98 protein-coding genes and 14 pseudogenes (2 of these 112 only partly in view) are annotated in these 115,343 nt (G+C 69.7%); 46 read left to right on the forward strand and 66 right to left on the reverse strand.

The window, feature by feature from the left end:
• Positions 1-850, reverse strand: the 5' portion of a protein-coding gene (locus tag OG948_RS01485) for a flavin monoamine oxidase family protein (protein WP_406293110.1). It extends 752 nt beyond the left edge of the window; only the first 850 of its 1,602 coding nucleotides appear in the window; its start codon is at positions 848-850; the stop codon falls past the left edge of the window.
• A gap of 140 nt (positions 851-990) precedes the next feature.
• Here OG948_RS01485 and OG948_RS01490 point away from each other — a divergent pair, with 140 nt between their 5' ends.
• On the forward strand, positions 991-1,593 hold the full coding sequence (locus OG948_RS01490; protein ID WP_406293113.1) for a TetR/AcrR family transcriptional regulator: 603 nt from the start codon (positions 991-993) through the stop codon (positions 1,591-1,593).
• Between the two features lie 126 nt (positions 1,594-1,719).
• On the opposite strand, the gene OG948_RS01495 is transcribed toward OG948_RS01490, so the two are convergent.
• Positions 1,720-2,313 carry a TetR/AcrR family transcriptional regulator gene (locus tag OG948_RS01495; protein ID WP_406293115.1) on the reverse strand — a complete coding sequence of 198 codons (594 nt, stop codon included), beginning with the start codon at positions 2,311-2,313 and terminating at the stop codon, positions 1,720-1,722.
• A gap of 462 nt (positions 2,314-2,775) precedes the next feature.
• Between OG948_RS01495 and OG948_RS01500 the strand changes: the two genes are divergently transcribed.
• The 10 genes from OG948_RS01500 (at position 2,776) to OG948_RS01545 (ending at position 14,814) form a co-directional block, all read left to right on the forward strand.
• Entirely contained in the window at positions 2,776-3,453 is a 678-nt protein-coding gene (locus OG948_RS01500) for a hypothetical protein (RefSeq protein ID WP_406293116.1), read from the forward strand.
• Positions 3,446-4,825 carry a glutamine synthetase family protein gene (locus OG948_RS01505; RefSeq protein ID WP_406293118.1) on the forward strand — a complete coding sequence of 460 codons (1,380 nt, stop codon included), beginning with the start codon at positions 3,446-3,448 and terminating at the stop codon, positions 4,823-4,825. The genes OG948_RS01500 and OG948_RS01505 overlap by 8 nt, the downstream gene beginning before the upstream one ends.
• A gap of 23 nt (positions 4,826-4,848) precedes the next feature.
• Positions 4,849-5,934 (forward strand): Zn-dependent alcohol dehydrogenase, encoded by a 1,086-nt coding sequence (locus OG948_RS01510; protein ID WP_406293120.1) that lies wholly within the window; start codon positions 4,849-4,851, stop codon positions 5,932-5,934.
• Entirely contained in the window at positions 5,912-6,823 is a 912-nt protein-coding gene (locus OG948_RS01515; protein ID WP_406293123.1) for a gamma-glutamyl-gamma-aminobutyrate hydrolase family protein, read from the forward strand. The genes OG948_RS01510 and OG948_RS01515 overlap by 23 nt, the downstream gene beginning before the upstream one ends.
• The gene (locus OG948_RS01520) at positions 6,810-8,297 is read left to right on the forward strand and encodes an amidase (protein ID WP_406293125.1); all 1,488 of its coding nucleotides are present in this window, start codon (positions 6,810-6,812) and stop codon (positions 8,295-8,297) included. Before OG948_RS01515 ends, OG948_RS01520 begins: the two co-directional genes overlap by 14 nt.
• On the forward strand, positions 8,294-9,778 hold the full coding sequence (locus tag OG948_RS01525; protein ID WP_406293126.1) for an aldehyde dehydrogenase family protein: 1,485 nt from the start codon (positions 8,294-8,296) through the stop codon (positions 9,776-9,778). The genes OG948_RS01520 and OG948_RS01525 overlap by 4 nt, the downstream gene beginning before the upstream one ends.
• A 69-nt stretch (positions 9,779-9,847) precedes the next feature.
• The gene (locus OG948_RS01530; RefSeq protein WP_406293129.1) at positions 9,848-11,338 is read left to right on the forward strand and encodes a flavin-containing monooxygenase; all 1,491 of its coding nucleotides are present in this window, start codon (positions 9,848-9,850) and stop codon (positions 11,336-11,338) included.
• Positions 11,335-12,213, forward strand: coding sequence for an NAD(P)-dependent oxidoreductase (locus tag OG948_RS01535; protein ID WP_406293130.1), 879 nt, complete (start codon positions 11,335-11,337; stop codon positions 12,211-12,213). The genes OG948_RS01530 and OG948_RS01535 overlap by 4 nt, the downstream gene beginning before the upstream one ends.
• 11 nt (positions 12,214-12,224) lie before the next feature.
• The gene (locus tag OG948_RS01540; RefSeq protein WP_406293133.1) at positions 12,225-13,115 is read left to right on the forward strand and encodes a phytanoyl-CoA dioxygenase family protein; all 891 of its coding nucleotides are present in this window, start codon (positions 12,225-12,227) and stop codon (positions 13,113-13,115) included.
• A gap of 58 nt (positions 13,116-13,173) precedes the next feature.
• Complete coding sequence (locus OG948_RS01545) at positions 13,174-14,814, forward strand: 4-coumarate--CoA ligase family protein (RefSeq protein ID WP_406293135.1); 1,641 nt, start codon at positions 13,174-13,176, stop codon at positions 14,812-14,814.
• Positions 14,815-14,899: 85 nt separating this feature from the next.
• Here the strand turns inward: OG948_RS01545 and OG948_RS01550 are convergent.
• Positions 14,900-15,285 (reverse strand): annotated as a pseudogene (locus OG948_RS01550) (thioredoxin family protein).
• Between the two features lie 395 nt (positions 15,286-15,680).
• Here OG948_RS01550 and OG948_RS01555 point away from each other — a divergent pair.
• Positions 15,681-15,812 carry a hypothetical protein gene (locus OG948_RS01555; RefSeq protein WP_406293137.1) on the forward strand — a complete coding sequence of 44 codons (132 nt, stop codon included), beginning with the start codon at positions 15,681-15,683 and terminating at the stop codon, positions 15,810-15,812.
• A gap of 470 nt (positions 15,813-16,282) precedes the next feature.
• Here the strand turns inward: OG948_RS01555 and OG948_RS01560 are convergent, their stop codons facing one another.
• From OG948_RS01560 to OG948_RS01575, 4 genes are all read right to left on the reverse strand, one after another.
• Positions 16,283-16,549 carry a hypothetical protein gene (locus OG948_RS01560; protein ID WP_406293140.1) on the reverse strand — a complete coding sequence of 89 codons (267 nt, stop codon included), beginning with the start codon at positions 16,547-16,549 and terminating at the stop codon, positions 16,283-16,285.
• A gap of 623 nt (positions 16,550-17,172) precedes the next feature.
• Positions 17,173-17,319 carry a hypothetical protein gene (locus OG948_RS01565; protein WP_406293142.1) on the reverse strand — a complete coding sequence of 49 codons (147 nt, stop codon included), beginning with the start codon at positions 17,317-17,319 and terminating at the stop codon, positions 17,173-17,175.
• Entirely contained in the window at positions 17,310-17,807 is a 498-nt protein-coding gene (locus tag OG948_RS01570) for a GNAT family N-acetyltransferase (protein WP_406293144.1), read from the reverse strand. Before OG948_RS01570 ends, OG948_RS01565 begins: the two co-directional genes overlap by 10 nt.
• 413 nt (positions 17,808-18,220) lie before the next feature.
• Positions 18,221-19,066, reverse strand: coding sequence for an inositol monophosphatase family protein (locus OG948_RS01575; RefSeq protein WP_406293145.1), 846 nt, complete (start codon positions 19,064-19,066; stop codon positions 18,221-18,223).
• Between the two features lie 127 nt (positions 19,067-19,193).
• Between OG948_RS01575 and OG948_RS01580 the strand changes: the two genes are divergently transcribed.
• Complete coding sequence (locus tag OG948_RS01580; RefSeq protein WP_406293147.1) at positions 19,194-19,730, forward strand: hypothetical protein; 537 nt, start codon at positions 19,194-19,196, stop codon at positions 19,728-19,730.
• Positions 19,731-19,825: 95 nt separating this feature from the next.
• On the opposite strand, the gene OG948_RS01585 is transcribed toward OG948_RS01580, so the two are convergent.
• The 3 genes and pseudogenes from OG948_RS01585 to OG948_RS01595 all read right to left on the reverse strand — a co-directional run.
• A complete protein-coding gene (locus OG948_RS01585; protein ID WP_406293149.1) occupies positions 19,826-20,425 on the reverse strand; it encodes a DinB family protein in 600 nt (199 codons plus the stop codon).
• 468 nt (positions 20,426-20,893) lie between these two features.
• A complete protein-coding gene (locus tag OG948_RS01590; protein ID WP_406293150.1) occupies positions 20,894-21,256 on the reverse strand; it encodes a hypothetical protein in 363 nt (120 codons plus the stop codon).
• Positions 21,257-21,369: 113 nt separating this feature from the next.
• Positions 21,370-21,868, reverse strand: a pseudogene (locus OG948_RS01595) (PAS domain-containing protein); the annotation flags it as partial.
• Between OG948_RS01595 and OG948_RS01600 the strand changes: the two are divergent.
• Together OG948_RS01600 and OG948_RS01605 are read left to right on the forward strand one after the other, a co-directional pair.
• Positions 21,859-22,248 (forward strand): annotated as a pseudogene (locus OG948_RS01600) (HAD family hydrolase); the annotation flags it as partial. The pseudogenes OG948_RS01595 and OG948_RS01600 sit on opposite strands and share 10 nt — an antisense overlap.
• 61 nt (positions 22,249-22,309) lie before the next feature.
• Positions 22,310-22,987, forward strand: a complete 678-nt coding sequence (locus OG948_RS01605) for a hypothetical protein (RefSeq protein WP_406293153.1) — start codon at positions 22,310-22,312, stop codon at positions 22,985-22,987.
• Here OG948_RS01605 and OG948_RS01610 read toward each other — a convergent pair.
• The 3 genes and pseudogenes from OG948_RS01610 to OG948_RS01620 form a co-directional block, all read right to left on the reverse strand.
• A complete protein-coding gene (locus OG948_RS01610) occupies positions 22,942-23,142 on the reverse strand; it encodes a hypothetical protein (RefSeq protein ID WP_406293155.1) in 201 nt (66 codons plus the stop codon). The genes OG948_RS01605 and OG948_RS01610 overlap by 46 nt on opposite strands.
• 213 nt (positions 23,143-23,355) lie before the next feature.
• Positions 23,356-24,684 (reverse strand): sensor histidine kinase, encoded by a 1,329-nt coding sequence (locus OG948_RS01615; protein ID WP_406293157.1) that lies wholly within the window; start codon positions 24,682-24,684, stop codon positions 23,356-23,358.
• A 56-nt stretch (positions 24,685-24,740) separates the two neighbouring features.
• Positions 24,741-25,411, reverse strand: a pseudogene (locus tag OG948_RS01620) (response regulator transcription factor).
• 245 nt (positions 25,412-25,656) lie between these two features.
• On the opposite strand from OG948_RS01620, the gene OG948_RS01625 reads away from it, so the two are divergent.
• From OG948_RS01625 to OG948_RS01645, 5 genes are all read left to right on the forward strand, one after another.
• Positions 25,657-26,238 carry a hypothetical protein gene (locus tag OG948_RS01625; RefSeq protein WP_406293160.1) on the forward strand — a complete coding sequence of 194 codons (582 nt, stop codon included), beginning with the start codon at positions 25,657-25,659 and terminating at the stop codon, positions 26,236-26,238.
• A gap of 10 nt (positions 26,239-26,248) precedes the next feature.
• A complete protein-coding gene (locus tag OG948_RS01630) occupies positions 26,249-27,595 on the forward strand; it encodes a peptidoglycan-binding protein (protein ID WP_406293161.1) in 1,347 nt (448 codons plus the stop codon).
• Between the two features lie 62 nt (positions 27,596-27,657).
• Complete coding sequence (locus OG948_RS01635; protein ID WP_406293163.1) at positions 27,658-28,359, forward strand: ABC transporter ATP-binding protein; 702 nt, start codon at positions 27,658-27,660, stop codon at positions 28,357-28,359.
• Positions 28,356-29,597, forward strand: coding sequence for an ABC transporter permease (locus tag OG948_RS01640; RefSeq protein WP_406293165.1), 1,242 nt, complete (start codon positions 28,356-28,358; stop codon positions 29,595-29,597). The genes OG948_RS01635 and OG948_RS01640 overlap by 4 nt, the downstream gene beginning before the upstream one ends.
• A gap of 280 nt (positions 29,598-29,877) precedes the next feature.
• Positions 29,878-30,360: a hypothetical protein gene (locus tag OG948_RS01645; RefSeq protein ID WP_406293166.1), complete on the forward strand. Its 483-nt coding sequence runs from the start codon at positions 29,878-29,880 to the stop codon at positions 30,358-30,360.
• Positions 30,361-30,825: 465 nt separating this feature from the next.
• Here OG948_RS01645 and OG948_RS01650 read toward each other — a convergent pair whose 3' ends face one another.
• The 6 genes from OG948_RS01650 to OG948_RS01675 form a co-directional block, all read right to left on the reverse strand.
• Positions 30,826-31,812 carry an oligopeptide/dipeptide ABC transporter ATP-binding protein gene (locus OG948_RS01650; RefSeq protein WP_406293167.1) on the reverse strand — a complete coding sequence of 329 codons (987 nt, stop codon included), beginning with the start codon at positions 31,810-31,812 and terminating at the stop codon, positions 30,826-30,828.
• The gene (locus OG948_RS01655; protein WP_406293169.1) at positions 31,809-32,798 is read right to left on the reverse strand and encodes an ABC transporter ATP-binding protein; all 990 of its coding nucleotides are present in this window, start codon (positions 32,796-32,798) and stop codon (positions 31,809-31,811) included. The genes OG948_RS01650 and OG948_RS01655 overlap by 4 nt, the downstream gene beginning before the upstream one ends.
• A complete protein-coding gene (locus tag OG948_RS01660; protein ID WP_406293171.1) occupies positions 32,795-33,673 on the reverse strand; it encodes an ABC transporter permease in 879 nt (292 codons plus the stop codon). Before OG948_RS01660 ends, OG948_RS01655 begins: the two co-directional genes overlap by 4 nt.
• Positions 33,670-34,608 (reverse strand): ABC transporter permease, encoded by a 939-nt coding sequence (locus OG948_RS01665; RefSeq protein WP_406293172.1) that lies wholly within the window; start codon positions 34,606-34,608, stop codon positions 33,670-33,672. Before OG948_RS01665 ends, OG948_RS01660 begins: the two co-directional genes overlap by 4 nt.
• 41 nt (positions 34,609-34,649) lie before the next feature.
• The gene (locus OG948_RS01670; RefSeq protein ID WP_406293174.1) at positions 34,650-36,053 is read right to left on the reverse strand and encodes an ABC transporter substrate-binding protein; all 1,404 of its coding nucleotides are present in this window, start codon (positions 36,051-36,053) and stop codon (positions 34,650-34,652) included.
• An 832-nt stretch (positions 36,054-36,885) separates the two neighbouring features.
• Positions 36,886-38,961: a prolyl oligopeptidase family serine peptidase gene (locus tag OG948_RS01675; protein ID WP_406293175.1), complete on the reverse strand. Its 2,076-nt coding sequence runs from the start codon at positions 38,959-38,961 to the stop codon at positions 36,886-36,888.
• Between the two features lie 223 nt (positions 38,962-39,184).
• On the opposite strand from OG948_RS01675, the gene OG948_RS01680 reads away from it, so the two are divergent.
• Together OG948_RS01680 and OG948_RS01685 are read left to right on the forward strand one after the other, a co-directional pair.
• The gene (locus OG948_RS01680) at positions 39,185-39,685 is read left to right on the forward strand and encodes a hypothetical protein (RefSeq protein WP_406293177.1); all 501 of its coding nucleotides are present in this window, start codon (positions 39,185-39,187) and stop codon (positions 39,683-39,685) included.
• A 416-nt stretch (positions 39,686-40,101) separates the two neighbouring features.
• Entirely contained in the window at positions 40,102-41,361 is a 1,260-nt protein-coding gene (locus tag OG948_RS01685; protein ID WP_406293178.1) for an amidohydrolase family protein, read from the forward strand.
• Between the two features lie 37 nt (positions 41,362-41,398).
• Here the strand turns inward: OG948_RS01685 and OG948_RS01690 are convergent, their stop codons facing one another.
• The 4 genes and pseudogenes from OG948_RS01690 to OG948_RS01705 all read right to left on the reverse strand — a co-directional run bounded on the left by OG948_RS01690 (position 41,399) and on the right by OG948_RS01705 (position 44,695).
• On the reverse strand, positions 41,399-41,818 hold the full coding sequence (locus OG948_RS01690; RefSeq protein ID WP_406293179.1) for a hypothetical protein: 420 nt from the start codon (positions 41,816-41,818) through the stop codon (positions 41,399-41,401).
• Between the two features lie 197 nt (positions 41,819-42,015).
• Complete coding sequence (locus tag OG948_RS01695; RefSeq protein WP_406293181.1) at positions 42,016-42,810, reverse strand: diaminopimelate decarboxylase family protein; 795 nt, start codon at positions 42,808-42,810, stop codon at positions 42,016-42,018.
• A 77-nt stretch (positions 42,811-42,887) separates the two neighbouring features.
• Positions 42,888-43,127 (reverse strand): annotated as a pseudogene (locus OG948_RS01700) (diaminopimelate decarboxylase); the annotation flags it as partial.
• Between the two features lie 146 nt (positions 43,128-43,273).
• Complete coding sequence (locus tag OG948_RS01705; RefSeq protein ID WP_406293183.1) at positions 43,274-44,695, reverse strand: aminobutyraldehyde dehydrogenase; 1,422 nt, start codon at positions 44,693-44,695, stop codon at positions 43,274-43,276.
• Between the two features lie 461 nt (positions 44,696-45,156).
• On the opposite strand from OG948_RS01705, the gene OG948_RS01710 reads away from it, so the two are divergent.
• On the forward strand, positions 45,157-45,960 hold the full coding sequence (locus OG948_RS01710; RefSeq protein WP_406293185.1) for a hypothetical protein: 804 nt from the start codon (positions 45,157-45,159) through the stop codon (positions 45,958-45,960).
• 134 nt (positions 45,961-46,094) lie between these two features.
• Here OG948_RS01710 and OG948_RS01715 read toward each other — a convergent pair whose 3' ends face one another.
• The 3 genes from OG948_RS01715 to OG948_RS01725 are packed head-to-tail and all read right to left on the reverse strand — an operon-like array spanning position 46,095 to position 48,092.
• On the reverse strand, positions 46,095-46,322 hold the full coding sequence (locus OG948_RS01715) for an aldehyde dehydrogenase family protein (RefSeq protein ID WP_406293186.1): 228 nt from the start codon (positions 46,320-46,322) through the stop codon (positions 46,095-46,097).
• Positions 46,319-47,785 (reverse strand): GMC family oxidoreductase, encoded by a 1,467-nt coding sequence (locus OG948_RS01720; protein WP_406293188.1) that lies wholly within the window; start codon positions 47,783-47,785, stop codon positions 46,319-46,321. The genes OG948_RS01715 and OG948_RS01720 overlap by 4 nt, the downstream gene beginning before the upstream one ends.
• Before the next feature lie 10 nt (positions 47,786-47,795).
• Positions 47,796-48,092: a hypothetical protein gene (locus tag OG948_RS01725; protein WP_406293190.1), complete on the reverse strand. Its 297-nt coding sequence runs from the start codon at positions 48,090-48,092 to the stop codon at positions 47,796-47,798.
• A 95-nt stretch (positions 48,093-48,187) separates the two neighbouring features.
• Here OG948_RS01725 and OG948_RS01730 point away from each other — a divergent pair, with 95 nt between their 5' ends.
• A complete protein-coding gene (locus OG948_RS01730; RefSeq protein ID WP_406293192.1) occupies positions 48,188-48,976 on the forward strand; it encodes an IclR family transcriptional regulator in 789 nt (262 codons plus the stop codon).
• On the opposite strand, the gene OG948_RS01735 is transcribed toward OG948_RS01730, so the two are convergent.
• The 10 genes and pseudogenes from OG948_RS01735 to OG948_RS01780 all read right to left on the reverse strand — a co-directional run bounded on the left by OG948_RS01735 (position 48,924) and on the right by OG948_RS01780 (position 60,112).
• Complete coding sequence (locus OG948_RS01735; RefSeq protein ID WP_331769711.1) at positions 48,924-49,673, reverse strand: IclR family transcriptional regulator; 750 nt, start codon at positions 49,671-49,673, stop codon at positions 48,924-48,926. The genes OG948_RS01730 and OG948_RS01735 overlap by 53 nt on opposite strands.
• Positions 49,674-50,038: 365 nt before the next feature.
• Positions 50,039-50,754: pseudogene (locus tag OG948_RS01740) on the reverse strand (dienelactone hydrolase family protein).
• Between the two features lie 62 nt (positions 50,755-50,816).
• Positions 50,817-50,984, reverse strand: a complete 168-nt coding sequence (locus OG948_RS01745; protein WP_406293195.1) for a hypothetical protein — start codon at positions 50,982-50,984, stop codon at positions 50,817-50,819.
• A 580-nt stretch (positions 50,985-51,564) separates the two neighbouring features.
• The gene (locus OG948_RS01750; RefSeq protein ID WP_406293198.1) at positions 51,565-52,395 is read right to left on the reverse strand and encodes an alpha/beta fold hydrolase; all 831 of its coding nucleotides are present in this window, start codon (positions 52,393-52,395) and stop codon (positions 51,565-51,567) included.
• A 162-nt stretch (positions 52,396-52,557) separates the two neighbouring features.
• Positions 52,558-54,099: an acetolactate synthase large subunit gene (locus tag OG948_RS01755; protein ID WP_406293201.1), complete on the reverse strand. Its 1,542-nt coding sequence runs from the start codon at positions 54,097-54,099 to the stop codon at positions 52,558-52,560.
• Positions 54,096-55,193 carry a Glu/Leu/Phe/Val dehydrogenase dimerization domain-containing protein gene (locus OG948_RS01760; protein WP_406293202.1) on the reverse strand — a complete coding sequence of 366 codons (1,098 nt, stop codon included), beginning with the start codon at positions 55,191-55,193 and terminating at the stop codon, positions 54,096-54,098. Before OG948_RS01760 ends, OG948_RS01755 begins: the two co-directional genes overlap by 4 nt.
• Positions 55,181-56,206, reverse strand: coding sequence for a dipeptidase (locus OG948_RS01765; protein ID WP_406293203.1), 1,026 nt, complete (start codon positions 56,204-56,206; stop codon positions 55,181-55,183). The genes OG948_RS01760 and OG948_RS01765 overlap by 13 nt, the downstream gene beginning before the upstream one ends.
• Complete coding sequence (locus OG948_RS01770; protein ID WP_406293206.1) at positions 56,203-57,459, reverse strand: serine hydrolase; 1,257 nt, start codon at positions 57,457-57,459, stop codon at positions 56,203-56,205. Before OG948_RS01770 ends, OG948_RS01765 begins: the two co-directional genes overlap by 4 nt.
• Before the next feature lie 8 nt (positions 57,460-57,467).
• Entirely contained in the window at positions 57,468-58,877 is a 1,410-nt protein-coding gene (locus OG948_RS01775) for an MFS transporter (RefSeq protein ID WP_406293208.1), read from the reverse strand.
• Between the two features lie 20 nt (positions 58,878-58,897).
• Positions 58,898-60,112, reverse strand: a complete 1,215-nt coding sequence (locus OG948_RS01780) for an NAD(P)/FAD-dependent oxidoreductase (protein WP_406293210.1) — start codon at positions 60,110-60,112, stop codon at positions 58,898-58,900.
• Positions 60,113-60,213: 101 nt separating this feature from the next.
• Here OG948_RS01780 and OG948_RS01785 point away from each other — a divergent pair, with 101 nt between their 5' ends.
• From OG948_RS01785 to OG948_RS01795, 3 genes are all read left to right on the forward strand, one after another.
• Positions 60,214-61,125 carry an ornithine cyclodeaminase family protein gene (locus tag OG948_RS01785; protein WP_406300163.1) on the forward strand — a complete coding sequence of 304 codons (912 nt, stop codon included), beginning with the start codon at positions 60,214-60,216 and terminating at the stop codon, positions 61,123-61,125.
• Between the two features lie 88 nt (positions 61,126-61,213).
• The gene (locus OG948_RS01790; RefSeq protein ID WP_406293212.1) at positions 61,214-61,906 is read left to right on the forward strand and encodes a GntR family transcriptional regulator; all 693 of its coding nucleotides are present in this window, start codon (positions 61,214-61,216) and stop codon (positions 61,904-61,906) included.
• A gap of 152 nt (positions 61,907-62,058) precedes the next feature.
• Positions 62,059-62,364, forward strand: coding sequence for a hypothetical protein (locus OG948_RS01795; RefSeq protein WP_406293215.1), 306 nt, complete (start codon positions 62,059-62,061; stop codon positions 62,362-62,364).
• Positions 62,365-62,459: 95 nt separating this feature from the next.
• Here OG948_RS01795 and OG948_RS01800 read toward each other — a convergent pair whose 3' ends face one another.
• The 12 genes and pseudogenes from OG948_RS01800 to OG948_RS01855 form a co-directional block, all read right to left on the reverse strand.
• Positions 62,460-62,753: an SH3 domain-containing protein gene (locus tag OG948_RS01800; RefSeq protein WP_406293218.1), complete on the reverse strand. Its 294-nt coding sequence runs from the start codon at positions 62,751-62,753 to the stop codon at positions 62,460-62,462.
• A gap of 807 nt (positions 62,754-63,560) precedes the next feature.
• Complete coding sequence (locus OG948_RS01805) at positions 63,561-63,719, reverse strand: hypothetical protein (RefSeq protein ID WP_406293219.1); 159 nt, start codon at positions 63,717-63,719, stop codon at positions 63,561-63,563.
• Between the two features lie 386 nt (positions 63,720-64,105).
• Positions 64,106-64,505, reverse strand: a pseudogene (locus OG948_RS01810) (transposase); the annotation flags it as partial.
• A 168-nt stretch (positions 64,506-64,673) separates the two neighbouring features.
• On the reverse strand, positions 64,674-66,305 hold the full coding sequence (locus OG948_RS01815) for a FadD3 family acyl-CoA ligase (protein WP_406293221.1): 1,632 nt from the start codon (positions 66,303-66,305) through the stop codon (positions 64,674-64,676).
• A 241-nt stretch (positions 66,306-66,546) separates the two neighbouring features.
• Positions 66,547-66,969 carry a hypothetical protein gene (locus OG948_RS01820; protein ID WP_406293223.1) on the reverse strand — a complete coding sequence of 141 codons (423 nt, stop codon included), beginning with the start codon at positions 66,967-66,969 and terminating at the stop codon, positions 66,547-66,549.
• Positions 66,970-67,283: 314 nt separating this feature from the next.
• On the reverse strand, positions 67,284-68,831 hold the full coding sequence (locus OG948_RS01825; protein ID WP_406293225.1) for an amidase: 1,548 nt from the start codon (positions 68,829-68,831) through the stop codon (positions 67,284-67,286).
• A gap of 24 nt (positions 68,832-68,855) precedes the next feature.
• Positions 68,856-69,560, reverse strand: a complete 705-nt coding sequence (locus tag OG948_RS01830) for an ABC transporter ATP-binding protein (RefSeq protein ID WP_406293227.1) — start codon at positions 69,558-69,560, stop codon at positions 68,856-68,858.
• Complete coding sequence (locus OG948_RS01835; protein ID WP_406293229.1) at positions 69,547-71,409, reverse strand: ABC transporter permease subunit; 1,863 nt, start codon at positions 71,407-71,409, stop codon at positions 69,547-69,549. The genes OG948_RS01830 and OG948_RS01835 overlap by 14 nt, the downstream gene beginning before the upstream one ends.
• Positions 71,409-72,275 (reverse strand): ABC transporter permease subunit, encoded by an 867-nt coding sequence (locus tag OG948_RS01840; protein WP_406293232.1) that lies wholly within the window; start codon positions 72,273-72,275, stop codon positions 71,409-71,411. Before OG948_RS01840 ends, OG948_RS01835 begins: the two co-directional genes overlap by 1 nt.
• Positions 72,276-72,302: 27 nt before the next feature.
• Entirely contained in the window at positions 72,303-73,547 is a 1,245-nt protein-coding gene (locus tag OG948_RS01845) for an ABC transporter substrate-binding protein (protein ID WP_406293235.1), read from the reverse strand.
• A 64-nt stretch (positions 73,548-73,611) separates the two neighbouring features.
• Positions 73,612-74,733 carry a phenylacetaldoxime dehydratase family protein gene (locus tag OG948_RS01850; protein ID WP_406293236.1) on the reverse strand — a complete coding sequence of 374 codons (1,122 nt, stop codon included), beginning with the start codon at positions 74,731-74,733 and terminating at the stop codon, positions 73,612-73,614.
• Positions 74,733-75,827: a carbon-nitrogen hydrolase family protein gene (locus tag OG948_RS01855; RefSeq protein WP_406293238.1), complete on the reverse strand. Its 1,095-nt coding sequence runs from the start codon at positions 75,825-75,827 to the stop codon at positions 74,733-74,735. Before OG948_RS01855 ends, OG948_RS01850 begins: the two co-directional genes overlap by 1 nt.
• Before the next feature lie 173 nt (positions 75,828-76,000).
• Between OG948_RS01855 and OG948_RS01860 the strand changes: the two genes are divergently transcribed.
• A complete protein-coding gene (locus tag OG948_RS01860; RefSeq protein WP_406293239.1) occupies positions 76,001-76,750 on the forward strand; it encodes a TrmB family transcriptional regulator in 750 nt (249 codons plus the stop codon).
• 632 nt (positions 76,751-77,382) lie between these two features.
• Here OG948_RS01860 and OG948_RS01865 read toward each other — a convergent pair.
• Both OG948_RS01865 and OG948_RS01870 read right to left on the reverse strand, forming a co-directional pair.
• On the reverse strand, positions 77,383-77,559 hold the full coding sequence (locus tag OG948_RS01865) for a hypothetical protein (protein ID WP_406293241.1): 177 nt from the start codon (positions 77,557-77,559) through the stop codon (positions 77,383-77,385).
• Between the two features lie 179 nt (positions 77,560-77,738).
• Complete coding sequence (locus OG948_RS01870; RefSeq protein WP_406293243.1) at positions 77,739-78,932, reverse strand: tryptophan dimethylallyltransferase family protein; 1,194 nt, start codon at positions 78,930-78,932, stop codon at positions 77,739-77,741.
• Positions 78,933-79,455: 523 nt separating this feature from the next.
• On the opposite strand from OG948_RS01870, the gene OG948_RS01875 reads away from it, so the two are divergent.
• From OG948_RS01875 to OG948_RS01885, 3 genes are all read left to right on the forward strand, one after another.
• Positions 79,456-87,015, forward strand: coding sequence for an amino acid adenylation domain-containing protein (locus tag OG948_RS01875; protein WP_406293246.1), 7,560 nt, complete (start codon positions 79,456-79,458; stop codon positions 87,013-87,015).
• A gap of 72 nt (positions 87,016-87,087) precedes the next feature.
• Positions 87,088-87,318, forward strand: coding sequence for an MbtH family protein (locus OG948_RS01880; protein ID WP_406293247.1), 231 nt, complete (start codon positions 87,088-87,090; stop codon positions 87,316-87,318).
• A complete protein-coding gene (locus OG948_RS01885) occupies positions 87,315-88,511 on the forward strand; it encodes a cytochrome P450 (protein WP_406293250.1) in 1,197 nt (398 codons plus the stop codon). Before OG948_RS01880 ends, OG948_RS01885 begins: the two co-directional genes overlap by 4 nt.
• Positions 88,512-88,598: 87 nt before the next feature.
• Here OG948_RS01885 and OG948_RS01890 read toward each other — a convergent pair whose 3' ends face one another.
• Together OG948_RS01890 and OG948_RS01895 are read right to left on the reverse strand one after the other, a co-directional pair.
• A complete protein-coding gene (locus OG948_RS01890; protein ID WP_406293253.1) occupies positions 88,599-89,615 on the reverse strand; it encodes an aldo/keto reductase family protein in 1,017 nt (338 codons plus the stop codon).
• A 720-nt stretch (positions 89,616-90,335) separates the two neighbouring features.
• Positions 90,336-91,700: a pentapeptide repeat-containing protein gene (locus OG948_RS01895; RefSeq protein WP_406293254.1), complete on the reverse strand. Its 1,365-nt coding sequence runs from the start codon at positions 91,698-91,700 to the stop codon at positions 90,336-90,338.
• Positions 91,701-92,227: 527 nt separating this feature from the next.
• Between OG948_RS01895 and OG948_RS01900 the strand changes: the two are divergent.
• From OG948_RS01900 to OG948_RS01930, 7 genes and pseudogenes are all read left to right on the forward strand, one after another.
• A pseudogene (locus OG948_RS01900) lies at positions 92,228-92,467 on the forward strand (hypothetical protein); the annotation flags it as partial.
• Between the two features lie 411 nt (positions 92,468-92,878).
• The gene (locus tag OG948_RS01905; RefSeq protein ID WP_406300397.1) at positions 92,879-93,088 is read left to right on the forward strand and encodes a hypothetical protein; all 210 of its coding nucleotides are present in this window, start codon (positions 92,879-92,881) and stop codon (positions 93,086-93,088) included.
• 8 nt (positions 93,089-93,096) lie between these two features.
• Complete coding sequence (locus OG948_RS01910) at positions 93,097-93,705, forward strand: hypothetical protein (RefSeq protein WP_406293256.1); 609 nt, start codon at positions 93,097-93,099, stop codon at positions 93,703-93,705.
• Positions 93,706-93,767: 62 nt separating this feature from the next.
• A complete protein-coding gene (locus OG948_RS01915) occupies positions 93,768-94,310 on the forward strand; it encodes a hypothetical protein (RefSeq protein WP_406293258.1) in 543 nt (180 codons plus the stop codon).
• Positions 94,311-94,401: 91 nt separating this feature from the next.
• On the forward strand, positions 94,402-94,779 hold the full coding sequence (locus OG948_RS01920) for a hypothetical protein (protein ID WP_406293260.1): 378 nt from the start codon (positions 94,402-94,404) through the stop codon (positions 94,777-94,779).
• Positions 94,776-95,399 carry a hypothetical protein gene (locus OG948_RS01925; RefSeq protein WP_406293263.1) on the forward strand — a complete coding sequence of 208 codons (624 nt, stop codon included), beginning with the start codon at positions 94,776-94,778 and terminating at the stop codon, positions 95,397-95,399. The genes OG948_RS01920 and OG948_RS01925 overlap by 4 nt, the downstream gene beginning before the upstream one ends.
• Positions 95,400-95,746: 347 nt before the next feature.
• The gene (locus OG948_RS01930; RefSeq protein ID WP_406293266.1) at positions 95,747-96,373 is read left to right on the forward strand and encodes an SMI1/KNR4 family protein; all 627 of its coding nucleotides are present in this window, start codon (positions 95,747-95,749) and stop codon (positions 96,371-96,373) included.
• Positions 96,374-96,861: 488 nt separating this feature from the next.
• Here the strand turns inward: OG948_RS01930 and OG948_RS01935 are convergent.
• The 4 genes and pseudogenes from OG948_RS01935 to OG948_RS01950 all read right to left on the reverse strand — a co-directional run.
• Positions 96,862-97,222, reverse strand: a pseudogene (locus OG948_RS01935) (hypothetical protein); the annotation flags it as partial.
• A 136-nt stretch (positions 97,223-97,358) separates the two neighbouring features.
• Positions 97,359-98,744, reverse strand: a complete 1,386-nt coding sequence (locus OG948_RS01940) for an FAD-binding protein (protein ID WP_406293269.1) — start codon at positions 98,742-98,744, stop codon at positions 97,359-97,361.
• A 388-nt stretch (positions 98,745-99,132) separates the two neighbouring features.
• Entirely contained in the window at positions 99,133-99,396 is a 264-nt protein-coding gene (locus OG948_RS01945) for a hypothetical protein (protein WP_406293271.1), read from the reverse strand.
• 116 nt (positions 99,397-99,512) lie between these two features.
• Positions 99,513-99,821 (reverse strand): annotated as a pseudogene (locus OG948_RS01950) (thioesterase domain-containing protein); the annotation flags it as partial.
• Between the two features lie 215 nt (positions 99,822-100,036).
• Between OG948_RS01950 and OG948_RS01955 the strand changes: the two are divergent.
• A pseudogene (locus OG948_RS01955) lies at positions 100,037-100,156 on the forward strand (DUF6879 family protein); the annotation flags it as partial.
• A gap of 60 nt (positions 100,157-100,216) precedes the next feature.
• Here OG948_RS01955 and OG948_RS01960 read toward each other — a convergent pair.
• Positions 100,217-100,387 carry a hypothetical protein gene (locus tag OG948_RS01960; RefSeq protein ID WP_406300398.1) on the reverse strand — a complete coding sequence of 57 codons (171 nt, stop codon included), beginning with the start codon at positions 100,385-100,387 and terminating at the stop codon, positions 100,217-100,219.
• Positions 100,387-101,154 carry a TetR/AcrR family transcriptional regulator gene (locus tag OG948_RS01965; protein WP_406293273.1) on the reverse strand — a complete coding sequence of 256 codons (768 nt, stop codon included), beginning with the start codon at positions 101,152-101,154 and terminating at the stop codon, positions 100,387-100,389. The genes OG948_RS01960 and OG948_RS01965 overlap by 1 nt, the downstream gene beginning before the upstream one ends.
• Positions 101,155-101,282: 128 nt before the next feature.
• On the opposite strand from OG948_RS01965, the gene OG948_RS01970 reads away from it, so the two are divergent.
• On the forward strand, positions 101,283-102,320 hold the full coding sequence (locus OG948_RS01970) for an amidohydrolase family protein (protein ID WP_406293274.1): 1,038 nt from the start codon (positions 101,283-101,285) through the stop codon (positions 102,318-102,320).
• Between the two features lie 147 nt (positions 102,321-102,467).
• On the opposite strand, the pseudogene OG948_RS01975 reads toward OG948_RS01970, so the two are convergent.
• Positions 102,468-102,683, reverse strand: a pseudogene (locus tag OG948_RS01975) (CGNR zinc finger domain-containing protein); the annotation flags it as partial.
• 2 nt (positions 102,684-102,685) lie between these two features.
• Between OG948_RS01975 and OG948_RS01980 the strand changes: the two are divergent.
• Both OG948_RS01980 and OG948_RS01985 read left to right on the forward strand, forming a co-directional pair.
• A pseudogene (locus tag OG948_RS01980) lies at positions 102,686-103,043 on the forward strand (alpha/beta fold hydrolase); the annotation flags it as partial.
• A 701-nt stretch (positions 103,044-103,744) separates the two neighbouring features.
• A complete protein-coding gene (locus tag OG948_RS01985) occupies positions 103,745-104,014 on the forward strand; it encodes a thiamine pyrophosphate-dependent enzyme (RefSeq protein WP_406293276.1) in 270 nt (89 codons plus the stop codon).
• Between the two features lie 1,167 nt (positions 104,015-105,181).
• Here OG948_RS01985 and OG948_RS01990 read toward each other — a convergent pair.
• Complete coding sequence (locus tag OG948_RS01990; protein WP_406293278.1) at positions 105,182-105,544, reverse strand: hypothetical protein; 363 nt, start codon at positions 105,542-105,544, stop codon at positions 105,182-105,184.
• 298 nt (positions 105,545-105,842) lie between these two features.
• Between OG948_RS01990 and OG948_RS01995 the strand changes: the two genes are divergently transcribed.
• Both OG948_RS01995 and OG948_RS02000 read left to right on the forward strand, forming a co-directional pair.
• Positions 105,843-106,778, forward strand: coding sequence for a hypothetical protein (locus OG948_RS01995; protein WP_406293279.1), 936 nt, complete (start codon positions 105,843-105,845; stop codon positions 106,776-106,778).
• 262 nt (positions 106,779-107,040) lie between these two features.
• Positions 107,041-107,316, forward strand: coding sequence for a peptidoglycan-binding protein (locus OG948_RS02000; protein WP_406293281.1), 276 nt, complete (start codon positions 107,041-107,043; stop codon positions 107,314-107,316).
• 73 nt (positions 107,317-107,389) lie between these two features.
• Here OG948_RS02000 and OG948_RS02005 read toward each other — a convergent pair whose 3' ends face one another.
• The 3 genes from OG948_RS02005 to OG948_RS02015 all read right to left on the reverse strand — a co-directional run bounded on the left by OG948_RS02005 (position 107,390) and on the right by OG948_RS02015 (position 110,500).
• Positions 107,390-107,740 (reverse strand): LysM peptidoglycan-binding domain-containing protein, encoded by a 351-nt coding sequence (locus OG948_RS02005; RefSeq protein ID WP_406293283.1) that lies wholly within the window; start codon positions 107,738-107,740, stop codon positions 107,390-107,392.
• Positions 107,741-108,421: 681 nt separating this feature from the next.
• Positions 108,422-108,703 carry a hypothetical protein gene (locus OG948_RS02010; RefSeq protein ID WP_406293286.1) on the reverse strand — a complete coding sequence of 94 codons (282 nt, stop codon included), beginning with the start codon at positions 108,701-108,703 and terminating at the stop codon, positions 108,422-108,424.
• A 72-nt stretch (positions 108,704-108,775) separates the two neighbouring features.
• Complete coding sequence (locus OG948_RS02015; protein WP_406293288.1) at positions 108,776-110,500, reverse strand: S8 family serine peptidase; 1,725 nt, start codon at positions 110,498-110,500, stop codon at positions 108,776-108,778.
• Between the two features lie 436 nt (positions 110,501-110,936).
• Between OG948_RS02015 and OG948_RS02020 the strand changes: the two genes are divergently transcribed.
• Positions 110,937-111,794 (forward strand): SNF2-related protein, encoded by an 858-nt coding sequence (locus tag OG948_RS02020; protein WP_406293290.1) that lies wholly within the window; start codon positions 110,937-110,939, stop codon positions 111,792-111,794.
• 40 nt (positions 111,795-111,834) lie between these two features.
• Here the strand turns inward: OG948_RS02020 and OG948_RS02025 are convergent.
• A pseudogene (locus OG948_RS02025) lies at positions 111,835-111,975 on the reverse strand (transposase); the annotation flags it as partial.
• Positions 111,976-112,510: 535 nt separating this feature from the next.
• Here OG948_RS02025 and OG948_RS02030 point away from each other — a divergent pair.
• Positions 112,511-113,842 (forward strand): hypothetical protein, encoded by a 1,332-nt coding sequence (locus OG948_RS02030; protein ID WP_406293292.1) that lies wholly within the window; start codon positions 112,511-112,513, stop codon positions 113,840-113,842.
• Positions 113,843-113,962: 120 nt separating this feature from the next.
• On the opposite strand, the gene OG948_RS02035 is transcribed toward OG948_RS02030, so the two are convergent.
• Positions 113,963-114,769, reverse strand: coding sequence for a hypothetical protein (locus tag OG948_RS02035; RefSeq protein WP_406293295.1), 807 nt, complete (start codon positions 114,767-114,769; stop codon positions 113,963-113,965).
• Positions 114,766-115,343: the 3' portion of an RNA polymerase sigma factor gene (locus tag OG948_RS02040; RefSeq protein WP_406293297.1), read on the reverse strand. It continues 22 nt past the right edge of the window; 578 of the gene's 600 nt are visible here — the last part of the coding sequence; its start codon lies off the right edge, out of view; the stop codon is at positions 114,766-114,768. The genes OG948_RS02035 and OG948_RS02040 overlap by 4 nt, the downstream gene beginning before the upstream one ends.

Genomic DNA, 115,343 nt, shown 5'->3' on the forward strand with positions numbered 1-115,343 from the left:
ACAGCGTCGACGCCATGTCGAACCCGGCGTCGAGGTACCAGTGCCGCGTCAACTGCTCGGTGAACACCCGGTCCAGCGAACCCCGCGGTGGCAGCGGCACACCGGGCGATCCGGCGGCGCCGGGGTTCACCGCGAATCCGCGCCGGCGCGGGTCGTTCCGGCGGGCCAGATCGTCGCCGAGGTCGCCCATCGTCTTCAGGAAGCCCAGCAGACGTTCCTTGTCGGCCGCGCTCAGCTCGCGATCGAGCGCACCCTGGTCGGTCACCTTGGCCAACAACTCGGCGACCACGCCGTACGCATCCGCCTGCGCGGTCTGGAACCGCGGCTGGTCGGACGCCTTCGGGTTGAACACGAAGGTGTTCGTGTTCGATATCGCGAACACCTCCAGGGGCACCCCCAACTCGCGGCAGTAGTCGGTGCTGACCGACCACTGCGGCAACATCGCCGGCCCGGCGTTGAAGTACTGACCGGGCGCGAAACCCGCCCGCTGCGTCGCGCCCTTGATGTCGGTCAGCGTGTCACCGCCACGCACCGTGAGGCTGCGCCCGCCGATCCGCGGGCGGGCGTCCAGCACGGTCACGTCGTGGCCGGCCTTGCACAGTTCGTACGCGGCGGTCAGCCCGGCCACCCCGGCGCCGACCACCGCCACGCGCGCCGGACGACGGCCGGTGAGCGTGAAGTCGGACGCGCGCGGCGCGCGGAAGGGCGGCGTCGCGGCGCTCGCCGACGACGGCGCGAGACCGAGCGCGCCCATCGCGGACAGCGCCGCCCCGGCGCCGCCCACCGCGCCCACGGTCTGCAGGAATCCGCGGCGGCTGGTCGGCCGGCCGAACCCTCGGGAATCGCTCATGTACGTCTCTCCTCTGGAACGAAGGCGTCGATGATCGGACGAGCCCACCGATTCATAGATCGACTCGTCGGTCTATTATTAGTGCAGCACGCCCACGACACGTCAACTTCCACGAGCCGCCACGGGAGAGCAAGAACACCATGCGCACGGTCGATCCCGTCAAACACGCCGCGCAGCGCCGCCGGATCCTGGACGCCGCCGCGGCCTGCTTCGCCGAAAAGGGCTTCCACGGCACCCGCACGGCCGACATTTGCGCACGCGCGGGCATGAGCCCCGGAAACCTCTTCCACTACTTCCCGAGCAAACACGCCATCATCATCGCGATCCTCGAACAGGAAGACCTCGACACCGCGGCCTACCTCACCGAACTGATGCACGTCGAGGACGCGTTGGCCGCACTGTTCGCCCTGATCGACGTGGTGGTGAGCCTCGCGGCCGACCCCGCCTACACCGATCTGGTCCTCGACACCGCCGCCGAGGCCAAGCGGGACCAGGGCATCGCCGCGCTGCTCGCCCGCAACGACCGCCAACTGCGCGCCGGCATCGCCGACCTGCTGCGCCGCGCCGCCGCGGCAGGGCAGATCGACGACACCCTTGACCCGGCCGGGGCCGCGACGTGGGTGGCCGCCCAGTTCGACGGCCTGTTCGCCCGGGGCGCGACCGATCCGGATTTCGCACCGTTGGACCAGACCCCGATGTTGCACCTCCTGCTGACCCGCTTCCTGGGGGCGGGGCACGCGTGAGCCGAACAGGCGTGAGCCGGGCACCCGTGAGCCGGACCCACTCCGGCCGGGCGGGCTCGAGCTGCGCCCGCCCGAGCCGACGGCCGCGCACAGCGGGGCCGGGCCGGGCGACGCCGGCCGGTCGCGCTACCGGCGCGGGGTGACCGCGTCGACGATGGCGACGACCGCGTCCGAGATCGCGTCGAGTTCGGGCTCACTCACGCCGTCGGTCCCGGCGGCCAGGTTCTGCATGTACAAGCCGTCGATCGCGCCCACCGTGTAGCGCGCCAGCATCGCGACGTCCCGCTCCCCCACGTCCACCGCCCGCTCGAGCCGCTCGGCGAACGCGTCGATGAACGCCTGATAGCTCTTGGCCGCGAGGTCCGCCTTGTCCGCGCTGCGCAGCGCCCACATCAGCAACTCGTACTGGGCGATCGCCAGTTGTCGATCGGCGCGCAGCAGGTGTTGGAAACGCTCGATCAGTGAACGCACGATCTCCCGGCACGTGTGCGTCTGCGCCGGTTCGGGGCTCGACCCGATGACGAAGGTACGCAGGGCGTCGTCGACCGCCACGTAGATCTCGTCCTTGCCCCGGAAGCCGTAGTGCAGCGAGGCCAGGTTCACGCCCGCCTCGTCGGCGATCCGCCGGGTGGTCGCGGCGGCGAGCCCGTCCCGGGCGATGACACGGGTGGCCGCCTCGACGATGCGCGAGTGCCGTTCCGCCGCCGTCAGGTATCCCATGTCGCCACCATTCGCCCACTGTTCGTCCTGGTCATCGCGCCGAACGAGCGCGACGGCAAGGCTATCCGGGCGACGACGGACCTCGCGCCCGCCCATGCCGACCGCGCCGCACGCACTCGTGCCGCCGCGGCCGCGCGCACCGTCGACTGCACATCCGCACCCACCTGCGCCGGCCCGTGCGCACCCGCGCTCCCCCGCGTCCGCCACCCGCCCGGCGGGCGCTGTCGCGTCGCTTCGGCGCCGATCGTACGCACCTATTGACGGAACCCGGACCCCGACCTAATGTCAGTCACCTGACTTGAGTCAGTCGACCGACTGACATGAGTGCGACTGCCTCCTCCCACGGCAGCCCGTCGTACGAGGCACCCCCGCCACCCACCGGTCCGCGCGGATGCCGGCGACTCCCCCTCGTCCGCACAGAGTCCCCCTGCACCTTGGCCGGGGCAGCAGAGAGAAGGCCCCATGACCGACACCCGAGCGGTGACGGACCCGCGTCCGTCCGCCCCGGACGGCACCGACGAACCACGTCGCCCCGATCCCGTGGTGACCACCGAAGCCGACCCGACGCCGATCGTGCGCGCCGTGGCGACCCGCGTGCGGGTGGCCCTGCGCAGCCCCGGCGGCCGCGACGCGCTCCGCCGGCTCCCGGGACCGGACCCGATCGCGCTGCGTTCGAGCGTCGACGCCCAGCGTGTGACGCTGACCCGCACCGCCGAGGGCCTGCATCTCGACTCGCATGACCCCGTCGTGCCGACCACGACGCTCGACGTCGACCCGTTCGCACTCACCGTGTCGTCCGCGAACGGCGACGCGCTCGCCGTCGAGACCGTCTCGGCCCTGGTGAACCCCGAACCGCCGGCCCTCGCCGCCGCCACCCGCGACTTCTGGGCGCTGTCCTCCGCGCTGTCCGGCATGCCCGGCCTGGTCCTGCACGCCGTCGACACCGGCGAGGTGGTGCACGCCGGCCCCCGCGAGCAGCCGTACGAAATCCACGGCAACGATCTCGATCTGCGCCGGTTGATGGCCGGATTCGACTGGCTCGTGCACAGCGTGCGGGCCGGCAGGTTCGCCATCAATGGAACGCACCGTCAACTGTCCGTGGTCACCGGAGCCTCGATGAAGGCGGTCTACGATGTCTGACTCCCCCACCGTCGCCGAGCGGATCGACGCCGACCGCGTGCGGGTGGTCCGCGCGCAGACGGTGACCCTGGACGGCGTGCTCGTCGGCAAGCACCTGTCGCCGCGGAAGTTCACCTCCGGAGCCGAGTCCGGGTGGGGCTTCGCCGACGTCGCCCTCGCCGTCGACCTGGCCAACAGCGCCCAACTCGGCTTCGATTTCGGCGACTGGCGCGGCGAGATGCGCGACGTGATCCTCAAGCCCGATCTCGACACCCTCACCCCGGATCCGGCCCTACCCGGACTCGCGTCGGTGATGTGCGATCTCGTCGACCGCACCGGCGCTCCGCTCCCCGTGTGCTCACGCTCCACGCTCAAGCGGGTGATCGGCGAACTCGCCGCGCTGGGCTACACCGGCAGGGCCGCCGTCGAGATCGAGGCGACCGTGTTCGAGGAATCCGTCGATCGAGCCAGGGCGCAGGGCTTCAAGGACCTGCATCCCCTCGGCGGCACCCACGGAGGCATCTACCTGCTCAGCCGCTCCGCGGACTTCACCACGCTGCTGGACGCGATGGCCGCGCGGATGGACGAGGCCGGTATCCCGTGGGAGGGCTGGGCCGACGAATCCGCGCACGGCCAGATCGAGATCAATCTGCCGCCCACCGACCTGCTCACCGCGGCCGACCTGTACGTGCGGACCAAGCAGGTGATGCGCGAGGTCGCCTACGAACACGGGCGCACCGTCACGTTCATGGCCCGCTGGTCGCCGGACCAGTTCGGTCAGGGCGCGCACATCAACCTCTCCCTGCAACGGGACGGCGACGATGTCTTCGTCGACCCCGCCTCGCCCGGGCAACCGTCCGAGACGATGCGGCACTTCATCGGCGGTGTGCTGCGCACACTGCCCGCCGCGAGTTCCTTCCAATACCCGACGGTCAACTCCTACCGGCGGATCGTCGAGTTCGACGGACCGCCGACGACCGCGACGTGGGGCGTGGACAACAAGAGCACCGCGGTACGCGCGATCTGCGGCTCCGCGAAGCTGACCCGCGTCGAGTACCGGGTGCCGTCCGCCGACGTCAACATCCACCTGGCGATGGCCGCGTTCCTCGCCGGCGGCATCCTCGGGCTGCGCGAGCGCGTCGACCCCGGCCCGGCCTGCACCGTCATGGCCTGGGGCCTGCCCCCGGGCGCCCCGCGGCTGCCGGCCACGCTGTCGCAGGCCGTCGCGGCCCTGGCCGCGGACACCGAGCTCACCGCGATCCTGGGCGCCGAGTTGGTGAACTACTGGATCGGCACCCGCCGTTGGGAGTGGTTCCAGTTCCACACCACCGGAGGAGACCCCGAGGCCGGCGTCTCGGACTGGGAACTCGAGCGCTACTTCGAACACGTATGACGCCACGCAAGGGAGGAACCCCGATGAGGGCCGCAGTACTCAACGCCGCCCCCGGCCGGCTCGAGTTCGAAGACCTCGACCTCGACGCGCCCGGTCCCCGGGAGGTCCTGGTCCGCACGGCGGCGGTCGGCCTGTGCCACAGCGACCTGCAGTACCTCGACGCGCACTGGCCGACGACCCTGCCCGAGGTCCTGGGACACGAGGCATCCGGCGTCGTCGAGGCGGTGGGCGCACAGGTCACCGCCACCGTCCCGGGAGACCACGTGGTCGCCTGCCTGACGGCCTTCTGCGGGCGGTGCCGATACTGCCTCGACGGCCGGCTCACGCTCTGCGTGGACCACTCCCGCCTGCGCACCCGGCCGCGCCCGGCACTGCTGAACCGCCACGGCGCCGAGGTCGGCAGGATGGGCGGCATCGGCGCCTTCGCCGAACGCATGCTCGTGCACGAGAACAGCGTGGTGCCCATCGACCGCGCCGTCCCGCTCGACCGAGCCTGCCTGTTGGGCTGCGCCGTGATCACCGGCGTCGGAGCCGTGTGGCACAGCGCTCGCGTGCGCCCCGGGTCGACCGTGGCCGTGCTCGGGTGCGGAGGCGTGGGGCTGGCCGCCGTGCAGGGCGCCCGGCTGGCCGGCGCGACCGCGATCATCGCGGTCGACATCGACGAACACAGCCTGGCCCAGGCCCGGTTGCTCGGCGCCACCGCGTCCGTGGACGCGACGGCCGAGGACGCCGTGGAGGCGGTCCGGCGGCTGTCGTCGGGCGGCGTCGACCACGCCTTCGAGGCCATCGGGCGGCGCGCCACCGTCGAGCAGGCGTTCGCGATGCTCGCCCGCGGCGGTGTCGCAACGGTGCTGGGCATGGTGCCCGACGATCAACCACTGCGCATCACCGCGTCGGAGCTGTTCCTGCACGAGAAGCGGTTGCAGGGCTCGCTCCTGGGCTCCAATCGTTTCCCCGCCGACATCCCGCGGCTCGCCGAGCTGTACCGGCAGGGGCGCCTCGAACTCGACGCGATGATCTCGCAGCGGATCGGCTTCGACGACCTCGAATCGGGCCTGGCGTCGCTGCGCGCGGGAGGGGTGAACCGTGTCATCGTGGAATTCGGCTGACCGGCCGCGCCGGCCGCTGATCGCGATCACCGGTCGGCGGGCGAACGCCGGCCGGCTCTACGTCGAACCCCGCTACCGCACGCGCGAGTTCGACATGCACTACGCGGACTTCGCGACGCGCCTGGACGAACAGGGCGCCATCCCGGTGCAGTTGCCCTACGAGGCGATCGGCCCGGACCTGGTCGAGCGGCTGGACGCCCTCGTGCTCTCCGGCGGCCAGGACGTACACCCCACCACGTTGAACCTCGACACCCCGGCGACCGATCCGGACGGCGACCCGCGCCGGGACCGGCACGAGATCGCGTTGATCACGTGCGCGATGGAACTGGGCACACCGCTGCTCGGCATCTGCCGCGGACTGCAGATCCTCAACGTCGCCCTCGGCGGCACGCTGATCGCCGATCTCGACACCACCACGATCGACCACCGCTCACCCGGGGCGCAGGTGGCCGACGAGACCCACGACGTGCGCTTTGCCGCCGGATCGACCGTGTTCGACATCTTCGGCGAGGGCACCCGGGTGAATTCGCTGCACCACCAGGCCGTGCACCGGCTCGGCACGGGACTGGCCGCCACCGGCTGGGCGCCCGACGGCGTCGTGGAGGCCGTCGAACTGCCCGGCGCACCGGTGCTGGGCGTGCAGTGGCATCCGGAATGGCGCGCGCACGATCCGATCTTCGCCTGGCTCGTGCGCGCGGCCTCCGCACACGCGGCTTCCCGCCACGCCGCTTCCGCGCACGCGGTCTCGCACCACGCGGCCTCCGCGCACGCGGTCTCGCACCACGCCGCTTCCGCGCACGCAGCCTCGCACGACGCGGACTCTCGCCGCCCGGACCCCGCTCACACGACCCCCGCACGAGAGGAGGTGAAGCTCGATGGAGTTGCGTGAGTACGCCCACCTGGACGCCACCGCGCTCAGGAACCTGGTCACGCGGCGCGAGGTCACCCCCGACGAGCTGTTCGCCCTGGCGCGCGCCGCGATCGTGCACGTGGATGCGATTCTCGGCGCCGTCGTCGGGGACGTGTTCGACGAGCCGCCGGCGCACTGCGCGTCGGGGGCGTTCGCCGGGGTTCCGTTCGCCCTCAAGGACCTCATGTGCACGGCGGCGGGAGTACCCAACGAGAACGGCAGCGCGCTGACGGCCGGACACGTCGCGTCCGGCGACTCGGACCTGATGGCACGCTGGCGCGCGGCAGGCCTGGCCGTGGTCTGCCGCACCAGCACGCCCGAGTTCGGCTTCAGCGCGACGACCGAACCGGTGATCGGCCGGGCGACCCGCAACCCGTGGAATCCGGACCGGGTGGCAGGCGGATCCAGTGGCGGCTCGGCGGCCCTGGTCGCCGCGGGCGCACTGCCCTGGGCGCACGCGAACGACGCGGGCGGCTCCATCCGGACTCCGGCCGCCCTGTGCGGGGTGGTCGGCCTCAAACCCTCGCGCGGCCTGATCCCGCCCGGCCCCGGCGCGGACGAGCCGCTGTTCGGCCTCACCGCCGAGTTCGCCGTCACCCGCACCGTCCGCGACACCGCCGCCCTGCTGGACCTGGTGCACGGCAGCGCCCCGGGAGACCGCTACCACCTCCCGCGCCGGGCTCCGGGCGAGTTCGTCGCCGCGCTCGACCGGCGGCCGCGCGGCCTGCGCGTGGCCGTGTCCACGGGCCCGCCGGGCAACCCCGCCGACCCGGCCGTCGCCTCCGAAGTGGTCCGGGTCGCCGGGCTGTTGGCGGAACTGGGCCACCACGTGGAGCAGGCCGCCCCGGAGGTCGACGAGGAGCGCTTCCGCGACCTGAACCTGACGTTCTGGTCCGCCTCGATCGCCGACACCGTCCGGACACTGACCGACGGACGCGACGTGGAAGGAGCGCTCGCCGCACTGGAGAGCGCGACCGCGGCGATGGTGCGCCACGGTTGGCCACTGCGCTGGGAGGACGTGTCCCGAGCCCGCGCCTACCAGCACCGACTCACCCGCTCCACCGCCGACTTCCTCGGCCGGTTCGACCTGATCCTGACGCCGGTGACGCGATCCACCGCGTGGCCGATCGGCGAACTCGACGCGAACCGGCCCGGCATCGGCGCCCGGGAGTGGGTGGACACGCTGTCCCGCTACTCGCCGTTCACCGCCGTGCACAACGTGACCGGCAACCCGGCGATCTCGGTGCCCACGGGCATGTGCGACGGCCTGCCCGTCGGCGTTCAACTGGCGGCGGCATCCGGACGCGAGGACCTGCTGCTGGCCGTGGCCGCACACCTCGAAAAGGCGAGCCCCTGGCAGGGACGCATCCCGCCGGTCCACGCGAGTGGCCTCCCGGCCGAAGTGCGACCCGACCGCGGCAGCGCCGAAATCCCGCAGACGGAGGGCAGATGAACACTCGAGACGAGTGGACACGATTCGCGTCCACGCTCACCGTGCCGTCCGCGATGTGGCTGGACGGGCAGTGGTTCGACGACCCCGACGGCCCCCGACAGGACCTCGTGTCGCCGCGCACGGGACGAACCGCCGCACAGGTTCCACAGGCCACCCCCGCGGTGGTCGACCGGGCCGTCGCCGGAGCGCGTACGGCGTTCCGGGACGGGCGCTGGTCGCGCATCGGCGCCCGGGAGCGGGGCGCGGTGCTGCTCCGCTGGGCGGACCTGATCGGGGAACACCGCGACGAACTCGCCGCACTGGTCACCCTCGAGATGGGCAAGCCGGTGGTGCAGGCGCGAGACGTGGAACTGCGGGCCACGGAGGCGACGTTCCGCTGGTACGGCGAGCTCGCCGACAAGGTGCTCGACGAGGCCCCGCGCGGCCTGACCGACGCCCTCGCCCTGATCTCCCGCGAGCCGATCGGCGTGGTCGCCGCGATCACGCCGGACAACTTCCCGCTGACCCTGAGCAGTTGGAAGATCGCACCGGCCCTGCTCGCCGGGAACAGCATCGTGGTCAAGCCGGCGACCCAGTCGCCGCTGTCGCTGCTGCGCCTGGCCGAACTGGGCACCGCGGCCGGCCTCCCCGACGGTGTGCTCCAGGTCGTGACCGGGGCCGGCGGCGTTGCCGGATCCGCGCTGGCCCGGCACCTGGACGTCGACTGCCTCACGTTCACCGGCTCCCCCGAGGTCGGCAAACGGCTGCTCGTTTGCTCCGGGGAGTCCAACGCGAAGCCGGTGCACCTCGAACTCGGCGGCAAGAGCCCACAGTTGATCTTCACCGACGCACCCGACCCGGCCGCGGCGGCACGGACCGTGGCGTGGGCGATCACGTTCAACGCCGGCCAGATGTGCACCGCGGGCTCCCGGCTCCTGGTCCAGGAGGAGATCGCCGAGCAATTCGTCGCGGACGTGCTCGCCGAGATCGAACGCACCCCGGTCGGCGACCCGTTCGACCCCATGACCCGGATCGGGCCGATCGCGAGCGAACGCCGTCGTGCCGACATCCTGGCGCACGCCCGGACCGCCGTGGCGCAGGGGGCGACACCGGTTTCGGGCTCGTTGGAGGCAGGTGCCGGCGACGGTTGGTACCTGGATCCGATCGTGTGCACGAACGTGCGACCGGAGCACGACCTGTTCCGGCACGAGGTTTTCGGACCGGTCCTCGCGGTCACCCGCTTCACCGACGCCGACGAGGCAATCCGGCTCGCGAACGATTCCCCGTTCGGCCTCGGCGCGGGTCTGTGGACCTCGAATCTCTCCCGGGCGCACCGTCTCTCCCGAGCGATCGACGCGGGCCTGGTCTGGGTGAACTGCTACGAGGAAGGGGATCTTTCGGTGCCCTTCGGCGGTCGCAAGTTGTCCGGCCACAGCGTGGACAAGAGCATCCACGCCCTCGACAAGTTCACGTCGACGAAGACGACCTGGATCCGTCTCTGACGCCCACGGCGCACCCACGAACACCCACGGAACACCCATGGCACATCGAAGGAACACCGAAGGCACACCATGGCAACCAGCGACAAGAGTGGTCACATCGCGATCATCGGGACGGGATTCTCCGGTCTGTGCATGGCGATCGCGTTGAAGAGGAGGGGAATCCACGACTTCACCCTGTTCGAGCGCGCGGACGACATCGGCGGCACCTGGCGCGAGAACACCTATCCCGGCGCGGCCTGCGACGTGCCCGGCGTCCTGTACTCGTTCTCGTTCGCGCAGAACCCGAACTGGACCCGGGTCTTCCCGCCGTGGGACGAACTGCACACCTATCTGCGCTCGGTCGCCGAGCGGTTCGACCTCCTGCGGCACATCCGGTTCCGCACCGAGGTGTGCGAGATGCGCTTCGACGAGCGGACCCTCACGTGGGATCTGCACCTCGCCTCCGGCGAAACCGTCGACGCCTGCGTGGTGGTCAACGGCTCGGGCGGGCTCAGCCGACCGTTCATCCCCCGGTTGACCGGCCTGGAGTCCTTCGCGGGCACAACCTTCCACTCGGCCCGGTGGCGCCACGATCACAACCTCGTCGGCAAGCGGGTCGCCGTGATCGGCTCCGGGGCCAGCTCCATCCAGTTCGTGCCCGAGATCGCCTCCCGCACGGACGCGCTGTACGTCTTCCAGCGCACACCGCACTGGATCATGCCCCGCGGCGACGCCCCGCTGTCCGCAGCGACCCGAGCCACCTTCGCCCGCAGTCCCGCCCGGCAGCGACTGCAACGGTGGCGCACCTACTGGGAGTTCGAATCCCTCGCCCGGGCCTTCCTGGGAAACCGCAAGCTGATCGAGCGATTTCGCGCGTCCGCACTCGAATTCCTGCACGCGCAGGTGCCGGATCCACGGCTGCGGGCGCAGGTCACGCCCGACTACGACCCCGGCTGCAAGCGGCGGCTCGTGTCCGACGAGTGGTATCCCACACTGCGCCGCGACAACGTGCACCTGGTCACGGACACCATCGCGGAGGTCCGCCCGCGTTCGGTGGTGACCTCCGACGGCACCGAACACGAGGTCGACACCATCGTCTTCGCGACCGGGTTCACCCCGACCGACTTCCTGGCCCCGATGAAGGTGTTCGGCCGCGACGGCGTCGAGCTGCTCGACGCCTGGCGGGAGGGCGCCGCGACCAAACTGGGCATCGCCACCTCGGGCTTCCCGAACCTCTACTTCCTCAACGGGCCCAACACCGGGCTCGGACACAACTCGGTCGTCTTCATGATCGAGGCACAGGCCCGGTACATCGCCTCGGCGATCCACCGCATGCGACAGGCCGGCATCGATGCCGTCGACCTCGACCGCCGGGCCCGGGACCGCAGCTACACGTCCACCCAAAAGCGCATGCGGCGCACGGTGTGGGCGTCCGGCGGCTGCACCAGCTGGTACCAGTCCGCCGACGGCCGCATCGACACCCTCTGGCCGGCGACGACCGTCGAGTACTGGTTGCGCACCAGGTTCTTTCGCATGTCCGACTACCGCCGACTGACCACACAGGAAGGCCGATCCACATGAACGTATCGCTTCTGGGCACCGGGCTGATGGGATCCGCGCTCGCCCACGCACTGCTCCGCAACGGCGCCCGGGTGACCGTGTGGAACCGTACCGCCACCAAGTGCGCACCCGTTGCGGCCGCCGGCGCCGCCGTGGCCGAGTCCGCGCGTTCGGCCGTGCAGGCGAACCCGGTCACCATCGTCTGTCTGCTGGACTACGACGTCGTGCGTGCGGTGCTCGCCGAATGCGGTCCGCTCACGGGCCGGACCATCGTCAACACGGCCACCGGGTCCCCCGCCGAGGCGACCGCGTTCGCCGAGTGGATCGAGGCCCGCGGCGCGCTGTACCTCGACGGCGCCATCGCGGCCTACCCGGAGGACATCGGCACCGAGACGTCCGGCATCAACTACTCCGGATCCACGCAGGCGTGGGAGGCGTTGCGCGACCTCCTGCTCCCCGTCGCCGCCCAGTCCCGATTCGTCGGCACCCGTCCCGGCGCCGCGAACGTGCTCGACGCCGCGATGGCGGGCGCGTTCTTCAACGTCGCGCTCGGCGCCTTCCACGAGGCGGCCTCCTACGCCCGCGCCGAAGGCGTCGCGGTCGCCGAGATGCGCCACAGCCTGCACCTGTGGACCGGAAAACTGCTGGAACTCCTCCAGGAGGCCGTCGACACGTTCGAGACCCGGGACTACTCGACCGACCAGGCCACGCTCCACATCTACGCCGCCGCCGTGAAGTCCTGGCACGAGTCCATGCTGCACGCGGGACAGAGCGCGTCGTTGATGGCGGCGAACCTGGCGAACCTCGAACGTGCCTGCGCGGCCGGATACGGCGACATGGGCCTGTTCGCCCAGATCGAAACCCTCTCCCCCCGATCCGCGACCACCACCCGCTGAAGGGCCACCTCATGACCACCACCGCGAGCCTGACCACGCTCTCCGGCGCCGACGCCGGCGTGGACGACGTCGTCGACGTCATCCACCGCGACGGCGGCGTCGTCATCGACGGCTTCCTGGAGCCCGCCGTCCACACCGAGTTGCAGCGGCAGTTGGAGCCGATCCTCGACCGGACCCGGTGCGGCGACGACGCCTACTTCGCCGGCACGAACACCCGACGCGCAGGCGGACTGTTCGCCCGGTTGGACCTGATGCCGCAGATCGCCCTGCATCCGCTGTACCACGGCGCCGCCAAGAAGATCCTGCAGAAGCCCGTACCCATCTGGGCCGGGCAGGACCGCATCGAGATCGTCCCGGACATCCAGATCGGCGTCACCCAGGCCATCCGGATCCACCCCGGCCAGGGCGACCAGCCGCTGCACCGCGACGACTCCAGCTTCCTGTGGCGCCACCCGGACTACGGCCGCGAGGGGCGCGTGCAGATCATGGTCGCCGTCAGTGACTTCACCGCGGACAACGGCGGAACCCTGGTCATCCCGGGCAGCCACCGCTGGGACGACGAACGCCCGCCCCGGCGCGAGGAGGCCGTCTCCACGTGCATGCGCGCGGGATCGGCACTGATCTGGATCGGATCGACCTACCACGGCGGCGGCAACAACTCCACGAACGCGCCGAGGACCGGTCTGACCATGGCGTTCGACCTCGCGTGCCTGCGCCAGGAGGAGAACCAGTACCTGTCGATCCCGCGCGAGCGGCTGCTGGGCCTGTCCGAGGAGATCCAGCGACTGCTGGGGTGGGGCTCCGGAGTGAACCTGATGGGCTACGTCGAACGCGACGGCCAGATGGTCGACGTCCACACCCTGCTTTCGGACGACTCCGTCGAACTGCCCACCGTGCGCTGACCCGGGTGCACACCGGGAGCGCCCCGGGTTCCCCCGATCCCTGCCAAGGAGTCCCCCGTTGAGCTTCGCCAGTCCGTATCCGGACGTCGACATACCCGAAGTACCCGTGCACCGCTTCCTGTTCGGTGCCTTCGAGGACGGCGGGCTCGACCGGCCCGCCCTCGTCGACGCCTCGACCTCCGAGAGCGTCACCTACCGTCAACTCCTCGAGCGGGTCGAGGCGATCGCCGGTGCCCTGGCAAGCCGAGGGCTCCGCACCGGCGACGTGGTCGCGATCCACGCGCCGAACAGCCCTTCGTTCGCGGCGGTGCTGCACGGCGTCCTGCGCGCCGGCGGCACCGCCACCACGATCAACGTCCTGTACACCCCCGACGACATCGCCCACCAATTGCGCGACTCGGCGGCCGGGTTCCTGGTCACCGCCGAAACCCTGCTGCCCGCGGCGCGCGCGGCGGCCAACCGGGTCGGCATCCCCGCCGAACGCGTGATCGTGCTGGATCGGGTACCCGGCCACCCCGCGCTCCAGGACCTGCTCGACCAGCAACTGGCCGCACCGGAGCCGCCGATCGACCCGCGTACGCACACGGCGGTGCTCCCGTACTCCTCCGGCACCACGGGCCGGCCCAAGGGTGTGATGCTCACGCACCACAACCTGGTGGCCAACGTCTGCCAGATCGCCGAGCCGGCCGGATTCACCGACGACGACCGCATCCTGGCCGTACTGCCGTTCTTCCACATCTACGGCCTCACCGCGCTGCTCAACGCCGCGCTGCACCGACGGGCCACGCTGGTCACGATGCCGAGGTTCGACCTGGCCGACTTCCTGCGCGCCGTCGAACGACACCGCTGCACCTATCTGCTGATCGCGCCACCGATCGCGCTGGCGCTGGCCAAACACCCGGCGGTCGATGCGCACGACCTGTCGAGCGTGCGCGCGATCTGCTCGGGCGCGGCGCCGTTGGACGGAGCCCTCGCCCGGACGGTGGCCGCGCGCCTGGGCTGCCGGGTCTACCAGGGGTACGGGATGAGCGAACTCGGCCCGGTCAGCCACACGGTCGGCATCGACGAGGACGCCCCGGCGGACTCCGTCGGCCGGCCGATCGCGAACACCGTCAACAAGATCGTCGATCCCGAGACCGGCATCGAGGTGGCCCTGCCCGCCGACGGCCGCAGCGCGCCGGGCGAGCTGTGGGTCAAGGGACCGAACGTGATGGCGGGATACCTGGGCAACGCGGCGGCCACCCGCGCGACGATCGACGCCGACGGTTACCTGCACACCGGGGACATCGCAGTGGTCGACGCCGATTCGAGGGTCTACATCGTCGACCGTCTCAAGGAACTGATCAAGTACAAGGGGTATCAGGTGCCGCCGGCCGAACTGGAGGCGGTGCTGCTGAGCCACCCGCTGATCGCCGATGCCGCCGTGATCGGCGTGCCGGACGAGTCGGGAGAGGAGGTACCCAAGGCGTTCGTCGTGCGCGGACCCACAGGTTCGCAACTGTCCGAGCACGCCGTGATGTGCTTCGTCGCGGACCGGGTCGCCCCGCACAAGAAGGTGCGCCGGGTGGAGTTCATCGACGCCATCCCCAAATCGGCGGCGGGCAAGATCCTGCGCAAGGACCTGCGCGCCGCGCACCACGACCGGGTCCCGGCCCGCCCGGCGCCGGAAGGCCCCGAGCGGTTCGCTGCCCACGATTAGCATCGATCGGATGGCGGACACCCCGCACCCGGCCCGGCGCCGGGTGCGCGGGTGCGCGGGTGCGCGGCGCCCGCCGGGTCGGGGCTCAGCGGAGGAAGGCTCCGAGGTGTCGTTCCAGGGCGGGCTTCGGGGCGGCGCCCGTCCACGACTTCGCGGGGGCGCCGTCGGCGCAGACCACGAACGCCGGGATCGAGGAGATTCCGTGCCGTTCCGCCAATGCGGGCTCCTCGTCGACGTTGATCTTGACGACGTCCAGGACGCCCGCGTGCTCGGGGCCAACTCCTCGACGATGGGCGTGACCCTGATGCACGGCCCGCACCACTCGGCCCAGAACCGGACCAGGACGGGTCCCTTCGCCTGCAATACGCGGTCGGGGAACGTGCGTTCGGTGACGCTGTCCGGGACGGGTGGACTTTGCTGCCATGGTGGTACTCCTTCTTCGTGCGTACGTGCGTACGCACGCACGTGCATAAGTGCACACGCGCGAACACACGCGCGCGTCGGCGCGGCTGCGTGTTCGGGAATGCGCGCGGCTCCCGAGCGGCCCGGTCGAACCTGCGTCGGGAGGCCGTCGGCGCAGCGGCTCGTGGGATCGGTTCGAGGAAACGGCCTGCGGTACCGACCTCGGGGCGTACCGGGACGCCTGCGCGGACGGGTCGTGGTCGGCCATCGCCCGCTCGACGTCCTCCGCCACGAGCTCGTGGTTGAGGGCGAACGCCGCCGCGCCCGGGCGCCTGCGTCGAACTGGGCCTGGCCCACGCCTGGAACAAACCCCTGCTTCGGACTGCAGACCGACAGCCGTCGCTTCAACGTCGCCGCAGTCGCCGCGTCCGACCTGTTCGTGCGGCACCGGCACCAACAACCCGATGATCGACCACGCACTCGACCGCGGCATCAGCCGTACCCTCGACGAACTCGTCACGGCCGTCACGGCGTTCATCACGTCGAACACCCTCGCGCAAGGACACCGCCTGCCCGGTCCGAAAGCAACCCGCTGACACGGGGCCGGTCGACGGTCGACGGTCGACGGTCGACGGTCGACGAGCAATCATCCACGCACACGCCCGCCCGGTCTCCGCAAGGAGAATCCGGGCGGGCTCCCGTCGTGGACGACCGTCGCCGAAGGTGTGCCGTCGCCGTGCCAGTCGTCGATCGAAAACGCCCATGTGGAACGGTGCACGCGTGGCCCCACTCGGACGCGGTGGCCGTCGACCTCCCACAGGGCGAGGGAGAACACTCGCCACCACCGCGTCCGATCAGGACCCCGCGCCATCCGCGGCCCGCCGTCGCTCGACCGACGCCCGCGATGGGCGAATGCAGCCGCCTGGGTGCCCGACGTGGGACCTCAGCAGAGCCGGCCCCCGATCGAAGGCGACCGGGTCCTCGGACAGGTTGACGCGCAGCAGCCGCCCGTCGGGGTACAGCCCCTCCCATGCGGCAGAGGCACCGCCGTGGACGACGGTGGGGTTCAGCCGCAGTCCCGCTCCGCCACACCGTGCGACCCATCGCAGGAAGTCCCCCGAGGCGCGGCGAGTTCCACGAACGCCGAGAAGCCCGTCGCCGCCCCCACGCCGGTGATCAGGCGCAGCGGCGACTGCGGGTCCTCGATCGCGCGGGCGTTGCGGCGAAAGCGCCCGCCTATGGCGGTGAGGTGGGCGCGGACGTGCCGGTACGTCCGCTCGTCGGGGAGGTCGGGCAGGTGGGCGCGTCGGGCACGGTCCCGCGCGGTCCCCACGAGTTCGGGGGTGCGTCCGGCGGGGGCCGCCTACGACGCGGCGGGTCGCGTGACCACCCTGACCCCGCCCGGACAACTGCCGTGGACCTTCACCCACGGTCAGGCGGGCGGATCCCCGGCGGCCGGCGACGGCATGCTGCTCAAGGTCGAACGACCGACTCTGACCCCGGGCAGCGCCACTCAGATCAACGGGACCGCCACCACGACCGTCGTCTACGGCGTGACCGTCACCGGCCCCGGCGCCCCGTACGACCTCGGGCCCGCGACCACCGGCACCTGGGGCCAAAAGGACTCGCCGGGCGACGCCACCGCGATCTTCCCCGCCGACCAGATCCCCACGTCGAGCAACGGACCCGACCTCGCGGCCGGCGGCTACGGCCGCGCGACCGTGCACTACCTCGACGCATCCGGACGCAAGGTCGACACGGCACAACCCGGCGGGAACATCGCCGTCACCGGCTACGACAAATTCGGCAACCAGACCACCCAACTCACCGCCGCCAACCGCGCGCCTGCCCTCGGCACCAACGACGCGGACCGGGCGGCCTGGACACACGCGGCGCCCGCCGGTGGGGGCGAGGACCGCGGCAAGTCGGTGACCGAAGCCACCGGCGGGTCCGGGGTCAACGCGGCGTGCCCTGTGCTGCGGCGTCGGCGAACATGTGCCCGACCGCGTCGATCACCGTCGGACACTCCCGCCCGAACGCGAGCTCGCCGAAGAGCGCGGTATGCGCGGCGCCGTAAGGGTCCGGCCGCACCCTTACGCGCACACGTCGAACGAGACCCATACGTCGGGTGGCAGGTCGGGCCGCCCGGGGACCGGCCTGCGATCCTCCGTCCACGCGTCGCCGGCGATCCCGGCCGCGACACGGCGCCAGAAGCGCACGGCGGCCATGTTGGCGTCCTGGAAGGCGACTTCCCACGGGCCCGAGTGCCTGGCGACCACCTCCCGAACGGCACGCATCCCGATCCCGGATCCCCGCGCCCCACGCACCACGAAGAAGCTGTTGAGTACGCGCGTGGGGCCGACCAGGCCGCGGACGAGGGCGAGACCGACGGCGTGTTCGCCACTCGTCAGTAGGTACGGCGCCCAGTCGATGTCCTCGAAGGACGCCCGGAGCCGTTCGCTGCGAAACGTCCCGTCCGAGTCGGGAAGCCCGCCGTCGAACTCGGACAAGTCATGGCGGAACATCAGCCAGAGACGTTCCATCACGAAACGGTCGGCATCGTCCGCACGGTGCACGGCTACCTCGGGCATGAAACTCCTTTGCGGGACGAAGAACAAGGCTGTCGGCACCGCATGCCAAAACTGCCGGCACGCGGCGGCACGAAACATGGCACCCACACGGGCGGGAGCACCGGCCCGAAGGACAAGGCGGGTCAGGGCACAAAAAAGCCTCTCGGTCGGATACGCATCCGAGCCCGAAAGGCTGACGACAGGATTTTAGCAGGCGCCCTTGTACCCTCGCGTCACCGCCGAGGGAGACCCGGAGACCTGATTCCCCCGCGCGGGCTTCCGGGCCGGGCGACATCCGCTCGTCGACAGCGGCGCTCGACAGGTTCACGCGCCCGCGTGCTCCCGCTCACCGCCGAGCCGACACAACGAGCCGCTCCGCGACGTCGACGAGATCCTCGACATGGGCCTGGTTGGTCCCAACTCGCGCGGCCCGATCATTCCCCGATGTCGAGGTCCCGTACGTCACGCCTGTGTGCCAGACCGGCGACCAACTCCAGGAAGTCGTCGTGCAGCAGGCCGTTCGTGGCCAGGATCGTCATGTCGCCGGTCAACACCGATTCCCCGTCGAGGTCCGTCACGCGCCCACCCGCCTCGGAAACGATGACCGGCAGTGTGGCGACGTCCTCGTAGCCCAGCGCGGGACCGGCCACCACCATCGCGTCGATCCGGCCGGTCACCAGATCGACGACGCCGTTCGCGGAGGGAGCCAGGAACACCCGGCGATGCAGCGCCGTCAGCAGTTCCTCCGGCCAACCCGCGGGATTGTGCATCTGCGTCCGGGCACCGCCCAACCCCGACCGTTCACCGACGCGAACGCGCCGTCCCCGCGCCGGGTCGGGTTCCTCGCCGAGCAGCAGCCAACAGCCGCGGCCCCGACCGGCCACGATCAACTGCCGGCTCATCGGCCAGTTGATCACGGCGACGGCCGGACCGTATTCGTCCTCGTACGCCAGATCGTTCGTGAACAGCGGAACCCGCCGGGTGAACAACGAGGTCCCGTTGATCGGATCGATCACCCACCGGCGCCCGGACGAGCCGGCACTCGCCCCACCCTCCTCGCCGTAGACGCCGTCGTCGGGCACCCGAGCGGCCAACTCGCCCCGGATCAGGTCCTCCACGGCGACATCCACATCGGTGACATCGGTCCCGTCCGCCTTGCGCCGGCCACGCCACTCGCCGAAGAACCCCCGAACCGACATCCTCCCGGCCCGGTCCATCACCCGCACGACGAAGTCGAGCAGTTCGCGATCCACCGGCGGACCCTCCAGAAAGTCACCCATCACACGATCGTGCCACCCACCGCGTATCGACGCTGCCATCGCGCACCTCGCAACCGGTCGGCACACGGCGCGGGTGGGTGCTCGGGGCGTGGGGATTTTGGGTCGACGGTTGGCTATGGTCGCGTTCATGACACGGACGCCCGGAACGGAGTGGATTGCGTGCGTGGAGGCGAATCCGATCCGGGCGCTGGAGGAATTCGTCACGAGTTGGCATCCTGTCGAGCACGCGTCGACGGGCGCGGGCCCGGGCGGGCCGGACGAACCCGGGGAGATATACGGCGAGTTGCCCGCGGCGTTGGCCACCGTGTACCGGCCGGCCCGCGCGCGTCCGGCACTCCACCGGTTCCGTGACCCGTTGTTGCGGCGGCCCGAGCGCGCCGGTGGGCCGCTCGGCGAAAGGCTGGTCTTCGCCCGCGCGCACCAGGGCGTGGGGGACTGGTCCATCCCGTGGCCACCGCACCCGGCAGACGGGGGTGATCCGCCGGTGTGGTTCACCCTCAACCCCACGCTTGCGAGCGCGGAGATCACCGTCGAGGAGGAACGACTGAGCCGTTTCCTCCTCCAGTACACCTTATGCGTGTCCCGTCGTGTCCCGTCTCACGCGACGTTCCCGCTGTCTCACCTGATCTCGTTCGTCTCGCACGCGCGCGACAACGTCAAGTGAGACGGCACAGGTCCGGGACTCGCTGATCAACGCACGTCGGGGGCGCATTCGTGGCCGACCCCGGGGGCGGCGGGGTCGGCGACGGTCGGGCGAGATCAGTCGTTGCCGACTTCCCGCGCCACGCGCTCCAGTCGACGGTGGTGGTCCTCCCACCATGCCTGATCCCCCGGTGCCATGTTGTCCTTGCCTTGCGCGTACCCGACCGATCCGTCGATGAGCTCTCGCACGATGTCGGCGTGGCCGGCGTGCCGTTGGGTGTCGGAGGCCACGCGCACCAGGATGTGGTGCAGTGTCACCTCTCGTCGTTCCTGCGGCCACCACGGCACGTGACCGATCGCGTCGAGTGTCAGCGTCGCGATCGTGTGGTCGGAGTGTTCCCACGCCCGGTGGTACAGCCCGACGATGTCTTCACGCGACTCGTCCGCGGTGGCCCACATGTCCGCGTTGGGTTCCGCGTCCTCCGTGTACCACCGGGGCGGTGGCTCCTCGCCGAAGAACGGCCGCCCGAACGTGTCACCGAGGTACCCCAGTTCCACGCCGGCGACATGTTTGACCAACCCCAGCAGATTCGTGCCCGTGGGGGTCGACGGACGGCGGATGTCGTATTCCGAGAGCCCGTCGAGCTTCCACAACAGGGCATCCCGACCTTCTTGTAGGTAACGAAGAAGGTCCGCTTTCGGATTCGGTTCGATCATGCCGTGACAGTCTTCCTCGCAGCACTGACAACCGGGCTCCATCGGACAACGCGGGACGCTGCCGCCAAGCGGCATTCCGCCGACGCACGGCGATCGAAGACGACCGACAACATCAAGTGAGACGAACCTGGGCAAGTGCTGCTCAGCGCGAATCCTGGCTCGATGAACGCGGGGTGGGCCGTGCGGGGGCCAGTGTGGTTGGATCCGGCGCCGGCGGTCGTGCGTCTGATCGCCACCGGTGGGCAGTCGCCGGCTGCGGCGCAGGCGTGGGCGACGCGGCTGCCCGCGTGGCGTGGTGTGCCCGATCGGGTGCTCACCGACTTCGCCGGGGCCGGTACTGGGAGGACATCACGAGACGCAGACCGGCGCCCTGGTCCCGTGCGTTGGCCGATGCCTCCCGCGCGTGGGCCGCGTACCGGGCGCGCTGACGGGTGATCGGCCGTAGCGATCCGGCTTTCCGTTTTCGGTTCACGGCGTCGTCCGCTGGGCGGAGGGGAACTCGGCGGGTGTCTGCAGCCAGTGGCGCAGGAGGCCGATGGCGGTGCGGAGTTGGTCGTCGGTGGCGCCGGCGCGTCCGCGGGGAAGTCCGATGGCTTTGTTGAGTTCGCTCTGGAAAAGGGGGATCGGGTATCCGACGTGGGAGGCGACCGGGGGGACGAGGGTGTTGACCACGGTGCGCAGTGCCCGGCCGTCGAGGGTGTGGAGGTCTTCGGGTGAGGGGTCGGGCAGGGCGAACCGGTCGGCCCGGTGGTCGGTCGGCCATTGTTCGGTGGTGTCCAGGGCGAGGGCGAGTTGTTCGAGGGAGGCGGCGAAGCGGGTGGGGACGTTCATGACGCGTGAGCCGGCCGTGGACGGCGCGGACGGGCACTGTGTGGCGGTGTGCGAATTCCGCCGCCTGGGCGTCGATGGTCTCCCGGGCGCGTTTGCGGGTGAGCAGGGTCAGGGACCGCAGCCACTACGTCACGTGCGGTAGTCGCCTCAGCAAGCGCCGCTGTCACCTCTGCGATCCGAGCGGCTCGCTCGGCGTCGGCCCGTTCGGCGTCCTGGCGTTCGGCCTCGCGCTTGCGCTTCTCGGTCACGTCTGTGAAATAACAGGTTGTGCCGTCGGGCGCAGGAACGACCCGCAGGTGGTAACAGCGACCGGCGTCCCGCGTCCAGACCTCGAAGCCGGTCGGCGCGGACACCGCCGCAGCCTTCCGATAGCGGTCTTCCAGGCCGGGCATCTGCCGTACGGCGGGCAGCTCCCACAAGACCTGGCCGATCAGTTTCTCCTCGGGAGAACCGAGAACGCGCTCCGCTTCCAGATTGACGAAGACGATCCGCCAATGGTCGTCTACCGAGAGAAGCCATCGCTCATGTGGCGCAGGGCGCGCGGCTGAGCGCGTCACGAGGTGAGCGGGACTCATTGCTGTCCCACCACACGCCGATCATCCGGACCGGCTGAGTTGCTGCCCAGTCTGCCCGCCGGTTGCTGGGCGCTGATGAGGTCGAACTACGAGCACCGGGTGCGCGGGCGGTTTACCCGAACCGGGCTGCCGGTTCCGGGCGTGCTCGTGGATGCCGCCGCAGTCGCGGAAGGCAAGCCGTCACCGGTTCCCTACCTGCTTGCCGCCGAACGTCTCGGCGCCAGACCTGAGGACTGCCTGGTCATCGAGGACGCCCGATCCGGAGTCGAGTCCGGGCTGCGGGCCGGCATGACGGTGTGGGGAGTCAACGCCTCGGTCCCGGTGGACGGCGTGCACCGCCACTTCGCGAGCCTGTACGAGGCAGTGCCCGACATCCTCGCCTTCGCATCGGACTCGCACCGGGACTCCACGGTCTGAGCGCGCCGTTGGCGGCGGTGCGGCGGTCAAGCGGCCCAAGGCGGGTATTCGGCCCGCGACCGTGTCGGTCAAGCCGACCGCGACGCTCGACGAGGTCACAGTCCTGGACGGCGGCGTCCTCGACTCGCTGGTGTTGCGCGGCGACTATGACATGCACAAGCAGTTCCGCCACGAGAGTGTCGACGACCTCAAGCGCCTGCGGGTGGACCCGGTGTCAACACGCGCGATTCACCATGATCGCGTGCCGGCGTTGGTGGACGCGGGCGCGGACCTGTTGTACATCGACCCCTCTGACGGCTACTCCGTCTATCAGGCGCGGGTCCTGGAGGAGGTGCGCTCGACAGCGGATGAACGGTCCCGGAACGCGTGTGCTCCAGGTTCTGGATACCGAGAACGCGTTGGCCGGCAGGAGGAATGGCGGAGGCTGGAATCGCCGTGTGGCGGTGTGGACTCGCTGCGGATCACGACGGCCCCGGCCGATGTTCGCGGGCTGGGTAGCGACGACATCGTCGATCTCGGCGACGGCATCTCGTCCTCCGCAGGTGAACGGTCGACTCTTGTGAAGTCATGTCTCCCGGCCCGGCGGATGCTCGCGCACGTCCCCCGGCCAGGCCGGCAAATCCCCGTTGAGGACTCCGCGTCAGTCGGCGTTGGGTCAGAGCCCGCCGAGAACGCTCACGTACATCCTCACCATCAGTCGTCTGCCTTGAGCCCGGACGGCTCCTGGGTGGAGGTGTAGTCCGCAACCAGGTTCGCGTCCGCTGCGTGGACGAGCAGGGTGCCGTCGGCGACCACGTTCGCGCACAAGTCGGGATCGTAGTGGTGGTCCGGCAGCGGGCGTGGGCAGCCGGCGGGGGCCGCAAGACGGCGGGTCAGGAGCAGGGGCATGGCCATGGGCAACCTCCGGGTGCGTCGGATGGTGGTGCGAACTGCCGCGCGTTGCTTGGAGACCGAGTCGGCTCAGCCGTCCGGGGAATGCGTGCGGTTCACGCAATCGGCGTGCGGGTTTCGCACAGACTGTCGACGCTTGGCGTTCGCTACCGGGCGGCTGGACACCTGTGCGCTCCTCGGGCCGCCGAACTCCACCCCCGTGGGACACGCCGCGCGTCAGAGTCCTCGCCGCGCGAGGTGGCGTCGAGGTCGGCGGGGGTGTGAGCGTGGCGGTGTTGCGGCTGTCGGGGGTGAGACGGGCAAATCCGAGGCCCTTGTCGGGTGGGGTGTCTTGGGGAGGGTTATGGCTATGGTGAGGCCGCCGTGGTGGTTGGCGGTGGTGGTGATTTGGGCCGCGTGGGCGTGGACTATCGCTTGGACTATGGACAGGCCCAGGCCGGAGCCCTTGGAGGAGCCTGTGCGGTTGGGGCGGAAGCGGCGGAAGGGTTCGAAGAGTTCGGGGATGTGGTCGGCGGGGATGACCGGGCCGGTGTTGCGGACGCGGAGGGAGCCGGCCGAGACGCCGACCGTGACGAAGCCGCCCGCGTGGTTGTGACGTACCGCGTTCTCGACCAGATTGGTGACCAACTGGCGCAGCAGCAGCGGGTCACCGAACACCACGCTGCCGGCCAGGTTCGCGTCGACCTGTACTCCGGCGCGTTCGGCCGCGGGCCGGGTCTGTCGGAGCACGTCGGCGGTCAGCTCGTCCAGGGCGACCGGCGACGCCTGGACGTTGCCGCGCTCGCTCATCGCCAGGCTCAGCAGACCGTCGATCAGGTGCTCGGTGCGCCGATTCAGCGTCAGCAACTGTTCGCGCGTCTCGACGATGTCCTGTGGCGAGTGCGGGTCGGCCAGGCCGATCTCGATCGCCGTGCGTTGGATGGTGAGCGGAGTGCGCAACTCGTGTGAGGCGTTGGCGACGAACAGTTGCCGGCTGTCGAAGGATTTCTCCAGGCGATCGAGCATTCCGTCGAACGTGTCGGCGAGTTGCTTGAGTTCGTCGTCCGGGCCCGGCATGGCGATTCGCTCGTGCAGGTTGTGTTCGGACAAGCGGCGTGCCGTCGCGGTGATTCCGTGGACCGGGCGCAGCACCCGGCCGGCCATCCACCAGCCGGCCAGGATCGAGGTCGCGGCCAGGAGCAGCAGTGCCGCGATGAGCACGGTCAGCAGTTGACTCATCGTCACGTCCTGGCCTGTGTCGATGGCCCGACGGATGGAGTCGGCGGGGATCGCGGTGAGTTGGCTCGCAGCGCCCGGCAGCGGGACGACGGGTTGGGACCGGCCGGCGTTCTGGGTCTGGTCGTCCGCGTCCGAGGTATCCGTCGCGAAGGTTTTTGCCATCGCCATCGGCAGTTGCTGGGACAGCCTCTGGTCGACGAACCAGTACACGATGCCCAGCAGCACCGTGCCGACGACGAGCGACATGCCGCCGTACATCAGCGCGAGTCGGGCTCGCGCAGACGGCCGGCGAAACAGCGCCCTGGAGAGCAGCCGTACGCCTGTCACCGGGCCGCTCGTCCGGGCCACTGTCGGGTCGCTTCCAACGCGTGCGCGCAGTCTGCTCATATCACGTATCCCGATCCGGGTACGGTTCGGATGACCTGCGGGTCGCCGAGCTTGGCGCGCAGTTTGGACATGGTCACCCGCACGATGTTGGAGAAGGGGTCGATGTTCTCGTCCCACACCCGCTCCCGCAACTCCTCGGCACTGACCACCGCGCCATCTGCCGCCATCAGCGTTGCGAACACCGCGAACCCCTTGTGCGCGAGGTGGACATGTTCGCCGTCGCGGCCAACTTGGTGCCGGGCGTTGTCCAGCACGATGCCATGCTTCTCCAGCACCGGCGGAACGGCCGGGGTGGCGCGCCGGCCCAGGGCCTGGACCGGCCCAGGGCCTGGACGCGCGCCGGCAACTCGGCGAACTCGAACGGCTTGGGCAGGTAGTCGTCCGCGCCCAGGCGCAGCCCCGCGACCCGCTCGGGGGCCGTACCGGCGGCGGTCGGCATCAGGATGCGGGTGCGCAGCCGACCGGCCACGACCGCCTGGCAGACGTCGTCGCCGTGCGTGCCGGGCAGGTCGCGGTCCAGGACCAGGATGTCGTAGTCGTTGACCATCAGCCGCTCCAGCGCGCTGTCGCCGTCGTACGCGACGTCCACCGCGATCGCCGCCCGGCGCAGTCCTCGGGCGATCAGGTCGGCCAGTAGTTCCTCGTCCTCGGTCACCAAAACTCGCAAGGTCTCGTCGCTCCGCTTCGGTCCGGGGGAAGGGCGGGGAAAGCGTGGGGCGGAAGGCGAATGGCCCGAATTGGCAGACTTCCAATCTCCACCGGTTATACGCGGCCCCGCGTTAACTCCGGATAACCAGATCGCGTGACGTCCTGGTAACCCACCCGCGCGTAGACCTGTTGTCGCACCCTTCGCCGTCACGGCGGGGGGTGACCACACGACCGACAGTAGGACTACAGGTGGGAGCGGCAGTGATGACGAGGTTCGGGCGCGCGGGATCGGGGCGGCCGTTGGCGCTGCGGTTGGCAGTCGGGGTGGTTCTGGCGAGTGGCCTCGCCTTGAGCACGGCCGGGTGCGGTGACGACGGCGGCTCGGGCAAGGCCAAGGTGGCCTCGGGCGGCGGCAGCGGCACGAAGGCCGAGACCAGCGGCGGCGGTTCCGGCTCGGGCAAGGGTGACGATGCCCAACGCCACGACCAGATGGTCAAGTTCGCGAGCTGCATGCGCGAGCACGGCGTCGACATGCCGGACCCGGAGCCCGGTGAGGGCGGCGCGATGCGGATCGGGGCGATGCCCGCGGACGAGGGGTCGTCCAAGACCGAGGACGCGATGAAGGCGTGCGAGAAGTTCCAGCCGAAGAGCGACTTCGACCCCAACGACCCCAAGTTCAAGGAGTGGCAGGCCAAGCACACCAGTTGCCTGCGCGAGAACGGCGTGAACGTGGGCGACCCCGGCGCGGGCGGCGCGATGGTCACCCTCGACGGCAGCGACGAGAAGGTGATGAAGGCGATGGAAGTGTGCAACAAGAAGGTTCCGCCGCTGACGACGAAGAAGTAGGGGCAGCCACGTGGTTCCGATCTACGATTACGAGGAGGAGTCCGCAACGGCCCCGGCCGAGCCGGACCCCACGGCGCAGCCGCGCAAGCGCCGGCGGCGTCGTCGCGGACGGGCCATCGCCGCCGCCCTGGTGCTGGCCTCGGCGGGCGGCGCGGCGGCCGTACTGCTCTCCGACGGCGGCGACGGCTCCGACGCCTCCGCGAACCGCACGAAACTGGACGCCGTGCCGGTGACCCGGGCGGACCTGGTCGAGCGGCAGAACGTGGACGGCAAGCTCGGATACGCGGGCACGTACTCCGTGAACGCGGCCGCGCCCGGTCCGGACAAGGAGACGCCGCCCCCGAACGGCGGGAACAGACCGCAGGGTGGCGGCACTCCGCCTCCGTCGCAGGGCCCGGGTGGCGGCAATCCGCCCCAGGGCTCGGGTTCGGGTGGAGGGGCCGGTACGGGTGGGGGGTCCGGTCAGGGGGGTACGCCGCCGGATGCCGGGAACAACGCGGGTCCCGGCACCATCACCTGGCTCCCGGGCGTGGGCGACACGTTGTCGCGTGGTGATCGGGTGTACGGGCGGGACGGGACGAAGGTGCCGTTGTTCTACGGCGAGACGCCGTTCTGGCGGGCGCTGTACGTCGGGGTGGACAAGGGTGCGGACGTCCGCGAGTTGGAGCAGAACCTCCAGGCCCTGGGGTACGGCGGGTTCACCGTGGACGAGAAGTTCACCGACACCACCGCCGCCGCGGTGAAGAAGTGGCAGAAGGACATGGGGCACAGGCAGACCGGCCGGTTCGATCCCGGCGACGCGGTCGTGCTGCCCGACTCGGTCCGGGTCGGCGAGGTGACCGCGGTCCTGGGCGCGGGTTCGCAGGGGCCGCTGTTCAAGGCGAGCGGTACCGGCCGCCGGGTCACCGTCAACCTGCCGGTCAACAAGCAGACGCTGGCGAACAAGGACGCCAAGGTCCAGGTCACCCTCCCCGGCGGGAGGACCGCGACCGGGACCGTCACCCGGGTCGGCACCGTGGCCAAGGAGGGCGAGCAGTCCCAGGGCGGCGCACCGCAGGGTCAGGACAAGGCAACCATCCCGGTCGACATCGCCCTCGACCAGCCCAAGGACGCGGGCACCCTGGACGGTGCGCCGGTCACCGTCGGGTTCACCGGCAAGGAGCGCAAGGGCGTGCTCACCGTCCCGGTCAACGCGCTCCTCGCGCTCGCCGAGGGCGGCTACGGCATCGAGGCCCTCGAACCCGACGGCGGCACCCGACTGCTGAAGGTCGAACTCGGGATGTTCGCCAACGGGCGGGTCGAGGTGACCGGCGACGGCGTGACCGAGGGCCTGAAGGTCGGGGTGCCCAAGGCATGAGGAGACATCGCAGAACGCCGCACAAGACGGCCGAACCGGGACCACCCGGCATTCACGGCCCGGTGCCCGTGATCGAACTCGACGGGGTCGGCCGGTCCTACCCCGGCGGCGTGCACGCGCTGATCGACGCGAACCTGACCGTCGAGGCGGGCGAACTCCTCGCCGTGGTCGGGCCGTCCGGGTCCGGGAAGTCGACCATGCTCCAGTTGATGGGCACCCTCGATCGGCCGACCCAGGGGGTGGTGCGCCTCCTCGGGCACGACGTCGCGCGGCTGAGGGACCGTCAACTCTCCGGCGTGCGGGCCAACTGGATCGGCTTCGTGTTCCAGCAGTTCTTCCTCACCGAGCACTTCACCGCGGTCGACAACGTGGCCAACGGCCTCTACTACCACGGCATCCCGGTCCGCGAACGCCGCGAACGCGCCGCCGACGCGCTGGCCCGGGTCGGCCTGGGCAGCCGACTCGACCACGTCCCCCGCGAATTGTCCGGCGGCGAACGCCAACGCGTCGCCATCGCCCGCGCGCTGGTCGCCCGACCCGCACTGGTCCTGGCCGACGAACCCACCGGCGCACTCGACTCCCGCTCCGGAGCGACGGTGATGCGACTGCTGCACGAACTGCACACGGACGGCACCACCATCGTCGTGATCACCCACGACCCCGGGATCGCCCGATCGCTGCCCCGCCGGGTGGAGATCCTCGACGGCCGCATCCACGCCGACAGCGGTGTCGGTGCCGAACCGCCGGTGGGGGTGCCCGGATGACGACGCGCGATCACGACACCGCCCCCCGACCGGCACCGGCACCGGTGCCGCTGCCGGGGACGGCCCGGCTCGGGCCCGTCGACGTGGTGCGGGTCGGCCTGCTCGGAGTGCGCGGCCGACCGATGCGCGCGGTCCTGTCCGGCCTGGGCATCGCGATCGGGATCGCCGCGATGGTCGCGGTCCTGGGCATCGGCACCGCCAGCCAGGCCCGACTCATGGACCAGATCCGGAGCCTGGGCACCAACATGCTCTCGGTCGGACCCGGCGACTCCATGTTCGGCGGCAAGGTACCCCTGCCCGAGGACGCCGTCGACATGGTCCGCCGCATCGGCCCCGTCACCTCCGCCAGCGCCACCGCACAACTCGACGGCCGCAGCGTCCGACGCACCGACCGCATCGACCCCCGCGAGACCAAGGGCATCACCGTCGCCGCCACCCGCGAGGACCTGCTCGACACCATCGGCGGCCGGGTGGCGAAGGGGCAGTGGTTCAACGCCGCCACCTCCCGCTACCCCACCGTCGTGCTCGGCGCGCGGGCGGCGGAGTTGCTCGGCGTCGACGGGCCGAACCGACAGGTGTGGATCGGCGAACGGTGGTTCACCGTCATCGGCGTCCTGGCTCCGGTGCCGCTGGCCCCCGAGGTGGACCTCTCCGCACTGGTCGGCTGGTCGGCGGCGCGGGAGGTGCTCGGCTTCGACGGACACCCCACCCGGATCTACGAACGCTCCGCCGAGGACGCGGTCGACGACGTACGCAACGTCCTCGCCGCGACCGCCAACCCGGCCGACCCCGCCGGCGTCAAGGTCAGCCGCCCCTCCGACGCCCTGGAGGCACAACTCGCCGCCAAGAACACCTTCACCGGACTGTTCGTCGGCCTCGGCGCGGTCGCCCTCCTCGTCGGCGGCGTCGGAGTCGCCAACACCATGGTCATCTCCGTACTCGAACGCCGCCAGGAAATCGGCCTGCGCCGAGCCCTGGGCGCCGGACGCGGCCAGATCCGCCTCCAATTCCTCACCGAGGCCGTCACACTCTCCGGCATGGGCGGCATCGCCGGCGTCCTCCTCGGACTGATCGTCACCAGCGCATACGCCCACGCCCAGGGATGGCCACTCGTACTCCCCTGGCCCGCCATCCTCGGCGGCGTCGCCGCATCCGTGGCCATCGGCGCACTCGCCGGCCTCTACCCGGCCGGCCGCGCCGCACGACTACCACCAACCGAGGCACTCAGCTCCGGCTGAGGACGAGCGCAAGGTGGACCCGCTTCGGTGCCGGTCGGCCCTCGGGACGGTCGCGCGCAGGCGCGCGACCGTCCTCGACCCGAAGCGCTCACCCCTGAAGAAGCCGTCCGCTCGTGGATGTCACCACCCACGAGCGGACGGCTTCCGCCCACCGCCGGGCCGATCGCTGAGCTCGTCCAGGCCCGTCGTTGAATCGGCGCAGCCACCGCCGGACCCTGGCGGCAACGAAGACCGGGCGACGTATTTCGCCCGCGAGCTCGAGGCCCACATCGGCCCCAGGGTGAAGCCGCTGGTGCTCGGGGAGTTCGAACCGGAGGAGCAACAAGCCGACCTCGTTCTGACGACGTTCTACCGTCTGGCCGAGGTCCGCAGCCTGTTCCGTCGGCCGGAAACCGAGGTGGTCGCCATCGTCGTCGCGCCGCACCTGCAGACACTGGTGCAGATCGCATCCGTCGCCAAGCGCCGCACCGTCGGCATCTGGTACTCCACCCACGAGCAGGCCTCCAGCATCAAGTGCTCGCTGACCCAGTCCGGGATCAAGAACATCGAAGTGCTCTGCGGCACCGAGGACGAGGACATCGAGGGCATGGGCCTCGCCGTGATCCCGAGTGAGATGCCTCAGCTGAGGTCCAGTCTCGGGGGACGTGTCAAGGTCATCGAGTTCGGCAATGTTTTGGACGCCGCGTCGATCCGCATGGTGACCGAGGTCGTCGGCGACATGCAGACCGCGCAGCGAAACGGGACGCAACATTCAGGCCAGTGACGGATCACGCGCGGAGTCTTCGCACGCATGACGCCCGACGGCCGGGCCGGGGAGAATGCTCGGTGACCGTGCCCGACCCGTCGGCCTCGACGGAGCGGACGGCTGCGGCGCACCGTTGTCGTTCCCCCGATCCGCATCCGGCGCGGTGGGCGACCCTTGCGCGACCGGCCGGCGCCGACCCGGCCCGCCGGGTCCGGGTGGCCCGAGTGGCGACAGACAGGCCGGCCGGGCTGCCCACGCGTCGTCGTCGGCGAGGTGCGTGTGCGTCCCGGTGTCGAGGTTGTGGGAGGAAGATGTCAGCCGTGACGTCGACGACGAGGTCGAACCCGTCCACCCAACCAATCCCCGGGGTCCCGACATCTCCTGCCGGATCGGGCCGAACGATGCGGCTGCCGGTTCGTCCCTGCTGAGTACTGTCGGCCGCGGGCGCCTCCCGCTCCAGCCCGGGTATCAGGCTTCGCCGTGTCACACCACGAGATCGGAGCCGAAACGAGGGTGGTCGGCGGCGTGGATACAGGCGGTGCGGTGCGATCCACTCCCGACGTAGGGCGGTGGGGCCAACGAGCAGGCGGCCTCGGCCTCCGGACATCTGGGTTGGAAAGGGCAGCCGGTGAGCACGTCGAGGGAGCCGGCGGGTTCGCCCTCCAGAGCCGGCGCACATTGCATGGTGCCTGGTCGGTGCAGGTCCGGCGCGGCCCGTAGTAGCGCCCGGGTGTACGGGTGCCGGGCCGCGGTGAATATGGTTTCCGCCGCCCCTTCTTCCACCACACGGCCCGCATACATCACCGCGACGCTGTCGCACAGGGTTCTGACGATGCCCAAGTCGTGCGAGATGAACACGATCGTCAGCCCGAGATCGGCGCGCAAGTCGGCCAGGAGGTTGACCACGGTGGCCTGGGCGGAGACGTCCAGGGCCGATACCGCCTCGTCGGCGACCAGCACCTCGGGTTGGACCGCGAGGGCGCGTGCGATGGCGACTCGTTGCCGTTGTCCCCCCGACAGTTCGCGTGGTCGTGCGTCCAGGACGCGCGGGGGCAGATTGACCATCTCCATGAGCGAGGCGAGGGCGGAGTTCATGCCCGCATCCGGGACGAGGTCGTGGCAGTCGATGAGTTCGGCCAGCACGGAACGGACCCGTCGACGGGGGTTGAGCGACGCGACCGGGTCCTGGAAGACCATCTGGATGCGTCGGCGCAGGTCCTTGGAACGTCGGGCGCCGACGTCCTGACCGTCGTAGCGGACATGTCCGGCCGTCGGTGTCCGCAGGCCGACGAGTACGCCGGCCAGTGTCGACTTGCCGCAGCCGGACTCGCCGACCACGCCCAGGCACCGGGACCGCTCGACGGCGAGGCTGACTCCGTCGACGGCCCGCAGCGTCACGGGTGCCGCGGATCGCCGGGTTCGGACCTTGAAGTGGACCTGGACGTCGTCCAACTCGATGAGGGCGCTCATGCCTGCTCTCCGGCGTTCGTGGGGCCCTGCAGCAGGCACGCTGTGGCTCGGTGCGGGCCGATGCTCAGCAGGGGTGGGTCCGCTTCCCGGCAGGCGTCCGCGACGCGCGGGCAGCGTGGGGAGAAACGGCAGCCCGAGGGCAGCAGACCGGCGGCCGGCGGGGATCCTTTGATGGGCTTCAGCCGCACGGGCGGGCCGTGCAGTTGCGACGTCGACTCGATGAGCCCGCGGGTGTACGGGTGGCGGGGATCGTCGATCAGAGCACGTGTCGGTCCCTGTTCGATGATGCGGCCCGCGTACATCACGGCGGTGCGGCCGGCGATGCGTGAGATGACCGAGAGGTCGTGGCTGACGAAGATCAGGGCCAGGCCCCGCTCGGCCCGCAGGCGTTCGATCAGGGTCAGGATCTGGTCCTGGACGGTGGCGTCCAGCGCGGTCGTCGGTTCGTCACACAGGAGGAGCGTGGGCTCCACCGACAGGGCCATCGCAATCATCACCCGTTGCCGCAGGCCCCCCGAGAGTTGGTGCGGCCATGCCCGGAGCCGTTGTTCCGGCTGTGGCACACCGACTTCGCGCAGCAGGCGCAGGGCCTGGTCGGCCGCGTCGCGGCGGGACACGCCCCGGGCCCGGGGACCGGCGGCGACCAGGTCACCGATGCGCATCGTCGGGTTCAACGAGCTCATGGGTTCTTGGAAGATCATCGAGACGCCGTGCCCGCGCAGCTCGCGCGGGCCGACGGACCGCAGCTCCTTGTCGTCGTGGCCGCGGAACCGCATGGTTCCCCGTGTCTGGACCAGCGCGGGCGGCAGCAGGCCCAGGACAGAGCGCAGCGTGAGGCTCTTCCCCGATCCGGACTCGCCCACGATCCCGAGGCATTCGCCGGCGTCGACGTGCAGGGACACGTCGTCCACCAGAGTGGCGCCGCCGGGTCCGGCGGTGGCGATCGCCAGGTTCGCGATCTCGATCACGGGTTCGGTGCCGGTCATGATTTGATCCGATCGTCCAGGCCGTCCCCGATCAGGGCCAGACCCATTCCGGCCAGCGCGATCGCGGCTCCGGGCGCGGCGATCAACCACCAGTTGGTTTGGATGACGGCGCGGCCGGACTGGATCATCGCGCCCCATTCCGGGGTTCCGACGGGTATGCCGACGCCCAGGAAGGACAGTGTGGAGATCGCCACGACGGCCAGCCCGATGTCGACGAAGAAGTAGACGATGCTCTGGCCGATCGCGTTCGGCACGATGTGCCAGCCGATCACCCGCCATCGGGGCAGGCCTCCCGACCGGGCGGCGCGGACGTAGTCCATGGAGCGGACCCGGCGTACCTCGGCGCGCATCAGCCGCGCGTACACGACCCAGGAGATGAGGATGAAGCCGATCACGAGCGGCAACTCGCCGGGGCCGAGGAAGAGGAATCCGGTGCCGGGGCCGAGCAGCCCGACCAGGGCGATGAAGAAGATGAACAGAGGGAGCGAGACGACGACGTCGGAGGTGCGCATGATCGCGGTGTCCAGCCACTTCGCGCCGAGGCCCGCGGCGATGCCGATGAGACTGCCCAGGACTGCCGGAATGAGGGAGCCGAGCAGCGCCACACGCAGGTCGACCCGGATCGCGTAGACCAGCCGGGTCCATGCGTCACGGCCGAGTTGGTCGGTGCCGAGCGGATGCGCCCACGAGGGAGAGCCGAGCCGGTTCAGCAGATCCTGTTCGGCCGGGTCTCCGTTGGTGATCAGTGGCGCGAGGGCCGCGGCCAGGACGAACAGCCCGACGATGACCGACCCGGCGGCGATCTTGCCGTTGCCGCGCCGGCGCGACGATCCGGTGTGCACCTTCTCGTCCTTGATCACGGACACGTCGATCATGCGCTCACCGTTCTCGGATCGAGCAGCGAGACGACGGTCTCGCCCAGGACATTGGCCAGTACGACTCCCGTGGCGAAGACCAGCGTGATGCCCTGGACCACGTAGACGTCACGCTTGGCGGACGCGTCGACCAAAGCGCTGCCCAGGCCCGGAATGTCGAAGGTGGCTTCGAGGATGACGACGCCGAAGAAGAGGTAGCCGACGTTCAGCGCGAGCAGCGTGAGAACCGGGCCGAGCGCGTTGCGCAGCACGTGCCGGACGATCAGGGCGCTGCCCTCCACCCCGAGTGACCGGGCGACCGCGATGTACTCGGAGTCGAGGACGTCGATCAGGCTCGACCTCAGACTGCGCACCAGGACCGGGGCGAGGATGATCGCTCCCGTGACGGAGGGCAGGACCAACGATCTGACCAGTTCCGCGGGATCCGACCCCAGCCCCGAGACCGGGAACCATCCGGTGGGGATGGCTATCAGCCTGATGAGCAGGAACCCCACCCAGAACGCCGGCAGGAACAGCGCGAGCAGAATGCCCAGCCGAATCGCGTGGTCGATGAATCGGTCCCTGAACCAGGCGGCGGTCCACGCCAGGACGAGTGCCGCCGACATCGCGAGCACCAAGGTGCCGAGCAGCAGCCACAATGTGTCGCCGATGCCCTCGCCGATGATGTCGCCGACGCGACGGCCGTCGATCGATGTGCCGAAGTCGCCGTGCAGCACCCGATTCAGGTAGTCCAGGTACTGGTGCGGCAGGCTGCGATCGAGTCCCAGTTGATGGCGCAGTTCGCTCACGGCCTCGTCCGAGGCCCGTGGACCCAGGCGCAGCCGGGCCGCGTCGCCCGGCGCGATCTGGGTCAGTACGAACACCACCAGCGTGACTGCGAGCAGAACGAGGATCAACTGGAGCAGCCGGGCCAGCAGGATTCTTATCGCGGCCACGCCGCTGCCTCCTTTCCGTTGACGGCGCCGGACCCCGCCCGTCAACTCTTCACACTCAATTCGTCGGCGCAGTAGGCCAGGTAGGGCGTCGGGACGAATCCCTCCACTCGGCCGGAAATCGCGTAGAGCGCGTTGGGCACCGCCAGCGGGATGACGGCGTTGCTGGTGTTGGCGGTCTTCTCGAAGGCGTGTACCGCGGTGCCCACGTCGAAGGGAGTGCTCGCCGCGTGGACCGCGGTCAAAGCCGCGTTCGCCGGCCCGGGGTCGGACTGGGAGAACACGACGCCGGTCGATTCGAGGAAGCCGAGGGGGTCGATCGGGCTGGGTGCGAGCGCACTGTAGGTGATCATCCCGAGCTGGAAGTCGCCCTTGCCCAGCCTGTCGATCAGCGAGCTGGTCGGGAGCGGGACAACGGTGACCTTGATGCCGGCCTGGGCCAGCATCGGTGCCAGGGCCTGTGCCGCGAGTTCCTCCGGGTCGCCGCTGGGCACCATCAACTCGAGGTTCTGACCGGTATAGCCGGACTTGCCGACCAGGCTTTTCGCAGCCGCCTGGTCGGTTGTGGACCAGGTGCACGTGGAGCACGGGGAGATGCCGGGGACGTTTTGCGGCAGCAGCGATGTCGCCACGGTCGCCTGGCCGGCGTAACCGCCCGCCACGAGTTTGCGGTAGTCGATGGCCGAGGCCATCGCCTTCCTGAGATCGACGTTGGCCAGGGGCCCCGACTTCGTGTTGATGGTGAGGACGCTGACACCGGACGAGGGCACGCCGACGATCTTGCCCTTCGGGTACTGGCCGACCACGCCCAGTTCCACTCCGTTGACGACGTCCAGGGAACCGTTCTGGAACTGCAGGAGTCGCTGGCTCCCGTCCGTGACGACCTTGTATTCGACCTTGTCCAGGTGGGGCAGGCCGGCCCGGTAGTAGTGAAGGTTGCGGGTGAGGGAGATGGACCGTCCCACGGTCTGGTTGCCGATGCTGAACGGCCCGGCCCCTGTGGGCTTCTTCCAGAAGTCGGCCTCCGTCTCACCGCCGTAGTTGTCGGGGAAGATCGCGGCGTTGCTGGTCGACAGGATCGCGACCAGAGTCTCGTCGGGCTGCGACAGCGTGAAGATCACGGTCTGCGGAGAGGGTGTCTCCACGGACTTGATGGACGAGAAGTAGCTGCCGTACAACTTGCCCTTGCTCCACAGTCCTTCCGAGAATTTCACGTCGGCGGACGTGACCTGTCTGCCGTTGCTGAACTTCGCACCCGGGTCCAGGGTGAACGTCAGGGTCTTGGCCGCCGGATCCGCCTTGTAGGACGAGGCCAGCGCCGGCAACAGGCCCTTGCCGTCCGGGGTGGAGCGCAGCAGGGACGCGTACACCTGAGGGAAGACGGTGAAGCTGTGGGTCGACAGCGCCTCCTGCGGGTTCCACGTGTCGATCGCGCTGCTGAGGGACATCGTTGCCGAGCCACCCTGCTTGGGGGGCTCCGACGAGGCGGGTTTGGCCGAGGTGGAGCCACCGGTGCACCCGCTGAGGAGGCATGCGGCGGCCGTCAGCGATGCGACAAACGCCATGACCTTGACTAGCGTCATAAATTCCCTCGCAGTTTCATAATTTTTCTACCAACCGGCGTTGTCAGATTGTACGGCGACGTGCACCGGCCGTCTAGACGGAACGAGCGTGGGCGTTTTCGCGCCACTCCGGTCCCCGCCGGGCGGGACGGCTGCCGAACGGGAGACGGCCTTCGGCTCCGGCAATTGCGCAGCCGGTCGAGGAAGCGGACCTGCGGCCGACCCCCACGGGTCTCGCTCGCGGGCCGTGTCCGGCGGTTCTTGGCAGGAGAACCGAAGCCTGGAGGACCTGCGGATACCGGACCGAGACGCACCTCGCCGGGCCGAACAACGGCCCTCGTCCTCGACTCGACGCTTCGGCAAGCTCGTCGCCGATCCCGTGTTCCTGATGCCCCGGGGGTGGAACCGAAAACAGGGACCGGGCACCCGACCGAAGGCAGCCCAGATCCCTTCCCCACGGGCTGCGGGACGCCGCCCGTCCCGCAGCACCCCACGCGTCGGCGTGCCGCCACCCGTGGAAGGCGATCCATCGACGATCTCGATCGCTCCGGCAGCACGCGACGAAGCCCCGGTCGCCTGATCGACCGGGGCTTCGTGTCGTGTGGGGGAAGGCCGGCGGACTCGTTGCCCGGCCACGGGGGCGGTGGGTTTCGTCCGGGAGAGTTCGTCCGGACACCGTGTCTTCGGGCTCGTGCTGCGCCGTACCGAACCGACGCGGTTAGACCGCGTCGTGGGGTGCACCCGCCGTGTCCCGCTGAGCGGAGTCGCTCTTCTTCACATGGCGCACCATCCAGTCGACCAATGCCTCGTTCTGTGCCCGTCGCGCCGGAACCGGGCCCGAGGTGGATCCTTCGTGGGAGGCGTCGGGCAGCATCAGCATCTCGGCCACGCACCCTGCACGCCGCAGCACCGAGTAGAACTGCTTGCTCTGCTCGGGCGGGCAGCGGTGGTCGCGTTCGCCCTGGATCAACAGCGTCGGCGTGGTGCAGGTGTGAGCCGTGCTGATCGGTGACAGCTTCCGGTAGCGCTCGGCGTCCGTCTCGGGCAGGGCGTCCAGCGCCGCAGGCAGGAAACTGAGCCCGATGTCGCTGGTGCCGTACATGCTCGAGAAGTTGGTCACCGGATTCTCGATGACAGCAGCCTTGAACCGATCGCCATGGCTGACGATCCAGCTGGACATGTACCCGCCGTACGACAGACCGGCGACTCCGAGGCGGGCGGGGTCGGCCCAGCCTCGGTCCACCGCGAAGTCCACCGCCGCCATCAAGTCGTCGAGGTCGTCGTGGCCCCACGCTCCGATGATGGCGTCGGCGAATTCCACGCCATAGCCACGCGAGCCGCGGGGGTTGACCATGAGCACCCCGAAGCCGGCGCCGCACAGGATGTGGGCGTCCGTGACGTAGACCTCCCCGTAGGCCGCCTTGGGACCGCCGTGGATGAGCAGGACGGTAGGCAGCGCCCCGACCGCGCCGGCGGGTCGCAACAGCTTGGCTTGCACTTGCGGGCCGCCCTTGGCGCCGACCCAGAAGCCGGTGACCGTACACGGGACGGTGCAGGTCCGATTGCGGGCCGCGGTGTCGCTGATCCGCAAGTCCTCGCCCGTGTCAAGGTCGCGGACCCAGAGATCGGGCGGGCTCGCAAGCGTGCCGGTGGCATACAGCAGGCGCTGCCCGGCCACAGCCAGCGGATAGAAGCAGCCTGGGCCGGACAGCACCGTTGTCGCACGAGGCTCGCCCTCCAGTGCGATGCGGTGCACCTCCAGGCGGTCCTCGACGTGAACCCGAACGAGAGCGTCGCCCGCGTGAAGGAGCAGTCTCGGGTCGGGGTCCGTGAACGGAATGGCGATGTCGCCCAGCACGTCACCGTTGACATCGAGATCCAGGCCGGCGGCACGATCGGTCGGGCGGCACGACGGAGCGGCTTCGTCGAGCGAGTCCAAGACGAACAAACGACCCAGCGAGTGCGGATCGGCACCGGAGGTGGTCACCGCGATCCGGCCGTCGCCCAATGCCGCGAGGGAGAAGAGATCCGGTGCCCGCATGTGCTCGACGACTGTCGGATCCGACCCGTCGGATCCGACCGAGCGCACGCCGGCGACGCCGTGTCGCCATTCCTGCGGTCCGCATCCGGCGAGGAAGGCAATCCGTCCGGGGCCGGCCTCCTCCGACTCCGCTTCGCTGCTCCCGGGCCGGCTCGAAGGCGACAGCCAGGTCGGCTGGGTGTTCACCCACGCATCGTCGGTGAGGCGCGTGTGCGTCCGGGTATCGAGGTCGCAGACGAAGACGTCGGCCGTGACGTCGTCGACGAGATCGAGACCGTCCGCCCAGCCGATCGTCCGGGTGATCCGATACGGCGCCCCGACCACGCGCGTGCTGAGCGTCGCGGCGTAGGCGATGTGGCGGCCGTCGGGACTCCATGCCGGCTTCCCGGAAACCGAGCGGTCCGGCTCCCCCGGGTCGACGAGCACCTCGAACTCGAAGTCCGGCGCATCCGCGAGCCGAACGAGGACAATGCGCACGGTCGGGCCGTCATTGGACAGGAACGCCAACCGACTGCCGTCCGGCGAGAAGGACGGGGTGTGGCCGCCGTCGCCGAACGCCACGGCAAGGGCAGCCGCTCGAGGCTCGGCCACACTGCTCAGGCGCAGGCTGCGCCGCTCGACGTCTCCCTCGATGTGGCAGACGGACCAGGCGACGAGCGCACCGTCCGGGCTCAGGTCGGCGCTGTGGACCAGTTCCATCGCGTCGACAAGTTCAGTGACCGTACTGCCGCAGCCGGTGTCAGCCGTGGGCATGGCAACTCCTTCAGAAGGTTCGTAATTAATTTACCAGATACGTAGATCATGAAGTAAACTTGGGTCATGGTCACCCTCCGCACTTCGAACGCCGTGCGCACCGTGCTTCGGATCGACTCCCGGCGCGGGGTTCGCCGACGATCACATCGAGCCGGCGCCGTGGAACCGGAGTCCGGCGATGTCCGGTTCCGCAGCTATTCCTGCTGTTAAGAGGTCTCCCGCCATGACCACAACCGCCACCCACGCTCCGGTCGATCCCTCCCGCACCACCGGCACCGACACGAACGCGACGACCACGTCACCGAGGAAAAGCGGTCTGTACGACGATGCCTTCGCGTACGGCCCGCACCTGGCCTCCACCGGCGTCACCTTCGACGTGATCTCGGTCGACGCCCCCCTCGGTCTGGCCGCACTGCGGCTGCTGCGCGAGCGCAAGGTACCGCTCGGCGCGGTGATACACGACCAACGGTGGGACCGCATCGGCTACCTCGTGCCGTCCCGGAGCGACGAACCCGTCTCCGACGTCGAACTGCGGTGCGGCCCGCGTCAGATCGGGCTCGGCTCCTGGGTGGTACTGCCCGCCGGCGACTCGGAGGCCATGGTCACATGGCTGCAACCACCTGCGGTCACCGACCAGATCGTCGACCACCTCACGCCGACGCGAATCGTGCGCGAGGCTCTCCGCGAGGCCGCCGCCCTCGGCGAAGTGGAACCCCAGACGTGATCCGCCCCCTTGCACGCCACCCGTCGGGCCGACTCTTCCACCCCCCGCGACCACGAAACCCACCCGCACTGCTCCTGTGCCGTGATCCACCGCGTCGCGATTGACTTCCCGATGACGTTGCAAGCCGCGCGACGCGCTGGGGAACTCGGTCCTCGACGGACGGGGTGTCCGACCGGCACGTCCGCTGTTCACCGATCAGCACGGCCGACATCCGCGCATCCACGACGCTGCTCTGGAGGGCGATCAGGATCACCGCTGCGCTCCCGAGCAGAACCCGGTTCCAGTCCGTACTCGCGCGGGCGGTTGCACGGTGGAGATGCTGTGCTGCCCGCCGCCTCGCACGCGGGAACAATCTCCGGCCCGATGCCGATCCCGGCGGGCTCACAACGAAGCAATAGGTGAGTGGATGGAGCGCCATGTCCTCGACTGATCCCCTTCCAGGCCGGCGGTTGCTGCTCTCCGGTGGTTCGGTGTTCGACGGTTCGGGGTCCGCGCCCCGGGAGGCGGACGTGGTCGTCGCCGACGGCCGGATCGCCGAGGTCGGCACGGGCCTGGACGGTGACGACATGGTCGACGTCACCGGTCGGACCGTGCTTCCCGGTTTCACCGACTGCCACGTTCACGTCATGATCAGCGACATCGACATCTGGCGGATCCAGCAGACGCCCTTCTCGCTGATGTTCTTCGAAGCCGCGCGCAATCTCCGCCTGACCCTCGAGGCCGGGATCACCACCGTCCGCGACGCCGCGGGCGCCGACTACGGGCTCAAGCAAGCGGTCGAGACGGGCCTGATCCCCGGGCCACGGTTGCTCAACGCGATCTCGATGCTCAGCCAGACCGGCGGACACGGCGACGGACACCAGATCTCCGGGACCGAGGCACCGCTCTTCCGTTCCCACCCGGGCGCGCCATCCGGCTTGGTCGACGGCGTGGACCAGGCACGGCACAGGGTCCGGGAGCTGGTCCGGGCACGCGCGGACTGGATCAAGGTCGCGGCATCCGGGGGCGTACTGTCCGAGGACGACTTGCACCACCGCCAATTTCGGGACGACGAACTCACCGAGATCGTCGCCGAGGCCGCAGCCGCAGGCCTTGATGTAATGGCGCATGCGCACGCCGCCGAAGGCATCAAGGCAGCGGTGCGCCATGGCGCCCGGTCAGTGGAACACGGCGTCTATCTGGACGACGAGGCCATCGATCTGATGCTGCGTCACAACACCTGGCTGGTGCCCACCCTGGCGGCCCCGCTCGCAGTCATTGCACGCGCCGAGGCACAGAACGCCGCACTGCCCAGAGGGACCGCCGAGAAGGCACGCGAGGTGGCCGAGGTCCACGCCGCGTCCTTCCGCCGGGCGGTCGATGCCGGGGTGCGCATTGCGATGGGCACCGACGCCGGGGTGGGCACACACGGCGAGAACCTGGTCGAACTCGAGCTCATGGCCAGGGCGGGCATGCCACCGTTCGAGGCGCTGCGCTCGGCCACCGCCAGCGCGGCGGAGTTGCTGAGGCTTGACCACGAAATCGGCGCCGTGCGGCCGGGCCTCGTGGCGGATCTGGTGGTCCTTGAGGGGCCGCTGGACGACCTGTGCGCGGTATCCGATCGAGTCACCACCGTGCTCCAAGCCGGTCGCGTCGTCCACCGCCGGGCGCCCGCCACGGCAGCGGGTGCACAGTGAGGACCACCGTGTTCCACAACGTGGTCGACAGCGCTCGTCACACGCCGGCCGACAGAGCCAGGACCGAACTGTCGCAGCACGAAGCCGCGCGGCGGTGTGAGCCACCATGGCCGATAGCGGCGGGTTCACACCCAGTGCCGGCAATCCGCGAGTCGGCGAATACGCCGTGCGGGGCGAGCGCGTCGCGGAGGGCGACGAAGGCGATGGTGCGGATGCGGCCGGTCACCGTCCACGTCTTGCTTCTCGCCCCGGTGGGAACATCCGCCGTGCCAAGGATGGCCTCGCACACAGGGATGTACGCATCGTGGGGCACGCGACGATACTGACGGAAGCCGAGCAAGTGGCGCGGCCGTGCGCGGTTGACAATCGGATGTCGTCGCCTGCAGCGCACCCGGAGCTCGAGGCCGAACGAGAGCGTGCGGGTCGATCCACCCGCCAGCCGCGTCACCAACCTCACGGGTCAATACACCGCGCTCCGGCATCGGAGCGGACTGGGCATGGGGCGGATTGTCGCGCGGCAACCCTGACGACGTTTGCAATCACGGTCGCACGGCAAGCTGTCGGCGGATGACGCGAAGTGGGTCGTTCGCACCTGCAAAGGGCGGACGACCCATATTCGGCGCCGGCGTTGCGCTGCCAGCCCTGTGCAGACCTCTAGCGTCCGGGGGACGAGGTGTCACGGGCGAAGACGTCCGCGAGTGTCTCGCGGCGAACGACCTCTCGGGCCTTCCCGTCGGCGCAGAAGACGACCGGTGCCTTGAGCGCGCCGTTGTAGTTGTTCGCCATCGTGTAGCAATACGCTCCGGTCACGGGAACGGCGACGACGTCGCCGGGCCGGGGCGACCGCAACGGGACGTCGGAGCTGAGCCGGTCGCCGGACTCGCAGTGTCGCCCGACAAGGTCGACCCGTTCGCCGCCCCCGACCCTGTCGATCACGGTGGCCTCGAACCGCTGCCCGAAGAGCGCGACCTCCATGTTGTCGCCCATGCCACCGTCGACCGCGACGGTAACGCGATCACCCCGTTTGACGTTGACCACGCGGTACAGCGTGACCCCGGACCGGGCCACCAGGCTGCGACCGGGTTCGATGATCAGCCGAGACGAGGCCGGCAGGTACCGCCGCGCGGCGTCGGTGATCGCACCGATCCACTCTTCGGGCTCGGGCGGGTGATCGTCGTATGTATACCGCCCGCCCAAGCCGCCGCCAAGGTCGTAGGTCTCGAACTCCCCGAGGTCGGCCAGTGCCCTGACCGCGGCCACGAACGGTTCCACCTCGAGGATCTGACTGCCGATGTGCGCGTGCAGACCGGCCAGGTGGAGGTTCGTACTGGCCCGAATCCGCGTGATTGCCCGGGGCACCTGGTCCAGCGGCAGCCCGAACTTGGACCCTTTTCGGCCCGTGACCAGCGCATCGTAGGTGTCCGCACGCACCTCGGGCAGTACCCGCACGAGAACTCCTGCCGCCCGGTCACCGACCGTTCCAGCCGTTCGATGTCGTCGAAGTTGTCGACCACGACCAGGCCGACCCCGGCGGCGAGCGCCATCTCGATCTCGGCCGGGGTCTTGGCGTTCCCGTGCAGCACCAGGTCCCGTCCTTCGACACCCGCGCGCAGGGCGGCCGCGAGTTCTCCCAGGCCGGCCACGTCGACGCCGATCCCCTCCTGCGCCATCAGCCGATAGGCAGCCACACACGGAAAGGACTTCGAAGCGAAGACGACCTGCGAGGAGGGCCAGGTCGCGCTCAGCGCCTCCCGGAAACGCCGCACCCGCGCGCGCAGGCCGGCCTCGTCGACGACGTACGCGGGGGTCGAGTACTCGTCGGCCAGATCGGACAGGGCGACGCCGCCGACGATCAGTCCGCGGCCTTCCTCGACGGTCGTTCCCTCGGGAAACAGCTAGAGGATGCCGGGGCTCACGTCCACGAGAGCATCACATGCTTGATCCTGGTGTACGCCTCCAGGCCGTAGAGGGACAGGTCCTTGCCCTCACCGGTCTGCTTGAAGCCCCCGTGCGGCATCTCCGCCGCCGTCGTGACGTGGGTGTTGACCCAGGTGACGCCGAAGTCGAGCGCACTGGTGACGCGCATGGCGCGGCCGACGTCACGTGTCCACACACTGGATGCCAGGCCGTGGCGGACGCCGTTGGCCATCTCGATCGCCTCCTCCTCGTCGCCGAAGGTCTGCACGGTCAGCACGGGACCGAAGATCTCCTCCTGGACGAGTTCGTCGCTCTGGCCGACACCGGTGATGACGGTCGGCGGAAAGAAGAAGCCGGGACCCTCCTCCGCCTTCCCGCCGGCGGCGATCACAGCGGTATCGCCACGGCGCTCGACGAGCCCCGAGACCCGTTGCAACTGGGATCGACTGATCAGCGGACTCCGGCCGTCCCGGGCATTGCCAGGGTCGACCAGGGCGAACGCGCGGGCGTGTCCGACCAGTTCCCGTACGAGGTCGTCGTGGACGTCGGCGTGCGCCAGGATGCGCGACGGCGCGGTGCAGTCCTGGCCGGCGTTGTAGAAGGCGGCCTCGGCGATCACCTTCGCGCAGTAGGCCACGTTTGCGTCGTCGAACACCAGAACCGGACCGTTGCCGCCCAGTTCGAGGTGGGTCCGGCGCACGTCGTCGGCGGCGGCGCGGACCACCTCGGTGCCGGCGCGGGTCGATCCGGTGATGGCCACCATGTCCGCGCGCGGGTGACCGGCCACCAGTTTGCCGGTGTCCCGGTCCCCGCAGACGAGGTTCACACAGCCCGGCGGCAGATGACGTCCGCAGATCTCGGCGAGCAGCAGCGCGCTGGAGGGAGTGGCCGCGTCCGGTTTGAAGACCACCGTATTGCCGGCTGCGATGGCCGGCGCCAGCTTCCAGACCGCGGTCATCAGCGGGTAGTTCCATGGCGCGATCGAGGCGATCACGCCGACGGGCTCGCGGCGGATCATGGACGTGTGGCCCGGCACGTACTCCGCCGCCGCCCGTCCCTCCAGCATGCGCGCCGCGCCGGCGAAGAACCGGAGCTGGTCGATGATCGGCAGCAGTTCCTCGGCCCGGAACAGGTCGGTCGGCTTACCGGTGTCCCCGCATTCGGCGGCGACGAACTCCTCCGCCCGCTCTTCCATCTCCGCCGCGATCGCCAGCAGCGCGATCTGACGTTCCCCCGGCGCGCTGCGCCGCCAGGTACCGAAGGCAGTGCGCGCTGCTTCGAAGGCGGCGTCCACCTCGGCGGCGCGGGAGACCACGGCGGTGCCGTGGATCTCACCGGTGCGCGGGTCGATCAAGGGCTGCCGCCCGGGGCCGCCACTGCGGACACCGTTGACGAAATTGACGACGTGCTCGGTCATGTGGGGATTCCAGTGGCGTACCGGACGACGGGCGTCCATTGCCGGCAGGCTTCCCATGCGAGGGTACGTAGCACTCTGATGAAGATCATAAAATTATTATGAACCCTTCCCATCCTGGAGCGCCAGCCTTCGCGAGAGCTTGTCGGGAACACCCCGCCGACGGCGAGGTCGATCCATCCCGTTCACCAGGGCGGCAGCCGATACGAGTCGGTCGACCCGTTCGCCCGGCCGGACGTGCGCCTACGCCGCTCGCGATCGACTCGAATCCCGACCTCCGACCTCACCGCCCCGCTCGATACTCTGAGTGGGCGCGGATCCTCGCGTCCCGCGAGGGCGGTCGTCGCACGAAGTGGGACTCTCCCAATCGACCGCCGTACGGCGAAATCGAGCACCCGTATGTTCGCCCACATGGCAGGATCATAAATAACTTATGGTCTCCAAGCAGGGAGTACCATCGTCGTATGGTGGACACTCCCGAAGACGACGTGACGAAGTCCGCGCCGGCACGCGCGCACTCGACAGACTCCGCACGTCCGCAGCGCCGGCATCGACCCCGCGAGGAAACCCGCGCCCTACTGCTGGCCGCAGCGGCGAACCTCGCCATCGAGCGAACCCGTCCCGAAGCGGCGAATCCACACAACCCACTGGCGGACATCCGCATGGCGGACGTCCTCGTCGAGGTGAATCGGCGCAATCCCGACGGCAGAAAACTCACGACCGGGGCCTTCTACCAGATCTGGCCGGACCAGGCCGCCTTCCAACTGGAACTGATGCGCCACGTGATGGACAAGATCGCCACCCCGGGGGCACGCCAAATCGAAGCCCTCGCATTCGGGCTGGTCGCCGACGGAGAGGCACCCGAGGAGATCTTCCGTCAGATCGGCGAAGCCGACTTCCGATGGACGAGCGCATCACCGGAACTGTTCCTGGCACTCGGCCTGGGAGCTCTGGCCCCGGTCGACATGGTGCGTGACGCCCAAGCCGGGGCCAATGAGCGATACGTCGACGAGACCGACCATCTGCTGAGCGTCCTTTTGCGCTATGCCCGCCGCCGCCTCCGACTCGACCGCACCATGGCGGATCTCATCTGGGCCATCGAGGCCTTGTCCGTGGGCTACCTCCTGCGTTCACGCACCCACCCCGACATTCCCGAACGGACGGACCACAACGGCTGGAGTTCCCTGGCGAGCGCCTATTACGGTGTCATCCAGGCATTCAGCGAGCCGATCTCCGACGACCCAGAAGCATCCGAGTCGCCTTCGTGAACTCGGTCACAAGACTCCGTGTCTCCCGTGTCGGCTGGTTCTTCGACGGCCGGGACAGGCCCGACAGTATCGGGGCTCCGTGGCCGACCACTTGGACTGGATCCGGAACACCCTCCGCCGATAGCGAACACGGCTCAGGCAATTCCCGCTCCGTGCGGTGCAGTTCGGGCTGACGCATGTTCGGCGATCGCGGCGGCCAGGGCCAGGAGCGTGTCCTGACGCTCCCCGGGGGTGACGGACCGCCAGGTCTCGAAGGCGGTTGCAGCCGCGCGAACGACGGCGTCCAGTTCCGTGGACGACGCGGTGGGAACGCGGTCGTGGACCTCGCCGGTACGCGGATCGATGATGTCGAGGTGAGTCACAGGGTCTCCTGGATGAAGGCCGCCACCCGCTCGCCGACCACCGTGGTCGGCAGCGCGGGGGTACTGCGGGGAATGTCGGGGAAGACGGACGCGTCGGCGACGTGGAGGCTCTCCAGCCCGTGCACCTTGCCGGTGTGGTCGACGACGGCCAGCGGGTCGTCGGCCGGCCCCATCCGGCAGCTGCCCGCCGGATGCCAGTAGTGCTGGTGGTTGGCCTTGATCCAGTCGTGGCTGTCGCCTTGGGAAGTGAGCAGCGCCGGTCCACGGTAGGGCGACAGGTCCAACTCCCGTATCCAGCCCAGGCCGTGGGCGAGGGCCTCGAGGTCGTCCGGGTGGGTCAGGTAGGCGTGGTCGACGTGGGCGAGGGCGTACGGGTCGGCGGAACGCAGCCGTACCGTGCCCCGTGAGCGGGGACGCAGCAGCGCGACCGGAATGATGCAGCGCCAGCCGTGCTCGGTGCTCGCGTCGCGCTCGACCCACGGGTAGACATGCAGGTCGTAGGGTGCGTCTCCGGCGTGGGGCGAGCGGAGCTTGGCCAGGGCTTGTTCGTCGGGCAGCATGCGGGTCCGGGCGAAGTCGGCCAGGTCTGCGGCGAGTTCCGCGGATGCGGCGAACTCCAACTGGACGGAGGGGTGATCGTGCAGGTTCTCGCCAACTCCCGGGAGGTCGTGCCGCACCTCGACGCCGACCTCGGCGAGGTGGGCGGCCGGACCGATGCCGGAGCGCAGCAGTACTTCGGGGCTGCCGTAGGCACCGGCGCTCAGCACCACGAGGTCGGCGCGGATCCGGTGCCGGCGGCCGTCGGCGAGGACGTCCACCGCCACCGCCCGGCCGTTGTCCAGCACGATCCGATCGGCCTGCACGCCGCCGAGCACGGTGAGGTTGCCCTGTTCGCGAACGGGGTCGAGGTAGGCGAAGGCCGTGTTGACGCGCACACCGTCGGGGGTGATGTTGACCGGTGCGCAGCCGATGCCGAGCCCGCCGGCGAGGTCGTCGAAGTCGTTGCGGACGGGCAGGCCGAGCCCCGCGCCCGCCGCGATGAAGTGTTGCTGGAACGGTTGGATCTCGTCTTCGCGGTAGGTCCTCAACTGCAGGGCCGCGGACGCCTTGTCGAACAACGGTCGTAGTGTGGCCGATTCCCAGCCGGGAGAGCCGGCCGCCGCCCACGCGTCGTAGTCGCCGGCCCATCCGCTGCTTTGTGTGCAGCCGTTGTGGGTGGAGCAGCCCCCGATCGCGCGGCAGCGCTCGAAGGCGTGACGAGTTCCGCGATAGCCCCAGTCGTGCGAAGTCGGCAGGGTGGTGGCGTCCAGCAGGTCGGCGGGCCAAAAGGCGCGGTCGGGCCCGTAGTCGGGGCCCGCCTCCAGGACGAGCACCCGATGCCGGCGGGCGAGGCGGGCGGCGACGACGCAGCCCGCCGTACCGCCGCCCAGGACGATGATCTCGGCGTGGTCGGGGAACTTCAACGATGGCTCCTCAGCCGGAGAGGGTGGGCGTGGAGGGGGAGGTGGAAGCGGGAGTGGAGGAGGCGCGGACGAGGGCGCGGCGATGGCGTGTGCCGAGGGCGTGAAGGAGGCAACCGAGGCCGACGATCAGGAGCCCGTAGGGCGCGAAGAACAACAGCCCGAGGACGGCCGGCCAGGTCAGTCCCTCGGAGCCGTTCGCGGCCACCGAGCCCAGGGTGTCCAGGCCGACGATCGCGCACAGCAGCATGGCCAACACGTGGAAGCGCCGCAGTGCGCGGCGCGTGTGGGGTGGGTCGGCCGTCGTCATGCGGCCTCCTTCGTGGTGGGGTGCCGCAATCATGGAGAGTCGCGTTCATAATCGTCAATGACTCATGCGTAAATTGATCGCACTAGAGTGGTGTGGTGACCACGACCTTCGACAAGGGCCTCGCCCTCCTGCACGCGGTCCTCGCCGCGGAACTGGGCTCGGCCGGCTACCAGGGCAACGTCCGCCTCGCCGAACTGATCGGCGTCGACGCGGCCCAGGCGTCCCGCATGCTCAAGGACCTGGCCGCGTTGGACCTCGTCGAGCGCGATGAGCAAGGCCGCGGCTGGCGCATCGGCCCCGGCTTCTTCGCGCTGGCCGGGGCGGCGGCCGACAGGCACCTGCTGGTCGCCGCCCGACCGCCGCTGCGCGGCCTGGTGGCGCGCTGGCACGAACCGGCCTGGCTCGCGGTGCCCTCACAGGGCATGGTGCTCACGGTGGAGAGCCAGCTCAGCCACTGGTCGTCGTACGTGGCGGCAGCGCCCGGCGCCCTGACACCGATCTGGTGCACCGGGCCGGGGCGGGCACTGTTGCTCGATCACTCCGAGCAGGAACTCGCCGCGTTGCTCGGTGCCGTCGAATTCGTCGGCGGCGGGCCGCGGGCAGCCCGCGACATCGCCACGCTGGCCGGCTACAACGCGACCGCCCGCGCGGAGGGGATCGTGGTCGCGGACCGCGAATTCGAACACGACGTGGTGGACTTCTCGGCACCCGTACGGGACGAATCCGGAGCAGTCGTGGCCGCGCTGAGTCTGGCCGTCCCGCGATTCAGACTGGCCGACCGGTCCGCCGAGATCGCGGCGTCGGTGAAGGCGGCGGCCGCCGCACTGGAGGTCAGGGCCGCGGCCGGCCGAGCAGCGTGGAGAGCCGATCGGCCAGATCCCTGATCGCCGCACCGTGCCGATCCGCCAGCGGGGCCAACCGTGCCGAGGGTCCTTCCGTGTGCAGCGCGCAGACGACCTCGCCGGAGAAGTCCCGCACCGGCGCGGCGACGGCGAACACGCCCGGCTCCGACTCCCCGTCCACGACCGCGTAGCCACGCTCGCGAGCCGCGATCAACCGTGCCTCGAACTCGGCCACCCCGCTCGGCGCGGCGGGTCCGTGGGCGATGAACCCGGTGTCGGCGAACACGATCTCCAACTCCTCGCGGCTACAGTCCCACAGCAGCGCCTGACCCGCGTCGTCGCAGTACAACGGATACGAACGGCCCACCCACGACAGCCCCGAGGGCACATCCTCGAGGAAGGCCACCGAGCCGTCCCCGCGCACCTCGGCCAGGAACGCACTCGCCCCGGTCGCCTCCACCGCCGCGCGCAGAATCGGCGGCCCCTCGGTGAGCAGCCGCGCCCTGACCGCGCGCGTCGCCTGGCTGTACAACCGCCAACTCAGCGCATAGGCGAGCGTGTCGGGATCCCGGGTGAGCACACCCGCCGCCTCCAGGCTGTGCAGCGTGCGGGACACCTGGACCCGATTGCGTCCGAGACGCTCGGCGATCTCCGTCGACGTCGCCGGACCCCCGCCCGCCGCCACGGCAAGCAACACGTCGAGCCCACGACCCAGACTCCTGACGGCTCCGGTATTCACCCGGCGATGATATCGACAGCCGGACAGCGGCATCCGCACCCGCCTCCTTCGGAGCCGGCGAGCACCGGGCCGCGCAGCGGGCCGCGCCGGCCCGTGGTGGAGCGCCGCCGCGCACGGTCGCTGGGGCCGCCCCGGCTCGGCACCACCACCCGCCGCGTGACCGGAGACTGCCGGCGTCCTCGACGGCGAACGCACGGCCGGATCCCCCGAACGACGAACGTCGGCTTTCATGACCACCACCGCGGTTCGAAGGCCGACGTCACGTCCGCCCCGGATTGCCCGACAGGACTGCCGCCATGCCCGGCAGTTCACCAACCCCGCCGCCGGCGTGCGACTTCCGCGAACTCCCGCGGATCGCCGATCACTCAGCCCGCGCCGCTCGGCAGCACCCGCGCCAGACAGTCGTACGTGCGCATCCACGCCGTCGTCGCCGCGTCCGGGACGTACTTGTCCGGGCGGGCGTCGCACGCGAAGGCGTGTCCGACGCCCGGGTATGTGTGCTGCTCGAAGACCGCTCCGGCCCCGGTCAGTGCGGCGTCGATCGCGGCCACGTGCTCGGCCGGGATGGTCGGGTCCTGCTCGCCGGTGTGCAGCGGCAGCGGCGCGTCGATCTTCGCCGCCCGGTCCAGCACGGCATGCGGTCCTGCGGCGATCCCGGGACCGTGGAAGACCGTCACACCGGCAAGTCCCGGGCAGCACGTGGCCGCGGTGAACGCGGCCCGACCACCGAAGCAGAAACCGACGATCGCGGTACGGGCCGCGGGCAGCTCCTCATCCTGCGCAAGATGGGCCAGCAGGGCGCCGATGTCCGCAGCGACCGCGTCCGGCCCGATCGCGCCGATCAACCCCATCGCGTCGGTGTGCCGGTCGTAGGGCAACTCGGCGACGCCGGTGCGGTGGAACAGGTCGGGGCCACCGCGAGGTAGCCGCGCTCGGCGATCCGGCGGGCGACCGTGCGGATGTGTTCATTGACCCCGAACGCCTCCTGCAACACCACGACGGCCCCGCATGGGTGGTCACGGCATCGGGGCGCACGGTGAACACCCGCATCGGGCCGTCGGCGGTCGGGACGGTAATCCATTGCTCGCTCATCGGGGAAGTTCCTTCGCTACGAAGTGGAATCGGACCGGTCACGGCCCGCGGTCACAACCAGTGGGGCAACGCCGGTAGAGCGGCGGCCGAGTGGGCCAGTCCCGCGCCGTCGCTGCGACCGGTGAGCCAGCCGAGCAACTCGGCTGTGGTGCCCTCGACTTGCTCCACGACCTCGCCCGGCGCGGGCAGCCGAGTGGTGCGGACCGACTCACCGCTCATGAGGGGTGTTCGGCCATCACGGCGCTTGGTCTTGTCTCCCGGGTGCGACGAGCGGGTGCACACCTCGGCCGGGTTTGAAAAACCCCATGCCCGGTATCGGGTTCCGGGCCGATGATGTTCTTCTGCCCGTTTCCACCCCGCTGTCTCGGCACAGGGCCTGGAGACTCTCATGCCTGATACGGCCTTCCGGTTGACGTTCGATCTGATCCGCTGCACGGGGTGTGGTGTCCAGCGAGTGCGCGGCGTGCCGTGCGCCGACTGCGGCCGGACGCCGCCTCGCTGGGCGATCAACCACAACAGCGCCGGCCGCCGTGCCGCGGCCGAGGCCGCGGTACGTGTCCACGACGAGCCGGCTCGCGTGGCATCGGTCTCCCGTTTCGCATGGGAGGACTTCGACCTGCACTGCGGGAGGCTCGACGCGTGGCTTCGTGACTTCTTCCGGACGATGCAGGCGGTCGCCCGTAACGAGCTCGGCTCGGCCGAGCGCCTTGCCGTCGCGGTCCGCGCAATCCTCGCCGAGCGGGCCCTGCTCGCGGCGGCGCCCCGCCACCGTGTCCCTACATCGGGACAAAGACAGCGGTTACCAGCCGGCTTTGGTAACGAGGTCAGCGACGATGTCGTGCATCAGTGCCCGCTGCAGGCTGATGTGGCCGTGGGCAGCGAGGAGATGCAGGTCGGAACTCGGCAGTTGCCGCGCCATCCAGACCGTGTGGTCCGGTGGGACGAACACGTCCAGCCGGCCGGCCCAGAAGGTCACCGGCGTGGTGACGCTGGGGAGGTCGAATCCCCACGGCGTCGTGAGGGCGATGTCGTCCTCGAGCCAGCCCTCGATCCCGTTTTCCAAGCCCTTGTTCCAGCCGATATTCAGGCGCTCGGCCGACTCGTGGGTCATGACGTCGCGGTCGACGGGCGGGATCGCGTCGTCGAAGACCTCGACGAACGCCTCCACCGGACGCTCGCGACGGCTCGCGGCGAACTTCTCCAGGAAGCGCCGGACGGCGTCCTCGCCTTTGTCGGCGAGGGCCCATTCTTCGTGGTTGGACTGCACCATCCCGGCGTAGTAGTCGAGCCCTTCCGCATCCCGTGGCGCGGGTGTGGCGACGGCAGCGGCCGCCTTGCACGACGGTGTAAGGGCGGCGGTGGCCAGGGAGTGCCCGCCGCCGCCCGAGTAGCCGGCGCTGACGAATTCCGTGACGCCGAGGTGCTGGATGACGGCCTCGATGTCGGCGGGGACGTCGGCGATCCGCCGACCAGGGTTCGGTGTGCTGTTGCCGTAGCCAGGGCGCAGCGGCAAGACGACGCGCAGTCCGTGGTGATCGGCCACGTCGGCCAACAGCTTGTCGGGCGCGGGACTGCTCGGCGTACCGGGCTGGTGTACGAGCGCTCGTTCGGAATCGCCGTACAGCAGCACCTCGCAGGTGCGGCCATCGGAACACGGCACGAGCGCGAAATGCCAGGCGCTATGGGGCATCTGAATCCTTTTCCGGATGATCGGTCTGCTGGCGGTTCGAGTGGAGTTGCGGCAATCTCGTACGACTCGCGCGGTGGTGAACGCGGATTCGCGAGTTACGAGCTACTCCAAGATCACTTCGATCAAGTGCGGGCCGGGTTCGGCTACCGCACGCGAGAATTGGCCCGCCAGCTCCTCGGCCGTCCTCGCGCGGGTAGCCGGCACACCCATTCCCTCGGCGATCTTGGTGAAGTCGAGGTCGGGGCGGGACAGGTCAAGCAGTTCGTCGGCTTTGGGGCCCGACCTGCCCGCGCCGACCCGCTGGAGTTCCGTCCGCAGGATCGCGTAGGACCGGTTGTTGAGCAGAATTGTTGTGACGTCAAGGTTTTCGCGGGCCATGGTCCACAGCGCGGAAATGGTGTAAATGGCGCTTCCGTCGGCCTGGAGTGCGATCACCGGGCGATCCGGAGCGGCGACGGCGGCGCCGACCGCGACCGGCAAGCCCTGGCCGATCGCACCTCCTGTGAGGGGCAGCACGTCGTGCCGGGGCGCGCCGGCGGTGGCGGCGGGCAGCAGCAGGCCGGAGGTCACCGATTCGTCCGAGACGATCGCACCGTCCGGCAGGAGCGCGCCGATTACCTCGACCCAATTCCGCGGTGTGAGCGGGCCGCGGGGCAAGGGGGAGCGCCGCGCTTGCTGAAGCACGGGCAGGGTGCCGGGCGCGACCTCGTCCGCGAGAGATTCCAATGCCGCCACCACATCCCCGCCGAGTTCGGCGAGGATGTGCACCTGTGCGCCTGCGGGCACGAGATCACTGGCCCGGCCTGGATACGCGAAGAACGACACGGGCGGCTTCGTCCCCGCGACGATGACATGGGTGGTTCCTTCGAGCTGGTACGCCACGTGTTCGGCGTGGTAGGCCAGTCGTTCGACGGCGGGTAGTCCCGCGCCGCGCTGGATGCGAGCCGGGAAGGTTTCCATGAAGGGCTTCAGGCCGGTTGCCGTGGCGATCCGGTTCACCGCGCGCAATCCGCGTTCCTGGCAGGCGGCGCCGCCGATCAGCAGTGCGGTGGGTTCGCCGGTACGCAGGATCGCCGCGACCGATTTCACCGCCGTTTCGGGTACCTGCCGGGGAACTCGTGCCGGTACCGGACTCGCCGCGCGTCCGCCGTCGCCCCAGGCGACGTCCGCCGGGAGGATGAGTGTGGCGACTCCTCCCGGGGGCTCCTGTGCGGCGGCGACAGTGCGGGCGGCGTCCGCGCCGACCTCGGCTGGGCTGTCCGACCGCCGGACCCAGCCGAGGGAAGCCGCGACCGCTTCGATATCGGATTCCAGCGGAGCGTCGTACTTCTTGTGGTAGGTCGCGTGATCGCCGACGAGGTTGACGACCGGGCTGTGCGCCCGGCGGGCGTTGTGCAGGTTCGCCAGGCCGTTGCCCAAACCGGGGCCCAGATGCAGCAGTGTCGCCGCGGGACGGCCGGCCACGCGCGCGTAACCGTCGGCCGCACCGGTCGCCACCCCCTCGAACAGAGCGAGGATGGCGCGCATGCTCGGCACGGTGTCGAGCGCCGCGACGAACTGCATCTCCGAGGTACCGGGGTTGGCGAAGCAGACGTCGACGCCCGCACCGACCAATGTGCGGATCAGGGCTTGCGCGCCGTTCATCGCACTCCCGGCTCGGAAGGACCGGTCCGTGTGACGGGTTCGGTGACCGCGGAGCCGGTGAGACGCGCGTTCGCGTCCCCCACCGCCACCGCCAGTGGCGTCACCCCATCTCGTTCGGCGCGCGCGAACACCGAGGCGAGCCGGTCGCCGATCCGGCGGACGTCGGCCCGCGCCGCCTCGGGCGACAGCCCGTCCAGGGAGACCTTGACCCCGTAGATCACGCCGCCCGCGTTGGCGATGAAGTCGGGCGCCCACAGGATGCCCCGCTCGGCCAAGGCCTCGGCCACCGTGTCGTCGGACAGCTGGTTGTTCGCCGGCCCGACAACCGCGGCGCACCGCAACCAGGGCACGCTGTGCGGCGTGAGGATTCCGCCGAGGGCCGCAGGAACAAGGAGATCGGTCTCGACGAACAGGGCTTCGCCGGGTTCGGCCCAGTCGGCCCCAAGCTCACCGGCGATCGCCTGCTTCGCCGGGTCGATGTCGGAGACCGTGAGCTTGGCCCCCGCGGTCGCGAGCCGCCGGGCCAGCCGCTGCCCCACCTGACCGAGCCCGACCACGCAGACGCGGCGCCCGCGAAGGTCAGCCGTGGCGAAGGCCCGGCGGGCCGTCGCTTCGATCGCCGCGTACACCCCGATCGAGGTCGGTTCCGCCGGTTCGCCTATCCCACCGGCGCTCGGCGGCAGGCAGTCGGCCCATGGGGTCTGCTCACGGACGATGAGCATGTCCTCGCTGCGCATCCCGACGTCCTCACCGACGATGAACGTTCCGCCGAGGCTGTCGACCAGGTCGCCGAGGTCCCGCAACACCGCTTCGCGGCGCTCGGGTGACAGGACGGTACCCGTGGGCAGCGCGATCACGGCCTTTCCGCCGCCGTGTGCCAGGTCCGCGGCCGCGTTCTTCAACGACATGGCGGCGGACAGGCGCAGCGCGTCGGTGAGGCCGTCGCGCCAGTCGGGATACGTCCACATCCGCGCGCCGCCGACAGCGTGGCCCAGCGTTGTCGAGTGGACGGCTGCGATTACCGGGAGACCGGAGCGTTTGCCGTAGTGCAGCACAACCCGCTCGTGGTCCAATCGCGGGTCTACTGTGGACATGATTCCCCTTTCAGTACGCGGACGAGATTGGCGCCGAGGATCTTGCGGATCACCGGCTCGGAAAAGCCGTGGTGCAACAGCGCGTCGGTGACCAAAGGCAGGCCGGCGGGACCTTCGAGGCCGGGCACCAGGGTCTCCGTATTGGTGCCTTCGATGATCAGTGGCCGGTCGCAGGTCGGGACCTTCTCGTCGAGTACTTCGGCGATGAAGTCGCTTCCCAGACCGACGTGGTCTTCCCCGGCGACGTCGACGATGTGCGCGATGTGCGCGACCAGGTTCTCGATCGTCGGCTTGCCGCCGGCGAGGAATCCGGCGAAGAAGTTCACCCCGACGACGCCACCGGTGGCGGCGATCCCCCGCAGTTGGTCGTCGGTCAGGTTCCGGTGATGCTCGTGCACGGCGTAGGCGCATGAGTGCGTCGCGACGACCGGCCTGGTCGCCAGCTCCAGGATGTGGTCGACGCAGGCGCGTCCGACGTGTGAGACGTCGACCAGCACGCCCAGCCGCTCGAGCAGGGCGACCGCGTCGATCCCGGCCCTGGTGAGGCGGCCACCGGTCGCGTCCTCCGCAGATCCGTCCGCGAGCATCGTGCGGCCGAAATGCGTGAAGGACACGATCCGAACGCCCAAACGCGCCATGGTCTGCAGCAGTTCGATGTCGTCGTCGATCTGCGGGCATCCTTCGAGGGCGAGCACCAGCGCGATGCGGCCCGAGGCCGGCGCGGCGTCGATCTCCGCGCCGGTGCGGCACAAGGCGACGACGTCTGCGTTTCCCTCGGCGATCCGATGCGCCGCTTCGAGCATCCGCAGCGTTTCCCGGAGGGCGCCCTCCGGCCGGAACTCGTTGCCGATGAACACGGGAAGCACCTGCACGTCCACGCCACCTTCGCGCAGCTGCGGGTACCAGCGTTCGCGGAAGTACGACACCCACGCCGATCGCGGGCGTCGCGCGACCAGCACCAGCAGATCGTTGTGGGCGTCGGCGACGACGGCATCGCGATGGAGGCCGGTCATTTGGCCTCCGCTTCCCGGTGCAGCACGCGCAAGGCGGCGTGCATCCGGCGAGGCGTCCGGCCGGCCATGTCGAAGAAGCAGACCTCTGTCCGGACATCGTCGAAATCGGCCCAGAACGCGTCGCCCTCCTGGTGGCGCAAAGCGATGCGTTCCGAGCCGCCCAGCGGGTTCGACGAGGTCAGCGTGCCGTCCTCGACTCGGATGTCGAATGCGAAGTTGGCCGAGAGGTAGTGCCCGGCATACCGCTCGGGATCGCTGGGGCCGGGCCCGGTAGGCGGCGCCGGTTCGGGTGTGCCGAGCATGGTGTGCACGACCGCGCGGCCGGCCCGTTCGCCCTGCGGGTAGTTCGTCACCACTGCGGCGGCGCGATCGTTGCCGGGCTCGGCGAAGACCAGGACGGATGTGCCGCCGATGTGCTCCACTGCTTGCCGCCCCGACCGCGACAGTGCCCAGCCCAGGCCCCAGCCGGAGACTCGCAAAGACCGGCCGGGCAAGGTGATCTGGCAGGAACGCAGCTCGGCGGCGAGTTCGGCGGGAAGCAGCTCCCGCCCCTCGGCGGTGCGGCCCGTCGCGCACGCGAGCGCGAGCAGGGCGGCGTCGCGGGCGGTGCCGTGGAGGGTCGAGCCGGCGGCCTCGTACAGCTTCCCGACACGGGGCCACATCTCCCCCGACCGTAGCCCGCCGTGACCGTCGGACACCAGGTCGGGAGCGAACGACGGAGCGGGCTCGAAGGTCGCACGGGTAGCCCCGACCGGTCCGAGGATCCGGTCTCTCACCTGTTGGTCCCACGACGAACCGGTCACCTGCTCGATCAGCCGACCGAGGACGACGTAACCGGAGTTCGCGTAGGAGTGTGTCTCGCCCGGCGCACCGGTCGCGCCCGACTCCCGTACTGCCGCCAGCAATTCGTCGAACCCGTCGTAACGTTGCCACGCGTCCGCCAGCCCGCCGGAGTGACACAGCAGCATTCGCACAGTGATCTCGCTCGCGCGCGCGCCCAGGACGGCGGCCTCGGGCACATGTGCCACAACAGGATCATCGAACGAGAGCGATCCCGCCGCCACCAGTTGCGCGACCATCGTCGCAGTGAGCACCTTGGTCACCGAGCCGAGGGCGAACGTCGGGGCGGTCGCGGCGGCGGGCCCGACCACCGCCTCGCTCGTGCGCCCGTCCTCGAGCACGCAGGCGGCTGCGATCGCCTGCTGGGGACAGGTGTCCCGGAGAACCTCGTCCAGCGTCGCGGAATCCATCATCGTCCTCCTCATTGGGCCGGCGCCACATCGTTCTGCGCCGTGGTCCCGGTCCTCGTCGGAAACGCGAAGCTGAGCAGCGCGGCCACGACGACAACGGCGCTGCCGACCAAGAACGCGCTACGGAAGTTGCTCCAGGCAGGCACCTCCGCCCCGCCCGCGGCGAGCAGCCCCAGGCCGACCTGAGCGCCCACTGCGCCGCCGACCGCCTTGATCACGAATGTCATGCCACTGACGCTCGCGGTGCGTTCGCCCGGTACCGAGGCAACCACGATGTTCATCACATGAGTGAGCGTCAGCCCGATGCCTGCGCCGGCCAGCGCGGTCGAAACGAAGATCACCCAGGCCTGTGAGGCGGCGAGCAGCGCGACGTTCGCGAGGGCCAGCAGCGCCGTACCCAGCACCATCACCGCACGGGTCCCCGCCCGGCTCTCCAGCCGTCCGGTCAGCGGCGCGACCAGGGTGCCGACGACTCCCATCGGTACCAGAGCCAGACCGGCCACGGTGGCCGATCCGCCCAGTCCGTAGCCGGTGCCGACCGGCATCTGCACCAGCATCGGCACCAGCGCGAAGATCGTGAAGCTGCCGAAGCCGACCACAAACGAGATCACACACAGCAGCACCACCGACCGGCTCGCCATCAGGTGAAGGTCCACCAGCGGTTTCTCGGTACGTAGTTCGACGACGGCGAACAGGGCGAGTATGACCAAAGCCGTGGCCACCAGCCCGAGGAACCGGCCCGAGGTCCAGCCCCAGGACGAGCTTTTGGTGATGGCCACCAGCAGAACCACGAGCCCGAGCCCGAGCAGCGCCGCGCCGCGCCAGTCCAGCCGGCCGGACTCAGCCGGCGGGCATGACGGGACGACGAACCACGCCGCGACGAACGTGACGACGAGCAGCGCGAGCGGGAACCAGAACAGCCAGGTGTAGGGCATGCGCGCGACGATCGGTCCGGCGACCAGCAGCCCGACGGCCGTCGACAGCGCGGCGACGCCGATGATCAAACCGTTGCCCGCCTTCATCAGGCTCGGCGGTTGCGTGTCGCGGAGGAGCCCCATGGACAGAGGAATCAGTCCCAGTCCGGTGCCTTGCAGCAACTGTCCGATGGTGAGCACCAGCACCGATTTGGCAAGGGCGGCAACGATCGTGCCGACGCAGACGATGGCGAGCACCCAGAGCAGGACGCGGCGCTTGTCTCGGATGTCGGCCAGCCGGGCGATGGTCGGGGTCGCCACCGCGCCGGCGAGCAGGACGCCGGTGAAGACCCAGGCGATCGCGGGTGTCGACGCGCCGACCGCTTTTTGGATCAACGGCACCGCCGGGGCGAGTGTCGTTTCCAGGCCGTTGTAGGCGAAAACAGCGAGTACGAGCACAAACAGGACGCCGTGAGAACGCGACGGGGTGGGAGCAGGAACGGTCATGACAGCGACCTTTCGGGGTTTCAGGACAAACGGAACGGACTGCCTTTCCGGGTGAGCAGGTCGGTGACTATCCGGCCGGTGGCCGGCGCGAGTGTGACGCCAAGGGGGCCGTGGCCGGTGGCCGCGACGACGTTGTCGCCGACCGGCCGGATGATCGGCAACCCGGTGGGCGTCATCGGGCGAGCGGCGCGCCACGCGACGCCCGCGTCGGCGATGTCGCGAATCGCCGGAATCGCCGCTTCCGCCACGGCGCGCAGCATGGCGATGGCTTCCGCGCGGGGGGCCGCCGACGCCGGTCCCCCGAACTCCATTCCGCCGGTCAGCCGGATCCGGTCCGGGCCGGAGTTGACCACGACGTGCTCGTCGGCGAACTGCACGGCGTGGTGCAGCAGGAGACCCTGCGTGGGCAGGGTGAGGCTCCAGCCATAGGCGGGTTCCACCGGGAGGCGGACGCCGAACAGTCGGCCGACCGCGGCGCTGTCGGCGCCGGCCGCCAGGACGAACGCCCGCGCCGCGACGGACCTGCCGGTGGTCTCGACCGCGTCGATCCGGCCGGCGGCGGTCCGTACGCCGACCACACGCTCGGTGTGGAACACGGCCCCATGTCGCACGGCGGCTTCGGCAAAGGCCCGGGTGGTGCGCTCGGGGTCGAGGGAGGCATCCCCCGGGTACCGGATCGCACCGATGAATCCGTTCGCCAGACCCGGCTCGAGTGCGGCCAGTTCGCCCGGAGCGAGCGCATCGGAGTGCACTCCGATGGTCGCGAGCCTGCGTGCCGTCCGTAGCTCGGCCGCCCACACCCGCCGGTCACGAACCAGATGCAAGAAGCCGGTATCGCGCAACGGAAAGTCCACCTCGGACTGCAGTTGGTCGTAACAGCGACGGCTGGTCTCGGCCATTTCGTGCAGGACCCGGGTATCCCGCCACGCCCGGCCGGGCCGCGAAGCCAGTACAAACCGGGCGAGCCAGACGAGCGTGCGCGCGGACAACGGCCGGGCCAGCATGCCCGGGGTTTTGCCGAGCAGCGAACGGAGTCCCACGGCCAAAGCGTCCGGATTGGACATCGGCACGGTGTAGCTGGGCACGACCAGACCCGCGTTGCCTGCCGACGCGCCTTTTCCCGGCGCCGGGTCGAGCACCGCTACTGCCACGCCCGCCCGGGCGAGGAGGTAGGCCACGCAGCTGCCCACGACGCCGCCGCCGACGACGGCGACATCCGCGCGATCCGGGCTCATGCGGTCTCCTTTGCGCTTTGGCTTCGGTAGGTGTAGGTGTAATACCTTACGTATGAGGTGTCAATAGTGGAGGTCGAGTCGTGACTGATACCGAGCAGGTCGTGAGTGCCGCGGAGATCCGTGAGCGCGTGCTCATGCCCGAGGCCATCGAGGCGGTTCGCGAGGTTCTGCGGGACGTCGCTGCGGGGCACTTCACGCTGCCGCCACGCTTGCACTTCGACAACGGGCGTCTCCTGGTGATGGCCGCCTACCATCACCCGACCGCCGCCGCGGCCGTCAAGACACTCAGCGTCGAGATCGACCGGGTGCCGGCGATTCAGGGCACGGTCGTGTGGACCGACCCGGCGGGGCGATGGGTGGCGGACGCCGCGGCCATCACGACGATCCGCACCGGAGCCATCGTGGGTGTAGCTACCGATGTCCTCGCCCGGCCGCGCGCGTCCGTGCTCGCGCTGCTGGGCGCCGGCAGCCAGGCCCCAGACCAGATACGAGCCGTGCACGCGGTTCGGCCACTGACCGCGCTGACGGTGTTCGATCTCGACGCGGCCCGCAGCGAATCCCTCGTCGAGGCGATCGCCGCGGAACTTCCCGGCGTGCGGGTACGGACCACCCGCCACGTCGCCGATGCGCTGGCGGATGCCGAGATCGTCTGCTGCGCGACGTCGTCGAGCACCCCCTTGTTCCCCCTGGAGGCCCTGCCACCGCGCGTGCACGTCAATGCCATTGGCTCGTTCCGGCCTACCATGCGCGAACTGCCCGACGAACTGTTCGCCACAGCTGATCTCGTCGTCGTCGAGCAACTCCGGGCTGCCCTGGACGAAGCCGGCGAGATCATCCACGCCCTCGGCAACGGCTCCCGCACGACCAGCGAGATCTACGAACTCGCCCCACTACTGAGCGCGTGCCCGCCCATCACCGGCCGGACCGTGTTCAAGACGGTGGGCATCGCCGCCCAGGACTGGGCGATCGCCCGGCTGCTCGCTCGCCGAACCACGGCAAACCCCCAGGCTTGAATGCGCCCGGAGTCTCGGTACCTTACACATCAGGTATCGAGCCGGGCTAAGCTGACCGATGAAGGTTTGACATCACGAGGGGGTTCGCATGCCCATTCCCGTCGCGGCGGCCGCGCCGTCCACCGGGCTCCGACGTCACAGCTTGCGAGACGACGCGGCCGACGTGATCCGCGCGCAGATCGTGTCCGGGGAACTCCAGCCCGGAACGCTCTACGCGATCGGCCAGATCGCCGAGATGCTGCAGGTTTCGATAACGCCCATCCGCGAGGCATTGCTCGACCTCGCCAAGGACGGGCTGATCGAAACGGTGCGCAATCGCGGCTTTCGTGTCCGCGTGCTCACCGATGCCGACCTCGACCAGATCCTGCAGATCCGGCAGATGCTCGAGGTCGGAGCCGTCCGCCAGATCACCGCGCAGGGCCGCGTCGATGACTTCGCGGTGCTGCGCGATCTCGCCGATCGCACCCAGCAGGCCGTCTTCGCCGAGGACCTGATCGGCTTCCTCGCCAACGACCGGCAGCTGCACCTGACCCTGCTCACCTACCTCGACAACCCGCGGCTGGTGGACTTCGTCGGCCAGCTCCGCGACCAGACGCGGCTCTACGGTCTCGACCACCTGGCGGGCACACAAGCCTTGCTGGAGACCGTCCGGGAACACGACGAACTCCTCGACGCCGTCGAAGCGGGCCGGACCGAAGACGCGGTCGAAGTCATGAGTCGCCACCTCAAGCACGCACGCGGGATCTGGGCAGGCCGGGCGGAGTCCAAATCGGCCGACTGAACGAGGACCGTTGCAGCCGTACCACCGGGCTGCGGCGGGCCGCCGCACGGGACGGCCAGTGACCTGGTCGCAATGTACGTCCGGCCCCGGGGGGTGCCTGTTCGAGTCGGCACGGAGCGCGGTGCCCGTGTTCCCACCGGTTCGTTTTCTCCGTGTCGCTCGCCGAACCCGGCGTACCCGTCTCCGAGTACCGGGCTCTCCACGGACCCTGCCGTTCAGACGTGGTTGAGACGGGTCCAGGGGTTAGGGATCGGGTTGCCCCCATAGCTGTAGCGGGTGACCGTCACATCGAGGACACCGACCGCCGAACCGCCGACGCCGGCGAGCACATCGAGAACCGGGACGACGTCGAACCGGGTGACGGCGACCGGGACAACACCGCCGTCGAGGAGCGGTTCCTCGTCCGGTCCATGACCGACCGCGACCCCACGCTCCTGCGCGACCGTTCGGCTGAATGACGCGCACGTGCAGGTGAGCGAGGTCCGCACCCGGTGAGTCGGGGCGGACCTCGCGTGATGTCCGGGGTGCCTCGCCGGGGAGGCGGGGTGGTTTCTCAGCCTGCGCTGTCGCCGTCGGCGGCAGCCGCGGCTGTGGCGAGTTCCTTGACCCATGGGACGTTGCCGGTATTGGCGACGTAGCGGGCTGCGACCCATGCATCCCGGTCCCGCAGCAGATACCAGATGTTGTTGCCGTCGATGTCCTGGGCGCGGACCTTGCCGCGCAGGCCGACCGTGGCCCCGGACGGCAGTGTGCCGAGGGCAGGCGCGTCGGTGGAAGGAGCCCGGCGTTCGTGGACGCCTGCCTGGCTGACTACGGTGCCGTACGGCTTGTCGGGCTGAGAAGCCATCTATTCCTCCATGGAAGCAGTGGGTGGCCGTCATCCCGGAAGGCCCGGCCATGTGTGTCGGCGCCTACATTCCCGGGCCCCACCCATATATGCACGTCTCGTAGTCAATCAAATACGTCGTGTGATGATGGACAGAGGAGGCGGCACGGCTTCTCGGCTGTCCGCACTACCCATCCACCTTGGATGATCAAACTCCCATGACATCGATCCTTGATCGGTAAAAGCCCTGGTAGCGGGCGCGAAGGGGCTGCTCCGCCTCGGCTCGGCACCGCCGAGCGTCCCTGGGTGCCGCGTTGGTTCGGCTCCGTCTGGGCCTCTGACCAGCGCGATCAGTCTTCGATGACACAAACTCGCGTTCGTCAAGGTTCGATGACACTCGCTCAAGATTCGATGACACCGGACAGACACGCCGACGACGTGCCTTTTCGGCCGGCGAAACCGATAATCGAACATATGTACGGCAGCGACGATGGCGACGACGCCTCCCCGGCGTGGGAGCGCCCGAGTCGTTTCGCCCGCGTCCTCGCCGACCAGGGAGCCCCGGCGAAGCCGCGGGGCCGGGTCGGCGTGGCCCCGCCGGGGTGGCCGCAGGTGGTGCGGCCGCCGGGCGTCGAGGGCTGGGAGGCGACGGCCGTGACCTGGCTGTTCGACCTGTGCCCGCCCGGTTATCGGGGGCACGATCTGTTGCGCGGGTATCCGGTGGTTTTGGCGCGGATGGCGCGTCAGCATGTGTCGGCGGCGTTGGCGGCGGCGCGTCACGGGTACGGCACCGCCCGCGAGGAACTCGCCCCCGTGGTTCCGGCCGCCCTAGATCCACGTGCGGCCCTGGGCGTCCACGACCTCGATGTCGCGGCCCTGGTCCCCGCCACGGCCGTCGAAGACCTCGACGGTGCAGTTCTCGCCGTACTTGCGCTGGATCAGGGATTCACGATCCGGTCGTATCGCGGCTGCCCCACATGCTCCCACGGGATGTCGACGATGCCGCTCCCCTTTCCCCGACTCGAAATACTCGCACGTCCCGCCCACGCCGAAGCGGTCTTAACGATGCGGGGCCACCCGAGCGAAGGATCGGCGGTGGAGACACGAGAGGTGTGGTGCGTGGCTGGCGAGCCCGAGAGCGTCGATGCGGGCCGCCTTGATGGTGCGGGTCCGGTCCGGCGGTGGTCGGCGACTCCGGTGTGGGCCCCGGCGCGCCATCCCGGTGCTACCGGCACATCGTCACACGCCGCGGCCACGCCAAAGCCCTGGTTGTCGTCGCCCGCTCGATACTCGTCATCTCCTGGCACCTGATCAACGAACCGAACACGACCGTCCTCGACTGCAACGACGGGGAGTCCCGGTCCTCACACAAGGACGCCAGCGCTGATGTCCTTGATCAGCTTCGCGACCAGGTCGCGGCCCGCAACGCCGGTCGGGTTCGCGGTGATCATGCGCCGGTAGACGCCCCAGCGGCTTCGATCTCGACGTGGCGGTCATCAGCGAAGAGGCAGGCGAGTCGCCGGCACTGGCGGTCGATCAGCAGCTCGGCGCCCGTTAGGAGCATCCGTCGGGCCGTGTGGAGCGGGTCGTCCCTGAAGCCGCGGCGTCCGTGGATCGCGAGCTGCACGCGGCGGCGACGGCGATCGAGCGCGTCGCCGGCCATGCGGACGACGTGGAAGGGGTCCATGACCGCGACCGCGTCGGGGAATTCCTCGGCGACGGCGGCCTTGACCCGGTGAAGCCGTCCATCGCGACGACCTCCACGGCGTCGCGCCCGGCCGGCGCTTGAGGCCACCCAGCCCGCCGGCGCATGAGGCGAACGTCGCCCGCCCAGGCGGTTGAGACCACCCAGCCCGGCCGGCGCATGAGGCCAAGCAGCCCCGCCCGCGCATGAGGCGAACCCCGCCCTGCCCGAGCGCATGAGGCCGACCCCGCCCCGCGTCAGCGACGCGCCCCCTCCCCCACAGTCCGCGCCCGAAGCTCGAACTTCAACACCTTCCCGCCCGGATTCCGCGGCAACTCGGTGACGAACTCGACCGCCCGAGGCACCTTGTAGTTCGCCATCTCCTGCCGGCAGAACGCGATGATCTCCTCGGCCGTGACCTCCGCCCCCGGCCGCAGCAGCAGGTACGCCTTGCCCACCTCACCCATCCGCGCGTCCGGAACACCCACCACCGCGGCCTCCGAGACCGCCGGATGCCCCGCGAGCACCGACTCGATCTCCGCCGGGTAGGCGTTGAAGCCGCCGACGATGAACATGTCCTTGATCCGGTCGGTGATCCGCAGGTTGCCGTGCACGTCCAACACGCCCACGTCGCCCGTGTGCAGCCAGCCGTCCGCGTCGATCGCCTCGGCGGTCTCCTCCGGGTCCTCGAAGTAGCCCTTCATCACGTTGTAACCGCGCACCCACACCTCGCCCGACTCGCCGACGGCGGTCGGCTTCCCGTCCGCGTCCACGGTGACCACCTCGACCCCGGGAATCGCCCGCCCGGACGTGGACGAGACGACCTCGGCCGAGTCGCCCTGCCGGCACATGGTGGCCGTACCGCACGACTCGGTCAGCCCGTACGCGGTGAGCACCGAGTCGAAGCCCAGCTCCTCGGCCATCCGGGTGACCAGGGACAGCGGCACCGCCGCCGCGCCGGTGACCGCCAGACGCAGCGAGGACAGGTCGTACCCGCCCGTCCCCTCGCGCGCCACCGCGTCCAGGAGCGACGTGTAGATCGTCGGCGCGCCCGGCAGCACGGTGACCCTCTCCTGCTGGATCACCGTCATCGCGGCGTCCGCGTCGAAGACCGCCTGCGGGATCATCGTGGCACCCTTGATCAGGCTCGCGACGATCCCGGCCTTGTACCCGAACGTAAGGAAGAACGGGCTGACGATGAGGTACCGGTCGCCCTCGGTGACACCGACCACCGACGCCCACGTGTCGAACACCCGCAGCGTCTGCGCATGGGTGGTCATCACACCCTTGGGCCGGCCGGTGGTGCCGGAGGTGAAGATGATGTCGCCGATGTCGTCCGCGCCGACGCTCGCCTTGCGGGCGTCCACCTCGGCGGCGGTGATCCGCTCGCCGCCGGCCAGGAAGTCCGCCCACGCGACGCAGTCGTCCGGCGCGGTGTCCGCGAGCACGACCACCCGGCCCAGCTCGGGCAGGTCCGCGAAGGCCCGGCCCTCCGCCGCGCCGCCGGCCGCCCGCCGGAGCATCCCGACATAGGACGAGCCGAGGAAGGTGCCCGATACGAACAGCAGCCTGGCATGCGTCCTGGCCAGCACGAACCTGGCCTCGGCGCCCTTGTACCGGGTGTTCATCGGCACCACGACCGCGCCCGCGGTCAACGCGCCGAGCGCGGACACGATCCACTCCAGCGAGTTCGGCGCCCAGATGCCGACCCGGTCGCCCTTGTCCACGCCCGCCGCGACCACCGCCGCCGCGGCACGCCGGACGCGGTCCCGCAGTTCGCCGTAGCCGACCCGTACATTGCCGTCCACCACGGCCTCACGGTCACCGAAACGGTCCGCCGCGCTGTCCACGAGGGCAGGGATGCTCCCCCACTCAAGGTCCCCTTGCATGATCGCTCCCGGTGAGGCCAGAGGTTGATTGAACCTGACGGTACGTCAGATCACGGCGGCCAGGGAAGCGGCATCACGGGCCGTTCCTCACCGGGCCACACCACGACGCGCAATCCGCCCGGACGTCGACACCGACCGACGAGTGGCGTTCGAAGGCGGAGACCGCGCCCACCGCCCCCACGACGTCCACTCGGCCCGCCGACCCGCCCGACATCCCGCACGGGTTCGTCCCGCACGACGGTCAACGCCGGATGACGACCCCGGTCAGGTCGCGCACCATGGACTCGAAGTCGGCCCACCAGGCGAAGCCGACGGACAGGTCGGTGTACCCGGAGTGGCCCGGAAACCGAAAGCGAAACCTGACGGCCAAGGGCTCCAGGACGATCCTGCCGATCGACGCGGCGGCCACGGCACGCGGCACGACGTGGGCAATCTCGCGAGGGGCCGGGTGCCACATACCCGCGTTCAGGACGAGCACCGCGTTCCCGGTCACGACGATGTAATGGCGCCTGAGGCGTAGGACCCCCACACCCAGGGTCAACAGGATCACCAGCGGGGTCGGACCGCTCACCACCATCACCGTGATCACGGGCGGGTCGTTCGGACGCGCGCGTTCCAGGAACTCCTCGACCCGACGTTGCGCCTTCGCCTTGGCTCTGCGCATGGGACCGGCCCCCGTTCCATCCATGGTGCGCGGTCGCGGCATCGCGCAGCGTAGTACCGGAAACGGCGGCGACACCAGGTCCGTCCGCACACGCATCGCGGGTCGCCCCGACCCGACGTCGCGAGCACGCAAGGGTGATGAGGTGTGGGGGCGTACGGCAGGCCCTGCTCCCGGCCCGCCTGCTCTGTCGGGTGCGGGGCCCACTCGCGCGCACGGCACGCGAGCGGTCACGCCACACCCTCGAACAGGCCGACGAATACCCCTACTTCACGGCTTACTGCCAATCAGAACCACCGTCAACGAACCACCGGCAATCATCTGCAAGACCCTGGGCGGTAGGGCACCGGGGGAAATCCTCCGACCTCGTTTTCGAATGCGCGGGCGACGCGCAGAATCGTCCAGTCATCGAAGTGTCGGCCTACCAGCATCATGCCGATGGGCAGTCCGCCCGTGATGCCGGCCGGCACGCTGATGGCGGGGTGCCCGGATGTGTTGAAAGGCGCCGGGTTGCCGAGCATGTCGTTCGTTCGGTGGACCCGGTCGACGAGCGGCGCGTCCGGGGTGGGCAGGAGGGTCGCCTGGGTGGAGGTGGTGGGCAGACAGAGGACATCCACCTGGCCCAGCGCACGGTCGTAGGCGGCGCGCAGTACCGGGACGAGGTTCTGAGCCTTGGCGTAGGAGGTGGCGTCGCGCTCCTCGAGCATGTACTGGCCCAGTAGAGCGACGTATTGGACGCTTGGTGAGACCTCGTTGAAGTGGGCACGCCGTCCTGCCGCGTAGGCGCTCATCGTGGAGGGGCTGTAGCGGCCGCGGTAGTTCATGCCGTATCCGTTGCCGTGGATCATCTGCCAGAGCCCGCCTTGCGTCACGATCACACTCCACAGGGCCATTCCCAGGCTGCTGTGTTCGGGAATCGAGACATCCACGATCTTGGCGCCTGCCGCCGAGAGTTGTTCTGCGGCGGCACGGACGGTGTCGTTGACCTGGGGCTCGCCGTTTGGCTGGGTGAAGCCTTCTTTCAGGATCCCGATACGCAGGCCGGCGATCCCGTTGTCGAGGTCCTTGGTGTAGTCACGGGAAGGCGGAAGTCCCACCTGGCGGGGGTCCAGTCCGTCGCTGCCGGCGATGACGTTGAGCAGCAGGGCCGCGTCGGTGACGGTCCGGGTCATCGGACCGAGGTGGTCGTGGGTGAGTTCGATGGGAAAGGCGCCGGTGTATGGCACCAGGCCGTGTGTGGGCTTGAGCCCGACGATTCCCGACCAGGAGGCGGGCATGCGGACGGATCCGCCTTGATCGCCGCCGACGGCCATGTCCGCTTCTCCGGTCGCGACAAGCACGGCGCTGCCCGAGCTGGAGCCGCCACTGCTGTGCCGGGGGTTCCACGGATTGAGGACCGGCCCGGATGCGGCGGTGTGGCTTCCCCCGGAGAAGCAGAGGTCTTCGCAGACGGACGCGCCGATGATCGTGCCGCCTGCCTCCAGAATCCGCCGAACGACCGTTGCGTCCTCGTCGGCGATGTAGCCCTCGAGGGTTCTCGAGCCGTTGGCCATGGGCAGGCCGGCAACGGCCACGTTGTTCTTGACGACCAGTCGCTTGCCTGCGAGGGGGCCTTCGTCGGACTCTCTGATCGCGGTACGGGCAGCCCATGCTCCCAGCGTGTTCTCCTCGGGGGCCGGGCGATGCCACTCACGGTGTGGAGCTTGCGGGGCGCGTGCGGCCCACTCCCGGTCGATGGTTTCGTAGTTCACGAGACCCTCGTCGATCAGGGTGTCGAACGCGGACATGCTCTCAGCGGTCAGATCGATTCCGAAGCGGTCGGCGATCCGACGCAGCTGCTCCGGGGTGGGGCGCTTGATGGGCACAGTTGTCTCCTTCCATCGGGAGTGTCATACGCCGAGGAACTCGTGCTGGAGCAGGCGGTCGCTTATCAGGTTCTTGGTGGGCACTCTGAGGACGATCTGCCCTTTGTCCATGAGGTGCGCATGCGGGGCGATCTTGGCGGCGAAGTCGAGGTTCTGTTCCACGATCACGACCGTGATGCCCCGCTCGCCGTTGATCCGGCAGACGGTTTCCGCGATCTGGTCGACGATCGACGGCTGGATGCCCTCGGAGGGCTCGTCGAGCAGCAGCACCCGCGGGTCGGTCATCAGGGCGCGGCCAAGAGCGAGGATCTGCTGCTGGCCACCGCTGAGTCCGCCACCGGGTTCCGCGCGCTTGGCGTTCAGAACAGGGAACTCCATGAGCACCTGTTCAAGAAGCTGTGACGCGTCCCGTGGCCGGGTCCCGTAGGCGGCTACGCGGAGGTTGTCGAGGACGCTGAGGCGGGGAAAGATGTCGCGTCCCTGCGGCACGTACGCGATTCCGGCCCGTGCACGGCGGTGGGGCTTTTTGCGGCTCAGATCCTGGTCGCCGAGTTTGATCGTTCCACTGCTCAGGGGAACGGTTCCGATCACGGCTTTGAGGAGCGTCGATTTTCCTGCGCCGTTGCGGCCCAGCACCGCGATCATGTCTCCGTCCGCCACGGTGAGGGACAGTCCGTGCAGGACCGTGGTGCGACCGTAGCCGGCCCGGACGTTGTCAATGGTCAGCATGGGAGGCTCCCCGTCCGAGGTAGATGTCCAGGACACGGTCGTCGGCCCGCAGTTCCTCGATGGTGCCGCTGGAGAAGATGCTTCCCTCGTGGAACATGGTCACCGGGCAGTCGAGTTGGCGGACGAACTCCATGTCGTGTTCGACGACGATCACCGTTGCGGTCCGGGCCAGCTCGTGGATCAGCTCGGCCGCTCGCGTGGTCTCCTCGCGTGTCATGCCGGCCGTGGGTTCGTCGAGGAGCACGACCTTCGGGCCGCCGGCCATCACCATGCCGATCTCCAGCCACTGACGCTCGCCGTGAGCCAGTTCGTCCGCCCGTCGGCCGGCCTTGTGGGACAGGCGGAGCCAGTCCAGTGCGCGCCGGGCGCGCTCGTTTGCCTCGGTGATGTCACGGCGGGTTCCGTACGCGGCGAGCCAAACGTTCTCGAAGGCTGTGAGTTCTCCGTAGAGGCTTGGTACCTGCAGCTTGATGCCCAGGCCGCGGCGGGCGCGCTGATCGGGTCGCAGTCTGGTGATGCGTTCGTCGCCGAGCAGGATGTCACCCGACGTCGGCCGGTAGCGTCCGGAGAGCATGTTGAAGAAGGTGCTCTTGCCGGCACCGTTGGGGCCGATCAGGCAGTGCACCCCGTTCGAGGGGACTTCCAGGGAAGCGCCGGCGAGGGCTGTGACGCCACCGAATCGCTTGTGCAGATCTATGGCCTTGATCGTTGTTGCCGGGCGTGCTTCGTGGGGGACGACGAAGCCGGCAACGGCACGTTCGCTCGAGGACGCCGGGACGTCGACCTCGGTGGCGGGGCGGCGCGCGATGGCCGGCAAGCGGCGTGTGATCGACGACAGGGCAGGCAGGACTCCTTCGGGAAGCAGCAGGACGACTGCGATCAAAATCGTGCCCAGCACGATGGGAGTGGCGGATCCGGCCCCGCTTCCGAGAGCGTCCGACACGCCTTGGACGATGGCCGCGCCGACGAAGGCGCCGAGAAGGGATCGGCGGCCTCCCACGAGGACCCAGATCGGTACGAGCGCGGCTTGCGAGAGGCTGAACACGCTGGGAGTGACAGACGTTCCCCAGGCGGCGAAGAGACCACCGCTGAGGCCGGCTATCGCGCCGCCGATGGTAAAGGCGATCAGCTTGTAGCGCCGTACGTCGTATCCCAGCAGTTCGGTCCGTGGTTCGTTCTCCCGAAGTCCGGCAAGGATCCGGCCGAACGACCGGCGCAACAGCAGCTTGATGCCGAAGCCGACCACGGCAGCCACAGCCACCGAAGTGAACAGCATGCCGTTGGGATCCAGCATCCGACCGCCGCCGGGAAGAATCAGCGGTGGTACGCCGATGATGCCGTTGTAGCCGCCCAGCAGTGCCTGGCCGATGTGGTAGCTCGGGTCCGCCGTGCTGGACATGAGCGTGAGCAGTACGAGGGTGAAGGCGAGCGTGATGATGGAGACGTAGACGTCGCCGACGTTGCCGTAGAAGATGAAGTAGCCGAGCGTGGCGGCAATCAGGGCTGTGATGACGATCGCGGCGATGAGCGCGATGGATGTCTCACCGGTTCGGGGCTCGATGTTGATGCCCAGAACGCTGTAGGCGTAGGCGCCGATTCCGAAGAACGCGCTCTGCCCGAAGCTGAAGATGCCTGCCTGGCCCCATACGAAGGTGAAGCTGAGCGCGAGTAGGCCGAAGATCACCCACAGGCTCCAGCTCTGGGCCTGGAAGGGAGTTGCGGTGGCCGCCAGGATGCCGCCGAGGAGGATCACGAATGCGGCGCCGGGCACCTCTGCGGGTACGTATCGGGTGAGCGCGCGCCGGGTGGAGGCCAGGGAGTGGGAACCGCCTGGAGTGTTGACCGACATCAGCGCCTTCTTTCCCAGTATCCGGAGATGCCGGTCGGCAGGAACCGGAGGATCACGATGGCGACGACCAGGAGCGCGGCCGTGCCCAGAACGGAGGTGGCGGCGTTCGATACCAGCGCGTTGACGCCGCCCAGGAGGCCGGCTGCACTGGCCGTGCCGGAGAGCACTCCGGGGCCGCCGACGACGACGGTCATGAAGGCGCGGCCGACATACACCTGGCCCATGCTCGGCACGACGGCGGCGATGGGTGCGAGGAGTGCTCCTCCGGCTCCCGCGAGGGCGGATCCGAAGCCGAAGGTCAGCATGTTCGTACGCCGTACGTCGACACCGACGGCGGCGGCCATGTCCGGTAGCGCGACTGCCGCGCGGGCCATGGTTCCGTACCGAGTGCGGTTCAGCACGAGATAGGTGATCCCCAGCAGCGCGGCGGCGGCGGCGATGAGCACCAGGGAGTATTCGGATACCGAGTAGTCACCGATGGGGATGCTCGCCAGGGGGGTGGGGATGCCGTTGGTGGCCGGGCCGTAGATCAAGACGATGACCTGGACGAGGATCAGGCTGAGTCCCCAGGTGGCCAGCATTGTCGCCGGCATACGGCCGTAGAGATGCCGTATGAGGAGTCTTTCGATCACGATGCCCACGACTCCGACGGCCAGGGCAGCCAACACCATGGCGATCCACAGGTTCAGCCCGAGTCGAACCCCGGTCAAGGTGAAGAATGCACCCAGCATCAGGAATTCGCCGTGCGCGAGGTTGATTACTCCCATCATCCCGAAGAGGACCGCGAGGCCCAGCGAGATGATGGCCAGGAGGGCGATGCTGCTGAGCACGGAGATGCCCAGGTTTACGAGTTGGTCAGGTTGCACTGTCTCACCCTTTGTTCGTTGCGGCTCCTACCGAGTGAACTGCTTGTTCGTTGACGGATTCTTCTGCAGGTCACAGACGGAGTTCTCGTAGGACGGCGGTACGGCTTCCTTGGTCGTGAGGACGTTGAATCCGTGCTTGTCGTCCGCTTCTGCGATGCTGATGTTCTGCGTCACGTGGTGCGAGCCGCCGTTCACGGTGATTTTGCCGGCCGGTGTTTCGATGGACAGGCCGGCTTCCAGGACCGCGGTGACCTTCGTCCGGTCGAGGCTTTGGGCCTTGTTCACGGCCGCTGCCCAAAGGTGCCACCCGTTCCATTCCTCCACGGCTTGATCGGGCACGTAATCCTCGCCCTGGTGCGTCGAGCGCCATGCCTCGAGGAAGGACGTGTTGGCCTGTGATTCGAGGTTCTGGAAGTACGGGAAGGCAACCGTGACCCCCCGGCTCTCCCGCGGCGCCAGTACGACGTTCTCGCTGCCACCACCGAACGTCGTCGAGACGATCTTCATGCTCTTGTTGAGACCGGTGGAGGCGAAACTGCGGTAGAACGACGAGTGGTTTCCGCCGACGAGCAGGGAAACGACGACGTCGGGCTTGGCAGCCTGAAGGTTGTTGATCACCGCGCCGAAGTCGGAGCTGTCCAGCGGAACGAAGTCCGTGCCGACGATGGTTCCACCGGCCTCTTTCGCATACTGCTTGGTCCAGTCGGCAGAGATACGGCCGAAGTTGTAGTCGGCGGCGACGACGTAGATCCGCTTGCCGAAGTACTCGGTGGCGTAGGGGATCAGGGGAGCCAGTTGCTGGGAGGCGGAAGGGCCGGTGAGGAAGACGTTCTTGTCGCAGACACCACCCTCATAGAAGGTGTTGTAGAAGTAGAGCGTCCGGGACCGGTCGGCGACGGGTCTGATGGCTTCACGGGAGGCACTGGTGATGCCGCCCATGATGACGGACACCTTGTCCTGCAGAGTTAGCTTGCTCGCGTACTGGGTGTACTTGGCGTTGTCGGACTGGGCGTCGTAGCTGATGAGCTTGAGTTTTCGGCCCAGCACACCGCCGTGCGCGTTGATGTCCTTGATGGCGAGATTCGTGGCATCCATCTTGGGCTTGCCGACGACATTCAGCGGGCCGGTTGCATCGAGGATGGTGCCGACGCGAATGGGGCCCGTCGAAGAGTCCGCACTCGCATCGTTGGGGCCGCATGCGGCTGTGGTTCCCAGCAGCGCCGTTATGGCGACTGCCGCACTCGAGACGAGCCACTTTCTGGAATAGCGCATGTGAATACTCCGATCCATGGTTGTCCACTGGACGGTTACGCTGCTGCCGCCGGGCGGTGGTCGCTCAGGACGGCCGGCTGCCGGTATTCCCGACATGGGGCAGGGGGAATTCCGGCGACCTGCCCAGGTGCGGCAGGTAGGGAAGCATGCCGGTGTTCTCGGCACAGTTGAGGTACTCGAAGAGCGTCCCGCCCGGGAGGACGAAGAGTTCGTGCCAGGTCACGACGTCTCTGTGCTCTCCGTAGCGGCGCTTCATCGCGATGGCATGCCGATAGATGGCCAGGTGTGTCTCGTGGACCGCCGCCCAGGACTCCAGGTCGGCCAGGGAGGTGAAAACCGCTTGGATGGACGTCTCGCGCCGGGGTGTTCCGTCTTCGGACATATTGGTCAGGCGCCGCAGGTACAGGCATCCGCTGTCCGGTGTCTGTTCCAGGTAGTCCATACCGCGGTCGAGCTTCACCCGAAGGTTCTGCTCGTAGTCCGCCGCCTGTTCGGGGTCGGAGTTGTGCCAGAACTGGCCGGACCGCAGGACCGTCAGATTGTGTGGAATGGTCACGGCCAGGCGAGCGCCGGCTGTTCTCCGGGCGGGTGGCGTCGACGGCCTCACGGGGGCTTGCAGGTCATCGACGGCCGAGAGTGGAATGCGATCGCGTGCGGCCCCGAAGTAGCCGTTGGTCGTGATGGGGACGAGCTCGGAGTTCGGTGTTCGAGCAAGCCCGACCCGGTAGTTCGGATCGGAGTAGATCGTCTCGTGCCGGTCGTAGGGGCACATCAGGTGCTCGCGCCAGTAGCCGACGTCTTCGGTCGGACGCGCAGCGTCCTCCCACCACACGCGCCAGGACGAACCCGTGGACCAGGCGGCGTGCGCAGACGGTGACGTCCAATATGCGAGCACGACCGTGGCCGGTCGCCCGGTCTCGTCGATGCAGGTCGTGATCTCGTACGCGGACGGACCGTTCGGCTCGCTGAACCACTGGCTCATCCGAGAGACGAATTCGTGCCCCTTCGCATCTGCCTGTCCGGCCCCCTGGAGCCCGAAGTAGTCGCTGACCAGTGTGGGCACCGCATGCCGCCAGCGCAGTGAGAACCGCGGTGCCGCGGGCACGTGGTTCTCGGGTGCGCGCGCAGGGATGCGCCGCGGGTAGGAGACGTGGAATAGCGGCGGAGGGCCTGCGTTGCCGTCCATCAGGGACACTCCAGCGGGGCCGGTGCGGGGAATCCGCCGGTCATCGACCCGCTGGGCTCGGCGAATGGGCTTCGCCCCGAAGGACCGCCCACCACCTGTGTGGACGTGGGGCCGTCGCCGACAAGGGTCACCGGGATGTGCCTGGTGCCGTTCACCGTCAGTCGGAATACATCGAAGCGGTTGTAGGTGCCGACGATGTCGTGGGCAAGCTTCAGAGAGACCGACTCCCCGGGGTCCAGATCCGCATAGAGAATTCCCTCCTCCCCGACGAGTGGTCCGGCGACGATGTCGCCGCGGGGACCGACGACGAGCGTCGCGGTCGGCGTGCCGGTCAGGTTGCGGACGATGTCCTCGTCCCCCTGGGCGACATGTTCGACTGCCGCGGCATCCAGGGCTGTCGCAGCGACGACGGTGAAAACCTTGCCCTCGAAGGAGTGCGCCGCGGCGCGCAGCCGGATGCTGTCGACCAGGTCGTATTCCGGTTTCCCCTTCCGCTGCTCGAACGGCCAAGCAGGTGGGTAGCTTGCGACGTGGATCTGCTCTCCCTGCGCCAAGAGGGTGTAGCGGGCGAGGGTGTTGGTGTTCTCCCCGCAGATGAGGACCCCCACCATGCAGTCGTCGAGTTGGACGGGCTGCAGGTCGTAGCCGTCTCCGTGTGACCAGGTCAGGCGCTCGTACCAGGTGGCCACGAGCTTGCGACGGTGGTTCACCAGCCTGCCGCGCCGGTCGAAGACGAGATTGGCGTTGAACACCTGAGCCGTGCTGTTCGGGGCCAGTTCGTTGATGCCGATGGATATGGACGCATCGAAGCGTTCCGCCAGCGCGGAGAGCCGATCGACATGCGGGCCGGGGACGGTGATCGAGGAGGCAACGAGCTCCTCGTAGAAGGTGTGCTGCCGAATTGCCGGGATGACGCCGCCCCACAGCGGGTAGCCGGCGACGAAGCTCTCGCCGAAGACGACGAGATCCGCTCTGCGGGATGCCTCAGCGACCAACTCCTCGACCTTGTCCATGGTCTTCTCGACGTCAAGAAAGACAGGCGCCGCTTGGACAGCCGCCACGGTGATCCCTTTTCGGCGACGTTCTTGGCTCATTTCAGCTCCCTGGCTGCACGCTGCAACTCGATGTCGAGGTTGCTTGACATCTTGATGAACAGTTGCTCGACGGGGAATTAAGCTAACACCGAAGTGGCCGGTTGGAGACACGATTGCGTCACGAAACGTCCGATTTATATAGTCGAGATCCGTCGACATTAAGGGGAGTCTTGATGAGGGAAGAACTGGAGCAGGCAGGGCTGGAGTCGAAGGAGGCCCAGCTGTATCTCGCCATCCTCACCCTCGGCCAGCCGACCGTTGCCCAAGCCGCCCATGCCGCGCACATCAGCCGCACCAACGCCTACGACGTCGTGCGACGACTGACGCAGCGGGGCCTGGTCACCGTGACGGAGATCGGCCCCACCGGTGAGCGAGCAGGCCGCGGCCGCGGGGTGCTCCGGGCCGCGGATCCCGAGCAATTCCTCAACGAGTGGCGGGAACGCGGAAACGTCCTGGAACAGCTCGTGCCACGTCTCAGAGCGGTCATGAGCACCGAGACGGCCAGACCACGCGTGCGCTACCTGGAAGGCCAGACCGGCATCACCGCGGCCTTGAGGGAGACCCTGACCTGGGGCGTTCCCCTGAAGGGAATCCTCTCGATGATGGACTTGCTGCAGGTCCCAGGGAAACAGGCCATGGAGGAGTCCATCGCCAGGCGCCGTGAACTTGGGATCAGCCTTCAGGTCATCCGTTCGCCCGAGAAAGAGACCGACGACATCTGGCCGACGGACAAGCAGAGTCTGCGCGAGGTCCGCTTCGCTCCCCCGCAGCACGTCTTCACGATGACGACGTTCATCGGCACGGACTCGGTCGCGGTGATCTCATCGCGTCGAGAAAACTTCGCCATGATGATCGACAGTGCCGAGTACGCCGGCCTCCAGTCGGGCCTGTTCGATGCCTTGTGGTCGATCAGTACAGGCTGAGACAACGCGCCCGGTTCCCAACACCGCATTCTCACGAGCCCCGAGTTGAACCGCTCCGGTTTCGTCAAAGACTCGCTTCTGTGGCTGTGACCTGCGGTTTTGGTGATGGTAGTGCCTGGCCTCGTGTTCGACGGGTGGGATGTGGCCGATCTCCCCGTGCAGTCGGGTGTGGTTCTACCAGTCGATCCACTCGGCGGTGGCGAGTTCGACAACGGCCGGGGCGCGTCAGGAGCAGCGGGGTCTGAGGTGTTTGCGAACCGGCGTCGCTGTGATGGATCAACTCCACCTGTCGGACGGGGTGTTGCGTGCATCGGGGACGGAGTCGGCGGTCTCGGGGCGTTCGCGGGCAGTCTCGACCAGGGCAGATTGTGGTCGACCGTGGTCACCTTGCCTCCCTCGACGAGCCGGGACGGCAATGCGGTGCCGGTGCCGATCTCCAGCGTGTGGGCGCCGGGGTGGGGTCGAGGGCGTCGAACATGTCGGCCATCAGGTCCGGCGCCGTCGACGACGGCGTCCACGCCGGACACGCCCTCGGCCGGGGCGTGTCCGGCGTGGGCGCCGTCGACCTCGGTGATCGGCAAATCCCCCGAGTACACCGCGTCCCACCAGGCCCCGTCGGCGTCGCCGGCACGTCACTGGGTGACGGAGTCGGCACCTGCGCGGCGGTGGAACACCGGGGTGGACACGTGACGGGGAACGTTGAGGAACGCCTCGGCGATCCGCGACGACAACACCACGTCGCCGGCGGCAATCCGCTCCACCAGGCATACCCGCGTGGCGATCCGTGCCTGATCGTCGGGGACGCTCACGAAACTCCTGCGAGGTGGTCGGCGTTCGCCGCGGTGACGGGCAGTCCGGTGGCCTGTTCCACGGATCCGGACCGCCCGTCGGTAGACCCCAACATCACCCACTCGCCGGTCGGGGATCACGAAGTCGAACGCGCCGTGGGGCAAACCGAGAACCTCGAGCATCGGTCGACGTCGGCGGGTCAGGCGGGCACGTCGGCCGCGTGGTAGGTGCCCGGGGCGAGGTAGACACAGAAGCGTGGGGCGTCGCCGCCTCGATAGGACATGAAGTTCTGGGTCAGTGATTGCGTCAGGGGCCGGTCCGCGAGGGCGTCGAGGAGGCAGACGTAGGGCTCGGCGGCGGGCACGTTCTCGGCGCGCAGGAAGGCCGCCACCCGATCGCGGGCCGCGGCGTCGTTGTCGTGGACCGGGATCAGCGGAACGTAGATGCTCGCGCTCGGCAGGTCGTGCCGGGAGTCGAGCGTGAACGTGGTGACGGGCGGCTTCCGTTGCCACGCGGGCGCCTCGTGCGGGCCGTTGATCTCTCGCAGGGCTCGGGCGAACAGACCCGGCACGTGGTCTCGGGCGACGGCTGCCTTGGCGTCGATGTCCTCGGGGGAAACCCCGGAGTGCGCCACGTACAACTGCGCTCGGAAGTCGTCGTCGCCGACGAGGTCCAGGGCGAGGGCGACAGGCTCGTGCGCGGGGGTGAAGGTGCCACCGAGATGGTCGGCCAGGGCGCGCCACTGGCGTTCCAGACCGAGGCGGAGCATGGCCTCCTCGGCGCGGGCGGCGGACTGTTCCCGACCGGCGACGGCCGGGTTGAGGAAGATCTTGTATTGGGGCGGGCCGTCGGTGCGCCAGGCCACCGCGTGCGCGATGCTGAAGAATCCCTGCGGATCGTCGACGGTGAACAGGTCCTCGATCCGCAGCACGCGGTCGACGCAGACTCCGGGTCGGCCGGCCAGGCGTCGGGTGAGGGCCATCCCGTCCTCGACCCGGGAGCGCGCGGTGCCGTCGCCCGGGGACTCCAGCGAGATGCGCACCCCGGCCTTGCCGTCCTGCCACGTGACCGACGCTTCGCAGGGCATGCCGTCGATGGAGACCCAGCACGCGCGCTCGGGAGGGGTGCCGACCGGGAGTTCGCCCCACGTGCCGGTCAGTTCCCGCAGGAGGACGCCGATCGATTCGCGGGTCTCACCGGTGAGGCCGAGGCTCTCGTAGGCGCGCCACACCCGGTCGCAGGCGACCTCGGCGTAGCTGTCGGTCGAGGAGTAGCGCTCGGATTCGAAGCGCAGCGGGCGCCCTACCATCTCGGCGACGACCCCGGTGTCGGGCGTGAACTCGCTTGACAGCAAGGGGGGTTGGGGGTCGGCGCCGATGCTTGCGGCATTCATCGTGACTCCCGGTGCGTAGCGAAGGGCAGGACCGGCCGCGATCGTCTCATCGGCACGGTAGCCGTGTCAGCGCTTTGCGTGACATTTGCCCGTGAACTCGCCGGGCGGCGTGTGTTCCGGCCAAAATTCGGTGGCGCGGGGAGGGGGCGGCCACCCGACTCGGGCCTTCGCGTGCCGGGTGGAACGGCCGAGTCGCAAAAGGAAGCGATCCCGAATCGACACGGTGCTCGGGGTCGTCCGCGGCTGTGGGCTCGGCTGATCGGTAATGGCCCGAGAACGGCCGAAAACACGAAGTAAGGCGTTCGTGGGGCCACGTGCTGTGACAGGATCTGCACGCATTGTTCGACGGCGCATGTGCCGGACCGGTGAACCGTCCTGCCATTTATATCCAACTCGAATGTTGGCATCGTTGTGCTGCAAGGACCCTGCGCAGAGGAGTTGTTGACGCGTGCACGCACAGCACCACTCCGCTCAAGCCCCAGTCCCAGCCCAAGCCGCCGTAGGCACCCCGGTGGGTGCCCCGATGAACCCCCCGGCCGCGGCCGGCACAGGCGCCGCGATTCCCGCGACGCTCCCGGAGGCGTTCGCCCGCCAGGTGAAGCTCACCCCCGAGGCGACCGCGCTGGTGGCCGGCACGCTGAGGGAAGCGTCCGGAGCAACGAAGATCTCGCTGACCTACCGGGAACTCGATGCCCACACGAACCGCCTGGCCCGGCGGCTGGCCGCCGAGGGGGTGACACCGGGCACCCCCGTGGCGATCCGCATGGACCGCTCGGCCGAACTCGTCCTCTCCGTGCTCGCGATCGTCAAATCCGGCGGCCACTACGTACCGCTGGACCCCCGGCTGCCCGCCTCTCGGCTGGAGTGGATCCTGGCCCGGACCGGCGCCCGGGTGGTGTTGACGACCGGCTCCCCGCACGGCGCGGAGCCGAGCGCGGGACGTCGGGTCCTGCCGGTGACCTTCGACGCGTCGGGCCTCGACGACGACGTACCGGCCCCGGACCCGGCCGCCGACCCGCGGCAGGTGGCATACGTGATGTTCACCTCCGGCTCCACCGGCACGCCCAAGGGCGTGGAGGCCACCCACGAGAACGTGGTCGGTCTGGTCGGCGATCACACCTGGCGCAGCGGCGCTCACGACCGCGTTCTGCTGCACTCGCCGCACGCCTTCGACGCCTCCACCTACGAGCTGTGGGCGCCGCTGCTGAACGGCGGGACGGTCGTGGTGGCGCCCCCGGGCGAGTTGGACGCGCGCGGGGTGGCCTCGGCCGTCACCGACGCGGGCATCACCGGACTGTGGGTGACGGCGGGCCTGTTCGCGGTGCTGGCCGAGGAGGACCCGCGCTGCTTCGCCGGTGTGCGCGAGGTGTGGACCGGTGGGGACGTGGTCTCGGCGCCGGCCGTACGGCGCGTCCTGCGGGCCTGCCCCGGCACGGTGGTCGTCAACGGCTACGGGCCCACGGAGACGACCACCTTCGCCACGTGCCACCGGGTGACCGACGCCGGGGCGCTCGGCACGGTGGTGCCCATCGGCACCGCCATGGCCGGGATGCGCACCGAGATCCTCGGCCCGGATCTGCGGCCGGTGCCACCGGGTGGGGTCGGCGAGCTGTACATCGGCGGCTCGGGCCTGGCGCGCGGATATCGCGACCAACCGGCGCTGACCGCCGAGCGGTTCGTCGCCGACCCGTCGGGCCGACAGCCCGGTGCCCGACTGTTCCGCACCGGCGACCTGGTGCGGTCGGCGCCGGACGGGCTCCTCGAGTTCGTCGGCCGCGACGACGACCAGGTCAAGATTCGCGGGTTTCGGGTCGAGCCCGGCGAAGTGGAGGCCGTGCTCGCCGGACACCCCGGCGTCGGGCGGGCAACGGTCGTGGTCCGCGAGGACCGGCCCGGTGACAAGCGGCTCGTCGGCTACGTCGTCCCCGCCGAGCGGACCGCCGGCCCGCGGACCGGCGGCCAGACCGACGCCCGGGAGGGCGGCGCCCGGGAGCGTGGCGCCGAACCGCGCGCGGACGGCTCCGACGTCGTCGGCGAATGGCAGGAGATCTACGACGCGCTCTACCGCGATGTCGCCAAGGAGCGCTTCGGCGAGGACTTCTCCGGCTGGAACAGCAGCTACGACGGCCGGCCCATCCCTTCCGAGCAGATGCGGGAGTGGCGCGACTCCACCGTGGAGCGGATCCGCGAACTGCGCCCCCGCCGGATCCTGGAGATCGGTGTCGGCACCGGCCTGTTGATGTCCCGGCTGGCCCCGGACTGCGCCGCCTACTGGGGCACCGACCTGTCCGGCCGGGTCATCGAGGCGCTGCGGGGTCTGGTGCGCAAGGACTCCTCGCTCGCAGGCCGGGTCGAGCTGCGCGCCCGCGCCGCCGACGACGTCGAGGGCCTGCCCACCGACCTCTTCGACACGGTCGTCGTCAACTCGGTGACCCAGTACTTTCCCGACGCGCACTACCTGACGGACGTCCTGGCCAAAGCTGTCGACCTCGTCGTCCCCGGCGGTTCGGTCTTCGTCGGCGACATCCGCAACCTGCGGCTCCTGCGGCCCTTTCACGCCGACATCCGATTGCGCCGGCCCGACCTGTCCGCGGATCCCGCCGTCGTCCGCGCGGCGATCGAGCACGGCATGGTCCGCGAGAAGGAACTGCTCGTCGACCCGGCGTTCTTCACCGAACTGGCGCACCACGTGCCCGGGCTCCGCAGCAGCGAGGTACGGATCAAGCAGGGCCGCTACGTCAACGAGCTGACCTGCTACCGATACGACGCGGTTCTGCGCAAGGCATCCCCCCACGAGGACGAACCCGCCCCGCCCATCCGGGAACTGAGGTGGCGTCAGGACCTCGCCGAGCCGGACTTGGCGGCCTGTTTCCCCGACCCGCAGCGCCCGACCGACGTTCGAGTGACCGGAGTCCCGGACCGCCGAACAGCACCCGTGCGCGAAGCCCTGCGCGCTCTGGACGGCAGCGACGCGAACCCGGGCCGGGTACACCCGCCCGCCGCCCGGGACGACGCCGACTCCGTCGACCCGGACGGCTTCCACGCCCTGGCCCGCACCCTGGGCCTGCGCGCCTCCCACAGCTGGTCTGCCACCGTCCCGGACGCCCTGGACGTCGTGCTGACCTCGCGCTGCCCCGGCACCTCACCCGGCGACGCCCCGGGGCCCACCGGGGTGCCGCTCCCCTCCCTGGTCAACGCCCCCGCGGCCACCCGCGACACAGGCGCGCTGGTCTCCTCCGTCCTGTCCTTCCTGCGTGAGCGGATACCCGAATACCTTTTGCCCGCCGCGATGGTGGTGCTCGACACCCTGCCTCTGACGCCGAACGGGAAGGTCGACCGCCGCCGCCTGCCCGCGCCGGACACCGGCTCCGTCGAGGACGGGCGGGCGCCGCGCAATCCGCTCGAAGAACTGCTGTGCGCGCTGTTCGCCGACATCCTGGGCGTGTCCCAAGTCACCATCGACGACAGCTTCTTCGCCCTCGGCGGCCACTCTCTTTCCGCCACCCGCCTGAGCACCCGGCTGCGTTCGTCGCTCGGCCTGGAACTGCCGGTGCGCAGCGTCTTCGAGACGCCGACCGTGGCGGGTCTGGCCGACGCCGTGCGGCACGCCTCGGCCGCGGACCGGCCCGCGCCGGCGCCGATGGACCGCCCCGAACGGGTGCCGCTGTCCTTCGCCCAGCACCGTCTGTGGTTCCTCGAGCGCCTCCAAGGGCCGGGCGCCGCCTACAACGTGCCCCTGGTACTGGAACTGCGCGGCGCGCTGGACCAAGCGGCCCTTCGGGCGGCACTGGCCGATCTGCTCGCGCGCCACGAAAGCCTGCGGACGGTCTTCCCCGAGACGGCCGGCGCGCCCCGACAGCTCGTCCTGACCGGCGCCGCCACGCAACCGAGCCTGGACGTCACCGAGGTTGCCGCCGCGGAACTGGACGCGGCGATGGCCGACTTCGTCCGCCGGCCCTTCGACCTCGCCGCCGACATCCCCGTCCGGGCCCACCTGTTCGACACAGGCCCCGACCGGCATGTCCTGGCGCTGGTCGTGCACCACATCGCCTGCGACGGTTGGTCGCTGGCCCCGTTGTGGCGAGACCTCGCCGCCGCCTACACCGCCCGACGCGCCGGATGCGCGCCCGACCTGCCGCCGCTGCCCGTCCAGTACGCCGACTACACCCTGTGGCAGCGCCGGCTGCTCGGCGACGAGGACGACCCCGACAGCCTGAGCTCCCGCCAGACCGCCTACTGGATTGATGTCCTGTCCGGGCTGTCCGAGTACACCGCGCTGCCCGCGGACCGACCCAGGCCGCACATCGCCTCCCAACGCGGCGAAACCCTGCACTTCGCCGTGGACGCGGATCTGCATCGGCGAATCGTGGACGTGGCCGGACGGTTCGGCGTAAGCCCCTTCATGGTGCTGCACGCGGCTTTGTCCGCCTTGCTGACCAAGCTGGGCGCGGGCGACGACATCGTGATCGGCACCCCGGTCGCGGGCCGTACCGACCACGCGCTCGACGGCCTGGTGGGGTTCTTCGTCAACACCCTGGTCCTGCGCACGGACACCTCCGGGAACCCCGCCTTCCGGGATCTGCTGGTGCGGGTGCGGGAGACCGACCTGGCTGCCTACGCCCATCAGGACGTGCCGTTCGAGCGACTGGTCGACGTCCTCGCCCCGGCGCGCGGCCTTGCCCACCACCCCTTGTTCCAGGTGATGTTGGCCCTGCAGAACGCCCCCCACAGCGCGCCCGAACTCCCGGGCCTGACCACGTGGGAACGGGCCGTGGGAACCGGGATGTGCCGATTCGACCTCTCGCTCAGCCTGCGCGAACACCACGACGCCGAGCAGCGCCCCCAAGGTATGGACGGGGTCGTCGAGTACAGCACGGACCTGTTCGACCGCGACGGCGTCGAGCGCGTCGTGGACCGCTTCCGCCGACTGCTCGACGCGGTCACCCTCGACCCCGGGCAACGGCTGGGTACCCTCGACGTGCTGCTCCCCGACGAACGCGAGCGGCTGTTGGCGCAGAGCGGCGGCAGCGATCGGGACGTGCCCCCGCTGCCGTTGCCCGAGCTGTTCGAGGCGCAGGTGCGGCGGACACCCGACGCGACCGCGCTGATCCACGACGACGGCGCCGGGCGAACACGCACCCTGACCTACCGGGCGTTGAACGCGCGGGCGAACCGGCTCGCCCACCACCTGCTCGGGTGTGGCGTGGGACCGGAGCGGTTGGTGGCGATCGCCCTGCCGCGTACGGTCGAATCGGTCGTCGCAGCCCTCGCCGTTTTGAAAGCCGGTGCCGCGTATCTGCCGCTGGACGCCGATTATCCGGCGACGCGCATCGAGTTCATGCTCGACGACGCCCGGCCGGCACTGCTGGTGACCGACTCCACCACCGCCCGGTCGCTGCCCGATCCGGCCGGCCTGCGGCGGATCGTCCTGGACCGGAACGAGACCAGGCGGGCCGTCGGCCGGTGCCGGGCGGACGATGTCACCGACGCCGAGCGGCCGCGGCCGCTGACGCACACGCGTCCCGCGTACGTCATCTACACGTCCGGATCCACCGGTCGCCCCAAAGGCGTCGTCGTCACCCACGCCGGGGTGTCCGCCGTCGTCGAGGCGCAGCTGCGCAGATTCGGGGTGACGACCGCGAGCCGGATCCTGCAATTCGCCTCGCACAGCTTCGACTCGGCGGTGTGGGAGCTGTGCGGCGGGTTGCTGACCGGCGCCACGTTGGTGATGGCGCCGCCGGAACTCACCGCCCCCGGCCCGAACCTGGCCGCGCTGATCGCACGGCATCGGGTCAGTCACGCGACGCTGCCGCCGTCCGCGCTGGCGGTGATGGAGCCGGGCGATCTGCCCTCGCTGCGCTGGATGATCGTCTCCGGTGAGGCCTCGTCAGGAGAGACGGTGCGCCGATGGTCCGCCGGGCGCTCCTTCCTCAACGGCTACGGCCCCACCGAGACGACGGTGTGCGCCACGCTCAGCTCGCCCCTGTCCGGCAGCGGTACGCCCGCGATCGGCCGGCCCACGGTGGGCGCCCGCGCCTATGTGCTCGACCGTGACCTGGCCCTGGTACCGCCCGGCGTGCCGGGACAACTCCACGTCTCGGGCGCCGGGTTGGCCCGAGGCTATCTGCGCCGGCCGGGGCTGACCGCCGAGCGGTTCGTCGCCGACCCGTTCGGCGCGCCGGGGACGCGGATGTACGCGACCGGCGACACCGTGCGCTGGAACACCGACGGCGAGCTGGAGTTCATCGGCCGCGCCGACGGCCAGGTCAAGATCCGCGGCTTCCGGGTCGAACCGGGCGAGGTCGAGGCCGCGTTGGGCACCCACCCCGGCGTGGCCCAGGCCGTCGTCGTCCCTCGCCCGGATACGCGCGGCGGTACGGTTCTCGCCGCATACGCCGTGCCCACGGCTGGCGCGACGGGTCCGACCGGGCCGGAGCTGCGTGCCCACCTGGCCGGTCTCCTGCCCGCTTACATGGTCCCGGCCGTCGTGCTCGTGCTGGACGCCCTCCCGGTGACCACAGCGGGCAAGGTGGACCGGGACGCGCTCCCGGCGCCGGACTTCGGCGCGCAGTCGACCGGCCGCGCGCCCCGCAACCCGCGCGAGCGCGTCCTGTGCGAGCTGTTCGCCGAGGTCCTGGACATCCCCCGGGTGAGCATCGACGACAACTTCTTCGCCCTCGGCGGGCATTCCTTGCTGGCGCCCCGGCTGATCAGTGGGATGAACCGCCGCCTCGGGGTCGAGTTGCCCGTCCGTGTTCTCTTCGAACGGCAGTCGGTCGTCGCGCTGTTGGCGGCCGTCGACGGCCCGGGCGGGCCGGCCGCCCCCGGGGCGTACGGGCCGGCGCCGGCCGACCTGGCGGCGGACGCCGTGCTTGACCCGGCGCTCACCGTCGCCCCCCGGCGACCGGGGCGAGCCCCCGACCCGAGTGGGACCGGCCGCGAGAACATCCTGCTCACGGGCGCCACCGGCTTCCTCGGCTCGTTCCTGCTGCGCGAACTCCTCGATCGCACCGACGCGGACATCCACTGCCTGGTCCGCGCCGACGACCCCCCGCAGGCGGCCCGGCGGATGCGCCGGAGCCTGATGGAGTACGGGCTGTGGAACGACCGCGACGGCAGCCGTGTCGTCGCCGTTCCCGGTGACCTGGAACGGCCGCTGCTCGGCCTGGCCCCCGAGCGCTTCGACCACCTGGCGGGCCTGCTCGACGCGATCTACCACAGCGGCGCGCGGGTCAGCGCGGTCGAACCGTACGCCCGGCTCAAGGCGGCGAACGTGGGCGGCACTCGGGAGGTGCTGCGACTGGCCGCCCGGTCCAGGCCCACACCGGTGCACCACATCTCCACGGCCGCCGTATCGGTGGGCACCGACGAAAACTCGGTCACCGTCGCCGAGTCCCACCGGATCCGACCCGAGGCGGTTTCGCCGGACGGCTACACGGCGGGCAAGTGGGTGGCCGAGCAACTGGTTTGGGCGGCGGCCGACCGCGGCCTCCCGGTCACCGTGTACCGGTGCGGCCGGATCAGCGGACACACCGTCAGCGGGGCGGGCTCCGGTCGCGACGTGTTCTGGCAACTCGTCCGCGCCATGCTCGTCCTGGGCGCCGCACCGCGCCCGGCCGACGCGACCGACCCGCCGCCCGTGGTCGACCTGATCCCCGTCGACCACACGGCCGCCGCCGTCGTCCACCTCTCCCGGCGGCCGGGCAGCCAGGGCCTGGCGCACCACCTCACCTGCCCAGCCCCGCTCCCCTTCGACACGGTCCTGGGCCATCTGCGGGACTACGGGTATCACCTGGACACCGTGGATCTCGACGACTGGATCCGCACGCTGCGGGTGCGCGCGGACGCGGCGGCGGAGGCGGAGCACGCGACGGGTGCGGCATCTCTGGACGCCGCGGTGCTGCTCACCGACACGCTGCCGGCGCTCGCCCGGCTGGGCCGGATCCGGCTCGATCGGACCAACACCGATACCGGGCTGGCGGATTCGGGGCCGGCCTTCCCGCCGCTGGACGGCGCGTTGATCCGCCGCTACACCGACTGGTTCGTCGCGTCCGGCTTCTTCCCGCCTCCCACCCCGCGTTGAGCGCCGGGCCCACCACCTTGCCCGGGCGGCTCGGCCCGGCATGCCCACCACATCCATCGGAGGGTACACATCGTGAGCAACCCCTTGGACGACACCGAGGGCACCTTCCTGGTGCTCGTCAACGACGAGGGACAGCACTCGTTGTGGCCGTGCTTCACCCCGGTCCCCTCGGGGTGGACGGCCGTTAGCGGCCCCGCCACCCGCCACGAGTGCCTCGCGTACGTCGACGAGAACTGGACCGACATGCGCCCCAAGAGCCTCGTCGACCACCACGACCGACTCCCGGAGGTACAGTCCGCATGAACGACCGACCGACTCCCCCCAGCTATCCGTTCAACGAAGCAGTGGCCCTGGACGTCGACCCCCTGTACGCGAAGTTGCGCGTTGAGGAGCCCGTCAGCCGGGTCGGCTGCCCGTTCGGCGAGGACGCCTGGCTGGTCACCACGTACGCGGACATGAAGACGATCCTCGGGGATTCCCGGTTCAGCCGGGCCCGGGCCGCCGAGCACGACGAATCCCGACTCACCCCGCTGCCCATCCACACCAGCATCCTGGGGATGGACCCTCCCGATCACACCCGGCTGCGGCGGATGCTGACCAAAGTCTTCACCACGGGCCGGGTCGAACTTCTGCGGTCGCGCATCGAGCAGGAGGCCCACCTCCTGATCGACGCGCTGGTCGCCGAGGGCGCGCCGGGCGACCTGATGGAGGGCTTCGCGGTGCCGTTCGCGGGCACCGTCGTGTGTGACCTGCTCGGTGTCCCCTTCGCGGACCGCGAGCAGTTCCGCGGCTGGCTCGACGCCTTCTCCGCCACGACCGTCATGACGGAGGAGGAGGTCGAAGCGGATACCGAACGGCTGCACGACTACATCCGGAAACTGATGATCGGCCGCCGGGAGAACCCACAGGACGACCTGATCAGCGCCATGGTCAAGGCCAGTGACGAGGAGGACAAGCTCTCCGAGACGGAGCTCGTGGAACTGGCGAGCGTCCTGCTCATAGCCGGGCACGAGACGGTCTCCTCACAGCTGATCGACTCGCTGTACGTCCTGTTCACCCACCCCGACCAGTGGGAGTTGCTCAAGAATCGCCCCGAGCTGATGCCGCGCGCGGTCGAGGAGTTGATGCGCTATGTGCCGCTCATCTCCCACGTGACCTTCGCGCGGTACGCCACCGAGGACATCGAGGTGGGCGGCACTGTCGTACGCGCGGGCGAATCCGTGTTGCCCGCGATCCCGTCGGCCAATCGCGACGAATCGGTATTCGAGAACGCCGACCGGTTCGACCTGACGCGGGAGCACAATCCGCACCTGGGATTCGGTTACGGAATTCACCGCTGTGTAGGCGCACCGCTTGCCCGGCTCGAATTGTCGGTGGCCCTGGATTCGCTGTTCGCCCGGCTTCCGGAGCTGCGGTGCGCGGTTCCCGTGGAATCGCTGGAATGGAAGGACGGAATGCAGGTTCGCAGCCTGCTGCGGCTGCCGGTCACCTGGTGATTCGCGCGACCACCGGTCGAGTCGGAAGGGCCGCCCCGCGGACGTTCGCCACGTCCGCGGGGCGGCCCCTCGTGCGTGTGCTCGCCGTCAGACGAGACGCCAGCCCGGGTCCGGGGGACTGAGTTCCCGGGTGGCAGCCGGGTCGCGGCTCACGACCGGGTCGAGGATCTCGTCGATCCGGGTCAAGGTCTCCTCGTCCAGCCGGACGTCCACGGCCTTGGCGTTGTCGGTGATCTGCTCGGGGCGGGACGCGCCGAGCACGGCACAGGAGACGTTCGGGTGTCGGAGCACCCAGGCGAGCGAGAACTGGGCGAGGGTCAGCCCCAGGTCTGCCGCGATGGACCGCAACTGCGCCACCCGGCTCAGGACATCGTCGGTCAGCCAGTTCGCGAGCACCGACGAACCGTCGTTGGAATCGGTCGCGCGAGAACCCTGCGGCCAGTCCCGGCCGGGCACATACTTGCCGGTCAGCACCCCTTGGGCCAGCGGCGACCAGACGATCTGCCCGATGCCCAGTTCCGCGCAGGCCGGCATCACCTCGGCCTCCGGCACGCGCCACAGGGCCGAGTACTGCGGTTGGTTGGACACCAGGGAGATCTTGAGTTCGCGGGCCAGGGCATGCCCGGTCCGGATCTGTTCGGCGCTCCACTCGGAGACCCCGATGTAGTGCGCCTTGCCCGAGTGAACCACGTCGGCCAGCGCCTCCATGGTCTCCTCCAGCGGGGTGGACAGGTCGAACCGGTGGGCCTGGTAGACGTCCACGTGATCGGTGCCCAGTCGGCGCAGGGATTGGTTGATCGACTCGGATATGTGCTTGCGCGACAGCCCGAGATCGTTGCGTCCTGGGCCGACAGGCGCGAACACCTTCGTGAGGATCTCCAAACCCTCGCGGCGCTCTCCCTTCAGAGCCCGGCCCAAGGACTCCTCCGCACCGCCGTCCGCGTAGATGTCGGCGGTGTCGAAGGTGGTGATTCCGGCGTCGAGCGCGGCTCGTACACAGGCGACTTCCGTGTCCTCGTTTCTCGAAGAATTCCGGGTCAACCAGTTTCCGTACGCGATCTGACTGACGATCAAACCGCTGCGTCCAAGATGACGGAAATTCATGAGATAAAGCTACCAACAGACTTTCACGCACGACCCGAAAACCCGATGATGGGCGCGTCGAGCGGTCGTCACCACGAGAGTTCGGCACGCCCTCGATGCGGGCGGCTTCTCCCGGCCGGCGGTACCCGCGGTTCCTTGGACGAGTGGCACGGGCGAGGCGGGTCCGCGTCTGGAAGGCTCGTGTGCCCCGCGGGGATGACCGTCGACCGACATCGGGTGCTTGACTCAAGCGGGTTGTTCTGGCGTGGGGTTGCCCGTTCCTGTGTCCGGGATCCGGGGGCGCCGGTGTGCTTGCTCTCATGGCGAGGGATCGGTCTTCGACATCGGTACATCCTGCTGCCGGTTCTTCGGATGCGTCCGTGGTGATGCGGCGTCTGCCGGCCGTGGCGGGTAGCCGGTGGTGTCACCCGCGCGCACGTGCGGGTCACTGCCGAGGCGTAGGTGTGTCGGAGCGTACGGTGCGGCGCTGGTTGGCGGCGGCACGCCGATCGGACCGTGCGGATACACGGGGACGTCAGAGCAGTCAACCTCCTCGCCGAAGCCTCGGGGCACCACCGGAGGCCGTCGACCGGGCCATCGGCATCGCCCCGGGGATGCTGCCGAGGAGCGGGTCGAGGGTGTGGGCCGAGGGTGTGGGCCGAAGTCCACGCGCGGCTCAGCGCCGCGGACCTTGGGTCCCGGGCGATGGCCCTGGCCGAGCCGGAATTGCCGCTCGAGTGTTCAGTCGCCTTCGACTCGGAACACGCCGGGGTTCGTTTCCTCGGAGCGGGCGAGGAAGTCGTCCGCGAGCCCTTCGGGCCATCGTGTCTCCCGATCCCACACCACCCCGGCGACCACCCGCACGCCCGTCGCGTCGGTCAGGTCCGAGCCCGCCAGAACCGCGCGTCCGAGCTGCGCACGCGTCAGATCCGCGCGGGTCAGGCGCGCCCCGCAGAGGTTCGCGCCGGTCAGGTCCGCGCCCGCCAGGTCCGCGTCGGTCAGGTCCGCGCCCGTCAGGTCCGCGTCGACGAGGACCGCGCCCCCGAAAAAGGCGGGCCAATTGCCCAGGCGCGCGGCGGTGAGGTCGGCGCCGGTCAGATCGGCGTTCGTCAGAGTCGCGCCTGACACATCGGCCCTGGTCAGATTCGCGTCCGCCAGGACCGCACCCGTCAGATTCGCCTCAATCAGGTCCGCGCCGGTCAGGCTCGCACCGGTCAGATCCGCGCGATGGAGATTCGACCAATACAGCTCCGCGCGCGCGAGGTTCGCGCCGGTCAGGTTCGCGCGCGAGAGATTCGCCTTGACCAGGCGGGCGCCGACGAGGTCCGCGCCGAGCAGGTTCGCGCACCTCAAGTCCTGGCCGGCCAACTGGGCGTCGGTCAGGTTCGCGCCTGCCAGGTACCGGGATGCGTCGCCGCCGGGGCGATCGATGGTGAGCGCGGCGGCTTCGGACACGGCTCCGGTGGGCGGTGTCGGCGCGTCGGAGCGACGGGCGATGACGTCGGCGGCGACGGTAATCGCCTTACTGGGGGCGGACGGAGCGGCGAGCAGGAGCAGGCCCCTCAGGACGGCGGCCTGGCGTGTGGTCTCGTCCGGGTTGCCGTCGCGCTCGGGGCTTTCGTGGTCCACCGCGGTCTCCGGGGCGAGGCGTTCACCCGGGAGTGAAGGATCGAGGATCCGGCACATCGGACAACCGAACCGGCGGTCGGAGGTATCAAAAACCAGGAGGAGGTCCAAGGCCGCGTTCTCGGCCCGCGGCGGGATCCGATCGGCGGTGGTGGAGGCGGTTCCCCCGCCCTCGATGATGCGCACGAGACGGGTCCAGTGCCCTTCGGCACGGCCCCAGTCGTGGAGGGCTTCGTCGCCGAGTGGGGGCACTGCCGCCGACAGGTCGGCCCGGTGTGCGAGCAGCGCACCACGCCCCGCTGTCGACGTCGACGACCTCCGCGTCCGGAGCAGGCCATGGAACATCCGGCGGAGCCGGATCTGCACCGACTTCGCTCGACGGGGTGGGGTCTCGTCGGCGCGGGGGTGAAGGCGGGCGAAATTCAGGACGGCATCCTCTACGTCGGCGCCGCGCGTGCGCAGTTCGTTCAGGGAGATCACGGGGCCACCTCTCGGGAGCGGATCAGGGGGCGAGTGGGCTACGGGCCGGGCCACGCGACTCGTTCGACCGCGGCAGCCGGGTGGCGCGACCGGAGTGTGTGGGCGCATCGGGACACATCCGCTGCGACGGCCGACCCCTCACCGGCCCGCGCCCGGCCGTCGGAACCCGTCGAGCGCATGCCGGCGCGCGGGTCACCGGCCGGGACTGCGCCCGTCACCCAGCCCACCACGCGACGAACTTCCCGACTGCGACCCAACCGGGGCAAAGGCGGCGTCACCGGCATCGGCGAGAACACCCACCCACGTTACGAGCCCGACCGACAACCCCGCAGGCGGACCGGCGAAACGCGCGCCTCGGCCGACAGAGTTCGACGACCCCGGTCCGGGGCCGGCGATGTGATGCCCGGCGCGGCACCGGCGAGACCTGCATCGCCCCCTGGGGATTCAAGGCTGTGGCGCGTATTTCGGGACGGTCACTTCCGAACAACCGGTGCTCCGGGTGAGGTTGGGCGTTCAGCGTCGTTCGCATGGAGAACGTCGGAGGGTTCCGGGGGTTGGTGTGGCCGGAGGTCGAGGACCTGGTGGTGGCCGGGGTCCGGGTCGTCGGTGACGCGGTGCAGGTCGACGCGCACTGTGGGCGCCCGACGGCGCGTTGTCCCGGGTTTGGGTGTGAGGGCGGCAGAGTGCACGACGTCCATACGCGACGGCTCGCGGATCGGCCGCTCGGCGACCGGCGTGTGTTCGTCCTCCTGCGTGCGCGCCGCTTCGTGTGTGACGAAGTCGCCTGCGGGAGAAGGACGTTCGTCGAGCAGGTCGCGTCCTTGACCAGGCGTCACGGTCGGTCCACGGAGGCCGCGAACACGCTCGTGCGGGCGATCGGCGCGGCCGTGGGCGGTCGCGCGGGAGCCCGGTTCGCGGCGCGGTTGGGGCTCGGGGTCGGGCGCGATGCGAATGTCCACCGGGTGGCCGGTGGTCGCGCGAAGGTGACGATGCGGATGGAGTGGACCGCCGGTACCGGCACGGGGTGTCCTCGGGCCGATGCCGTGTCCCGTGTGCGGTGGCTCGTCGCCTACCGGGATCCGGGACGCCGGTCGTCTGCGTTTCGACGTTCGGTGACGGGGGTTGCGCCGTTGTGGCTCCGGCGTGTTGGTGTCCGGAGCTCGGGGTGGGGGCTTGTGGTGAGCGGTGACGGCGGTCAGTCGTGGCGGTATCAGTACGAGCGGTTGGGCGAGAAGCCGTTCCAACAGTTGTGCGGCGCGTTGCTCGCTCGTGAGAAGCCGGACATGCGGTGCTATCCGGTGGGGCATTCCGACGAAGGCCGGGACGCGGTCGACACCACCGGCGGGCGCACGGTGATCTACCAGGTCAAGTGGTCGGCAATGCCGTGAAGAACCCGGTGACGCGGTTGAAGGCCACCATCAAGGAGGAGGCCAACATCCGGCGGCTCGTCGCCGAGGGTGCCCGCGACTACTACCTGATCACGTCGGTGGCGGGAACCGCAGTGCCCGAGAAGGGCAGCATGGACAAGTTCGACACCGTCCTGGTCGATCTGGGCGCGGACTTCGGCGTCAAGATGCGCGTGTGGTGGCGCGCGGACGTGGGCGCGCGCGTGGACACCGCGCCCACGGAACTCGAGTGGGCCTACGCCGACATGCTCGCCGGCCACGACCTGGTCCGATATCTGATCGAGAGTGATCGGGTCGCCGCCCACGAGAACGCGTTGCGGGATCTGTTGTCGGCGGTGATCGCCACCCAGTGGGAGGAAGACTCCAAGGTCAAGTTCAGGCAGGTCGAGCTCGAGTCGCACAACCTCGAGGACCTGTTCATCGATGTGGAGGCCACCCGGGCCTCGCCCCCGGATGCCTTGACCGGACGGGGAATGAGGTCATCGGACAGCCCAGGTGTAGCGGTGCAACGCGGTGCGCGGTTCCGCGGCCGCGAGGGGAACGCGGGTGCGGGCGTCGGGGGCGGACAGTCCAGGACGGCGTCGAGTGCGGCGCGGTAGAGGTGGGCGTCGACGCGGTCGGGGTCTGTGGCGGTGATGGCTGCGAAGTGGTCGCGGGTCGCGTGGAGTTGCACGGCCATCGTGGTGTAGTCGGCGGTCTCGAGTGCGGTGCGCAGGTCGTCGAGGGCGAGTTCGAAGGCTGCGTCGAGGTGGGTGTGGTCGAGGGCGAGGAAGCGGGTGAGGGCTCGGTCGAGGCCGGCGTCGGGGTGGTGGGCGTGGAGGACGCCGAGGAGTCGAGGCAGGCGGGTGGCGAGTTCGGGGGCCAAGGAGGCCGGGTCTTCGGCGGCTTCGTCGAGGGCGCCGAGGACTTTGGCGGCGGTGATGACGTCGGCCAGGGTGAGTTGGACGAGGCAGTCGGCGGCTTCGGCGCCGATGAGGGCGCGGGAGAGGTCGTCTTCGTCGTCGGTTGCGGCGGCGCGGAGGCGGGCGACGAGGGTGCGGGTGCGGCCGCGCGGAGGCGGGCGACGAGGGCGCCGGCCAGGGGTGTTCCGAGGACCCGGGCGAGGGCCGGGGGTTGTCGGCCGTGGTCCTGTGGGTCCGAACGGGCATGGAACCGGTCCGGGTTCCGCTTCGTCCCATGGTCATGCGAAACCACGACCGCGTGAAACGCGCACCGTCGACCCCGAGGGTGCTCGTGCTCACCGCCGGCGCGGCGGCGCAGTCCGTCGACCCCTGCGTCCTCTCGTGCGGTGGTGCGTGAGCATCTCGCCCCCGGGCTCCGCCGCGCCGCCCGAGTCGCCCTCGCCGTGGGATCACGCGCCCTACTGGTGGGTGATCCCCGCCGTCGTCACCGTGCCGCTCGTCCCCGTCTCGGGCATGCGGTTCTTCGTGCTCGCCTTCACGCCCGGTTCCTGCACCGACGGCGGCGGGTGCAGGGCCTGCCGGCTCCTGTCCGGGGCCGCGAACACGCTCTCCGCGGGCATCGCGCCGGCCGCGTGGGCGTGGCCCCCCGTCCGTCCGGGCAACATCCGGCGATGGTGGAACCCGGCCGCGTACGCGGCTGCCGTGGTGGTCTCCTGGTACACCCTCACCCGGCTCCCGGCCGTGGAGAGCGATCGAGGACCGGAACGGTGACCACCACCAGGTCGCGAGAACCGGATGAAGGCCTCCTGTACGCGATGATCCGCTGGCCGGCCCGGATCATCGCGGTGATCGTCGTGGTCCCGCTGCGGCTGCTGTGGGAACTGCTCAAGCTGATCGGCAAGGGGATCCGGATCCTGTGCTGGACGTGGTTCCTGCGCCCGATCCTCAAGGGCCTGAGGATCCTGCTGTGGGACTGGTTCCTACGCCCGATCCTCAAATTCGTGGCCCGCCATGTGCTGGTTCCGATCGGCAACGCGATCGCCTGGGTCGTGAAGCGGCTGCTGCGGCCACCGTTCGTGTTCCTGATTCGCTACCTCCTGATCAAGCCCGGCGCACTGCTGTGCCGATATGTGCTGGCCCCGGTCGGGCGATATGTGCTGGCCCCGGTCGCGTTCGCACTGATCGGGGCGCTGTGGTTCGCGGGGGGCGTGTCGACCGCGGTGTTCGACCTCCTGATCGTGCGTCCGCTGTCGTGGCTGTGGCGCGCCGTGCTCGTCCCGATCCGGAATCACGTACTCGCGCCGATCGGCCGGGCGATCCGGGCGATCCTTCGGCCCATCGGGAACGCCACCCGAGAGGTCTTTCGGGCCTTCCGCATCGGGGGGCGCTGACCCGGCCAGGGCCTCCCGACCAACCGGACCGCCCGCTCGCTCGCCGCCGCCGCCCGCGCATCCTCGTACGCGTACATCCGCAACGCCGCCGCCACGACGTCCCCGGGCACCCGACGAATCGCGTTGCGCGACTCTCTCAAACCCTGCGGCACCGCAGGTCAACCGCCCCTTCGTCGAGGAGCACACCCGACAGCACACACCGAAGTCCCAGGTCACCAAGCACAGACCAACATTCTCAATCGGTGCTGCACCCCAGGTCAGGGCATCGCGCCCTCAACACGCCACCGAGACGACACAGCCGTCGCCGGCCGGGGTTGCTTGTCGGAGTGGGTTCGTAGGGTGCGGGGATGGACGACACGGCGGCGGCATTCGAGCGGGTGTGGGGTCGGTTCGAGCCGGCTCTGGCGGTGTTCTCGCCGCTCGATCACGCCGCGTTGCGCGGCCCGCCCGTACCCGGGGCTGTGGAAAGGCTGCGGGACAGGCTGGGATTCGCCCTCCATCCGCAACTGGCGGCGTTGTGGGAGCGCCACGACGGCGTCCGCGATTCGGAGGAGGAGGCCGGGGTGGTCGGCGGTTGTTTCCTGGCCGGGTATCGCCTCCACGGCATCGAGGACACGACCCGGGGCTACGCGTCCGTCGAGGAGCAGGCGCAGGACTTCGAGGAGGTCTTCGTGCCGGAGCACTACGTGGACGGCTTTCGTGAGGACTTCCATGAAGGGCACATCGCGTCGTGGGTGCCGATCGCGCGCGCGATCGACGGCGGCGAGATCTACGTCGACCACCACCCGGGTCCGCTGTGGGGCACCGTCTTCGAGTGCTGCTACGGCGAATGCACGGTCTGGGCGACGGATCTCGCCGACCTGTTCGACCGATTGACCGACTCCCTCGAACACGGCACACCGTTCCGGGGCCAACGCCCACTCACCTGGACCGATCCCGACGGCAACTCCTCCATCACATGGGAGTACGACTGACCCGGAAACCGTCCGAAGCAGTGGCACGGCATCGCGAACCCGCAACGACGCACCGCCCGTCGATCCGCCGCCCGACCGTTGCCCGGCCTCCATCGGCGCGTCCCTCGTTCGAGTGGACCTCGCGTACGCCACCGCAGCCGTGGTGGGGATCCGACCACGGCTGCCATCAGTCCCGGCAATCCCGAGAACGACGACCACGCCCCGGCCCGGAGCGCCCAGGACACACCGTTCCGGCGCCGGCCGACCGGCGAACTCGACGATCCCGAACCCGAATACGACGACCACGACCCCGCCGGGAGCACCCAGGACACACCGTTCCGGCGCCGGCTGATCGACCGGCTCGCCGCTGCCGGCTCCGGCCGCCCCGCCGAGGCCGTCTCCTGCTACGCCCCGCCAACCGCTACCACGGCCTGAGCGACACCGACACGGAACTGCTCGCGATCCTCACCGAGACCACCGCCGACATCGTGCGAGCCGCACACAAGGCCGCCCTCGAGAACCGGGCACGCGAACAGCATCCGCTTGGCGCCGGCCCGCACAGCCTGGTCGGCGGTCCGCGCGGCCTCCTCCGGCGAGATCCACGAATACTCCAGGATCTCCGCCGCCGACCCGAGCCACTGGGAGCAGTGGGAGCAATAGGGGCAGTAGGAGCAGTCGGAGCAATCCTCCGGGCACAGCCCGCTCTTCATGTTGATGATCGTATTGAGCTTCATCCGTCGACCGAAGAGGTGCCGCCGCGACGATGTCCAACGTCTCCTCCGTCCCGGTCAGAATTCCCAACGCCTCGTCGCGGGACGGGGCTTCGCGCCGCAGTGCCTTGCCTACGAGTTCATCGAGCAAAGTCGTCATGCCCGGCAGGCTCACCGAGTGTGATCACTCGCAACAATGAAGCGCCCCGACAACATCGCCCCCGAACTCTGTCCCGACCCACCCCAGCACTGCCCGCCCGACCTGACAGCATGAAGTGATCGGGAGGTGCCGGGCCTCAGAGTTCGAGACGCCGGCTCATGTCCGAGACGAACACGCCCTCCGGGTCGACGGATCGCCGAACCTTGCGCCATTCGTCCAGACGCGGATACATCGCATGGATGGTCTCCGGAGCCGCCCGGGATTCCTTGGCCAGATACAGCCGTCCACCCATGTCCGCTACCCGCTCGTCCAGTTCGTCGCACAACCGCGCCAGCCCGGGCCGGACGGGGAAGTCGACCGCGATGGTCCACCCCGGAGCCGGGAACGACATGGGGGCGCGGTTGCCCGCGCCGAAACGCTTGATGACGTTGAGGGCGGAGTACTGTCCGGAGCCCGCGATGTGTCGGACCAGTTCGCAGAATCCCGCCTCCTCGCCGAAGGGGACGATGAACTGGTATTGCAGGAACCCCTTCGCGCCGTAGGCGCGGTTCCACTCGCCGAACAGGTCCAACGGGTGGTAGAACGCGGTCAGGTTCTGGACCCGACCTCGGCCGCGCCGGGGCGTGGTGCGGTAGTAGAACTCGCCGAGAGCGAGGAACGAGAGCCTGTTCATCGCCAGTCCGCTGGGGAAGACGTCGGGCACCGTCATCAGTTGCGGGGCGTCGAACTTCAGCGGATTCGAGCGCAGCTTCCGCGGCAACTCGTCGAGCTTCGCCAACGAGGCCCGTCCGATGGCCGCGCGGCCGAGTCGAGAGCCCTTGGACATGACGTCGAACCACGCGGCGGAGTAGTCGTATTCGGCATCGGAGCCGTCGGAGAAGAACGCGACCGTCTCCTCCAGCGATTCCGTCCGGTCGTGATCCGTCACGAAATACGCGGTCTCGGTCTTGGTCATCCGGATCGTGGCGCGCAGCACGATCCCGGTCAGCCCCATGCCGCCCACCGTGCACCAGAACAACTCGGATTCCGGGCCGTCGGGGGTGAGGGTGTGGATCTCGCCGTCGGCGGTCAACAGGTCCATCGACACCACGTGGTTGCCGAAGCTGCCCGCGGTGTGGTGGTTCTTGCCGTGAATGTCGGAGCCGATCGCCCCGCCGACGGTCACCTGCCGGGTGCCCGGCAACGTCGGCACCCACAGCCTGAACGGCAGAGCGGCACGCATCAGTTGATCCAGATCCACCCCGGCGTCGAGAACGACCAGACCGGAATCGGCGTCGATCGAGTGGATCCGCCGCAGCGCCGTCATGTCAACGACGAGCCCACCCGCGTTCTGCGCCGGATCCCCGTACGAGCGGCCCAGCCCCCGGGCGATCACACCCCGGCCGCCCACCTCCCGCACGGCACGCGCGATCACCTCGACGTTGTCCGTACTCAGCACATCGGCATGGGTCGGCGCGGTACGCCCCCACCCGGCCAACCGCCTGCGCTCGATCGGTAACCGCCTGGATGTCGAGTCAGTCATTCGGCAAAGCTACTGACAACGTGCCGGTTGATCCAAAGCGGGCCGCACCGGCCCGCGCCTCGACGAACCGCGCCTCCGCGGGCGTGATCGGGGGCCGGCCGAGCGGTGCCGGGATGGCTCCCCGCAGGGTCGCCAGGACGTGCGGGGCCCGCAGCGCGTCCCCTCCCGCGGTCAGGTGTGCCCGGTACCAGTTCCTCGATCGCCCGGGCGCCGCCGGCCATCAGCAGATGGGCGTGATGGGCCTGCGGCGTTCCCTTGCGTGTTCCCGGCCCGTCGGGCAGCCGGTCCCGGTCGACCACCGTGACCGTGTCGGCGTGACGCGCGAGGGCGGCCACGGCGAGCGTTCCCGCGAGTCCCGCGCCCAGTACCAGTGCATGCTCCGTCCCGGTCACGAAGTCACCGTCCCCGTCGCGTGTTCCCGGCCCTCGACCTCGCCGCGGAGCCAATCGCCGAGCACGCGCGCCGTGTGGTCCGCGCGGTCCTCCATCACGGTGAAGTGGTCACCCGGCACGTCGACGGCGGCATCCATCAGGTCCCACGGCGACAGACCGGCCAGGCTCGCGCCGTCGCCCAACGGGTCGGCGGCGCGGAGCAACAGGCTCGGCGCGGCGATCGGTCCCGGCCGCCGATCGAAGGAGAGGTATCTCGCCATCGCGGTGATCCAGGCGTCGGTCCACGGTCCCCGAGGCCGCCGACACTGTCGTTGCGATCGACCAGTTCGGATACCAACCCGGCCGGTAGGTCCGCCCCCAAGGATCCGCGCGTCCACGTCGGCAGGTGGCTGTCGATCGCGGCCACCGCGGCGGGTGCGACACCGGTCGTCTCCAGACGCCCGGCCACCGCCTGCGCCACGATTCCGCCCGAGGAGTGTCCCACCGCACGAACGGCTCCCCGGCCGCCGCCGCGACGACGCTCTCCACGTGTGCGGCCGGCAACGCGTCCAGATCGGCGGGCAGTTTCTCGTCGCGGAGGAATCCCGGGTGGGGCACGACGAGCACGTCCCGGATGCCGCGCAGCACAACGGCCAGGCGGGCGTAGTGGTGCGCACCCGACCTGCCGACGAACGCCGGGAAGCAGATCAGCCGCGCGCCCCGGGCACCCTCGGCCAACCTGATCGGCGCGGCGGGCGCACTCTTCTCCAACGACGGCCGGAAGTACGAGAGTGCGTCGACGGTGGCGAAGAACCGCTCCAACGCCCCGTCCTCGATGGCCTTCGCAAGCATCGTGTCCAGTGCTCCGGCCGCGGCACCGGCGGGTGGTCCGGCGCTGTCGGAGGCGTTGTCGGGGTGGCGGTGCGCCGGCTGCGTATGGTGTCCGAACCGGTCTCCGACCACATCGCCTTCGAGCACGACGGCACGTTCACGAACATGGTGGCCGGGGAGTCGGTCCGGTGGCTGCCGCGCCGGGCGGAAAACAAGCGGCCTGCCACTCCGAAGATCCCGCACGGGCTCGGCCCGAGGTTGGTGCCGGCTTCACCGGAGTGCTCGGTCGGCCGTCGGTTCGTGGTCGCGGTCACCGGCCACAGCGCCCGGTTGGGCCTCGATCAAGCTGCCGACCCCGACGGCGTAGACGCTCTGCCCGCACTCGCCGTTGCGCAGGTCGGTGCCGAGATCGACCCCGTCGTGGACCAGCCCGGCGAGCATCAGGTCGTCACGCCCCGTCCGTCCGGGCGCGAAGGGCTGGTAACGGAAAGTCGCTCCAGCCATTCCGTCAGGAGGTGCCGTTCGGCGTCGCTGAGGACGCTCTGGCCGGGCAGTGCTGCGCGCAGGGCGCGGGCGGCGCCGGCGGGCCCCGGTTCCTGCACGGCCGGTTCCCGGGTGGTGACGGTGGTGATCATCGCTTCGCGCAATGTGACGAGGAGTGCGGGGTCTCGCTCGGACTCGGGCATGGACAGCCAGGTCAGGACGGCGCCGCCGGCAGTGGCGTGGACGATCTGAGCCGCGAGGCCCTCTTCCACACCCAAGAGGCCCGCGGCGGCGATGCGGCGGATTCGCTCCTTGAGGCGTTCGAAGCCGATCCGGAAGACGGCGGTGGACCGGGTGGGTTCGCCGTACATCAGTGTGTACAGCGCCGGGTTGGCCAGTCCGAACTCGACCACGACGTCCCAGCCGTCGCGCAGTTCCTTGACCGGATCCTGTGGGGCGGGATCGATCTGCTGCTTGGCGGCCAGGAACCGGGTGAAGCCGTACTCGGCCACCGCGTCCAGCAACCCCTCCTTGTCGCCGAACAGCCGGTACAGGGCAGGTGGCTGCAGTCCGGCGGCGTCGGCGACCGCCCGGGTGGTGACCGCATCGCGGCCGCCACGCTCCAGCAGGTCGATCGCGGCGTCGACGACTCGACGGCGCGTCTGCTCACGCGCGGCGGCACCGGGCTCTGCGGCAGGCCGCGTATGGGTCGGTTCGACAGGCATGGATCAACGATAACGCCGCCAGGTTCCCAGTGTTAATATCATCGATATCACCATCACGTTGACATCGATACTATCGCTGGTAGCGTCGAGAGCATTCCATTGGAAACATCGATACGAGGAGAACCGTCGTGCCCGAACGTCTGCGGATCATCGGGGTGGAAGAGACCGTCGTCGTACCGGCCGTCTACAACGCGTACCAGCGGGCCGGATCGCCGCAGATCTTCTCGCGTGGCTTCGGCGACAGCCCCATCGCGAAGAACCTGCACGAGGTCGGTGAACAGCGACTGGCGCACATGGACGACCAGGGCATCGACGTCGCGGTGCTGTCCCTGTCGTCGCCGGGAGTGCAGGACCTGCCGGAAACCGACGCCGTCGCGGTGGCCCGCGACGTCAACGACCAGCTCGCCGAGATCGTCGCCTCCCGGCCCGACCGCTTCCAGGCGTTCGCCGCGATACCCACCCAGTCGCCGGCCGCGGCCTCGGCCGAGCTGGAGCGCGCGGTGTGCGAACTGGGCTTTCCCGGAGCCATGCTCTACGGCCGCACCGGAGACAAACCGGCCGACCACCCGGACAACGACGAGCTGTACGCCACCGCCGAGCGGCTGGCCGTGCCGTTGCACTTTCACCCGCAGACGCCGGTCCAGCTCGTCATCGACGCCTACTACTCCAACCTCCCGGAACCCGTGGGCACCGTGCTGGCCGGGGCCGGACTCGGCTGGTACTACGACCTCGGTGTCCAGTACCTGCGCATGATCTTCTCGGGGGTCTTCGACCGGTTCCCCGACCTGCAGGTGATCGCCGGCCACTGGGGCGAGGTCGTCATGTTCTACCTCGACCACACCGGCTTCTTCGGCGAGGCGGGCGGTCTGCGGCAGCCCTTGGCGGACTACTTCAAGCAGAACTTCTGGGTCGCCGGCAGCGGCACCAACAGCCCCCGCTACCTGCGCTGGACCGCCGAGGTCATGGGCACCGATCGGATGCTGTACTCCACCGACTACCCCTTCACCTACGGCTTCCGCCCCGGCGGCTTCCCCTACGTCGACACCAGCAACGGCGAAGCCCGCTCCTTCCTGGAGAACTCGCCCTTCACCGACGACCAGAAAGTCGACATCGGCCACCGCAACTGGGAACGCCTCACCGCCCGCGCCAAGCGCCCGACGGCCTGAAGCGTCACCCACAGGGGCCGACCGGAACACCGCCATGCGCTTCGGCAGAGGTCTACGCCAACCTCCTGAACAGCGTTGACGCGCCGACCACTCAAGCCCGCCATCGTTTGTGGGAACGTCGGCCGCGAACGCCCTGAGGGGGACGCGTCAGCGGGTGCGTTCGTAGTGTCGGCGCGCCTTTTCGCGGTTGCCGCAGACGGCCATCGAGCACCAGCGGGCACGGTTGGCGCGGCTGCGGTCGAGCAGGAACAGCCGGCACTCGTCGTTGGCGCAGGGGCGCAGCCGGCCCGGCAGTTACTTCTCGGTGGCGGCCCAGGCCAGAACCGCCTCGACCGCCGGGCGGGCGTGCCGGGGGGTCTTGAGAGATCTTCTACCGGGAAGCCGGCCCCGCCGACGCCCCCGCGATCGTCCTGCTGCACGGCCACCCGACCAGCTCCTTCATGTTCCGCGAACTCATCCCGCTGCCGGCCGACGACTACCACGTCATCGCGCCGGACCACCTCGGCTTCGGCCACTCCGACGCCTCCTCGTGGAGGACTTCACCTACACCTTCGACGCCCTCGCCGAGCTCACCTCCGGACTGCTCGACCAAGTGGCCTGGACCGCTACGCCCTCTATGTCCACGCCTACGGCGCCCCCATCGGATGGCGCCTCGCGCTCAAGCACCCCGAACGAATCTCCGCCCTCGTCACCCAGAACGGCAACGGCTACGGCTACGGCTACGGCTACGGCTACGGCTACGGCTACGGCTACGAGGACGGTTTCGCCCGCCGCGCGAACACCCCGATCGTTAACGTCGTCGGGGATCACGCCACCGGCCCCAAGCCTCTGGACTCCCTGCTCGAATCGGATGTCGACGCGCTCGCCGGTACCGTCTCCGGCTGGGTGCGGCGTTCGGCGACCACAGAGGCGCTCGGCACGGACGCGGCCGACGCGGTCGCGGCGGCGCTGACCTCCACAGGCGCCGAACCGGCCGGGCAGGGCTCCTCACGCACCGGCACCTCCGGGTCCGTCTCGACCCTCATCGTCCCGGCGGACCTGTCCTGGTCGGTCGGAGGCCGACCGGCTCCACCGGTGAAGTCGACCGCCCCTCCTGCGCCTTCCGAGGCGCACGTGCGAGTCATCGCACGCGTGCTGCGCTCGGGAGAACCGTGCGTACTCCTGCTCGACGGTCGGGCGTTGAGCGAGCGGGGACTGCGCGCGGCGAGCCGGATCGGGCGCGCGGCTGCTCTCGCGGAACTGGGCCGCCCGTCAGCGCCGAGGCGCCGTAATACCCTCCGTCGAGCCCCTCGCCTATCGGGGCGAGGAGATCACCGTCCAGTTCCGGGACGCGCGGGCACCTCATCTTGTGCGGCGCACGCATCCCGGTGACCTCGTTCGCCTAGCCCGGCCGCACCAGCCTGCCGACGCCCCCCGACACCCGCGTGCACGTCCTGGCCGAGGACGGCGGCGACAACAGGTTCTACGCAATCCTGCGTGCGGAGTTGGAACGCGTCGGCGCCATCGCCGACGCGTCGGCCCAACTCTTCGACCTGTCCCGCCCCGACCTGGACTTCGTCTCCCTCGCCAACGGCATGGGCGTACCCGCCACCCGAGCCGGGACCGCCGAGGAACCGGCCCGGCAATTCGAGCGCGCCCTGTCCGAACCCGGCCCCCACCTCATCGAGGCCATGCTGTCGCCCACCGGCCGTTGACCGGCCGGTGGCCGCCGAACCCGAACTCCACGACGCGCTCGACATTCCGCTCCGTCCCGCAGTGGACAACCCCAGGACGGAAACAGCCATGCACATCGGCATCCCCGAGAACAAGGACCCGCTCGCCTACGTGTGGGTCGGGTGGTGCCCGAGATCGGGTTCGCGGCCTCCACCTTCTCGATGAAGGGCTACGACGCCTCGAACCTGGGCCTGCGCGAGCTCGAAGCCGCGCGACGATCGCCCGGATCAGCGAGCGCGTCATCTGCCTGGACCGGCGCACCGAACAGGACGGGGAACCTGCCGGTGGGGCCGACGTGGTGGGCGATCAGGGCGGCGTTCCAGCCGGTCCCGGCCGGGCGCCTCGCGCGCGCTGCCCGCCTCCGACCCCGAGATCGTGGCGAAGGTGGTGCTGACCGCCATCGACACGACGCACTGACGAAACCGCCGCACGCGAACCGGCCCATGAACAAGGAGCGGTGGCCGACATGCTCCCCCACGTGTGTCAACGGTCATCTGATCCGGGTCTTCGGCGATTTTCGTGAAGCGGATCATGGTGCGGTAGTCGTGCTGGGTGCTCGGGGGTCAAGTCGCTGAACTGCTGAGAGTCCTGTTTCCGCATCTCGCGCGGGTGGCGGTCGAGGCGGTCGCCGCTGTCGGGAGGTCGGTGCGGATCAAGGCGCGTTGTACCGGTCTGGAGGCTGAGCGCGTTGTTGGTGCCGCACGGGCTTCCCGAGATGGACCGGTCCCAGGGCGAGGCGACCCGCGAAGGCGTTGCGGGGCGACGGTGCGGACACGACGGAGCGGCCTCGGCCGGTAACCACCTGGCAGGGCCGGCGGCACTTCGCGACCACCCCGCCCCGGCACCCGCCCGAGCCCGGCGCCCCGCCACGCGGCCGGGACGAACATCCGGCCCATCGGCTCCGGGCCGGCCGGGGCGCCCCAGCGCGGCAGCTGGGCATGGATGCGGCGATGTCCGCAGGTGCCGTCGGACATCGCGAAGGCCTTGGCGACGAGCAGCGTCAATTCTTCGCGCCGTTGTACGGTCGCGGATTCCGGACGGTGGCGCCACTCGTACTATCCGGACCCGGACACGCCGAGGCGGTCGCACAGGAATGCGACGGGATGGGCAGACGCCGCGGTGCGCGGCAGCCGGTCGCACGTTCCACCTCATCGGTTCAGTCCTTCCAGCCGCTTCGCGGCGCGTTCGTTCCCGGCCGCCCACGCGTCCTCGACCCGGGTGCGGTGGACGTGGACGTCGCGCATCGTCGTGGCGATCCAGGAACGGCCGAGGATCTCCTGGATCGAGAGCAGGTCCAGACCGTTCAGATACAGCTCCGCCGCGCAGAGACGGTTCATCCCGTCGATCGGGCAGTCGACCACCCGCCCGGTCAACTGACGGATCTCGACCTTGTGCCGCAACTCCGGGAACGTGAAATACGTGTTCACCGACTGCGCGCGGGCGAGCCGGGTGCCGCTGGGCGACTCGCGCGACACGCGTCCGAAGTAGCCGTCGGCGTCCTTCGGTTCCATCTCCCACAACGGGCGGCCGCGGGTCGGGTCCGGCGTGCCGGCGTGTGAACCCGGCGAGGATCGCGAAACCGCGCGGCGGGTCGGGCGTTGTGTCGGGACTCCGGTAGTGGATCTTCCTTTCCAAAACGTTCACAGTCAGTACATGGCATCAGGTTCGACATTTTCCGGGCGTAGAGGAACCAGTCGTTACGAAAGAGGGCAGTGGGAGCTCCGCGAGAGCCTCTGCTCCAAGATTGCCGAACTCGAGGCACACCTCAGGAGCAAGACGGCCGAGGGCCCCCTTCCGGCGCGGACCCAGGTGCTCGCGGAGCAGGCACTCAAGTCCTTGGACGAGGCGAGAAGCGCGCTGCGCCACGATCACCGCCGGCGGCTGCCCACGCAACACATGGCGGTCGCGCAGACGCGGTACGACGTGGCGTACATCCTCATGCTGCGGCTGTCGTCGTTGGACGACGTGAGAGCGATACTGCCGGGCATCGTGGCCTACATCCGGGAGCACCTGCCGGTCGGCGACGAACGCAGAACGCAGGTCGACGAGATCTCGCTGGCCGTGCGATCGGGTGGGATCGTCGACGACGTGCAGCGCGAGGTGCTCGTCGACGCGTCCACCGTCGCCCATCAGGCGCACCTGCGAGAGAAGCTCAGGGTTCGCAGCTTCGCCAACATCGTCTTCGGGGTGTCGGCCGTCCTTGCCGTCATCGCCTTCCTGGTCGCCGCGTTCACCGCCGTCTCGCCGGAGACGGTGCCCCTGTGCTTCCACCCCGAAGGCGTCGGGATCGTCTGCCCCACGGCGAGCGCACCGGTCGATCGGAGCGAGGTGGCCGTCGGCAATGTCGACGACCTCTACGCGAGCGTCGCGCGCGCTTGGGACTACCCCGTGGTCGAGTTCGTCGGGCTCGTGGCGGCCGCCGTGGCGGCGGCCGCCTCACTGCGACGGATCAGGGGCACCTCTACCCCGTACAACGTTCCCGTGGCGTTGGCGCTGATCAAACTGCCGACCGGCGCGCTGACCGCCGTGCTCGGACTGCTCCTGATGCGCGGCGAGTTCGTCCCCGGGTTGAGCGCCCTCAACTCGTCGGCCCAGATCATCGCGTGGGCCGTCATCTTCGGATACGCCCAGCAACTCTTCACCAGATTCGTCGACAACCAGGCGCAGGTCGTCCTCAACTCGGTCGGAGGACCGAACGGCGCGGCCGTCAAACCCGTCCGCCCATCGCCGAATCAGTCGGAGTGATCCGGCCCTGGGCTCGTAGCACGATCGGCGCAGCGCACGGAAAGCGGGTGCGCACGTCGCCGATGGGTGCCACTCCCGGGAGGACCGCCGAATCGGCCGATCACTCCCTCGCGGGGTCACTCCCGGAGGCGTGCCGTTGACATGCGGTTCGTACCGTCCTGTGTTCCGCTGGGACGGGCGCGAGCGATCGCAATCGAAGCGAATGCGCCACGCCCGTGGCCGCGCCGAGCGACCGAAACTGCGCCATGCGAAGGAGCCGACCATGCCCGGCGACATCATTCAGCCCTGCAACTTCACCGTCAACAGGCCGACGATCAAGGCTGGTTCGACGGGGGACGCGGTCAAACAGGAGCAGTGTTACCTCAACCATTCGTTGACCGGGACCAAACTCCTCGAGGACGGCGTGTTCGGACCGGTGACCGATGCCGCCACACGCAGATTTCAAACGTGCGCGAAGATCGCGGTCGACGGCATCTGCGGCCCGCAGACCTGGTCGTTCCTGACGTTCTGGGCCAACTCGCCGGGCTTCGTCTGCTGAGCCCGTCGCGTGCGTGTCGGACCGATCGGGGTGAACGGCGGTTGGCATGGCCAACCGCCGTTCACCCATGGTCTCAGACCTGCACCGGCACCGGTACGGACTTGGCGACGATCAGCCGCTGCCCGACGTTGATCAGGTCCGGGTTGGGAATCCCATTCCAGGTGACGAGTTGCTCGACGTTCGTTCCGTATTTGCGGGCGATGGCCGTGAGCGTGTCACCGGGCTTCACCGTATAGAAGGTGTCGTGCGGTGTGTCGGACTCGTTGACGATGAGTTTCTGCCCAATCTGGATCAGGTCCGGGTTGGGAATCTTGTTCCACTCGACGAGTTGCCCGACCGTCGCCCCGAACATCTCGGAGATGGCCGTGAGCGTGTCACCGGACTGGACCGTATAGCGGGTGATATTCAACGTTTTTGTCGACATATCGGCCACGGTAACCCAAACATGCCACCATCGCGCGGAGGAGCGCTTCGCGTGTCATCTCGGCCGCAGCCGGGATGCGTTCCGTGTGCCGACGACTGTCGTCGACCCGGGACGCACCGGGACGGACGCCGCCGCTCGCGCCGTACGACGCCGGCGCCGCACCGCGAACACCGCTCCGGAGCGCGGCGGTTGCACGTCGACAAACCGCTCCCCAGCGAACCGGCGGCCACCGTCGGCGGCGGCGAACCGTGTGGGGGACCCCGTTTCTCGGGGCGGTCGGTGGTCCGACCGGGTACCCCATTTGGCGGAGCGGTGACATTCCCGAAGTGCACAACCCTTCGACGCCGCCGGACAGTGAGTGGTGAGTCGGCGATGGGTCGAACTCCGGGCCGCCGCGAAACGAGGCATCGCCCTTCGGGCGTGGAACCTCCTCCGATCGAGCGATGCGCCCCATCGCCCACCGGACCTTCCTTCGGTGGCCGGAAGACGCCTCGAAACCCGCTCGGCGATCTCTCGGCGAGCGGTCGAACCCCGCATCGCCGCCGCCGGAAGCATCCAAGGGCCCAGCCGGGCTTCACCTCCGGCTGGGCCATGTGTGGTGGGCGCTGTATGTGAGCGCCTGTGGGCGTGGGTCTGTATGCATGGGTCTGTATGTGGGCGTCTGTGTGGCCCCGGGTGATGTCAGTCGTCCAACGGTGCGAGGGGGTGGCGTCGGCCCGAAAGGGTGAGCGCGAGGACCCACGGCCGGTCGGAGAGGGCGGCGATGTCGTCGGCGGAGAGTATGGCGGTGGCCACCGTGCGGTTCCCCTCCGGGGGTTCGACTCCGTGGCTGCGCAGGATGTCGTGTTCGGGGCCCGCTGCGGGACCGGTCAGCCGAATGACCACCGGCAGGACGCGCGTGCCCGGGTCGCCGTCGTCGTCGATGGCTTGCACGAGGGGGGCATCGAGCTTGGCGTAGTCCATCCGTCGAGTGTCGCACCGACCTGTGGCCGTCGCGGGGCCACGGATCGGTGCGACGACGTCACGCGTCGTTGCTCACAGATCGGTGGCGTCGATCAGGCCGTTGCCCCACTTGGGGTCGAAGTCGCCGGGCGCACCGCCCGGGAAGGAGGCCTTGGCGCGCAGGATCGTCATGAGCTTCTCGCGGTCGAGGTTGGGCTCACGTTCCAGAAGCAGCGCGGCGAGTCCGGCGACGAAGGGACTCGCCATGCTGGTGCCCTGGAGGGCGAGGTGCTTGCTGTCGACGACGAATTTCGCGGGCATGTCCTCGGTGTCCCGGGAGAAGGCCGAGATGATCATCGCACCGGGGGCGGTGATGTCGGGTTTCGCGGCGCCGTCGCGGCGAGGGCCTTCGCTGCTGAAGGACGCGATGTCGTCCTCTTGGAGCCAGGTCGCCTCACGGGCGGTGCCGCCGGCGTCCGTCCACCGGACCCGCGTGGCGTGACAGGCGACGGTGACGGCGGAGGACGCGGCCCCGGGTGAGCCGACCTTCATCGAGTCCTGCACCCTGGGGCCGCTGAACTGCACCGGGTGATCACCGCCGAGAATCCAGGCGTCGACCCTGCCCTGGCCGCCTGTCGCACCACGCAACACCAGCTGCCAGGGCCTGTTCCCGAGCGCCTCGCCGTCCTTGCTCTGCACGGTGGCAAAGAAGTTGAGGTCGCCGTTGACCGGGTCGGGGCCGGGCGTGGTGATCTCGACCAGGCCCTCGGGCAGGATGTGTCGACTGGTCGGACGTCCCGTCGTCTTGACCGGTTGAAACGGTGTCGTGGCGCCATTGGGAGAGACCACGGCGACCTCGATCCGGTCGCTCGGGGGATACCAACCGTTGACCGCGAACACCGGGGAGTTCCCGGGATGGCAGGGAATCGACCTGACGGCGCCCTTCGGTACGGTGAGCTGGATGTGGATGTCGTCGTCGCCCTCGTTGCCCGCCGCGCAGCACACGATCCGGCCGGGCCCGACCTCCTCCTCGATCGCCTGCGACATCGCGTCGGTGCCGTCGTGGGGGTCGAAGTGCCCGCCCAGGCTCAGGTTCAGCACCACGGGCAGGTTCAGTTCGCGACCGACCCGGAAGATGTACTGGATGCCGTCGATGATGTGGGCGTCGTCGAAATCGGTCTTCACCATGACGATGCGCGCGCCGGGGGCGACACCGTCGACGCCCGCGGCGATGCCCGCCACGTGAGTGCCGTGTCCCTCGGTGTCCCGGGACAGGATCTGCCCGTTGCCGGGGAACTCCTCACCGTATCGCCCCTCGGGGACCCCTGACCCGCCGAGGATCGTCTGATCCCAAACGCGTTCGATCCGTCCGGCGAAGTCCGGGTGGCGCGGGTCGATGCCGGTGTCGACGATGCCGACGAGCACGCCCTGACCGGTCAGGTGCGATGTGTTGCGGAACACGGTCACGCCGGCCTTGCGCTGCGCGACGTCGAGAAGGGGACGCATGCGGTAGGCCGGGGCGATACGCCGGATCCCCGGGTGCGCCGCGACGCGGTCGAGCGCGCCGATCTCCACCAGAGCGGTGCGAACCGCCCGGCCGCCCTCGTTGAGTTCCACGCCCTCGCCGGCGAGGTCGTCGAGCGAGGCTCCCGGCTCGCATTCGAGCTTGACCACGACGCGGACCGGCTTGGCGCGTTGACGTGCCGAGACGAGCCCCGACATGACGGACGTACGAACCAGCGGGCCGGGCCGCCGCTCCTCCTCCAGATACCGGTCGTAGGTCGCGGCCAAGGACGGAGCAAGTTTGTCGAAGTCCATGCTTCGTTTCCCTTCGAGGTTGCGACGAGGCACGGCATACCCATCCGAATCGGGCCTCGATGCCGAGCCGCAACCAGCTTCGAGCACTCGAAAAGACCACTGTGCGTGCGGCCGGCCGAAGATCCCGAAGTTCACCCGTATGGGCACGCCTTGCCGGCGGAGCCCGGGTCGGGAGCGTGGCGGTGCGCGTACCCGTCGGCAGGCGGCGGGGCACGTGCCGCCGGTGGGATCCGGACGACGTTCGCCGTGGCACGAGGGGCGCGATGACCGGCTTGGGTGGGTCGGGGTTGGCTGTCGGCGGTGTCGACGAGGACCGGCAACGCCTTCGAGACGACTGCCTCGCTCTCCGACGGACGCGACACCGATGCCTTTGCCGCGCTGGACGTCACGATCCACCGGACCGAGCACTTGTCGAGCACCCTGGCCGCCGTCGACCGTGGTCGGCACCCGCTCCCCCACGGTCGTATCGGGCCGGCGACTGGCGCTGGAGAACCTCCTCGACTTCCGCCGGCAACTCGCCCTGGACGACGTCGCCCTGACCGACGCCGAGATGGACCGCCTCGCGGAGGCAGCCCGGCCGCTGGTCCGGCTGCGCGACCGCTGGATCCTGGTCGACCCCGTCCACGCGGCCCACGCCCGCGCCCGCGGCCTGGGCACCCTGGCCCCGCCCGACGCCCTCGCCGCCGCCCTGTCCGGCACCGTGACCGTCGACGGCGTCCCCCGCCCGTGCACCGCCGCGGACGGCTTCGCGACGCTGATCGGCGCCCTGCGCACCGCATCCTCCCCCGTGCCCGGCCACACGGTGGCCCGACCGCCCGGGCTCGCCGCGCCCCTGCGCGGCTACCGGCAACGCGGCCTGGACTGGCTGATCCGCCCCACCGACCTCGGCTTCGGCGCGCTCCTCGCCGACGACATGGGCCTGGGCAAGACGATCACCGCGATCGCGTTCCACCTGCACCGACGGACCCCGCGCCCCGCCTCGGCCCTGGTGGTGTGCACGGCGTCCCTGGTCACCAACTGGGCCCGGGAGATCGCCCGTTTCGCCCCGCACATCCCGGTGCGCCGCTACCACGGCACCGACCGCGACCTCCACGACCGCGACCCCCACACCGTCGTGATCACCACCTACGGCGCCCTCCAACGCGACCGGACCCACCTGGCCACCGTCGGCTGGGACCTGATCGTCGCCGACGAAGCCCAACACGTGAAGAACCACCACACCAAGGCCGCACGAGCGCTGCGCGAGGTGCCCTCGCGCACCGCGATCGCGATCACTGGCACGCTTGTCCCGTAAGTGATCTTGAGGTGTGTGGGGGCTGTTGCCCGTCGCTGGGCTATCCGGCAAGGGTGAGGTTGTGCAGGCGGGCGATGCCGAGCATGGCGTGGTGGACGCCGTCGCCTCTGCGGCGGCAATCGCGGAGGATCCGCCAAGTCTTCATGCGGGCGAAGACGTGCTCGACGCGGGCGCGGACTTCAAACCGTCCAACATCAGGGTTGGGACGGTCCGGGCGATGTCGATGTCGCGGCGGGCCTGGCGCGGGGCGCGGGGCGCGGTGCAGGTAGAGCACGGGGCAGGGGGTGGTGGGTCTGATCGGGTTCTCACGCCGCGTGCGCTTGCGTCGCCGGAATGTCCCGATCGGCCGGTTCCCCCGAGGTCGACACACCGCCCGCGCCCGAACCTGGCAGGCCACCGTGCGGATGGCATCCCGGGCACCGAGGTCGAGCTGATCCGGCCCGGGCCGGGGTCGTACCGCAGGGAGGCCAGGGGCCGCCGTGTTGTGCCGCCTGGATCCCGAAGGATGCCTGGGCGGCGAAACGGACGTTCCGCGCGAACGTCCGGCACAATCAGTAACAATTCAGTTACATTGGATCACTGTGAGGGCAGGCAGCGAATCCCATCCGCTGTCGGAGGTGTGACAAATTCCGCGCACCGACCGCCCACTCGCACGTGATCGCGATGGCCTGTGGCGGCCCCGTGAACAACATCTACGCAGAGGTGGTGGCTGTCCCATGGCCCAGGAAGCCAGGATCGACGTCGAACTGACGTGGAAGCAGGCCGAGGAGAAGTCCTCGGCGGACCAGTTGGCGGAGTTCGCCGGGAACCTGCCGCAAGGCCCTTGGTTCGGCACCCCGATGGGCGTGGTGCGCGACGGCGACCGGAAGCCGAAGCACACGTGGCCGCTGCGGTCCGCCCGACCGTACCGGCGGGAGGTGGCCGTCGGCGAGGCCGCGGTCTACCTCGCCGACGGCCACGAGGAGTTGCAGCGGCCGTTCATCTTCGCGGACGGTTTCAACTACGGCCGCAGTGACCTCCCGGGGCTGTTCGCCCACTTCAACGCGCCCTACCCGGGTAGCAGCGTGGGCTTCCTCGAGCAGCTGCTCACCGCGGGCATCGACGTCGTTCTGGTCGGCTTCGAGGAGCGGCACACCTACATCCAGGCCAACGCCGGGGTGGTGATCAGCGCCATCAACAAGGTCATCCAGGAGAGGCAGGGCGGTGAGCCGCTGATCGTCGGCGGGGTCAGCATGGGCGGCATCATCACCCGTTACGCCCTCGCCGAGATGGAGAACCGGCAGCAGGACCACCAGACCGCGACCTATCTCTCCTGGGACTCCCCCCACAACGGCGCCTGGATCCCGCTGATCCTCCAGCAGATGGCCTACTTCTTCGAGTCGCTGCCGGCCAAGCCCGGCAAGGTCAAGGAGGCCGAGCTGATCAGGAGCCCCGCCGCGCAGCAACTGCTGTACGCATGGGTCCCGGACGCGAAGTACGAAGGCCCCGTCGCCGCCTCCAGCGAATTGCGCACGCAATTCCTGGCCGAACTGGAAGACCTCGGCCGGTTCCCGCAGCGTCCGCGCAAGTTGGGCGTGGCGAACGGCACCGGCAACGGCACCGGCCGTGACCTGCCGGCCGGCACGGAGGTGTTCAAGCGGCAGGTGCCACTGGTCGTCTACGCCCGGGCGAACTTCCAGCCCGACGGCGGAACGCGCGAGCCGATCGGTGAGATGCGGGCCGTCGGCCAGGTCCGACGGGGCTTCACCTCGCACGTTCCCGGCCTCGACGGCGCCCCCGGTGGCACCCTCGACTCCTTCGGCAAGATCGCCGCCGCACTCGGAGCCGACCTCCCGGAAACCTACAAGTTCAGCTGCTTCGTCCCCTCCGTGAGCGCGGTCGCGCTGGACTACGACCCGGCCCGGTGGGACGTCGACCCGTACGAGAAGGTCGAAGCGGCCGACGAGAAGAGCGCACTCGACGAGTTCAAGTGCGACAGGGAGAACACCGTGCACAGCCAGGTGACCAAGCCACTGGTCGACTGGATCGTGGAGCGAATCGTCCACTGATACCAACGAATCGGACAGCACGGGACATCGGCGGCCCGCGGATCGCCGCACTGCGGCGTGTCCCCGAAGACTGCGGGGACGCGCCGCCGGTCGGCGAACGAAGACGCGGTCGTTCTCCGTTCACGGACTCACGATCGGGTGCAGGAGTGCGGCGGTCGAGCAGCCGGTGGACGCGCCGGAGCGTTGGACGGACACCGAAAGCATCCGTACGCCCTGCGTCATGGCGTGCAGAGGCACGGGCGACTCGCCGGGCTTGATCGTTACGGTGGCGAGGACGCGCGTGCCGTCGGAGACGACGACGGTAACGGGTCTTGGATCGGAGGAGTTCCACTCCACGGCCAACAGGGTGTCGAGTGCTCGGTACTTGTTGTCGAGCAGGTAGCTGCGCGCGCCCGGTTCGCAGCCCATCAGCGTGTTGCCACCGACGATTCGGTCCGCGACGCCACCCTGGAGACGCAGGGTTTCGAGGGCGAGCCCATCGCCGGGCGCCGCTGTGACCGGAGGTTTCCCCGTGTGGGTGGGAGGCCTCGTCCCCATTGCCGTCGGGTCGGGGGCCGAATACCTTCCTGCGGGCTCGTCCTGGAGTTGGAGAACGATCACCGCGATCAACGCCGCCACCACTGCGGCCACCGCACCGATGATCGCTGCCATCCGGGACGACGACACACCACCCGCCACGATGGCCCTCGGCCGAGCCGGATATGCCGTCGGTGGCGGAGCCGGGTGCGGTTCGGCGAGGTTCGTCGGCAGCCGCGGCGCCGGCAAGGGAACGGGACCGGGGGGCAGCGTCGGGTAGGTGTCCAGGGTGTCGTGCAGTCGCCGCAGTGCGGCTTCCGCGTTCGCCGGGGGCGGGTTCTCCCGCCGGACGCGTCCCAGCCGGTGCAACTCGGCGAGGTCGTCGGACCGGCGCCTACGGAACAGCGTCATGAGTCCCCTCCTCCTCCCGTCCCGCTCGCGCCTTGGACGCCCGACACCGTCGACGAGGTTCCCCGATGCGCCGCCTCGGCGGCCTCCAGGTGAGACCTCGCCGTCGAGACCTGCGTGCGTACCGTGCTGGCCGACACCCCCAGCATCGTCGAGATCTCCTTGACTTCGTACCCGGCCAGAGCAAGCACCGCGACCTCCCTGCAAGCCGGCGTCAAAGCGTCGATGACCCGACAGGCCCGGACGAGCCTCTCCTCCGCGTCCTGGCGCACCTCGTCCAAGGCCTTGGGCAGATAACCGATCTCCCCCACCCGCTCCATGTCGCCGAGGGGCCGGACGTGGCGTTGGTACGCGCTTCCGCGGTGCTTGCGCGCCGCGTTGATCACCGTCGTCCACGCGTAGGTCCGCTGTTGTCCCACCTCCGTCATGGCCTGCAGGGTGTGCCAGTTCCTGAACAGGCCGATGCACGCGTTCTGGATCACATCGTCCGCGTCGTCGCCCACGTAGGTGTACGCGACCCGGACCATGTCGGCGTGCATGTCCCGCACCAGGGCATCGAGATCCTCGTACCGAACCC

The sequence above is a fragment of the Embleya sp. NBC_00888 genome (genome assembly GCF_045207655.1).
Lineage (GTDB): Bacteria > Actinomycetota > Actinomycetes > Streptomycetales > Streptomycetaceae > Embleya.

Excerpts from the sequence above, each read along its gene's own strand:
- OG948_RS01845 (WP_406293235.1), bottom strand. The coding sequence starts at position 73,547 with ATGCGCTATTCCAGAAAGTGGCTCGTCTCGAGTGCGGCAGTCGCCATA.
- OG948_RS01580 (WP_406293147.1), top strand. The coding sequence starts at position 19,194 with ATGACACGGACGCCCGGAACGGAGTGGATTGCGTGCGTGGAGGCGAAT.
- OG948_RS02010 (WP_406293286.1), bottom strand. The coding sequence starts at position 108,703 with ATGGACTACGCCAAGCTCGATGCCCCCCTCGTGCAAGCCATCGACGAC.
- OG948_RS01765 (WP_406293203.1), bottom strand. The coding sequence starts at position 56,206 with ATGACCGGCCTCCATCGCGATGCCGTCGTCGCCGACGCCCACAACGAT.
- OG948_RS01685 (WP_406293178.1), top strand. The coding sequence starts at position 40,102 with ATGTCCTCGACTGATCCCCTTCCAGGCCGGCGGTTGCTGCTCTCCGGT.
- OG948_RS01760 (WP_406293202.1), bottom strand. The coding sequence starts at position 55,193 with ATGTCCACAGTAGACCCGCGATTGGACCACGAGCGGGTTGTGCTGCAC.
- OG948_RS01590 (WP_406293150.1), bottom strand. The coding sequence starts at position 21,256 with ATGAACGTCCCCACCCGCTTCGCCGCCTCCCTCGAACAACTCGCCCTC.
- OG948_RS01710 (WP_406293185.1), top strand. The coding sequence starts at position 45,157 with ATGGTGGACACTCCCGAAGACGACGTGACGAAGTCCGCGCCGGCACGC.
- OG948_RS01510 (WP_406293120.1), top strand. The coding sequence starts at position 4,849 with ATGAGGGCCGCAGTACTCAACGCCGCCCCCGGCCGGCTCGAGTTCGAA.
- OG948_RS02030 (WP_406293292.1), top strand. The coding sequence starts at position 112,511 with ATGGCCCAGGAAGCCAGGATCGACGTCGAACTGACGTGGAAGCAGGCC.
- OG948_RS01875 (WP_406293246.1), top strand. The coding sequence starts at position 79,456 with ATGAACCCCCCGGCCGCGGCCGGCACAGGCGCCGCGATTCCCGCGACG.
- OG948_RS01610 (WP_406293155.1), bottom strand. The coding sequence starts at position 23,142 with ATGGCCATGCCCCTGCTCCTGACCCGCCGTCTTGCGGCCCCCGCCGGC.
- OG948_RS01555 (WP_406293137.1), top strand. The coding sequence starts at position 15,681 with ATGATCGACCACGCACTCGACCGCGGCATCAGCCGTACCCTCGACGAA.
- OG948_RS01990 (WP_406293278.1), bottom strand. The coding sequence starts at position 105,544 with ATGGAACCGAAGGACGCCGACGGCTACTTCGGACGCGTGTCGCGCGAG.
- OG948_RS01775 (WP_406293208.1), bottom strand. The coding sequence starts at position 58,877 with ATGACCGTTCCTGCTCCCACCCCGTCGCGTTCTCACGGCGTCCTGTTT.
- OG948_RS01800 (WP_406293218.1), bottom strand. The coding sequence starts at position 62,753 with ATGGCTTCTCAGCCCGACAAGCCGTACGGCACCGTAGTCAGCCAGGCA.
- OG948_RS02005 (WP_406293283.1), bottom strand. The coding sequence starts at position 107,740 with ATGTCGACAAAAACGTTGAATATCACCCGCTATACGGTCCAGTCCGGT.
- OG948_RS01520 (WP_406293125.1), top strand. The coding sequence starts at position 6,810 with ATGGAGTTGCGTGAGTACGCCCACCTGGACGCCACCGCGCTCAGGAAC.
- OG948_RS01640 (WP_406293165.1), top strand. The coding sequence starts at position 28,356 with ATGACGACGCGCGATCACGACACCGCCCCCCGACCGGCACCGGCACCG.
- OG948_RS01745 (WP_406293195.1), bottom strand. The coding sequence starts at position 50,984 with ATGAGCGGTGAGTCGGTCCGCACCACTCGGCTGCCCGCGCCGGGCGAG.
- OG948_RS01650 (WP_406293167.1), bottom strand. The coding sequence starts at position 31,812 with ATGAGCGCCCTCATCGAGTTGGACGACGTCCAGGTCCACTTCAAGGTC.
- OG948_RS01930 (WP_406293266.1), top strand. The coding sequence starts at position 95,747 with ATGGACGACACGGCGGCGGCATTCGAGCGGGTGTGGGGTCGGTTCGAG.
- OG948_RS01535 (WP_406293130.1), top strand. The coding sequence starts at position 11,335 with ATGAACGTATCGCTTCTGGGCACCGGGCTGATGGGATCCGCGCTCGCC.
- OG948_RS01885 (WP_406293250.1), top strand. The coding sequence starts at position 87,315 with ATGAACGACCGACCGACTCCCCCCAGCTATCCGTTCAACGAAGCAGTG.
- OG948_RS01530 (WP_406293129.1), top strand. The coding sequence starts at position 9,848 with ATGGCAACCAGCGACAAGAGTGGTCACATCGCGATCATCGGGACGGGA.
- OG948_RS01835 (WP_406293229.1), bottom strand. The coding sequence starts at position 71,409 with ATGTCGGTCAACACTCCAGGCGGTTCCCACTCCCTGGCCTCCACCCGG.
- OG948_RS01790 (WP_406293212.1), top strand. The coding sequence starts at position 61,214 with ATGCCCATTCCCGTCGCGGCGGCCGCGCCGTCCACCGGGCTCCGACGT.
- OG948_RS01660 (WP_406293171.1), bottom strand. The coding sequence starts at position 33,673 with ATGATCGACGTGTCCGTGATCAAGGACGAGAAGGTGCACACCGGATCG.
- OG948_RS01850 (WP_406293236.1), bottom strand. The coding sequence starts at position 74,733 with ATGGACGGCAACGCAGGCCCTCCGCCGCTATTCCACGTCTCCTACCCG.
- OG948_RS01855 (WP_406293238.1), bottom strand. The coding sequence starts at position 75,827 with ATGAGCCAAGAACGTCGCCGAAAAGGGATCACCGTGGCGGCTGTCCAA.
- OG948_RS01525 (WP_406293126.1), top strand. The coding sequence starts at position 8,294 with ATGAACACTCGAGACGAGTGGACACGATTCGCGTCCACGCTCACCGTG.
- OG948_RS01780 (WP_406293210.1), bottom strand. The coding sequence starts at position 60,112 with ATGAGCCCGGATCGCGCGGATGTCGCCGTCGTCGGCGGCGGCGTCGTG.
- OG948_RS01890 (WP_406293253.1), bottom strand. The coding sequence starts at position 89,615 with ATGAATTTCCGTCATCTTGGACGCAGCGGTTTGATCGTCAGTCAGATC.
- OG948_RS01965 (WP_406293273.1), bottom strand. The coding sequence starts at position 101,154 with ATGCCTGTCGAACCGACCCATACGCGGCCTGCCGCAGAGCCCGGTGCC.
- OG948_RS01870 (WP_406293243.1), bottom strand. The coding sequence starts at position 78,932 with ATGAATGCCGCAAGCATCGGCGCCGACCCCCAACCCCCCTTGCTGTCA.
- OG948_RS02035 (WP_406293295.1), bottom strand. The coding sequence starts at position 114,769 with ATGACGCTGTTCCGTAGGCGCCGGTCCGACGACCTCGCCGAGTTGCAC.
- OG948_RS01675 (WP_406293175.1), bottom strand. The coding sequence starts at position 38,961 with ATGCCCACGGCTGACACCGGCTGCGGCAGTACGGTCACTGAACTTGTC.
- OG948_RS01725 (WP_406293190.1), bottom strand. The coding sequence starts at position 48,092 with ATGACGACGGCCGACCCACCCCACACGCGCCGCGCACTGCGGCGCTTC.
- OG948_RS01945 (WP_406293271.1), bottom strand. The coding sequence starts at position 99,396 with ATGGCGAGATACCTCTCCTTCGATCGGCGGCCGGGACCGATCGCCGCG.
- OG948_RS01540 (WP_406293133.1), top strand. The coding sequence starts at position 12,225 with ATGACCACCACCGCGAGCCTGACCACGCTCTCCGGCGCCGACGCCGGC.
- OG948_RS01575 (WP_406293145.1), bottom strand. The coding sequence starts at position 19,066 with ATGGGTGACTTTCTGGAGGGTCCGCCGGTGGATCGCGAACTGCTCGAC.
- OG948_RS01940 (WP_406293269.1), bottom strand. The coding sequence starts at position 98,744 with ATGACTGACTCGACATCCAGGCGGTTACCGATCGAGCGCAGGCGGTTG.
- OG948_RS01495 (WP_406293115.1), bottom strand. The coding sequence starts at position 2,313 with ATGGGATACCTGACGGCGGCGGAACGGCACTCGCGCATCGTCGAGGCG.
- OG948_RS01625 (WP_406293160.1), top strand. The coding sequence starts at position 25,657 with ATGACGAGGTTCGGGCGCGCGGGATCGGGGCGGCCGTTGGCGCTGCGG.
- OG948_RS01860 (WP_406293239.1), top strand. The coding sequence starts at position 76,001 with ATGAGGGAAGAACTGGAGCAGGCAGGGCTGGAGTCGAAGGAGGCCCAG.
- OG948_RS01585 (WP_406293149.1), bottom strand. The coding sequence starts at position 20,425 with ATGATCGAACCGAATCCGAAAGCGGACCTTCTTCGTTACCTACAAGAA.
- OG948_RS01570 (WP_406293144.1), bottom strand. The coding sequence starts at position 17,807 with ATGCCCGAGGTAGCCGTGCACCGTGCGGACGATGCCGACCGTTTCGTG.
- OG948_RS02015 (WP_406293288.1), bottom strand. The coding sequence starts at position 110,500 with ATGGACTTCGACAAACTTGCTCCGTCCTTGGCCGCGACCTACGACCGG.
- OG948_RS01670 (WP_406293174.1), bottom strand. The coding sequence starts at position 36,053 with ATGTCCCTCAGCAGCGCGATCGACACGTGGAACCCGCAGGAGGCGCTG.
- OG948_RS01815 (WP_406293221.1), bottom strand. The coding sequence starts at position 66,305 with ATGCAAGGGGACCTTGAGTGGGGGAGCATCCCTGCCCTCGTGGACAGC.
- OG948_RS01755 (WP_406293201.1), bottom strand. The coding sequence starts at position 54,099 with ATGAACGGCGCGCAAGCCCTGATCCGCACATTGGTCGGTGCGGGCGTC.
- OG948_RS02000 (WP_406293281.1), top strand. The coding sequence starts at position 107,041 with ATGCCCGGCGACATCATTCAGCCCTGCAACTTCACCGTCAACAGGCCG.
- OG948_RS01830 (WP_406293227.1), bottom strand. The coding sequence starts at position 69,560 with ATGCTGACCATTGACAACGTCCGGGCCGGCTACGGTCGCACCACGGTC.
- OG948_RS01655 (WP_406293169.1), bottom strand. The coding sequence starts at position 32,798 with ATGACCGGCACCGAACCCGTGATCGAGATCGCGAACCTGGCGATCGCC.
- OG948_RS01500 (WP_406293116.1), top strand. The coding sequence starts at position 2,776 with ATGACCGACACCCGAGCGGTGACGGACCCGCGTCCGTCCGCCCCGGAC.
- OG948_RS01820 (WP_406293223.1), bottom strand. The coding sequence starts at position 66,969 with ATGCGCAGAGCCAAGGCGAAGGCGCAACGTCGGGTCGAGGAGTTCCTG.
- OG948_RS01960 (WP_406300398.1), bottom strand. The coding sequence starts at position 100,387 with ATGCTCGCCGGGCTGGTCCACGACGGGGTCGATCTCGGCACCGACCTG.
- OG948_RS01505 (WP_406293118.1), top strand. The coding sequence starts at position 3,446 with ATGTCTGACTCCCCCACCGTCGCCGAGCGGATCGACGCCGACCGCGTG.
- OG948_RS01705 (WP_406293183.1), bottom strand. The coding sequence starts at position 44,695 with ATGACCGAGCACGTCGTCAATTTCGTCAACGGTGTCCGCAGTGGCGGC.
- OG948_RS01770 (WP_406293206.1), bottom strand. The coding sequence starts at position 57,459 with ATGATGGATTCCGCGACGCTGGACGAGGTTCTCCGGGACACCTGTCCC.
- OG948_RS01680 (WP_406293177.1), top strand. The coding sequence starts at position 39,185 with ATGACCACAACCGCCACCCACGCTCCGGTCGATCCCTCCCGCACCACC.
- OG948_RS01490 (WP_406293113.1), top strand. The coding sequence starts at position 991 with ATGCGCACGGTCGATCCCGTCAAACACGCCGCGCAGCGCCGCCGGATC.